This window comes from Anaerobutyricum hallii, from assembly GCF_900209925.1.
GTDB lineage: Bacteria > Bacillota > Clostridia > Lachnospirales > Lachnospiraceae > Anaerobutyricum > Anaerobutyricum soehngenii.
The window spans coordinates 1838259-1950000 of the sequence record NZ_LT907978.1 but is presented as its reverse complement, the minus strand read 5'-3'; the positions used below and the strand labels follow the sequence as shown (position 1 = coordinate 1950000).

96 protein-coding genes, 4 tRNA genes, 1 rRNA gene, 5 pseudogenes and 1 other annotated feature (1 of these 107 running past the window's edge) are annotated in these 111742 nt (G+C 37.1%); of the genes and pseudogenes, 85 read left to right on the top strand and 21 right to left on the bottom strand.

Annotated features, from left to right (window positions below):
• From EHLA_RS08910 to EHLA_RS08855, 12 genes are all read left to right on the top strand, one after another.
• Positions 1–1049: ribosomal RNA gene (locus EHLA_RS08910) — 23S ribosomal RNA — on the top strand; it begins 1844 nt to the left of the window's first position.
• Between the two features lie 210 nt (positions 1050–1259).
• Positions 1260–1331: transfer RNA gene (locus EHLA_RS08905), tRNA-Gly, on the top strand.
• A gap of 27 nt (positions 1332–1358) precedes the next feature.
• A tRNA-Gln gene (locus tag EHLA_RS08900) sits at positions 1359–1430 on the top strand.
• 204 nt (positions 1431–1634) lie between these two features.
• Positions 1635–2150, top strand: a complete 516-nt coding sequence (locus tag EHLA_RS08895; protein ID WP_096240386.1) for a DUF6465 family protein — start codon at positions 1635–1637, stop codon at positions 2148–2150.
• 290 nt (positions 2151–2440) lie between these two features.
• Positions 2441–2947, top strand: a complete 507-nt coding sequence (locus EHLA_RS08890; RefSeq protein WP_096240385.1) for an SEC-C metal-binding domain-containing protein — start codon at positions 2441–2443, stop codon at positions 2945–2947.
• Positions 2948–3075: 128 nt separating this feature from the next.
• Positions 3076–4170, top strand: coding sequence for a hypothetical protein (locus EHLA_RS08885; RefSeq protein ID WP_096240383.1), 1095 nt, complete (start codon positions 3076–3078; stop codon positions 4168–4170).
• Between the two features lie 58 nt (positions 4171–4228).
• The gene (locus EHLA_RS08880) at positions 4229–5884 is read left to right on the top strand and encodes a putative manganese-dependent inorganic diphosphatase (protein ID WP_096240381.1); all 1656 of its coding nucleotides are present in this window, start codon (positions 4229–4231) and stop codon (positions 5882–5884) included.
• A gap of 508 nt (positions 5885–6392) precedes the next feature.
• A complete protein-coding gene (locus tag EHLA_RS08875; RefSeq protein ID WP_096240380.1) occupies positions 6393–8780 on the top strand; it encodes an ATP-dependent DNA helicase in 2388 nt (795 codons plus the stop codon).
• Positions 8781–8837: 57 nt separating this feature from the next.
• A complete protein-coding gene (locus tag EHLA_RS08870) occupies positions 8838–9740 on the top strand; it encodes a DUF445 domain-containing protein (RefSeq protein WP_096240379.1) in 903 nt (300 codons plus the stop codon).
• A 127-nt stretch (positions 9741–9867) separates the two neighbouring features.
• Entirely contained in the window at positions 9868–10587 is a 720-nt protein-coding gene (locus EHLA_RS08865) for an NAD-dependent protein deacylase (protein WP_021907325.1), read from the top strand.
• Between the two features lie 2 nt (positions 10588–10589).
• A complete protein-coding gene (locus tag EHLA_RS08860; RefSeq protein WP_096240378.1) occupies positions 10590–12518 on the top strand; it encodes a tetratricopeptide repeat protein in 1929 nt (642 codons plus the stop codon).
• Entirely contained in the window at positions 12515–14209 is a 1695-nt protein-coding gene (locus EHLA_RS08855; protein ID WP_096241602.1) for an Hsp70 family protein, read from the top strand. Before EHLA_RS08860 ends, EHLA_RS08855 begins: the two co-directional genes overlap by 4 nt.
• 121 nt (positions 14210–14330) lie before the next feature.
• Here the strand turns inward: EHLA_RS08855 and EHLA_RS08850 are convergent, their stop codons facing one another.
• A complete protein-coding gene (locus tag EHLA_RS08850; RefSeq protein WP_096240377.1) occupies positions 14331–15488 on the bottom strand; it encodes a ribonuclease H-like domain-containing protein in 1158 nt (385 codons plus the stop codon).
• 219 nt (positions 15489–15707) lie between these two features.
• On the opposite strand from EHLA_RS08850, the gene ruvA reads away from it, so the two are divergent.
• The 7 genes from ruvA to EHLA_RS08815 all read left to right on the top strand — a co-directional run bounded on the left by ruvA (position 15708) and on the right by EHLA_RS08815 (position 23794).
• A complete protein-coding gene (ruvA, locus tag EHLA_RS08845; RefSeq protein WP_154581372.1) occupies positions 15708–16322 on the top strand; it encodes a Holliday junction branch migration protein RuvA in 615 nt (204 codons plus the stop codon).
• A 9-nt stretch (positions 16323–16331) separates the two neighbouring features.
• Complete coding sequence (gene ruvB, locus EHLA_RS08840; protein ID WP_096240375.1) at positions 16332–17336, top strand: Holliday junction branch migration DNA helicase RuvB; 1005 nt, start codon at positions 16332–16334, stop codon at positions 17334–17336.
• Between the two features lie 34 nt (positions 17337–17370).
• Positions 17371–17778, top strand: a complete 408-nt coding sequence (locus EHLA_RS08835; RefSeq protein WP_096240374.1) for a cell division protein ZapA — start codon at positions 17371–17373, stop codon at positions 17776–17778.
• A complete protein-coding gene (locus tag EHLA_RS08830) occupies positions 17765–20317 on the top strand; it encodes a peptidase U32 family protein (RefSeq protein ID WP_096240373.1) in 2553 nt (850 codons plus the stop codon). The genes EHLA_RS08835 and EHLA_RS08830 overlap by 14 nt, the downstream gene beginning before the upstream one ends.
• An 18-nt stretch (positions 20318–20335) precedes the next feature.
• Positions 20336–21688 carry an FtsW/RodA/SpoVE family cell cycle protein gene (locus EHLA_RS08825; protein ID WP_242970702.1) on the top strand — a complete coding sequence of 451 codons (1353 nt, stop codon included), beginning with the start codon at positions 20336–20338 and terminating at the stop codon, positions 21686–21688.
• Positions 21648–23240: a peptidoglycan D,D-transpeptidase FtsI family protein gene (locus EHLA_RS08820; RefSeq protein ID WP_157908568.1), complete on the top strand. Its 1593-nt coding sequence runs from the start codon at positions 21648–21650 to the stop codon at positions 23238–23240. The genes EHLA_RS08825 and EHLA_RS08820 overlap by 41 nt, the downstream gene beginning before the upstream one ends.
• Before the next feature lie 101 nt (positions 23241–23341).
• Positions 23342–23794, top strand: coding sequence for an NUDIX hydrolase (locus EHLA_RS08815; RefSeq protein ID WP_021907335.1), 453 nt, complete (start codon positions 23342–23344; stop codon positions 23792–23794).
• Positions 23795–23986: 192 nt separating this feature from the next.
• Here EHLA_RS08815 and EHLA_RS08810 read toward each other — a convergent pair.
• The 5 genes from EHLA_RS08810 to EHLA_RS08790 form a co-directional block, all read right to left on the bottom strand.
• Positions 23987–24066 (bottom strand) — tRNA-Leu (locus EHLA_RS08810).
• 81 nt (positions 24067–24147) lie between these two features.
• Positions 24148–24867, bottom strand: a complete 720-nt coding sequence (locus tag EHLA_RS08805; RefSeq protein ID WP_096240371.1) for a LytR/AlgR family response regulator transcription factor — start codon at positions 24865–24867, stop codon at positions 24148–24150.
• Between the two features lie 293 nt (positions 24868–25160).
• Positions 25161–25610 carry a hypothetical protein gene (locus EHLA_RS08800; protein WP_096240369.1) on the bottom strand — a complete coding sequence of 150 codons (450 nt, stop codon included), beginning with the start codon at positions 25608–25610 and terminating at the stop codon, positions 25161–25163.
• A gap of 221 nt (positions 25611–25831) precedes the next feature.
• A complete protein-coding gene (locus EHLA_RS08795) occupies positions 25832–26281 on the bottom strand; it encodes a hypothetical protein (RefSeq protein WP_096240367.1) in 450 nt (149 codons plus the stop codon).
• A gap of 281 nt (positions 26282–26562) precedes the next feature.
• A complete protein-coding gene (locus tag EHLA_RS08790; RefSeq protein WP_096240365.1) occupies positions 26563–27393 on the bottom strand; it encodes an EFR1 family ferrodoxin in 831 nt (276 codons plus the stop codon).
• Between the two features lie 267 nt (positions 27394–27660).
• On the opposite strand from EHLA_RS08790, the gene EHLA_RS08785 reads away from it, so the two are divergent.
• Entirely contained in the window at positions 27661–28083 is a 423-nt protein-coding gene (locus tag EHLA_RS08785) for a Fur family transcriptional regulator (RefSeq protein WP_096240363.1), read from the top strand.
• A 400-nt stretch (positions 28084–28483) separates the two neighbouring features.
• On the opposite strand, the gene EHLA_RS08780 is transcribed toward EHLA_RS08785, so the two are convergent.
• Positions 28484–29512 carry a Gfo/Idh/MocA family protein gene (locus tag EHLA_RS08780; protein WP_021907436.1) on the bottom strand — a complete coding sequence of 343 codons (1029 nt, stop codon included), beginning with the start codon at positions 29510–29512 and terminating at the stop codon, positions 28484–28486.
• A gap of 87 nt (positions 29513–29599) precedes the next feature.
• Positions 29600–30406, bottom strand: coding sequence for a Cof-type HAD-IIB family hydrolase (locus EHLA_RS08775; protein ID WP_096240361.1), 807 nt, complete (start codon positions 30404–30406; stop codon positions 29600–29602).
• Between the two features lie 256 nt (positions 30407–30662).
• Here EHLA_RS08775 and EHLA_RS08770 point away from each other — a divergent pair, with 256 nt between their 5' ends.
• Complete coding sequence (locus EHLA_RS08770; RefSeq protein ID WP_096240359.1) at positions 30663–31439, top strand: DeoR/GlpR family DNA-binding transcription regulator; 777 nt, start codon at positions 30663–30665, stop codon at positions 31437–31439.
• Positions 31440–31499: 60 nt separating this feature from the next.
• Positions 31500–32051, top strand: a complete 552-nt coding sequence (locus EHLA_RS08765) for a flavodoxin family protein (RefSeq protein ID WP_096240357.1) — start codon at positions 31500–31502, stop codon at positions 32049–32051.
• A 709-nt stretch (positions 32052–32760) separates the two neighbouring features.
• On the opposite strand, the gene thrH is transcribed toward EHLA_RS08765, so the two are convergent.
• Positions 32761–33366 (bottom strand): bifunctional phosphoserine phosphatase/homoserine phosphotransferase ThrH, encoded by a 606-nt coding sequence (gene thrH / locus EHLA_RS08760; RefSeq protein WP_021906536.1) that lies wholly within the window; start codon positions 33364–33366, stop codon positions 32761–32763.
• Between the two features lie 337 nt (positions 33367–33703).
• On the opposite strand from thrH, the gene EHLA_RS08755 reads away from it, so the two are divergent.
• Positions 33704–34378, top strand: coding sequence for a TVP38/TMEM64 family protein (locus EHLA_RS08755; protein WP_096240355.1), 675 nt, complete (start codon positions 33704–33706; stop codon positions 34376–34378).
• 19 nt (positions 34379–34397) lie between these two features.
• Positions 34398–34925 (top strand): TetR/AcrR family transcriptional regulator, encoded by a 528-nt coding sequence (locus EHLA_RS08750; RefSeq protein WP_096240353.1) that lies wholly within the window; start codon positions 34398–34400, stop codon positions 34923–34925.
• On the opposite strand, the gene EHLA_RS08745 is transcribed toward EHLA_RS08750, so the two are convergent.
• Together EHLA_RS08745 and EHLA_RS08740 are read right to left on the bottom strand one after the other, a co-directional pair.
• Positions 34909–36273, bottom strand: a complete 1365-nt coding sequence (locus EHLA_RS08745; RefSeq protein WP_096240351.1) for a radical SAM protein — start codon at positions 36271–36273, stop codon at positions 34909–34911. The two genes, EHLA_RS08750 and EHLA_RS08745, sit on opposite strands and share 17 nt — an antisense overlap.
• Positions 36274–36454: 181 nt before the next feature.
• A complete protein-coding gene (locus EHLA_RS08740) occupies positions 36455–36712 on the bottom strand; it encodes a hypothetical protein (RefSeq protein ID WP_096240350.1) in 258 nt (85 codons plus the stop codon).
• Between the two features lie 152 nt (positions 36713–36864).
• On the opposite strand from EHLA_RS08740, the gene EHLA_RS08735 reads away from it, so the two are divergent.
• The 5 genes from EHLA_RS08735 (at position 36865) to EHLA_RS17025 (ending at position 40591) form a co-directional block, all read left to right on the top strand.
• Positions 36865–37278 (top strand): EamA family transporter, encoded by a 414-nt coding sequence (locus EHLA_RS08735; RefSeq protein ID WP_096240348.1) that lies wholly within the window; start codon positions 36865–36867, stop codon positions 37276–37278.
• Positions 37279–37587: 309 nt separating this feature from the next.
• Positions 37588–38955 carry an MATE family efflux transporter gene (locus tag EHLA_RS08730; RefSeq protein ID WP_096240346.1) on the top strand — a complete coding sequence of 456 codons (1368 nt, stop codon included), beginning with the start codon at positions 37588–37590 and terminating at the stop codon, positions 38953–38955.
• A gap of 13 nt (positions 38956–38968) precedes the next feature.
• Positions 38969–39556 carry an AAA family ATPase gene (locus EHLA_RS08725; RefSeq protein ID WP_096240344.1) on the top strand — a complete coding sequence of 196 codons (588 nt, stop codon included), beginning with the start codon at positions 38969–38971 and terminating at the stop codon, positions 39554–39556.
• A 44-nt stretch (positions 39557–39600) separates the two neighbouring features.
• Positions 39601–40440 carry a histidine kinase dimerization/phospho-acceptor domain-containing protein gene (locus EHLA_RS08720; RefSeq protein ID WP_242970701.1) on the top strand — a complete coding sequence of 280 codons (840 nt, stop codon included), beginning with the start codon at positions 39601–39603 and terminating at the stop codon, positions 40438–40440.
• A 34-nt stretch (positions 40441–40474) separates the two neighbouring features.
• Positions 40475–40591, top strand: coding sequence for a hypothetical protein (locus EHLA_RS17025; RefSeq protein WP_334293552.1), 117 nt, complete (start codon positions 40475–40477; stop codon positions 40589–40591).
• Between the two features lie 77 nt (positions 40592–40668).
• Here EHLA_RS17025 and tnpA read toward each other — a convergent pair whose 3' ends face one another.
• On the bottom strand, positions 40669–41073 hold the full coding sequence (gene tnpA, locus EHLA_RS08715) for an IS200/IS605 family transposase (protein ID WP_096240342.1): 405 nt from the start codon (positions 41071–41073) through the stop codon (positions 40669–40671).
• Positions 41074–41153: 80 nt separating this feature from the next.
• On the opposite strand from tnpA, the gene EHLA_RS08710 reads away from it, so the two are divergent.
• The 8 genes and pseudogenes from EHLA_RS08710 to clpB all read left to right on the top strand — a co-directional run bounded on the left by EHLA_RS08710 (position 41154) and on the right by clpB (position 50739).
• The gene (locus tag EHLA_RS08710; protein WP_096240340.1) at positions 41154–42293 is read left to right on the top strand and encodes an RNA-guided endonuclease TnpB family protein; all 1140 of its coding nucleotides are present in this window, start codon (positions 41154–41156) and stop codon (positions 42291–42293) included.
• Between the two features lie 163 nt (positions 42294–42456).
• Complete coding sequence (locus EHLA_RS08705) at positions 42457–43125, top strand: response regulator (RefSeq protein ID WP_278277477.1); 669 nt, start codon at positions 42457–42459, stop codon at positions 43123–43125.
• 235 nt (positions 43126–43360) lie between these two features.
• A complete protein-coding gene (locus EHLA_RS08700; RefSeq protein ID WP_096240338.1) occupies positions 43361–44137 on the top strand; it encodes a ZIP family metal transporter in 777 nt (258 codons plus the stop codon).
• Between the two features lie 288 nt (positions 44138–44425).
• Positions 44426–45546 (top strand): annotated as a pseudogene (gene tnpB, locus EHLA_RS17140) (IS200/IS605 family element RNA-guided endonuclease TnpB).
• A 137-nt stretch (positions 45547–45683) separates the two neighbouring features.
• Positions 45684–46325, top strand: a pseudogene (locus EHLA_RS08690) (ATP-binding protein); the annotation flags it as partial.
• Positions 46326–46621: 296 nt separating this feature from the next.
• Positions 46622–47671 (top strand): PDDEXK nuclease domain-containing protein, encoded by a 1050-nt coding sequence (locus EHLA_RS08685; protein ID WP_096240336.1) that lies wholly within the window; start codon positions 46622–46624, stop codon positions 47669–47671.
• Positions 47672–47758: 87 nt separating this feature from the next.
• A pseudogene (locus EHLA_RS17135) lies at positions 47759–47842 on the top strand (helix-turn-helix domain-containing protein); the annotation flags it as partial.
• Between the two features lie 299 nt (positions 47843–48141).
• Complete coding sequence (clpB, locus tag EHLA_RS08675; protein WP_096240334.1) at positions 48142–50739, top strand: ATP-dependent chaperone ClpB; 2598 nt, start codon at positions 48142–48144, stop codon at positions 50737–50739.
• A gap of 191 nt (positions 50740–50930) precedes the next feature.
• Here clpB and EHLA_RS08670 read toward each other — a convergent pair whose 3' ends face one another.
• Positions 50931–51416: a sporulation initiation factor Spo0A C-terminal domain-containing protein gene (locus tag EHLA_RS08670; RefSeq protein WP_021907457.1), complete on the bottom strand. Its 486-nt coding sequence runs from the start codon at positions 51414–51416 to the stop codon at positions 50931–50933.
• A gap of 133 nt (positions 51417–51549) precedes the next feature.
• Between EHLA_RS08670 and EHLA_RS08665 the strand changes: the two genes are divergently transcribed.
• Positions 51550–52251, top strand: coding sequence for a helix-turn-helix domain-containing protein (locus tag EHLA_RS08665; protein ID WP_096240332.1), 702 nt, complete (start codon positions 51550–51552; stop codon positions 52249–52251).
• Between the two features lie 64 nt (positions 52252–52315).
• Here the strand turns inward: EHLA_RS08665 and EHLA_RS08660 are convergent, their stop codons facing one another.
• Entirely contained in the window at positions 52316–53998 is a 1683-nt protein-coding gene (locus EHLA_RS08660; RefSeq protein WP_096240330.1) for a 2-isopropylmalate synthase, read from the bottom strand.
• A gap of 106 nt (positions 53999–54104) precedes the next feature.
• Positions 54105–54369, bottom strand: a binding site (T-box leader).
• A gap of 113 nt (positions 54370–54482) precedes the next feature.
• On the opposite strand from EHLA_RS08660, the gene EHLA_RS08655 reads away from it, so the two are divergent.
• From EHLA_RS08655 to rsfS, 17 genes are all read left to right on the top strand, one after another.
• Positions 54483–55775 (top strand): chloride channel protein, encoded by a 1293-nt coding sequence (locus EHLA_RS08655; protein WP_096240328.1) that lies wholly within the window; start codon positions 54483–54485, stop codon positions 55773–55775.
• A 41-nt stretch (positions 55776–55816) separates the two neighbouring features.
• Positions 55817–57589 (top strand): ASKHA domain-containing protein, encoded by a 1773-nt coding sequence (locus EHLA_RS08650; protein ID WP_096240326.1) that lies wholly within the window; start codon positions 55817–55819, stop codon positions 57587–57589.
• A 135-nt stretch (positions 57590–57724) separates the two neighbouring features.
• On the top strand, positions 57725–59116 hold the full coding sequence (locus tag EHLA_RS08645; RefSeq protein ID WP_096240324.1) for an MATE family efflux transporter: 1392 nt from the start codon (positions 57725–57727) through the stop codon (positions 59114–59116).
• A 15-nt stretch (positions 59117–59131) separates the two neighbouring features.
• Positions 59132–60124: a GTP 3',8-cyclase MoaA gene (moaA, locus tag EHLA_RS08640; protein WP_154580773.1), complete on the top strand. Its 993-nt coding sequence runs from the start codon at positions 59132–59134 to the stop codon at positions 60122–60124.
• Between the two features lie 14 nt (positions 60125–60138).
• The gene (locus tag EHLA_RS08635; RefSeq protein ID WP_096241599.1) at positions 60139–61074 is read left to right on the top strand and encodes an MOSC domain-containing protein; all 936 of its coding nucleotides are present in this window, start codon (positions 60139–60141) and stop codon (positions 61072–61074) included.
• Positions 61075–61336: 262 nt separating this feature from the next.
• Entirely contained in the window at positions 61337–63208 is a 1872-nt protein-coding gene (locus EHLA_RS08630; RefSeq protein ID WP_096240322.1) for a TIGR03960 family B12-binding radical SAM protein, read from the top strand.
• On the top strand, positions 63183–63932 hold the full coding sequence (locus EHLA_RS08625) for a TIGR03936 family radical SAM-associated protein (protein WP_021907469.1): 750 nt from the start codon (positions 63183–63185) through the stop codon (positions 63930–63932). Before EHLA_RS08630 ends, EHLA_RS08625 begins: the two co-directional genes overlap by 26 nt.
• A 117-nt stretch (positions 63933–64049) precedes the next feature.
• Positions 64050–64706: a 3D domain-containing protein gene (locus EHLA_RS08620; protein ID WP_096240320.1), complete on the top strand. Its 657-nt coding sequence runs from the start codon at positions 64050–64052 to the stop codon at positions 64704–64706.
• Between the two features lie 77 nt (positions 64707–64783).
• Positions 64784–65995, top strand: a complete 1212-nt coding sequence (locus EHLA_RS08615; RefSeq protein ID WP_096240318.1) for a ribonuclease E/G — start codon at positions 64784–64786, stop codon at positions 65993–65995.
• A gap of 152 nt (positions 65996–66147) precedes the next feature.
• Entirely contained in the window at positions 66148–66456 is a 309-nt protein-coding gene (gene rplU, locus EHLA_RS08610; RefSeq protein WP_005343669.1) for a 50S ribosomal protein L21, read from the top strand.
• Positions 66457–66515: 59 nt separating this feature from the next.
• A complete protein-coding gene (locus EHLA_RS08605) occupies positions 66516–66842 on the top strand; it encodes a ribosomal-processing cysteine protease Prp (protein WP_021907472.1) in 327 nt (108 codons plus the stop codon).
• 5 nt (positions 66843–66847) lie between these two features.
• On the top strand, positions 66848–67129 hold the full coding sequence (gene rpmA / locus EHLA_RS08600) for a 50S ribosomal protein L27 (protein ID WP_005343674.1): 282 nt from the start codon (positions 66848–66850) through the stop codon (positions 67127–67129).
• Between the two features lie 296 nt (positions 67130–67425).
• Complete coding sequence (gene obgE, locus EHLA_RS08595) at positions 67426–68715, top strand: GTPase ObgE (RefSeq protein WP_096240316.1); 1290 nt, start codon at positions 67426–67428, stop codon at positions 68713–68715.
• Positions 68716–68791: 76 nt separating this feature from the next.
• The gene (gene yhbY / locus EHLA_RS08590) at positions 68792–69079 is read left to right on the top strand and encodes a ribosome assembly RNA-binding protein YhbY (protein WP_021907474.1); all 288 of its coding nucleotides are present in this window, start codon (positions 68792–68794) and stop codon (positions 69077–69079) included.
• 18 nt (positions 69080–69097) lie between these two features.
• Complete coding sequence (nadD, locus tag EHLA_RS08585; protein WP_021907475.1) at positions 69098–69739, top strand: nicotinate-nucleotide adenylyltransferase; 642 nt, start codon at positions 69098–69100, stop codon at positions 69737–69739.
• A 4-nt stretch (positions 69740–69743) separates the two neighbouring features.
• A complete protein-coding gene (yqeK, locus tag EHLA_RS08580; protein ID WP_096240314.1) occupies positions 69744–70313 on the top strand; it encodes a bis(5'-nucleosyl)-tetraphosphatase (symmetrical) YqeK in 570 nt (189 codons plus the stop codon).
• A 2-nt stretch (positions 70314–70315) separates the two neighbouring features.
• Entirely contained in the window at positions 70316–70669 is a 354-nt protein-coding gene (rsfS, locus tag EHLA_RS08575; RefSeq protein WP_096240312.1) for a ribosome silencing factor, read from the top strand.
• A 119-nt stretch (positions 70670–70788) separates the two neighbouring features.
• On the opposite strand, the gene lexA is transcribed toward rsfS, so the two are convergent.
• From lexA to EHLA_RS08560, 3 genes are all read right to left on the bottom strand, one after another.
• Complete coding sequence (lexA, locus tag EHLA_RS08570; protein ID WP_021907478.1) at positions 70789–71415, bottom strand: transcriptional repressor LexA; 627 nt, start codon at positions 71413–71415, stop codon at positions 70789–70791.
• 98 nt (positions 71416–71513) lie between these two features.
• On the bottom strand, positions 71514–72662 hold the full coding sequence (locus EHLA_RS08565; protein WP_096240310.1) for a sensor histidine kinase: 1149 nt from the start codon (positions 72660–72662) through the stop codon (positions 71514–71516).
• The gene (locus EHLA_RS08560; protein WP_096240308.1) at positions 72659–73342 is read right to left on the bottom strand and encodes a response regulator transcription factor; all 684 of its coding nucleotides are present in this window, start codon (positions 73340–73342) and stop codon (positions 72659–72661) included. Before EHLA_RS08560 ends, EHLA_RS08565 begins: the two co-directional genes overlap by 4 nt.
• A 110-nt stretch (positions 73343–73452) precedes the next feature.
• On the opposite strand from EHLA_RS08560, the gene EHLA_RS17020 reads away from it, so the two are divergent.
• The 16 genes from EHLA_RS17020 (at position 73453) to cysK (ending at position 91966) form a co-directional block, all read left to right on the top strand.
• Entirely contained in the window at positions 73453–73596 is a 144-nt protein-coding gene (locus tag EHLA_RS17020; RefSeq protein WP_096240306.1) for a CD1871A family CXXC motif-containing protein, read from the top strand.
• Positions 73589–74461, top strand: a complete 873-nt coding sequence (locus EHLA_RS08550; protein ID WP_096240304.1) for a 4Fe-4S binding protein — start codon at positions 73589–73591, stop codon at positions 74459–74461. Before EHLA_RS17020 ends, EHLA_RS08550 begins: the two co-directional genes overlap by 8 nt.
• A gap of 17 nt (positions 74462–74478) precedes the next feature.
• Positions 74479–75372 carry a TlpA disulfide reductase family protein gene (locus EHLA_RS08545; RefSeq protein WP_096240302.1) on the top strand — a complete coding sequence of 298 codons (894 nt, stop codon included), beginning with the start codon at positions 74479–74481 and terminating at the stop codon, positions 75370–75372.
• A 145-nt stretch (positions 75373–75517) separates the two neighbouring features.
• Positions 75518–75742: a Lar family restriction alleviation protein gene (locus EHLA_RS08540; RefSeq protein ID WP_021907483.1), complete on the top strand. Its 225-nt coding sequence runs from the start codon at positions 75518–75520 to the stop codon at positions 75740–75742.
• Between the two features lie 293 nt (positions 75743–76035).
• A complete protein-coding gene (locus EHLA_RS08535; RefSeq protein ID WP_096240298.1) occupies positions 76036–78492 on the top strand; it encodes an ATP-binding protein in 2457 nt (818 codons plus the stop codon).
• Positions 78485–79099: a response regulator transcription factor gene (locus EHLA_RS08530; protein WP_096240297.1), complete on the top strand. Its 615-nt coding sequence runs from the start codon at positions 78485–78487 to the stop codon at positions 79097–79099. Before EHLA_RS08535 ends, EHLA_RS08530 begins: the two co-directional genes overlap by 8 nt.
• Positions 79100–79182: 83 nt before the next feature.
• Positions 79183–79974, top strand: a complete 792-nt coding sequence (locus EHLA_RS08525; RefSeq protein WP_096240295.1) for a Cof-type HAD-IIB family hydrolase — start codon at positions 79183–79185, stop codon at positions 79972–79974.
• A gap of 10 nt (positions 79975–79984) precedes the next feature.
• Entirely contained in the window at positions 79985–80767 is a 783-nt protein-coding gene (locus EHLA_RS08520) for an HAD family hydrolase (protein ID WP_096240293.1), read from the top strand.
• A gap of 538 nt (positions 80768–81305) precedes the next feature.
• Positions 81306–82004, top strand: a complete 699-nt coding sequence (locus EHLA_RS08515) for an ABC transporter ATP-binding protein (protein ID WP_096240291.1) — start codon at positions 81306–81308, stop codon at positions 82002–82004.
• Positions 82005–82014: 10 nt separating this feature from the next.
• Positions 82015–84366, top strand: a complete 2352-nt coding sequence (locus tag EHLA_RS08510; protein ID WP_096240289.1) for an ABC transporter permease — start codon at positions 82015–82017, stop codon at positions 84364–84366.
• Between the two features lie 746 nt (positions 84367–85112).
• Complete coding sequence (locus EHLA_RS08505; RefSeq protein ID WP_096240287.1) at positions 85113–86426, top strand: hypothetical protein; 1314 nt, start codon at positions 85113–85115, stop codon at positions 86424–86426.
• A gap of 10 nt (positions 86427–86436) precedes the next feature.
• Positions 86437–86994 (top strand): RNA polymerase sigma factor, encoded by a 558-nt coding sequence (locus tag EHLA_RS08500; protein ID WP_173854280.1) that lies wholly within the window; start codon positions 86437–86439, stop codon positions 86992–86994.
• Entirely contained in the window at positions 86994–88346 is a 1353-nt protein-coding gene (locus EHLA_RS08495; protein WP_096240283.1) for a hypothetical protein, read from the top strand. Before EHLA_RS08500 ends, EHLA_RS08495 begins: the two co-directional genes overlap by 1 nt.
• A gap of 87 nt (positions 88347–88433) precedes the next feature.
• Positions 88434–89408, top strand: a complete 975-nt coding sequence (locus EHLA_RS08490) for a YitT family protein (RefSeq protein WP_242970699.1) — start codon at positions 88434–88436, stop codon at positions 89406–89408.
• A gap of 302 nt (positions 89409–89710) precedes the next feature.
• Complete coding sequence (locus EHLA_RS08485) at positions 89711–91021, top strand: O-acetylhomoserine aminocarboxypropyltransferase/cysteine synthase family protein (protein ID WP_021907012.1); 1311 nt, start codon at positions 89711–89713, stop codon at positions 91019–91021.
• A gap of 15 nt (positions 91022–91036) precedes the next feature.
• Positions 91037–91966: a cysteine synthase A gene (gene cysK, locus EHLA_RS08480; RefSeq protein ID WP_096240281.1), complete on the top strand. Its 930-nt coding sequence runs from the start codon at positions 91037–91039 to the stop codon at positions 91964–91966.
• Positions 91967–92272: 306 nt separating this feature from the next.
• On the opposite strand, the gene EHLA_RS08475 is transcribed toward cysK, so the two are convergent.
• Entirely contained in the window at positions 92273–92710 is a 438-nt protein-coding gene (locus EHLA_RS08475) for a MerR family transcriptional regulator (protein WP_096240279.1), read from the bottom strand.
• 119 nt (positions 92711–92829) lie between these two features.
• Between EHLA_RS08475 and EHLA_RS08470 the strand changes: the two are divergent.
• From EHLA_RS08470 to EHLA_RS08460, 3 genes and pseudogenes are all read left to right on the top strand, one after another.
• Positions 92830–93081: pseudogene (locus tag EHLA_RS08470) on the top strand (alpha/beta hydrolase); the annotation flags it as partial.
• 69 nt (positions 93082–93150) lie between these two features.
• Positions 93151–93740, top strand: a pseudogene (locus tag EHLA_RS08465) (sugar O-acetyltransferase).
• A gap of 2 nt (positions 93741–93742) precedes the next feature.
• On the top strand, positions 93743–94285 hold the full coding sequence (locus tag EHLA_RS08460) for a flavodoxin family protein (protein ID WP_096240277.1): 543 nt from the start codon (positions 93743–93745) through the stop codon (positions 94283–94285).
• A 333-nt stretch (positions 94286–94618) separates the two neighbouring features.
• On the opposite strand, the gene EHLA_RS17130 is transcribed toward EHLA_RS08460, so the two are convergent.
• The 3 genes from EHLA_RS17130 to EHLA_RS08445 form a co-directional block, all read right to left on the bottom strand.
• Complete coding sequence (locus EHLA_RS17130; protein ID WP_420313766.1) at positions 94619–94879, bottom strand: 4Fe-4S binding protein; 261 nt, start codon at positions 94877–94879, stop codon at positions 94619–94621.
• A gap of 796 nt (positions 94880–95675) precedes the next feature.
• Complete coding sequence (locus tag EHLA_RS08450; protein ID WP_021907530.1) at positions 95676–95870, bottom strand: hypothetical protein; 195 nt, start codon at positions 95868–95870, stop codon at positions 95676–95678.
• A gap of 139 nt (positions 95871–96009) precedes the next feature.
• Positions 96010–96489: an S-ribosylhomocysteine lyase gene (locus EHLA_RS08445; protein ID WP_021907531.1), complete on the bottom strand. Its 480-nt coding sequence runs from the start codon at positions 96487–96489 to the stop codon at positions 96010–96012.
• Between the two features lie 142 nt (positions 96490–96631).
• Here EHLA_RS08445 and EHLA_RS08440 point away from each other — a divergent pair, with 142 nt between their 5' ends.
• From EHLA_RS08440 to EHLA_RS08390, 11 genes are all read left to right on the top strand, one after another.
• Positions 96632–97585, top strand: a complete 954-nt coding sequence (locus EHLA_RS08440) for a M14 family metallopeptidase (protein ID WP_096240273.1) — start codon at positions 96632–96634, stop codon at positions 97583–97585.
• Between the two features lie 20 nt (positions 97586–97605).
• Positions 97606–98550, top strand: a complete 945-nt coding sequence (locus tag EHLA_RS08435) for a M14 family metallopeptidase (RefSeq protein WP_021907533.1) — start codon at positions 97606–97608, stop codon at positions 98548–98550.
• 180 nt (positions 98551–98730) lie between these two features.
• Positions 98731–102489 carry a phosphoribosylformylglycinamidine synthase gene (locus EHLA_RS08430; RefSeq protein ID WP_096240271.1) on the top strand — a complete coding sequence of 1253 codons (3759 nt, stop codon included), beginning with the start codon at positions 98731–98733 and terminating at the stop codon, positions 102487–102489.
• Positions 102490–103437: 948 nt separating this feature from the next.
• A tRNA-Leu gene (locus EHLA_RS08425) sits at positions 103438–103522 on the top strand.
• Between the two features lie 78 nt (positions 103523–103600).
• Positions 103601–105457 carry an ABC-F family ATP-binding cassette domain-containing protein gene (locus tag EHLA_RS08420; RefSeq protein ID WP_096240269.1) on the top strand — a complete coding sequence of 619 codons (1857 nt, stop codon included), beginning with the start codon at positions 103601–103603 and terminating at the stop codon, positions 105455–105457.
• 14 nt (positions 105458–105471) lie between these two features.
• Complete coding sequence (locus EHLA_RS08415; protein ID WP_096240267.1) at positions 105472–106737, top strand: DUF1015 domain-containing protein; 1266 nt, start codon at positions 105472–105474, stop codon at positions 106735–106737.
• A 16-nt stretch (positions 106738–106753) separates the two neighbouring features.
• On the top strand, positions 106754–107554 hold the full coding sequence (locus EHLA_RS08410; protein ID WP_096240265.1) for a zinc dependent phospholipase C family protein: 801 nt from the start codon (positions 106754–106756) through the stop codon (positions 107552–107554).
• Between the two features lie 106 nt (positions 107555–107660).
• On the top strand, positions 107661–109199 hold the full coding sequence (locus tag EHLA_RS08405; protein WP_096240263.1) for a D-alanyl-D-alanine carboxypeptidase family protein: 1539 nt from the start codon (positions 107661–107663) through the stop codon (positions 109197–109199).
• 77 nt (positions 109200–109276) lie between these two features.
• On the top strand, positions 109277–109471 hold the full coding sequence (locus EHLA_RS08400; protein ID WP_096240261.1) for a PspC domain-containing protein: 195 nt from the start codon (positions 109277–109279) through the stop codon (positions 109469–109471).
• Between the two features lie 16 nt (positions 109472–109487).
• On the top strand, positions 109488–110525 hold the full coding sequence (hydE, locus tag EHLA_RS08395) for a [FeFe] hydrogenase H-cluster radical SAM maturase HydE (RefSeq protein ID WP_096240260.1): 1038 nt from the start codon (positions 109488–109490) through the stop codon (positions 110523–110525).
• Between the two features lie 186 nt (positions 110526–110711).
• The gene (locus EHLA_RS08390) at positions 110712–111641 is read left to right on the top strand and encodes an ROK family glucokinase (protein WP_096241597.1); all 930 of its coding nucleotides are present in this window, start codon (positions 110712–110714) and stop codon (positions 111639–111641) included.
• Positions 111642–111742 lie beyond the last annotated feature (101 nt).

Genomic DNA, 111742 nt, shown 5'->3' with positions numbered 1-111742 from the left:
TTAAGGGGAGAGCTTAGCGCAAGCGAAGGTTTGAACTTAAGCCCCAGTAAACGGCGGCCGTAACTATAACGGTCCTAAGGTAGCGAAATTCCTTGTCGGGTAAGTTCCGACCCGCACGAAAGGCGTAATGATTTGGGCACTGTCTCAACAACACACCCGGTGAAATTGAAATACCAGTGAAGATGCTGGTTACCCGCGCCAGGACGGAAAGACCCCATGGAGCTTTACTCCAGCCTGATACTGGGGTTCGGTATTGCATGTACAGGATAGGTGGGAGGCTAAGAACTTATGGCGCCAGCCGTAAGGGAGCCGGTGTTGGGATACCACCCCTGCAGTACTGGGTTTCTAACCTGCGCCCGTGACCCGGGCGGGGGACAATGTCAGGCGGGGAGTTTGACTGGGGCGGTCGCCTCCGAAAGGGTATCGGAGGCGCTCAAAGGTCTCCTCAGGATGGTTGGAAACCATCCAGAGAGTGCAAAGGCAGAAGGAGGCTTGACTGCGACACCGACGGGTGGAGCAGGTACGAAAGTAGGACTTAGTGATCCGGTGGCATAACGTGGGATTGCCATCGCTCAACGGATAAAAGCTACCCTGGGGATAACAGGCTTATCACTCCCAAGAGTTCACATCGACGGAGTGGTTTGGCACCTCGATGTCGGCTCATCGCATCCTGGAGCTGGAGCAGGTTCCAAGGGTTGGGCTGTTCGCCCATTAAAGCGGTACGCGAGCTGGGTTCAGAACGTCGTGAGACAGTTCGGTCCCTATCCGGCGCGGGCGCAGGATATCTGAGAGGAGCTGTCCTTAGTACGAGAGGACCGGGATGGACCGTCCGCTGGTGGACCGGTTGTCATGCCAATGGCACGGCCGGGTAGCCAAGACGGGAAGGGATAAACGCTGAAGGCATCTAAGCGTGAAGCCCCCCTCAAGATGAGATATCCAGACTCGAAAGAGTGAGAGACCCCTTAGAGACGATGAGGTAGATAGGGCAGAGATGGAAGCACAGCGATGTGTGGAGTTGACTGTTACTAATCGGTCGAAAGCTTGACCAAGCGTAGAAAGCCGTAATGATGTCAGTAAACTGGCTGAATGAAGCTTGCTTTATGAATACAGTTTATGACAGCATGGAGATTTGCGGAGCAAATCCATCGAGATGAAGCGTAAGCGGAATCGAGATGACCGGCTTTAGTCAAGGCTTTAGTCAATAAGATTTGCAATTAGAAAAGATAGTTTGTGTGTAGTTTTGAAGGTACATATCATGTGCACGAGTGGCTCAGTGGTGGAGTATCGCCTTGCCAAGGCGAGGGTCGCGGGTTCGAATCCCGTCTCGTGCTTTTATAATTGAATAATATTTATAGTATAGCGCTATCGCCAAATGGTAAGGCACTGGATTCTGATTCCAGCATTTCCAGGTTCGAATCCTGGTAGCGCTGTTTTTTTTATATAATTAAAAATTTACTATATAAAAAGAAACATCATTTTAACTAAATAATGGTTTTATTTTACAATATGATACATCAGTATATTAGAAAAACTTAGTAAAAAGTTTATAAAACGGCTTTTCAAAATAATATTTCCGATGTATAATAGCAACGTATGTATTAAGAAAACCTTATTCAAATTAGGAGGAATTAACTATGGCAAGAACAACAGCAAGAGCAGCAAAGAAGAAAGCAGCAACAAAAGCACCTGCAGCTAAAACAGCAGCAAAAACTACAGCAGCAAAAACTACAGCAGCAGAAGCAGTTGTAGAGGAAGTAAAAGAAGCAGTGGTAAAAGAAGTAGAAGAAAAGAAAGAAAAAGTTGTAGATGCTGACATTAAAGAAGTAGCAGTTGCAGCAAAAGAGACAGTAAAAGATACTGGCGCTAAAGTTGTAGATAAAGCAAAAGAAGTTACAAAAAAAGTTGAGAAGACTGTAAAAGAAAAAGTAGCAGAGGTGAAAGCAGCAGTAGCAGAACCAGAAATATATGTACAGTATCAGGGTAACGAATCAGATTTAGCTGCGATTACAGCAAGAATTAAAAAGCAGTATGTTGAAGAAGGCCATAAAGAAAGCGATATCAAGTCTTTAAAAATTTACTTAAAACCAGAAGATGCATCCGCTTACTATGTAATCAACGATAATAATTCAGGAAAAGTATTTTTATTTTAATTCTTTTTGCTGATTTACAGGATTTAAATTACAAAAAAGAATCTATCCGGCTTGCAAGTTTGGGAGTATGTTTAAATACGAATAAGTATTTTACTGCAACAACAATAGAGCAAAAGGAATTAGATTCTTTTTTCTTTTTATTTTTTTGTTTATTGTTTCTTTTAACCCTGCAAATAAAAATATATATTGAATTTCTTTGGGGATTTTGGTATACTGTTGTAATATATGATACCATAAAGGACATACACAGTGATTTTATGGGAATCGTTTAAAAAGAAAGGAAAAGAAAGATGTCTTTATTAACAGATTGGAGAGAATTTGCCTATAGTCATGATGATAGAACCAGAGAAGGACAGGAATTCTGGATTGGATATTTTAATCAGGAAAAGGCTGTATATGAGCAGATTCTTGCTACACCAGAAGAACCAGTAAGTGGAACAGTTGCAGAACTGGCACAGAAATATAATATGGATCTTACATATTTTGTAGGTTTCTTAGATGGAATTAATGATAGTTTAAAGAATCCAAATCCTATCGAGGATATGGATGCGAATACAGTAGTATCTTTAGACTACGATAAAGAGAAACTCTATTACAATATGGTTGCTGCTAAGGCAGACTGGTTATATGGTTTAGAGCAGTGGAGTGACCTTTTAACTTCTGAGAGACGTAAGGAGTTATATAAGGAACAGAGAAGTTCTACAACAGTTGTTAAGCCACCTAAGATTGGACGTAATGATCCATGTCCATGTGGAAGTGGTAAGAAGTATAAGAAGTGTTGTGGACGTAATAATTAATTACGAATTACTATAAGGCATAGTATGCCTTGTGTGCGGCATCCTGTGTTTGCAGGGTGCTGTTTTCATGTCAATGCTATAAAATATAGATCAAAACATAACAGGCAGCAAAGAGGATTGGAGAGAATATGCAGGACAGATATATAGCAGACGAGGCGAAGGTAAATATCAGTAGTCTGGAAGCAGAAACCGTTATGAAAAGTACTCCTGTATCAACAGTGACGTCAATTCTTGGACGGATTGGAATAGAATATGAAGAGGGACTGCCCAAAGAAGCATATATTGCTGCTTTTAAAGAAGAATTTTGTTCTGAACCCAAGTGGGTTCTCCTTATGTTGCCCAAAATGATGCTTGATTTTCTGATGGAAGTCTGGGAGAATCCTGTCGTTGAGATGTCAGAAGAAAGATGGAATTATGTTGAATATTTAAAGATATTTGGATTTTTAGCATATCGGATGGGCAATTCTATTTCAGATGAACCAAATCAGATTCTCGTTGTAGATGAGATGAAAGACCGTTTTTATTTCCTGTTAAAAAGCAGAAAAAGTCAAAAAGCATTGTCTGTTTACGAAGAATGGGAAAAGATTATTACTGGATATATGTATTATTATGGTTTCGTAGAGACAAGAACATTATATTCTTTATTTTTAAAAGTTTCTAAAAAAGTAGTTTCTTATGAAGAGTTTATTTTATTCATTAAATGTCGTAGTTCTATGTGGGCATTTGGGGCGATTCTTAAAGATTTTACAGGAAAGAATGAATACTTTCAGTATTTGAGTGTAGAGAATGCTGATTTATTGCTTACATATATCAGAGAGCATGAGGAATTACCATATAAGCCAGTTAAAATTGAGGATTTAATTTATGTCAGCGATGCAGCCGGGATCGATAATAGATGGTCAGGAGTTAGTGAACTTGGTAATTTATTCATTGATAAGATGGGACTAAATTATTATCGTGCAACGGTTCTGCTAAGAACTTTGTTGATTATGATTAAGAACGGATGTAGTTATGATAAACTACAGGAAAGATTAAGTGGACTGCCTTTTAAGAATAAAGAATTGGAAGAAGAGACAAGACAGGCAGTGGGTCAGTTGTTTGAAAGTGTCCCGGTTTTTGAATACAAGGGATATTCCAGAGAGGAATACAAACGATTATCTCATCAGAAACAATTGAAAAAAAGAAAGAATTTGTTTACAATTATAGATGGTGGAAGAGAGTAAGCTCTTTATTATAAATGGATTACCATAAATAAAAGATAATAGAAAGGATACAGGAATTTTGAGTAAGAAGAATAATATTTATGTAATTGGTCATAAGAATCCAGATACAGATAGTATCTGTTCTGCAATTTCTTATGCATATCTGAAGAATGAATTAAGTCAGAAGCAGGAAGAAGAATGTAAGTATATCCCTACAAGAGCCGGTCATATTAATGAAGAGACACAGTATGTCCTGCGTTATTTTGAACAGGAAGCCCCTTTATTTGTGAATGATATCCGTCCACAGGTTATAGATATTGAGATTCGTAAAACAGAAGGTGTGGATGCTGGTTTATCTCTTAAAAAAGCGTGGGATATCATGAGGGGAGCACGTATTGTTTCCCTTCCTATCCTTGAAGAGGATAAACTTGCAGGAATCATCACTGTCAGTGATATCGCCTATTCTGATATGGATGTATATGACAATATGATTTTATCTAAAGCCGGAACAAGCTATAAGAATATTGTTGAGACTATTGACGGAGAGATGATTGTTGGTGATCTTGATGGTGAATTCGAGGAGGGTCATGTTTTGATTGCCGCAGCTAATCCGGACATGATGGAAGGATATATTGAACCGCAGGATATGGTTATTTTAGGTAACCGTTATGAATCCCAGCTTTGTGCGATTGAGATGGATGCACAGTGTATTGTTGTATGTATGGGAGCAACGGTTTCAAAGACAATTCGTAAGATGGCCAAGGAACATGGCTGTCGAATCATTGTAAGTCCATATGATACTTACACTGTAGCTAGACTGATCAACCACAGTATGCCAGTTCGTTATTTCATGACAACGGAGAATTTGATTACATTCCATACAACAGATTATGTAGATGATATTCAGGAAACTATGGCAAAGAGAAGATTCCGCGATTTCCCTATTACAGATAATCAGGGTAATTATATAGGAATGATTTCTAGACGAAACTTATTAGATTTAGATCGAAAGAAGCTCATCCTTGTTGACCATAATGAAAAAGCGCAGGCAGTAGATGGTTTTGAAGAAGCAGAAATTTTAGAAATTATTGATCATCATCGTCTTGGAAATATTGAGACAAACTCTCCGGTCTATTTCAGAAATCAGCCGGTAGGATGTACTGCAACAATTATTACACAGATGTACATGGAAAATGGTATCGAGATTCCGGAAAAGATTGCGGGTCTTTTATGTTCTGCAATTCTTTCTGATACATTAATGTTCCGTTCTCCAACCTGTACAGCAATTGACCGTATCATTGCAGAAAAGCTTGCAGCTATCGCACATATTGAGATTGAAAAGTATGCAAGAGATATGTTTGATGCAGGAAGTAACTTGAGAGAGAAGTCTGCAAAAGAAATTTTTTATCAGGATTTTAAAAAGTTTAATGATTCTAACATTAACTTTGGTGTAGGACAGATTAGTTCAATGAATAAACAAGAATTATCTGCTTGTAAAGATAAGCTCCTTCCTTATATGGAGGAAGTAAGAACATCTTATGGTTTAGATATGGTCTTCTTTATGATGACAGATATCATTAATGAGTCCACAGAATTATTAATGGTAGGTGATATGTGCAAAGAAGTAATAGAGAATGCATTTGAGACAACTGTAGAAAGCAGTTCTGCAGAACTTCCAGGTGTAGTATCCAGAAAGAAGCAGTTAATTCCTGCAATTCTTGGACAGTTATCATAAACAGATAATCTTTTTTAGGGAAACGAATCAGAAAAATTTGAAAATGGAGTGAATAAAGGACTATTTTTTGTTTCAAATGAAAGAATGTTGTTATATGAATACGAATATCAATAATTTCTTTGAAATTGAACAAAATATTCCACTGCGAAGGCATGAAATTTTTAGAAAAGTGTTGTATTATAATTAAAGTAATCCCCTAAGTTAAAGGTTAGTATTATACAGAGAATGTCCACAATGAGTTTTGCCCCTCATTGTGGGCATTTTCTTTTATATAGATATATTATTAAATCTCTCTAAAGGTCAGATACACAGAATTTCAGAGTGAAATTATAGAGAAGAATAAGGAAAGAACAATTAAAAAATAAAATAATTACGATAATATTTCATTTGAAAGAAAAATAAAGACAAAACGTAAAAATATTAAGGAAAATAATAAAAGAAATTTTTCAAGATAAGAAACAATGCAAAAAAGTATTAGAAGGTATCGAAAAAAAAGGAGGACTGTATTATGTTGTCCTATCAGAAGGGGATTGTAAAAACATCAGTGCGCCATCTGGTAGAATTTTTATTACGAACCGGAAGTATCACAACAGGTTCCGCACTGAGTGCGAATCCAGAAGCAATGCTTGAAGGGGGAAGGCTGCATCGTAAAATCCAACGGACCCAGAATGCAACTTATCAGAGTGAGGTTCCATTAAAAATGGAGTGGCAGGAAGAAGGGTATATTCTTGTATTAGAGGGACGGGCAGATGGAATTGACCGTATGAACTTAGAAGAGGAAAATGTTATTTATGTAGATGAAATTAAGTGTGTTTACAGAAATATAGAAGAAATAGAAGAAGCAGATTTTTTGCATCTTGCACAGGCAAAGTGTTATGCTTATATGTACGGACATAAACACGATTTAGAAAAAATTGGTATACAGATCACATATTGTCATTTGGAAACAGAAGAAATAAAAAGAATTTTTTCCGTATATAGCATGGAAGAGCTTTCCTTATGGTTTGCAGATCTATTAGATTCTTACCGAATGTGGGCATCGTATTATGTGGCGGCAAGAAAACAGCGAAATGAAAGCATAAAACAATTAAAGTTTCCTTTTGATTTTAGACCGGGTCAAAAGAAGATGACAGCGATTGCCTATCAAGCGATGGAAAGCAAAAAGCATATTTTTTTACAGGCACCAACAGGTGTAGGAAAGACAATCTCCACAATTTATCCAGCCTTGAAAGAATTAGGAGAAGAAAAGGCAGAAAATATTTTTTATCTTACAGCAAAGACAATTACAAGAACGGTGGCGGAAGATACGATAAAGCTTTTAAAAAAACAGGGATTATCTGTATCAGCAGTAACGATTACAGCCAAAGAAAAAATTTGTATTCAAAAAGAAGTGCAGTGTAATCCGGAAAGCTGTGAGAGAGCCAAAGGACATTTTGACAGAATTAATGAAGCACTTTATGCTTTACTGGATTCTGCTTGTGACATCAGCAGAGAAAATCTTCTTTTATATGCGGAAAGGTATAACGTGTGTCCGTATGAGCTGTCTTTTGAAGCAGCAGTATGGTCGGACTGTATCATTTGTGATTATAATTATGTATTTGATCCACATGTCAATCGAAAAAGTCTGATAGAAGGAAGTTTGCGGCAAAATATTTATCTTATTGATGAGGCACATAATCTTCTTGACAGAGCCAGAGATATGTACAGCGCAGATATTGCAAAAAGTGATTTTAAGGTGCCGAAAAAGTATTTTAAAGATAGGAATCGTTTTTTATTTAAAAAATTGAATAATTGTATTATTGCACTTCGAAAGCTGGAAAAAGAATTTCATGAAGAGAAACGATTTCACTTGCATAAAAATGCGGATGCGATGTACTTCCCAATTTTTCATCTGATAGGTCCGTTAGAAGAGTATCTGACAGAACACGATAATTTTCAGGAAAGAGAAGAGATTGTAGAGTTTTATTTTAAAATCAGTCATTTTTATATGATTTTAGATAACATGGACAGCGGTTATGAAATTTATAGTGAAAAAAGAGGAAGAGACTTTTTTTTACGGCTTTTTTGTGTGGATCCTTCAGAGCAGATAGAGGAATATATTGAAAACAGTCGTTCTAGTATTTTCTTTTCTGCAACTCTTTTGCCGGTACAATATTACAGACAGCTTCTCGGAGGCAATCGTTTTGAAGCGTATCAAATTGCTTCTCCCTTTCAAAAGGAAAAGCGTCTTTTAGCAATTACAGAAGATGTGACGAGCCGCTATACAAGAAGAGGAGAATGGGAATACAGGAAGATGGTAGGTTATCTGGAGCTTTCTCTAGAAAAGCAGACAGGAAATTATATGATCTTTTTCCCATCCTATGAAATGCTTTCAGCAGTATATGAGATAGCAAGAGATAGTAATCTTGCGTTAGTATCTGAACTTGTTGTGCAGGAACCTTTTATGGAAGAAAAAAGCAGAGAAGATTTTCTGGAAAAGTTTCGCAGGAAAGAAGGAAAACCACAGATTGGTTTTTGTGTTCTTGGAAGTATTTTTTCAGAAGGGATTGATCTTACGGGAGAAAGTTTAATTGGAGTAGTGATTGTGGGAACTGGGCTGCCTCAGATTTGCAATGAACGGGAAGTAATCAGGGAATATTTTGACAGACAGCAAAAAAAGGGATATGATTATGCGTATCGGTATCCGGGAATGAACAAAGTATTGCAGGCCGCTGGAAGGGTGATTCGGACAGCACAAGATACAGGTACGATTCTTTTGATGGATGAACGTTTTTTAGAAAGAGAAAATCAAAAGCTTTTTCCAGAAGAATGGGACAGTTATTATGGAGTGAACAGACAAAATTACGGGAAAGTTTTAAAGGACTTTTGGGAAGAACGAAGAAGAAGGGAATCATGAGTTGATTCTTGCATTTGTGATAAGATATGATATATTGTAAGAAAAGGAGTAAAGAGTATGTGGAAATATATAGCAACCCCTTTGATTGGGGCTGTCATTGGGTATGTAACAAACTGGATTGCGGTAAAGATGTTATTCCGTCCAAGAAAAGAGATTCGTGTATTTGGGAAGAGACTTCCCTTTACACCAGGAGTTATCCCAAGGGGACAGGGACGACTGGCAAGAGCAGTTGGAAATGTTGTGGAGACACAGCTTTTAACCCCGGAATATTTGGGAGAGAAGCTTCTTTCAAAAGAATCAGAAGAAGAATTTAAAAGACATATGCAAAGCTGGATAGACAGTCAGAAAGCATCTGAAGATACGCTTTATTCTTCTATATCAAATATAGTTGAAGAGGACAGACTTAATAATTTTATCGTTTCGACAGAAGAAAGTCTGTCAGACTTTCTTTCAGAAAAGATTATTGCAATGGAACCGGGAAAGCTTATTGTAGATAAAGTGATGCAGGAAGCACAGAATAAGCTTTCGGAATCTATGTTTGGAATGATGCTTGGCGGTTCTTTTCTTGAAAAGATTGCCGGACAGGTACAAGATGGAATTGATACATATATACAGGAGAATGCCAGAGAATATGTTGGAAAAGCAGTTGTGAAAGAATCGAAAGAACTGCAGGAAAAGCCAATGCCGGAGGTGACAGCCTTTCTTGAAGAGAAGGGAATTTATGATCCGGAATTTTTATGGGGACTTTATAAAAAAGTTATTGAAGATAAGCTGCCAGCATTGCTCTCATCTTTGAAACTTTCTTTAGTAGTTGAAGAAAGAATTAATGCAATGCAGGTAGAAGAGGTCGAAGAACTGGTTCTTTCGATTATGAATAAAGAACTTGGTGCTATTGTAAATCTTGGTGCAGTTATTGGTCTTATATTAGGACTTATTAATGTGATTATTTTTATAATCTGATGTTATGATATGAGGGACAAAAGGTATTTTGCCCCAAACTTATTTTCACGCATAGATGCCCGGTGTATGGATATGGTAAGATACTGGTTTATTATCGTATTAATCAGCACAGCATAGGAGGTTTATTATGAACGAGAAGATCAGACAGTTAAAAGAAATTATTGATGGAACAGATAATCTGGTATTTTTCGGAGGAGCGGGAGTTTCTACAGAAAGTGGTATTCCTGATTTTAGAAGTACCGATGGACTTTATAGCATGAAATATGATTATCCACCGGAAACAATCGTAAGCCACACTTTTTTTATGAGACGTAATAAGGAATTTTATGAGTTTTATAAAGATAAAATGATGGCTTTAGATGCTAAGCCGAATGCGGCACATTACAAGCTTGCAGAGTGGGAAAAACAGGGAAAATGTCGTGCGGTTATTACGCAGAATATTGATGGACTTCATCAGATGGCAGGCAGCAAAAATGTATTAGAGCTCCATGGAAGTATCCACAGAAATTACTGCATGAGTTGTGGGAAGTTTTTTGATGCTGCTTATGTAAAAAACAGCGAGGGTCAGCCAAAGTGTGATGAATGTGGAGGACTGATAAAGCCAGATGTTGTTTTATATGAGGAAGGACTTGATCAGAGAGTCATTTCAAAAACGGTACAGTATATCAGTCAGGCAGATGTGCTGATTATTGGAGGAACCTCTCTTGTTGTTTATCCGGCAGCTGGGCTGATTGATTATTTTAAGGGAAGTCATCTCATTTTAATTAATAAGTCAAAGACAGAGAGAGATTCTCAGGCAGATTTAATAATTAATGATAAGATAGGAGAAGTATTTAAGCAGTTATAAAGATGAATGATTTTTTTAACACATTAGGAATAGAAGCGACAAAAGAAGAAAAAGAAATTAAAAAAGCATATAGAGAGAAGCTTCATACTGTAAATCCGGAAGATGATCCAAATGGATTTAAGATTCTTCGGGAAGCTTACGAGGAAGCATTAAAATACGCCAGACAAAAGGAAGACGAGAAGAAGAAAAGGCTGTCACCAGTTGAAGATTTTATTTTTCGCTGTGAACAGCTTTATAATGATTTTTATCGGAGAATTGATGAGCAGGAGTGGGAGAGTCTTTTTTCAGAAGATATCTGTATCAGTTTAGAAAGCGGTGAAGAAGTACGGCAGAGATTTTTAGTATTTTTGATGGAACATTTCCGTTTGCCGGCAGCAGTATGGAAGAAGATTGATCGTACTTTTTCTATTACAGGTAATCGAAAGGAACTTCTAGAACTTTTTCCGGAGCCTTATGTTGATTTTTTGTTACAGGTTGTCCGCTATAACGGTGCGTTAAATTATGAATTATTTGAAGGTGAAGTCAGTCAGGATATTGATGATTACATAGAGCATTATCATAAACTTCGCCAGTATGCGGATCTTGGTATGCAAAAAGAAGCCTGGCAAGAGTATGAGCTCATGGAAGAAAAATATACGATTTATCATCCATATACAAAGTTAGAGAAGGCAAGGCTTCTTTACAGTGAAAAAGAGGAAGTGAGGCAGGAAGAAGGAGGAACTATCTTTCGGCAGCTTGCTGAAAAATATCCACAGGAAGAGCGTATTGTGTGCTGTTATGGAAGGTATTGCCAGGAAAAGAATCAATGGGATGGAATGATAGAGCTGTATGATAAAGTATTAGAAGCACATCCGCAGTCTTTTCTTGCAAGAACCGGCAGGATGGAAGCAGTACTTCAGGAAGGAAGATATCGGGAAGCAAGAGAGGCAATTCTTGATCTGCTCGAAGAAAGTCCGGTAGATGAGCGTTTAGTGGCAGATCTTAACAAAGCGAATGTGTATGTTATAGCAGAGTTAGAGCCAGACTATAAGGAGAATCATTTAAATCAGGATAGTCTGATGGAACTTGCATGGTGCTATTATCAGAATTCGAGATTTGAGGATGGTATTGCGTTATTGGATCGTTTTGTTCCGGATGAGAGCCATACCCTTGACTATCATAATTTAAAGGGAAGAATTTATCTCACAGTAAATGAAGATGAAAAGGCATTAGAACATCTGGTTTTGTGGCTTCATGCCATACAGAAGCTTCGTCCGGATGGAACGAAGAAAACGACAAGGCAGATGGCTCGTCTTGGCTATGCTTATTATACGATTGCTTCTGCTAAGGCAGATATGATTCTTGACGGAAAAGAAGGCAGTCTTTCTGAGGTAATGAATGACATAGAAAGGGCGGTAGCAGCGGAAAAAGATGTTTCACAAAAAGTAAGTTATTACCATACGGCAGCAGATATCTGGCGCAGAAAAAAAGAATATGCTAAAATGTTTGATATTTGTGATAAGATGCTTGCTATAGATCCGCAGTACTACCCGGCATATCTTTTGAGACAGGAAGCTTGTCTGTATCTTGGAAGATATCAGGAAGTAGTCAATGACTATCAAAGAGCAACCACATTATATCCATATCATGCAAAACCATATTGTACTTTAATTCGAATGTATCTGATATTTGGTGAGCTTGACAGCGTAAAAGATATCCTGGATGTGGCAGAGAAAAGAGAAGTAAACAGTGATGAACTGGAACTTCTTCGAGCAAGATATATTGCAATAAGAGCAAAAAACCGGGAAGATTTAGAAAAGGCGTATGCCATTCTTGAAAGACTTGAGAAAAAAGGATGGTCTTTACAGTCCGAGATGGATGAGGAAGAATGGACAGAAATCTCGTATCGAAAAACGCAGATTTTAAAAATGTTACAGGAGGAAATACAGTGATTATTGGAATTGATTTAGGAACGACAAATTCACTTGCAGCGTACTATACAGAACATGGACCTGAAATTATTCCAAATCGATTAGGAGAAAGACTGACACCGTCAGTAGTCAGTATTGATGAAAATGATCAGGTTTATGTAGGTAAAACGGCGCGAGAACGAATGGCAGTGTATCCGAGCCAGACAGCAGATCTCTTTAAGAGAAGTATGGGAAGCCGAAAAGAATTTAAACTTGGTAATAAAACATTTACAGCAACGGAACTTTCCGCAATGGTTCTTCGTTCTTTAAAAGAAGATGCGGAAGTCTATCTTGGAGAAGAAGTAACGGAAGCGGTTATCAGTGTTCCAGCATACTTTAATGAAGTAAAAAGAAAAGCAGTAAAACAGGCAGGTGAATTAGCAGGACTTAAAGTGGAACGAATTATCAGCGAGCCAACTGCGGCAGCAATTGCCTATGGACTTTACCAGAAAAATGATAATACGCGTTTTCTTGTTTTTGACCTTGGTGGAGGAACTTTTGATGTTTCCATTCTTGAGTTGTTTGACGATATTCTTGAGGTAAGGGCGGTTGCCGGGGATAATTATCTTGGTGGCGAAGACTTTACAAATTTGATTGTTGAAGAATTTTATAAAGAACATGGAATAAATGAAGAGAGTCTTTCTGCAAAGGAAAAAGCATATTACCGTAATCAGGCAGAAAAGTGTAAATGTAATACAGCAGATTCTTTTTATCGTATGCAGGCATCGGTAAGTGGTGAAAAGGTAGAAACCCTTATACCAAGAGGGGCATTTGAAAAAATGAGCAGCCAGCTTTTAGACCGTATTAAAACTCCGGTAAGAAGAAGCCTTTCGGATGCCGGTGTGAAACCTGGAGAAATTGACGAAGTTGTATTAGTTGGAGGAACAACGAAGATGCCGCTTGTTCGTAAATTTGTTGGAAAGTTATTTGGCAGAGTACCGGATACAAGCATTAATCCAGATGAGGCAGTTGCACTTGGGGCAGCAATCCAGGCAGCGATGAAAGAACGAAAAGAAGCAGTAAAAGAAGTGATTCTTACAGATGTCTGCCCGTTTACTCTTGGAACCGAAGTTTCTGTTAAAGCAGAGAATGATCATATAGAGGGAAATCATTTCTGTCCGATCATTGAGAGAAATACGGTAATACCAGCAAGCAGAACGCAGCAATTCTTTACGGTTTATGATCATCAGACACAGGTGGAAATACACATATTACAGGGCGAAAGCCGATTTGCCTCAAACAATGTTTCTCTTGGAACATTAAAACTTACTGTTCCGGATAATGAGGCTGGAAAGGAACAGATTGACATTACTTATACTTATGATATTAATGCATTACTTGAAGTTGAAGCTAAAATTGTCTCTACAGGAGAAACGATAACCCGCCTTATAAAGAATCAGGAAAACAGTATGACAGAAGAAGAGATGAAAGCTCGTATGAAAGAACTTTCTTACCTTAAAATTCCACCAAGAGAGCAGGAAAAGAATAAAGTTCTGCTTTTGCGGGGAGAACGACTTTACGAAGAAACGACAGGTGAACTTCGTGAACAGCTTGAGATGGTAACCCAGCAATTTGAGAGGATTCTTGATCGCCAGGATCCGTTAAAGATTGAAGAAGCAAGAAAAGATTATGAAGAGGCACTTGACTGGATTGAAGAAGAAATGTGGGTTTAAAGAACAATTTTTCTGAAATACATTCAGGCTATGTAGCATCAATAAACATAAAACAAGAATTTCCAACCGTTATATAGCTATGTTGCTATGGCTGGAAATTCTTGTTTTTGGCTGTTTTTTTCTAAATTAAATCATTAATTTCTTGTATATGAATGATAAAAAGTTCTTTTATGACATCTCTAAGATAGATAGAGAGGCTTTCATTTTTATCAGAAAAGAGATTATCGAATTCTGCAAAAGAACGAGGACTTTTGAATTCTCTTTTATAAAGAGGAAAAGAATCTTGATAAGGATATCTTTCAATCTGAATTCCATAATGTTTTTGTGTTTTGGGGATAGGAAGGAAAATTCCTTCCTTCTTTATATAGCAAGTGGACGCTTTCGCTGCCCGGCGGTACTTTCTTTCTACATAACATCCGACACTTTTATGAACGGCTCTGTCTTCTTCCGGGAGATAATAATAATTGCGATAGTCTTTAAAAAAGTGTTTTAATGTTTCTTCTATATAAGGAAGAGAAATGATTAAAATAGAAGAATCATTTTTATCGGTAGAGATACTGCCGATCGAAGTAGAAAAATTTAATGGTTTCGGTAAAGCAAGCGGAAGTTTACAAGATATCGCAATGCTGCCTGTTCCTTTCTCAAAGAGGCTTTCTCCTGGAGAAACCTTTATGAGAGAGAGATCCTTTGAAAGTAACATACGATAAGAAAAAAGTGGAAGGAGATACTTCATTCCGAGAAGATCCTCTTCATTATGGAGAAGAAGATTATGGAGTAAAGCCTCATCCTTGTTCATGAGATATTCTTTGTATACAGCAATAAGCTGTCCCCCATCATAAATATCTTCTCTATATAATTCAAGAAAATGTTCCCAATCTTTTTGTTTTCCATGTGTCATTTGAAATAAACTTTGAAATGGTTTTAAAAATTGATAAAAGTCAAGAGAAGGGAAACTTTCTATATCGCAAGGTAACTCATTTAATTCGTAATGGCGCTTTAGATAGGGAATGTCAAAGCTATTGCCATTGAAAGTAACAAGCTGCCAGTCTTTTTGTTTTAAAATGTCATGAAAAGCAAGAAGAATTTCTTCTTCGCTTGTTCCATCGTCATTAAACCACTGAATAAATTGAAATCCATTTTCAATAAAATATCCACAACCGATTAAATATAAGATCGTATTATCTTTTGAAAAACCAGTAGTTTCTATATCGAAGAATAAAAAAGAATCTGTTTTTTCCGGTATTGTTTTTTCCGGGAATACTTTGTTGATTGTTAACATGATGCCTCCAGTGCTGCAAAGTGCTGTCGTATAAATTTCTTACTAACCATAGCAGAGAACGTTTTATATGTCAAACGGATTTCTGAAAGATTTTACAGAAGGTTTCAAGGTAAATGTCGTTAAAGTAAAAGAGTTGTAATATCATGGAAACTATGGTATCATGTCAGAAGTCAGAATATAAGTTCTGGTAACAATTTGAAAAGAAGGCAGGAATTTCATTTGATTTCATATATTAAAGGAACGGTTGCGTTTAAAGGAAATGATTACATTGTCATTGAGAATCATGGAATAGGTTACCAGATTAAAGTGCCATCCAGAGTTCTTGACAGTATGGAGAGCGGAGAGAATGTCATGCTTCACACGTATTTGTATGTAAGAGAAGATGTTTTGGCATTGTTTGGTTTCTCTTCTATGCAGGAATTAGATACTTTTCAGATTTTGCTCGGTATATCAGGTATTGGACCCAAGGCAGCATTATCTGTACTTTCTACGATGACAGTGGAAGACTTATATTATGCCGTATTCAGTGAAGATGCAAAGAGTATCGCAAAAACTCCGGGGATTGGTCCAAAGGGTGCGAAGCGGATGATCATCGAGTTAAAAGATAAGTTGAATTTAGAAGATTTGGAATCAGTTTCCATGAAAGAAGAGACGGGAGCAAGCTTACAGGCAGGAGATGGAGACAGTATTTCAGATACGGTGCAGGCATTAACTGCACTGGGGTATTCTAATGGGGAGGCCTATCGTGCAGTGCGAGGTGTATCTGATGCAGATACAATGGATGCAGAGCAGTTATTAAAAGAAGCATTAAAAATTATATTAACATTTTCGTAAGGTGATGTCATGGACAGAATGATTAGCACAGAGCTTATGGAAGAAGACATTGCGGTAGAAGGCAGTCTTCGACCACAGAATTTAACAGAATATATAGGACAGGAGAAAGTGAAGAAGAATCTTCGCGTATTTATAGAGGCTGCGAAGATGCGTGGAGAAGCACTGGATCATGTATTATTATACGGACCTCCCGGTCTTGGAAAGACAACGTTGGCAGGTATTATCGCGAATGAGATGGACAGTAACTTAAAGATTACATCCGGACCGGCGATTGAAAAACCTGGAGAGATTGCAGCGGTACTGAATGGACTTTCAGATGGAGATGTTTTGTTTATTGATGAGATTCATCGTTTAAACCGTCAGGTTGAGGAAGTGCTTTATCCGGCGATGGAAGACTTCTCGATAGATATTATGATTGGTAAAGGAGCTTCGGCTAAGTCAATTCGTCTGGATCTGCCACATTTTACATTAGTGGGAGCAACCACAAGAGCAGGAATGCTTACGGCACCATTACGTGATCGTTTTGGTGTGGTGAATCGTCTGGAGTTCTATACAGATGAGGAGTTGAAAGTAATCGTAGAACGTTCAGCAGAACTTCTTGGTGTGAAGATTGATGAGGCAGGAGCGATGGAACTTGGTAAGAGAAGCCGGGGAACACCAAGACTTGCAAACAGACTGCTAAAAAGAGTCCGGGATTTTGCTCAGGTAAGATATGATGGGATGATTACTTATGAAGTAGCACAGACAGCGCTTGATTTATTAGAAGTAGACTCTATGGGATTAGATGCCACAGACCGCAATCTGTTAGAGACAATGATTGAAAAGTTTATGGGAAGACCAGTCGGTCTAGATACATTGGCAGCAGCGATTGGAGAGGATTCTGGAACGATAGAAGACGTGTATGAACCATTTCTGATTCAGAGAGGACTGATTAAACGTACACCTAGAGGACGGGCATTAACAGTTTTAGCCTATGAACATCTTGGCTATCCGGTACCGGAGGAAGTATTTTAAAGAGAAGATCTGATTTTGCATCACAGGAGGATGAATGATGAATATGGAAGGAAAAAGAGAATTATCAGTAGTAATTGATGGTAAAGTATATCGACTGTCCGGTGGAAGTGATAGTTATCTTCAGAAACTTGCCTCTTATGTCGATGGCAAGATAAGTGAGTTAAAAACACAGGCAGGATATAATAAGCTTTCTACAGAGTATAGAGATATTTTACTGGCACTTACTATTGCCGAAGAAGTGTTCAAGCTGAAAGAAGAGATTGAAGTATTTAATCAGGATAGCAGAGACAGGGAACAGGAGCTTTATGAATTAAAGCAGGAAGTCGTAGATAAAAAGCTGCAGATTGATACAGCGAATAAGCTGGTAGAAGATTATAAGACAAAGGTCAATGAGTTACAAAAACGTATGATTGGACTGGAGACAAACCATGAGTTTCGTTAAGAGAGGGAACCTGCCGGAATTACTTGCTCCGGCAGGTTCTTTGGAACATTTAAAGGCAGCGGTATCAGCAGGAGCCGATGCGATCTATATGGGCGGAGAGAAATTTGGTGCCAGAGCCTACGCACAGAATTTTTCCAGAGAAGATATGATAGAGGCATTGCAAATTGCGCATTTTCATGAACGAAAGTTATATCTTACTGTGAACACCTTGATGAAGGAAGAGGAACTTTTTGAAGAATTAGGAGAGTTTCTTTTCCCTTACTATGAGAATGGATTAGATGGAGTAATTGTTCAGGATATGGGAGCTGCTCGTTTTATTCGTGAACATTTTCCTGAGATAGAGATACATGGAAGCACACAGATGACAGTAACAGATATTCATGGAGCTGTTGCGGCAAAAAGAATGGGAATGACCAGAGTTGTGCCTGCAAGAGAACTATCTTTAGAGGAGATAAAGGCAATAAAAGAAAAGACAGGACTGGATATAGAAGTTTTTGTTCATGGAGCATTATGCTACTGTTATTCAGGACAGTGTCTTTTAAGTAGTGTGTATGGAGACAGAAGCGGTAATCGAGGCAGATGTGCACAGCCATGCAGACTGCCATATAAAGTAAAAGATCATAATGGCAATAATCTGCATACATCAAAACAGGGGAATTATTTACTTAGCCCCAAAGATTTATGTTCCCTTTCTCTATTGCCTTCATTAATGGAGCTTCCGGTGGATTCTCTAAAGATAGAAGGACGAATGAAGAATGTAGAATATGTAGCTGGGGTTACTTCTATTTATAGAAAGTATCTCGATCAAATTTTTGCTAACTGGGAACAGAGAGAACATTTTAAACCAGAAGAATCAGATATTCATGCGCTGGAAGAATTATATTGCAGAGGAAGCTTTACAACTGGTTACTGGAAACAGCATAATGGACAGAATATGATGTCAGTACGTTCTCCTAAGAATACGGGCAGGCGAATTGGCGAAGTATGTTCTGTTTCTAAAAATAAAGTGAGGATTTCCTATGAAGATAGACTACATCCGAAGGATATTCTAGTTATACCGGTATCTTTGGATAGGCAGGAGGAACTTGTTCTTACGGTACCATCTAAATGTCAGGAAGATGGAAAGAAAAAGGGACAGATTACATTAAATATTCCAAGGACACAGGGACTGAAAGAGGGAACGTTGGTATATCGAAGGAAGAATATTGAGCTTTCGGATCATATCGGAAAAAATATTTTAAATAAAGTGATAAAATATCCGGTAAGCGGAAATATTACTTTAAAAGTTGGAGAACCGCTGATGCTCCAGCTGTTTTGTCGTGAAGAATATGCGTTTGTAGAAGGGCCTGTTGTAGAATTATCCAAGAAAAGACCTGTTACAAAAGAAGATATTTTAAGGCAGATGCATAAAACAGGAACAGTTCCGTTTGAATTAGAGAATTTTGAAGTGAATATGGAGGAAGATTGTTTCCTTCCTATGTCTGTATTAAAAACTGTGCGGCAAAAAGGCTTTTCTTTGTTAGAAGAAAGATTGAAGAATACGAAAAGAAGAAGCGTATTGGAAAATAATGAAAAGGATAAGGAAAATAATAAAATAAATAAGATCGTATGTTTAGAGAAAGAAGGCTTGAAAGAAGATTTTACAGAGAATTTCACAGGAAAAATATCTATCGATGAAAGAATTGCAACAGTTTATAATAGGGAACAGTGTATGATATGTTGCAAAGATTCCTTTTTTGATGGGGTTTGTCTTGCTTCAGAATTTTTCTCAGAGGAAGAATTACTGCAATTTGGTCAGGCAGTATCAGATGCAGGTAAGAACGTTTATTTAGCTTTACCACATGTGTTCAGAACTAATTTGAATTTAGAAAAAGTATGTGTATCCTCTATTTGGAATGGAATATATGCATATACTATAAATGAAGCAGAATTTTTGCATGAACTGAAAGGCTGCACAGCGAAGATTATCGCAGCAGCTTCTCTGTATCACTGGAATTCCAGTGCAGTTTCTGAAACAGCGGCACTGTATCCAGAGATGACAGTGAGGGAGATACCAATAGAATTGTCCGGCAGAGAAGTTAATGCGATGCTGGAACACTGTTATGAGAAGTGTTTAGGACAGGTTGAACATATAAGAAATATAAAAGATATACAGAAGAAAGAAGAATTTGAAGTTCTTATTCATGGAAGAATTCCTGTAATGCAGTCAACACAGTGTATGAAAAAGACAACCGGACATTGTAATAAAACTTCAGAAGAAATATGGCTTGAAGATAAAAAAGGAAGAAAGCTTCCGGTTACAACACATTGCAGGGAATGTTATAATCTGATCTGGCAGGATAAACCATATGATCTTATCGGTGAAGACCTTACGGGAAGTATTCCTTATGTTACAAGGCATAGATTTGATTTATTCCATATGTCAGAAAAGGAAATCAAAGAGATGAAAGACAGGTATCTGATCTGGCAGGAGAATCATTTTATGTGTGATCTTCAAAAGGATGATACAGAACATCACTGGAACTACGGTATAGAATAGAAAGGTGGGAAAGAAAGTATGGTGAATTTAATTTCAACAGGATCCAATTATATTATTATCATCATGGGTGTCATCTATGCAATTTCCTGTTTTACCGTTTTTCTTCCGTCTTCTGAGAAGGTACAGGCAAAAAGGATGGACAGGCAGGAACTTTTTATGTTTTTGTTCCATTTTATTTGTTATGGAGTTTTGTTCGTAAAAACATTAGATACGAAGTTGATTTTTTTGTATGCAGTACAGGTTGCTTTTTTTAAACTGCTTATATTCATTTATTCCAGAGTATATGTAGATTGCTCCAGAATTTTAATGAACCACACATGCTTTTTATTACTGATCGGTTTTGTTATGCTGACTCGCTTATCCTTTGATAAGGCGGTAAAACAGTTTGCCATTGCAGCAGGAACTTCAGTTATCGTATTATTTATTCCATATTTTATGCAAAAAGCGGCAGGGCTTAAACGTCTGAAATGGGTATATGGGATTTTAGGTCTTTTGTTCTTAGCGAGTGTATTTGTAATCGGTACATCACAAAATGGTGCGACAAACTGGATTTCACTAGGGCATGGTATTGCGTTGCAGCCATCAGAATTTGTAAAGATATCGTTCGTGTTTTTTATTGCGGCAATGTTGACAAAAGCACCGGATTTTAAAACAATGCTTATCACAACAATATTTTCAGCCTGTCATGTCATGATATTGATTGCTGAGAAGGATTTAGGTGGAGCACTTATTTATTTTGTTGTATATGTTTTCCTTTGCTATGTTGCTACGGGAAGAGGAATTTATTTATTTGGAGGACTTGGTGCCGGAGCGGTAGCGGCTAATCTTGCATATATGCTTTTTGCACATGTGCGAGTCCGTTTTATTGCATGGAAAGATCCATGGTCAGTAATAGAAGGAAGCGGTTATCAGGTTACACAGTCTTTATTTGCGATTGCTGCTGGTGGCTGGCTTGGAAAGGGTCTTACACAGGGAAGACCAAATGATATACCAGTTGTGGAAAGTGATTTTATTTTTTCAGCAATCACAGAGGAGTTTGGAATTCTTTTTGCAATCTGTCTTATTTTGATTTATTTAGGGGTGTTTGTACATTTTTTGAAAATAGCAATGGATGTAAGAGGGCGTTTCTACAAGCTTCTAGCTTACGGTTTTTCTATTTGTTTTATTTTCCAGGTGTTTTTAACAATCGGTGGTGTGACAAAGTTTATTCCGTCTACAGGAGTAACACTGCCGCTGATCAGCTATGGAGGAAGTTCGGTAGCGAGTACTTTAATAATTTTTGCAGTAATGCAGGGCATATTTATCATTGCCTATAAAGAGGATGATGAAGATGAAGAAGAGCAATCAAACAAGAAAAACGAGAGTAACTAGCCAAAATAGAGTAGCAGCCGGAAAGTCTCGTAAACATAATCAAAAGAGAGAAGGTTTTTCTGGTATAAAAGAAATTTTTACTCCAAGAAGAGGAAAAAAGTTAAAAACAAACCGGTATATGCTTCAGACCAGTGTGATTGTAGTTGCTTTATTTTTAGGTCTGGCTGGATATGTAGTAAGATTTACTTTAAAAGATAGTGTAAAAGTTTCGGAGAGTTCTTATAATAAAAGGAATTCTTCTTTGTCAGAGCAGACAAAGAGAGGTAAGATCATCAGTGCCAATGACAAGATTCTTGCATTTTCAGAGAACAATGAAGCGGGAGATGAGATTCGGCATTATCCTTATGAAAATATGTTTGCGCATATTATTGGATATACCAGTTATGGAAAAGCGGGTCTTGAAGCGGTCTGTAATAAAGAGTTGCTGACTTCTCATGAAAAGTTAATGAAACAGCTTAGTAACGGTGTAGCAAGCCAGAAAAATATTGGGGATAATGTCATAACAACATTAGATACTCGCCTTCAAAAGGCAGCATATGAGGCATTAGATGATTATAGAGGAGCAGTGGTGGCAATCGAGCCGAAAACAGGGAAAGTAAGGGCGCTGGTTTCTAAGCCGGACTTTGACCCTAATAAATTAGATGATATGTGGAATAAGATTACGTCTGATTCTTCACAAAGCTGTCTTTTAAATAGGGCAACACAGGGATTATATCCTCCAGGATCCACTTATAAAATATTGACGGCTTTAGAGTATATGGAAGAGCGTCCAACCACCTATAAAAAGTTCAGTTATGATTGTGAGGGGGAAACGATTATAAATAGTGTACGGATTAGCTGCTATGAAAACGAAGAACATGGAGAAGTTGACTTGGATAGAGCATTTGCAAAATCTTGTAATACTGCCTTTGTTACACTTGGAAGTAAATTAGATATAAAGCAGTTTGCAGCTTTGAATAAAAAGTGCCTTTTTAATCAGAACATACCGTTTGATCTGTCTGTAAAGAAAAGTCGTTTTGAGTTAAATGAACATTCCGATAAAGGAGAAATTCCACAAACAGTAATCGGACAGGGAAATACGCTAATGACACCGTTTCATAATGCACTGTTAATGTGTGCAGTTGCCAACGATGGAGTACTTATGAAACCATATGTTATAGATCATATAGAAGGTGCAGATAATACAACTGTCAAAGAAAATATCCCTGAAATCTATGCAGACCTTATGTCTAAAAAGGATGCTAAAAAGCTTCAGAAAATGCTTCGTGAAGTAGTTACAGATGGAACAGGATACAGCCTTGACACCGACCTGTATACCGCTGCCGGAAAGACAGGAACCGCAGAAAATGAAGGGAAATATGCTCACGCATGGTTTGTAGGGTACTCTAATGTAGAAGATCCGGATCTTGTAGTTTGTGTGCTTGTGGAAAATACAGGTGCAGGAAGTAAATATGCAGTTCCCATTGCGAAAAAGATATTTAACTCCTATTATAATAATAATATGAAAGAGTACTACGGAGAAAAAAAGAATACTGCACAGTCAGATGAATAAGATCTGTATAAAAAGGCTGTTCTTGCAAACCTTCTGTTGATTTGGTATACTTAATATAAGTGTAGAACACACCAGAATTGTCAGCACAGGAGGATAGAGCAATGATTAAGGCGACAAGCTGCGGTGGTGTTGTAATATTTCGGGGAAAGATACTTCTGTTATATAAGAATTATAAGAACAGATATGACGGATGGGTTCTTCCAAAAGGAACAGTGGAGGCAGGAGAAGAATATAAAGAAACTGCCTTAAGAGAGGTTCATGAAGAGACAGGAGTAAAGGCTTCTGCAATAAAGTATGTAGGAAAGAGCCAGTATACTTTTAATACGGCACATGATGTTGTTGTAAAACAGGTGCATTGGTATTTGATGATGGCTGACAGCTATTACTCCAAGCCTCAAAAAGAAGAATATTTTGAAGATTCCGGCTACTATAAGTACCATGAAGCGTATCATTTGCTTCGATTTCCTAACGAACGGCAGATATTAGAAGATGCTTACCAGCAGTATATTGAATTAAAGAAAGCAGGACTGTGGGGGAACAAAAAGTATTTTTAAAAGAAGCTGTCGCTATTGCGACAGCTTTTATCTTTAAACTATGTTTAGAAGTGCACATTCTTGCGGAGCGGTTTGTTTTAAAAGAATATAATTTCATAAAATAAAAAAAGCCTTTTAGATAAAACATACGGTTATCTAAAAAACTCTGCAAATACTTTTGTACTATATGATACTATATACTAAAAAAAATGATGCCGCTGATGGGACTCGAACCCATATGGTTTCCCGTACGATTTTGAGTCGTATGCGTCTGCCAATTCCGCCACAGCGGCAGGTGTTAACAGTTATTAAAACTGCATAACCAACTTCTATATATTATCACTTAAATAATATATTGTCAAGAAAAATCTTATTTATGTAGTGTAAAATTCTTCTGACCAGACACATCCGGCAAAGGTTTTCTTTACATTTTCATAGCAGGTTCTGCTCACAGGGATGGAAATTTCATTTGATAAGATTGCGTGATGCCGGTCTAAATTTATAATATGCCGTCCATTTATAAGATAACTGCGGTGGGAGAGACAAAACCATGGACAAAGGCGCTCACTGATAGAATCTAATCTTTCCGGCGTTTGATAGACTCCATCTGCTGTATAAATATTTGTTGTGCGCATGATTCGTTCCAAATATAATATCTTGCTTTGTGGAAGACGAATATCATTCTGTTTTGTATGGATGATTAAATAAAGTTGATTTATCTTTTTTAGATGACGGATTGCCTTTTTCAATGCAGCTTGAAGATATTTATCTATATCTTTTTTTAAAATATAAAAGATGTGAGAGGTTTCATAAACAGAAGAAAAATAAGTAACATGATTCGTAATATATATAATTTGGGAATCCGGATGCCAGGCATTAATCTGTTTTACAGCCTCAATACCCGAAGCGGACTCAAATTCGGTGTCCATTAAAATAATATCATAAGCTTTCTCTTTGGCATGTATAGAATCTAGGAGATCCTTAGGATGATGAAAAATAGAAAATTCAGTTTCGATAGGACAGCATTGTTCCACCTTTTTGGCAATTTCCTGAGTAGTAATTTCATTATCGTCACAAATTGCAATTGAAATCATAAAATAATTTCCCCCCCTAAAATCTATTTTATATTATATAGTATTCTTTTCTTTATAAATATAGTTTATATTATATAATATTTTTGGCAATTTGCAAGTATATAATGAATAATAAATGGTTGTTCATGACATGAAATCGACATTTCATGTTATTAGTATTGAAAATAGATAAGAAAAAATATATAATACAATAGTACTTTGCATTTTGCATATGCCCGTCGGAAGTGAGTTTATTCTTTTGTGTTTCATTTCCGGCGGGTCTTTCATTTTCATTTTTTCTGTGGTGAATGAATTTAAAGATAGATTCTTAAGTCTTTGCGAAGATCTTCTTCAAGGCGGATGAGCTTTTCTGTAACCTTTTTGGATATTTCATCGGCCATCTTATATTGATTCAAATATTTATTTAAAGATTTAATTCCCATATTACAGCCATCAGTAATAAGCCCAGCAACAGTAGTATCACTTTCATTCATACCCATTTTAAAATTTGTTTTAATAAAAGACATACCCTTTGCAATTGGATCTGGTTCTTTTTGTTCTTCTTCATGATAATTAAGAAGAGAATGAATCTCTGATTCTAATTGTTCATGTGCATTCCTGCTGAGGGTGAGGATTTCATTTAGTTTTGGATTCTCTACTTTCTCTAAAATTTCATTAATAGATGAAATCGCCATTTTAGTTCCGGCATCGCATTCTTTTAAAAGTTTTGCGGTATCTGTAAGTTTTGTAGAATCTGTATGCATTTGGTTTCTCCTTTTAAATTTTTGATAACCATAGTATATAGAATCTGTTGAAATTTATTCAAAAGACAAAGTTACAAATTGTTCTGAAAAAATATTAAAAAAATCCCCTTATAGCAAATAATTCTGGTGTGGATTTATAATACAAATAGTATCCATAAGTATAACCATCCAAAATAAATGCTGTAAGAGGATTATTTTATTTCGTTTTTGTAAACGATAGATTAGATTTTTAATACTTTTTTTATTTGTGCTGCAAGCTGTGCTGCATCATTATGTCCAAAATAATCAATTCGATAGGTATGTTCTGCGGTTCCTTTGTCAACAAAGACTCGTCCCTTATCAACATCAACAATAATTCCGCTGTCCCCTGTATAAATAATCAGATTCTCTCCATGTCCGGTAAAAGATTCATGGGGAATAAAACTGTACCAGGTGCAGTGATATGTGTAATCTTCAAGAATCTCTATAATTTTTCGATATTCTACAGAGTTCGCAGACAGAGAAAAGGAAGATATATTTGTGTCATGTTCAGACAGGCTGACTGTCATAGCTGTTGTATCTGCTTCTTTTCTAAGAACCTTACGAAGAGGAAGTGGCCAGACCATAATTATGACAAAGATGATAATCATGATTGTGGAAACAACCAGAGTACGTTTTAAATATTTATTCATAAGTAACCTCCGCCCTTTTTATCTTATTATATCCTGTTGTTGTTTTTCGGTCAACATACTGGTAAAGGGATAGTGTAAGAAATAACTTTAACATCATCTGCTGTCATATTATAAGTATAGCCGATTTGTGTTTCTCAGATTGTACCGGATACCGCCGGAATGCCAATCTTTTTTTCGGATTCAAAAAAGCTGTCTAACGAAGCACATATTATATCTAAAACTGATTTTTCCATGTGAATTGCTCCTATTAGTATTTGTTTTATCTAGTATTTTTTGAGAAATTAGTTTGTAATTATAAACGTTGGTTCTTTTCGTTCAGCGTATGTATTTTCTAACATTTCTACATGAGAAAGAAACGCTTCGTCTACGAAATACTTTGCATGAGCCGGGCAGATTTTAATGCAGGCCTGACATTTTATGCATACGCTGGTTACCTTTGAAACATCTTCTTTCGAAATGCTGTTCATAGGACATTTTTTGACACAGAGACCACAGTGAGAGCATTTTTGAAGGTCTGTAAGTGGTGTGGCTTTTAAAAAACGTGCTGGTGTCAAATCTGCTTTAAGCGGTGTATAGTAAGGGGCAAGAGGAGTTGCGCGGTCATAATCTATTGCCATAGCAGTGGAATCGTCTTTCAAAAGTTGTGCGATATTTTTAGAAAAGGAATTTAGTTTTTTAAAATCTTGAATATCAGGTCTTCCTTTTGCAAGAGTGTCAGAAAAAGCATGCTGGCTTATCATTGCAGCCGCAGCCACAGGAATACATCCATTCTCTTCTGATAGGAGCAACAATTCACGCAATGCTTCATCATAGTTACGATTCCCATAAACACAGACAGAAATCACCGGAGTGTGTCCTGCACCTACGATACATTTCTTGAAATCAGGAAGAATCTTATTCGGAATTCTTCCAGCATAGACAGGAGTACCAATAATGACAAGAGAGTCATTTGGAAAATGATATTCTTTTTGTCTATTTTCTAAATATGTAAAGTCAACCAAATGTACCGGAAGTTCCAATGATCTGGATAAAGTATCAGCGATTGAAGATACTATTTTTTCTGTGCCCCCTGTGGGACTAAAATATAATGCATAAATTTGACGTAACACCATATTAAAATCTCTCTTTCTTTCTTGAATAGACAAACTGTTTGTTTTTCAAATAGTTCGTTTGATTTCATCTTTTTGTTGATTCAACAGTCGGTCAGAAAACTTAACCTTATTTTATGCATAATATAGAAGATTGTCAATTTAATTCATCTTGAATTCTTCTGGTGAACATTGACTAAAAAGAAAAACATGAGTAAAATAAAGATGAAATCATGACTATAAACGATATAGATATCATTGTAAGAACAAAAAAGGAAGTATACATACATTATGAAAGAAAGAAAACCTTACACAACGAAAAACCGATCAGAAATTCTTGATTATCTCAAAAAAAACTGTTCCTCTACAATAAGTGCAGCAGATATAAAAAGGCACCTTGAGGAAAAAGAAATCAGTGTAAATACAACGACCATATATCGTTTTCTTGATAAGCTCTGTGCGGAAAATATCATTATAAAGTATTCGGATGTAAATTCTGATAAAGCAGTTTATCAATATGCAGGAGAACAGGGGAATTGCCGGGAACATCTGCATTTGAAGTGTATAAAATGCGGAAAAGTAATGCATTTAGACTGCGGATTTATGGATGAATTAAGAAAACATATTATGGCAGAGCATCATTTTCAGTTACAATGTAGTGGGGATTTACTTCATGGACTTTGCGAAGAATGTACGAAGAATTCTGATTTGTGAGGCTGCGGAGCAGACGAACTCCTGAAGCTAAATAAAGCATATTGTGATTTTAGTCGCGGCGGTTTGAATGTTCGCTTACAGCGCTCACATCCAAACCTTGCTCCGAGGCCATAAACATGAAATGAAATATTAAGGATTGATACACAAAATATTATTATAATATCACAGCAATTTTACAATAATAAGCTAGAGTTCCTATATCTTCTGTTCTCATCCCCCAATCTTTTTCCACCGATTTGTAGGATTGGAATACACAGAACCCTCCTCCCCTGTAATCTATAAAAATGCGCCTTTGAGCAAGTTCAAGTTGCGGATGAGCAGCTTGGACGCAGTGAAACGAAGCATTTTTATAGATTACAGGGGAGGAGGGTTCGTCTGTTTATTTCTCCAACGCTACAAATCAGAATTTGATTCCAGCTTTGCTTCGGGCTTTTTCAAGAATGCTTACTACAGTCACTGATTCTGTTAATAGCTCATATGCAGCCTCATAATCTTTTTCATCAATGATTTTTGCAAAATCTAAAAATTCCTGAGTCATACGGTGGTGCTGTTCTGTTGCAATAAAGTGGTCTGTGATTGTAGCACGAACCATAGCACCAGCAGCATCACGAACCCGTTCTTTTACATTTTCATCAACGTAAGTGGTAGTAAGTTCGGAGGCAATATTTGGTTTGCTGTCTATTTTCATAAAGCCTTGTTCACCTTGAATAGAAACATATCCTGGGCTGTCAGAATCTTTGCTTCCGGTACATACAGCACTGAAACCATCATATACAAGAACCAAAGTTCCAGAAGTATCGATACCATTTGGACCGATGTTTGGATAGTAAGTGACATCTTTCGGTTCACCGAACAATCCAACACAATAATGAATATTGTAAACATTAATATCATAAAGTGCACCGCCATAATATGCAGGGTCAAAAGAGTGTGTGATATCTCCTTCCAAATATGCATCATACCGACTGGAATATTGGGAATAATTGCAAAGAGCCATACGAACAGTACCAAGTTTTTCAACATTTTTCTTCATCTCATAAAATACTTCATTGTGAAGTACCGTTACAGCCTCAAAAATAAACAATTTATTCTCTTCTGCAATTTGTTGTAATTCCTGTGCTTCTTTATAAAATCCAGTAAAAGGCTTTTCAAGGATAACATTTTTTCTGTGAAGAAGAGCTTCCTTTGCATAAGAATAATGTGCACTGTTGATTAGTCCGATATAAACCGTATCTGCTGCAGTTTCAGTAAGTAACTTTTCATAATCGGTATAAACTTCAGCGATATTATACTGCTTTGCAAAAGCCTCTGCTTTTTCTTTACTGTGAGGTCTGGCAAAGATAGCCGTTTTTTCAATTTCTTTTATTGGTTCGATTGCAAATAATGCATCTGCAATGATTTTTCCTGTTCCGATAAATGCAAGTTTCATAGTGTAGATCTCCTTGTGTTTTATTAAAAAAATGTTTTTAAATACATTTTAGTGTATCATAGAATTTCGTCAGTTTATCTCAACGAATTAAATCATTCCTAAATCTTTGAGAGCAACCGGAATTCCATCATGATTATTATCAAGAGTAACTTTTCCAGGAAATGTCTCCCGTATAGCTGCTGGAGCATTTCCCATTAAAACACCGCAGCCGGCTGCGTGAAGCATTTCCAAATCATTGTAATTATCGCCAAATGCTACGGAATCTTCGGTAGCAATGCCAATAGTCTCGCAGAACTTGCGGATACCTTTGGCTTTATTCATTCCGGCTGGCATAATTTCTAACAGGTAACTTGAGGATTTTACAATGGATAGAGTTGGAAATGCCTCTTTTAAATCTTCTTCAATCTGAAGAATGCACGCAGGGTTGCACATACAGAGAATTTTATTAACGACCGCATCATCCGGCAATAAAGTGACAGTTCCTTCTACGCTTTCTACTTCCACAACACTTTCTTCATGGAGAATACGAGCATCGGTTCTGTCATTTGTAATCCAGTTCTTTCCGGAATAGATGCCCCATGCAAGATCGAAATCTTTTTCTGTCATAAATTCGATAACAGTAGCTGCTGTCTGTCTGCTCATACCTTCATTTGAAAGAATCCGGCCGTTCATATCCTCAATCCATGCACCTCCGCATGCCACGATCGGACATTGGAAATGATGTTTTTTTAAAATGGGATAAATGCAGGAAGCACTTCGGGAAGAAATAATAACAAAAGGAATATTTTTCTTCTGAAGAGAAACAATCGCTTCAATGGTAGCAGTAGATACGATATGTTCCGATGTTAACAGTGTTCCGTCAATGTCGCTAAAAACAGCTTTATATGTTCTCATATGGGGTGTCTCCTTTAATAAAATTAGCCATGTCTTTCTGACGAGACTAGAATATCATTAAAAGAAACATAAGTAAACGTTTGAATATGTTTTATTTGCTTGAAAATACAACAAATAATGTTTGATAAAACATTTCAGTGGAGATATAATAAAAAAGACATTTAAACAGCAATATTAAATCAATACAAAGAAATATACTTTAACAAAATACATAATTTCGGAAATGATATTTATATTAGAAAGGAATAAATAACAGATGGAATATAAAAAAGAATTATCTGGAGTAAAGAGAAGAGAACGGATTATCAATGAACTTCGGGAACATGGAGAAGTTATCGTAAAAATCTTATCTGAACAATTTGGTGTATCCGAAATGACAATCCGAAGAGATTTGCATTTGTTAGAAGAACAGGGATATGCGACCATCCATTATGGTGGGGCATCACTTTTAGATAGACAAAATATAGGCTGTCAGAGCTTTTCTTTGAGAAAGGGTAAAGAATTAGAAAATAAAAGAAAAATCGCAAAAAAAGCGGCATCCTTTATAAAAGAAGGGGATGTACTCTTTATGGATACCAGTACAACTGTACTTGAGATTCTTACTTATATGCCGGCATTTCGAGTAAAAATCATTACTAATTCGGTACCTGTAATGGAGACTGTTTACCGGGATGAAAACATTGATCTCTACATGGCACCAGGTTTGTATCGTTCTTTGGGAGGACCACTTGATTATACAACTGCAGAATATTTGTCCCGTTTTCATTATAATAAAGCTTTTTTTGGTTCAAACAGCTATGATCCGGTATTTGGTGCATCTGCAGCAGAAGAGATTGAAGCAGCCGTAAAAAAATGTGTACTTGGGAATTCAGACGAGAATTATCTTTTAGTTGATCATTCGAAAATGGGAAAAAGGAGTTTTGTAAAGTATGCTGATACAGTAGATTATACAGACATTTTATCCGATGAAGAATTAGATATTGATTGGAGAACAAAAATCATTCAAAATGGAGGAAGTTTAATATTGTGTTAAGTTGTAATTTGCTTCCATCATTTTATAGTGTTATAATACTATTATAAAGGAGGAATTTAAATGGGTAAAAAAGTATTGATTATTACGGGAAGTCCAAGACAAAAGGGTAACACAAACGCTTTGGCAACTGCATTTGCAAGCGGAGCTGTAGCAGCAGGGAATGAAGTAGAAGTTTTTGATGCTGCTACTGCAAATTTACATGGTTGTTCCGGGGACAAGAGCTGTGAACAGCGTGGTTATTGCGGTCAGAAAGACGATGGGGTACAAATGAATGAACTCATGCGTCAGGCAGATGTTCTTGTATTGGTATCTCCAATTTACTGGAGTGGATTTACATCACAGATAAAGAGAGCTATTGACCGTTTTTATCAGTTCAGTTTTCCAAAAGGTAGAGAAACGTTACATATCAAAGAATTATATTTGATTGCGGCATCAGCCAATCCAGATCCAGCAATGTTTAATGATGTTGTTCATGCTTATGAACAGCTTTGTGAGTTACTGCATTTTGATAAAGGAGGAACACTTCTTTGTCCTGGTCTTGCCGGAGAAGATGATCTCGAAGACCATAAAGAATTTTTAGAAAATGCAATAAAAATGGGCTTTACTATTTAATTCATTAGGGAACAGAGGAAAATAAAAATACTAGACCATCGCAACTGTAAAGATATCACTGCGTAGAAAATGCCTGTTCGGCATTTTTACTTGTTCCCACATTACATTTGCGATGGTCTAGTATTTTTATTTTCTGTTTGTTGGCTTCACGTGAATGAATTCAATAGTCTTTGAGAAGGATAAGAGGGGAGAAGTCAGAAGACTACTGCTACCCAGAAAGTATGCCTGCCCGCATTTTTACTTGCTCTCACATTATACAGTTGCGATGCTCTTTCCACTATGCTGACTTTTTTAAGTTTCACTGATGATAAGATGATACTGCAAGCTATCGCTGTACATGATACATTTATCATTATATTGTCGCAATATATTGTTTTTATCAATGCATGTCATACGTTGCATGATGCACATCTCGTAGCAAGATAACTCTAAAGGTGATTACTTTATTTTTTGTAAAATGATAAGCCCTTTTTCTTTTCTACTCGTTATAGAAAGAAAATAATCGTCTGGACGATATATCTTCCGAGCAAGTAGAAGACTTCTGACTTCTCCCCCTTATCCTGCCAAAAAACAGAAAAAAGAAATAATCCCATATCCCAGATGCGGCTTCGGAGCGTGTTTAAGATGCGGATGAGCATCTTAAACACAGCGACTACAGAGCAGATGGGATATGGGATTATTTCTTTTTTCGTCTGTTTCCCCTAATGAATCAAATAGTAATTACCTTTTTGATTGCATCATAAAGTTCATCATATGTTTCATAAGCAGGAATTTCAGGATATTCTGCTTTAATGGCATCAGTACTCTTAAATAAGAATCCTGCCTTGCTTGCCTGAATCATACCAAGGTCATTGTGACTGTCTCCGCTGGCGATCGTATCATAACCGATAGACTGAAGAGCTTTAACAGTAGTATACTTGGATTTTTCACAACGCATTTTGAAATCAACGATTTCTCCGTTATCTGCTACAACAAGAGAGTTGCAAAAGATAGTAGGGTAACCGAGTTTCTTCATGAGTGGTCCTGCAAATTGGGAGAAAGTATCGCTGAGGATAATAACCTGTGTCAGCTCTTTTAATTTATCTAAGAATTCTTTCGCTCCCGGGATTGGGTCAATCTTTGCTATTGTTTCCTGAATTTCTTTTAAACCAAGTCCATGTTCTTTTAAAATGTTAAGACGATACTTCATTAATTTATCATAATCCGGTTCGTCTCGTGTTGTTCTTTTTAATTCAGGGATTCCGGTTTCTTCTGCAAATGCGATCCAGATTTCTGGTACTAATACACCTTCTAAGTCTAAACAAACGATTTCCATGCTGCCTCCATTTCCGATACGATATTAATGTAGTATAAATAATACCGTTTCTTAGCTTTTTAGTAATATTCAGATTCCATTATAGTAGGAAATTCAAAAAATCGCTATAAAAATTTTTATTTTTTTATCTTTTATAAAATTAGACAAAATGAGAAGTGTGCATAAAAACTGGATATTTATAGAATAATTGACTCTTTTCTGTGATACAAATATTTGTTAGCATTAAAAAATATGGAAACAAAATGAGTTCTAGTTTGTATTTTAAAAGAAAGATAGCCGTTGTTTGTTCATACTACAGGAGAAAGAAGTTCTGCTATGGAAAAGGAAAGGAGTTATTATGGAAAAGAAAGAATATATAAAGATGTTGATACCGGCTTTTGCCATTGGTATAATTATAGTTATACTTGTTGTGGCTATGAGAAATACAGAGGGAGCACTATCTGTAAAAACGGTTTTAAAATATACACCGGAAAATACATGTCTTGCGATGGCAGTACTTTTTTTGTTTTTTGCTTTAAAAAGTCTTACAGTAATCTTACCACTGTCAGCACTTTATCTGGCAAGTGGTATTTTGTTTTCGCCGTTCAGGGCACTGTTTGTTAGTACCGTTGGTCTTGCTATTACACTTACGATTCCATATCTGATTGGATATTTTAGTGGGAAAAAAGTTGTGCGGAGCATTCAGGAAAGGTATCCAAAGACACAAAAAATTATGGAATATCAAAAGGAAAATACTTTTTTTTCCTGTTTTATTACAAGAATAGTAGGTGTTTTGCCAGGAGATATTGTCAGTTTGTATTTTGGAGCCTGTAATACAAGATATGATATTTATTTGATTGCAGGTATTGCAGGTTCTTTGTTGAGTATTGTAACAACAACGATTTTAGGAGAAAAAATAAGTCATCCGTTTTCTATTGGATTTTTTGTGGTATTATTGTGTAGAGTGCTGGTATCAGCCGGTTCGATTTTTATAAATTACACTTTAAATAAAAGAAAAGAGGAAGATTTTTAAAATATAATAAGGAGACAAGATGAAGCGCACAAAAGAATTACTTACAGATACATTTTGGGAACTTTTAGAGGAGAAGGCCTATAGCAAGATTACGGTAAATGATATCGTAAATCGATGTGATGTGAATAGAAATACCTTCTATTATCATTTTCAGGATATCCCATCCTTGATGATTAATTCTATTGAAAAATGGGCGGATGGGATTATAAAAGAATATGCAATATCAGAGAAATCAGTGAATTGTCTTTCCTATATGGCACAGGAGTGTACAAAAAGAAAAAAGGCAATGCTTCATTTATTTCGTTCTGTTGAAAAAGAAAAACTTTTATCCAATATGAACGAGATAGCATATCACATCATCTGTACTTATGCGAATGAGATGAAGGAAAAAAGAAACATTTCAGAGCAGGACAAAGAAACACTTATACAATGTTATAAGTGTTTCTTTGTTGGCAGCCTCCTCGAATGGTTAGAAAGGGATGCGACCTTCGATTTAGGGAAATTTTATGAGGATGCCTATAGGATGCTCTCTAATTTAAGGAAATAGATGACGTTTTTCTTTTTTTGTTTTCCTGCCAGAGTTTATCTGCGGAAACTTTCCAATGTTTTGCATAGTTATCGCATTTAGCACAAAGATGCTCTGCACTTTCCGGTGATTGTAGATCAGTGGAATGTGCGCCAGACTCATTTACCATTGCCCGAAGTTTTTGAGGGTTTTCAAGCATTGGACAAGGACGGAGCATATTTTCATTAAATGGCTGATTTGCATGATATGCCATTAACATAGGAGAGCGGAGTGCCTGTAGTAGTGTTTTTTCACGAATATTAGAATCTGAATAATGGATAAATACACAAGGATCAATGTCTCCGTTGGCATTAATATGTAAATAGCGGCGGCCACCCGCAATACATCCCCCGACATACTCCGCATCATTTTGAAAATCCATTGCAAATAATGGTTTTGTGGCACGATATTTACGGATTTTTTCATAAACACCAATACGCTGCTCTGGCGTAGGAAGAAGCTGCGGTGCGGCATCGTTTCCAACAGGCATATAGTGAAAGTACCATACGAAATATGCACCGAGGTCGATCAGAGAATCATAGAATTCCTCCGAAGTGATCGAGTTATAGTTTGCACTCGTATAACAGCAGGATATTCCATAAATAAGCTTTTTCTTTCGGAGAAGTTCCATTGCGTGGATTACTTTTTGATATACGCCATTTCCGCGCCGGTCATCTGTTGCTTCTTCAAATCCTTCCAGCGAAATAGCAGGGACTAAATTGCCTACACGAAGCATTTCATTTGCAAAATATTCATCGATTAAAGTAGCATTCGTGAAGCACAGGAAAACACAGTCTGAATGTTTTTCACATAATTTAATTAAATCTTTCTTTCGGACAAGAGGTTCACCACCGGTATAAATGTACATATATACCCCTAGTTCTTTGCCCTGGCATATAATATCATCAATCTCATCATAAGTCAGATTTAATTTATGCCCATATTCAGCGGCCCAGCATCCTGTACAGTGCAGATTACAGGCAGAAGTTGGATCAAGAAGAATTGCCCAAGGAATATTACAATTATACTTTTGGCGTAATTTTTCTTCTTTTGGCCAGCCTGTTAAAGCTGCGTTGATGAAAAAATTAACTGCCAGTGTTTTTGTCACGTGAGGATCAACATCTTTAAAGAGTTTTCGGATATATGAGTAATAGGGATGTTCCGGATTCTCTATCGCTTCGCGAATCATTTCCCTCTGAAAAGGGAATTGACCTTGAGAAAATTTATCAGCCCAGTCCATTATCTTATTCATATTTTTGTCCGGATCTTTGTAAATATAGTTAAAGGTCTGCTCAATTCCAAGTTTTTTTAAAGTATTTGCTGCATTCATCTTAACTTCCTCCTTATGTTCCGTATTTTTTAGCCGGAAGCGATTTAACACTATTTTATTTCATATCATTTTTATGAACAATGGACAAAATAAATGACAATATCCAAAAAATGGACAAGGCAGTGATAAATGTCTAACATTAGAGAAAAAATGAACAAAAAGAGAAGGCATTCCTGTACTTTTAAGCATCAAAATCTGTCTGATAGATTCCCTCAGGAGTGCGTATTGTTAAGAGTCCAAGATTAAATCCGTCGTCTTGAATGGTAATATGGTATTCCAAAATGACATCTTCTTCAAATTTTGATAGAAGTAAATAGGTTCCGTTTTCTTTGTCTTCAATCTGGTCACAAATATCATTATAGACATCTCTCCCGGAGATTTCTTTTGGGTAACCAGATTCCTTTATTTTTTCTTCGATTGCTTTGTAGAGTTTATTCATGTTTGTCTCACTTTCCTGTATATATTTTTTGAGTATTATAGCATAAGGGAAAACAAAAAAGATACTGTTCTTCACTATATAGTTTGAAAATGAATAAAAAATGATGTATTATTAAAAAAGTATAAAAAGCAGATATGGCAGGAGGGGAACATATGTGGTTTATATTTGCATTATTATCGGCAGTCTTTGCTGCCCTAACTTCCATTTTGGCGAAAGTAGGAATCAATGGAGTTAATTCAAATCTGGCAACGGCAATCAGAACAGTTGTTGTTGTTATTATGGCATGGGGAATGGTTTTTCTGACGAATGCGCAAAATGGTCTTTTCGGAATCAGCAGAAAAAGCTGGTTGTTTTTGATTTTATCGGGGTTAGCAACAGGTGCTTCCTGGTTATGTTATTATAAGGCATTACAGATTGGTGAAGCATCTAAGGTTGTTCCAATTGATAAATTGAGTGTGGTTATTACGTTGATATTGGCGTTTATATTTTTACATGAAACATTTACGACAAAATCATTGATCGGATGCATTTTAATTGGAGTCGGAACACTGATAATGGTTTTGTGATTTCAAAAAGAATGGTAAGGAAGCCGTATGCTAGAGAACCATCAACTCGAATAAAATATTGCGATGCCGATAAGGCATTTACGATAAAGGTACTTGAAGAATAAAAAATTTTTGTTTGACTTTTTAAAAAACAGGAAATATAATTATAACAAACGAGTAGCAAGTAAGCGTAAATCCAGTTTACCAGCTGCTCGTTTTTTTGTTAAAAACTAATATTGCGTAAAAAAGTGTGTAGCCTGTCAGCGTAAGTCCAGCTTATATGACAAGGCACACACTTTTTTTGTGCAAAAAGAGAGGAGCTAAAACAAAATGGCAGAAAGTAACAAGATGAAAGATATGTCAGTGAATAAGCTGATGATCCAGATGGGAATTCCAATGATCCTATCTATGGCATTGCAGGCGGTCTATAACATTGTAGACAGTGCATTTGTAGGAAATATGAGAGTAGGAAGTGAAGCGGCATTAAATGCACTGACGCTCGTATTCCCGGTGCAGATGCTTATGGTTGCGGTGGGAATCGGAACAGGTGTAGGAACCAATGCACTTCTTGCAAGGACACTCGGACAGGGAAACAGCAAAAAAGCTGCAAAGGTAGCAGGAAACAGCTTGTTTCTTGGTGTGATTATTTATGTGGTTTGTTTCTTGTTTGGTATCTTTGGGGTAAAAGCATATATTTCATCGCAGACAGTAGATACAGAAGTGCTTGAGATGGGAGTCAGCTATTTGAGGATATGCTGCGTGATTTCTTTTGGTATTATCTTCTTTTCATTATTTGAAAAGTTATTGCAGGCAACAGGTCGTTCTCTTTATTCTACAATCGGACAGGTGGTTGGTGCAGTTGTAAATATTATTCTTGATCCAATTATGATCTATGGTATCGGTCCGGTTCCGGAAATGGGTGTAAAAGGTGCAGCTTATGCAACGGTAATTGGTCAGGTAGCATCCGCAGTGTTACTGTTCATTTTTCATATGAAATTGAATAAAGAATTTGAACATGATGCGAAATATATGAAGCCGGATACTGGTATTATAAAAGAAATTTATGCAATTGGACTTCCAGCAATTATTGCTCAGGCTCTGATGTCTATTATGGTTTATGTAATGAATCTGATTTTGAAGTTCAATCCGTCAGCGCAGACAGCCTATGGGTTATTTTATAAAGTTCAGCAGTTTGTTCTCTTCCTTGCGTTTGGTCTGCGAGATGCGATTACTCCAATCATTGCATTTGCTTATGGAATGAGAAGTAAAAAAAGAATTCAGGATGGAATCAAATATGGACTTCTCTATACGATTGTATTAATGATTTTGGAAATTGCAATTACAGAGATTTTCCCTGGAGCTTTTGCAACGCTGTTTAATGCAGGACAGTCAAGAGAATATTTTATCAGTGCGATGAGAGTGATTTCTATTAGTTTTCTGTTTGCGGGAATTAATGTTGCTTATCAGGGAATTTATCAGGCGCTGGATGGTGGTATAGAATCATTGGTTATTTCACTTCTAAGACAGCTTATTATCATTCTGCCACTGGCAGGAGTCTTTTCTTTATTTGTCAGAAATGGTCAGATGGGAATCTCCCTGATCTGGTGGGCGTTTCCGATTACCGAAGTCATTGCATGTCTGGCAGGATATGTATTTTTAAAGAAAATCAGAAAAAATAAGGTCGATGTTTTAAATTAAGGAGGAACTGGAAATGGCAAAAAGAATTATTACAATCAGCAGAGAATTTGGAAGCGGTGGACGTTTTATCGGGGAAGAAGTTGCAAAAAAACTTGGAATTACTTACTATGATAAAAATATCATTAGTGAGATTGCAGAAAAGTCTGGTTTATCACCAGAATATATTCAGGAAAGCGCAGAGCTATCTCCCAAAAAAGGATTATTTGCCTATGCACTTGCCGGACGTGATATTACAGGAAAATCCGTTGAGGATATGGTATATGAGGCACAGAGAAAGGTTATATTGGAATTGGCAGAAAAAGAGTCTTGTGTAATTATTGGACGAAATGCAGATTTTATCCTAAGAGATTGGAACGATGTATTGAATGTATTTATTCATGGGGATATGCCGGAAAAAATACAACGTATCATGGACTTACATAATGTAGAAGAGAAGGAAGCTGTCAAAATGATGGCAGACACAGATAAAAGACGTATGACAAATTATAACTTTTATACGGATCAAAAATGGGGAAAAGCCAGCAATTACACGTTGTGCCTGAACAGTTCACAGCTTGGATATGACAGATGTGAAGCGATAATTATGGAGTGTGTGAAGTAAAGCACTGTTTTTTTCTTATCATTATAATATAGAACAGAGAGAAGATGGTTGTCGTTAGCCATCTTTTTTCTTTTTGGGGACCATACCAGTTAAAGCAGGGAGGAACAGGAGCACTGCTTTTTAATCCAGTTTATCAGGATAATAATTCAGACAAAAGGGAGTTCTGGGGATTTGTGATTCTGGTGATTGACTGGAATCGTTTCATTGATGAAATAAATCTTGATTATTTAAGTGATGCAGATTTCAGCTACAGAATCTGGACATATGATAGAAACGGCAACGACAGGATTATTCTGGCAAAAAGTCAGGATGATATGCCGGACAACATCCTGACAGTAGAATGTACAGTTCCCAATAATACATGGTATTTTGACATTATCCCTTCAAAGGGATGGAGTTCACGTTCTTACTGGATTATGTGTATTGTCGTTTCTTACGTATTCTCATTATTGGTTGCTACAGTATTTTATTTGATATTCAGCAAAAAACACAGGGAAAGACAATATGAATCAGAACTGAAAAAATCTGCTGAACAGGCGAAAAATGCCAGCGAAGCAAAAACAAGATTTCTATTCAATATGAGCCACGATATCCGAACTCCGATGAATGCAATTGTGGGTTTTTCCGGTTTATTAGAGAAGAATCTGCAGAGTGAAAAAAAGGCAAAAGAATATCTGGAAAAGATACAGTCTTCCAGTAATCTTCTGCTGATGATCATCAATCAGATTTTGGAAATGTCCAGGATTGAAAGCGGTACAGCGGTATTGCAATTAAAAGCCGAGGATATGGATGCATTATTTCACAGGGTAAATACAGTGTTTGAAGAGGATATCAGAAAGAAGAATCTGCAGTATCATGCCGATTTAGATATAAGACATCATTAATGTTGTCTGTGATCAGACAAAGTTACAGGAGATCATGCTGAATCTTATCAGCAATGCTATAAAGTATACCCCAGAGGGACATTCAATCCATGTAGAAATACATGAGGCCGCATCAGAGAATCCTTCAAAGATACATTATATTTTTTCATAAATAAAATCCTTTCGTTTGCCATAGGCGGAAACCCACTACCTTTAGGTGGTGGGAGGAGCCTTGTAAATCTTTAATCGTTAACCCTGATTCTCAATATATTTTTGTATAGTGGCTGAAGATACTTCTCCAATGCTACAAGCAAAATATCCGTCTGACCAAAATATCTTCTTCTTCCAATACTGTTTAGATAGAAGCGAACCATATTTGTGCCGTAAATAATACGTTGTTTCTTGCTTTACAATTTTGACAATATCGCAAACTTTATCTGTTGTATCGTAACTTAATAAGAAATGTATATGATCTTTGTCGGTTTCTATAGCAATAATTTCGTAGCCATAAGCATTAGCAATATCGAAAATCTTTTGTTTAACATCATCAGCGATAGAATCTTTGAGTAATTGTTTACGATATTTGGTTACTAGAACTATATCTACTTTAAGGTTGTATTTCCGTCTGTTATGACGATTGTATCTATTATCCATAATTCACCTCAAAACATTGATTTTCACTAATTATTATTATATAATATATATAGTGAAATATCTACGAAAGGAGTACATCTATGGAACAGATAACTATTACAGCTAAAATTCAAATAGTCGCAACGGAAACGGATAAAGTTTTGCTTGATGAAACTATGTCTGTTTATCGCAATGCCTGCAATTATGCTTCAGACTATGTATTCCATACTCACGACTTAAAGCAGTTTTCACTTAATAAGGTTTTGTATTCTACTTTACGGGAAAAGTTTGGTCTTAAATCGCAAATGGCTCAGTCTGTTTTGAAGACCGTTATCGCCAGATATAAGACCATTCTGGAGAATCAAAACGAATGGATTAAACCCTCGTTCAAAAAGCCTCAGTATGATCTGGTCTGGAACAGAGATTATTCCTTAACACAAAACCGCTTTTCAATCAATACGCTGAACGGTCGTGTGAAGTTATCTTATTTTGCAGATGGAATGTCTAAGTATTTCGACCATACGATCTATAAGTTTGGTACAGCTAAGCTTGTAAATAAGCATGGTAAGTATTATCTTCACATACCAGTAACCTATGATGTCGAAGAAAGTAATATTTCTGACATCTGTAATGTTGTGGGCATAGATAGAGGTATTAACTTTGTTGTTGCCACTTATGACAGTAAACACAAGTCTGGATTTGTTAGCGGTAAGGCTATAAAGCAAAAACGTGCTAATTATTCCAAACTTCGTAAAGAACTCCAAATGCGACGGACAGCATCTTCAAGACGAAGGATAAAAGCTATTGGTGGGCGAGAAAACCGTTGGATGCGGGATATTAACCATCAGGTGTCAAAGGCACTCGTTAAAAATAACCCAAAGCACACTCTCTTTGTATTAGAAGATCTGTCAGGTATTCGTAATGCTACAGAACGTGTTAAAACAAAAGACCGTTATGTTTCTGTATCATGGTCTTTCTATGACCTTGAGCAAAAATTAATCTACAAAGCAAAACAGAATCAGTCTTCTGTTATTAAGGTAGACCCTCGCTATACAAGTCAGTGCTGCCCTTGTTGTGGGCACGTTGAAAAGTCTAACCGCAGTAAAAAGATACACCTGTTTACTTGTAAAAACTGTGGTTACAAATCTAATGATGACCGCATTGGAGCTATGAATCTGTATCGTATGGGAATAGACTATCTTGCAGATAGCCAAGTACCTGATACAGTTGTAACAGAGTAAACTCTGCTACAAAGGGTGCTGTCAACCACCCTATGATGTAACGCCACTTTAGATAGCAATATCTATCGGGGATTAAAGGTCGGAGGTGTAAGCCGTTAGTACGACTGGGCAGTTACAAGCCCATGACCTTTAGGTCGTGGGTAGTTGACGTGAAGATACGGGCATTGGTATGAGTGAGGAATATCTTCCGCATGTCTATGAAGAATTTTCCAGAGAACATACCACTACAGAAAATAAGGTGCAGGGAACCGAGCTAGGACTTTCTATTATCAAATCCATGATAGAACTAATGGGTGGAAGTATTCAGGTAGAAAGCAGACAGGGCATTGGAACAAAATTTACGGTAGATTTTTCTTTTGACATAGCATCGAAAGAAGAGGTGTATGGAAATCAGAATACCATGAAGCCACCCGAAATTCACACGATAAAAGGAACAAGAATTCTCCTTGTAGAGGATAACGAGCTGAATGCGGAAATAGCGAAGACAGTTCTCGAAGATGACGGAGCGTTGGTTACCAGAGTGGAGGATGGGCAGCAGGCAGTGGAATTATTTAAAGAGAAACCAACAGGAACATTTGATGCAATTCTGATGGATCTGATGATGCCTGTTATGGATGGATATACAGCTACGAAGAAAATCAGGTCGTTAGAATGTTCAGATGCAAAAACAATACCGATTATAGCTATGACAGCGAATGCATTTCAGGAAGATGCTGAAAAGTGCATTGCCGTAGGGATGAATGCTCATCTGGCGAAGCCTTTAGATATTGAAAAAGTGATGATAACAATCTGTCATTTAGTAAAAAAGAAAAATTCAATCACCATCTATTAGAGCATGACTGTGATTGACCAGAAAAAATTAGAAACATTGTTAAAAGAATTTTGTTGTTATATCATTCCGTAAGTGATATACTAAAAAGACAGAAAAAAAACCGTGTGAAATTACAGTTTTACTTTCTCACGGTTTCTTTTATATAGATAAGTTAGTTACAACTAATATTAAAATAGTATGAAAGACTACAAAATAGTAGTTTTTCCGGTTTTAAAGAAAGGAAAATGCAAAGCTAATGAATACTTTTTTTGGCATATTAATTCCATTTATTGGAACAACGCTGGGTGCAGCGTGTGTATTTTTTATGAAAAAAACGCTGGGCAAATCAGTGCAACGTGCACTTACAGGATTTGCAGCAGGTGTAATGGTTGCTGCTTCAATCTGGAGTCTTCTGATTCCGGCCATTAAACAATCTGAGAATATGGGAGACTTATCATTTGTTCCGGCAGTTGCTGGGTTCTGGATTGGTATATTATTTTTACTCACACTCGATCATTTGATTCCACATCTTCATGTTGGAAGTAATCAGGCAGAGGGACCGAAAAGCAGGCTTGGTCGTACTACGATGATGGTGTTGGCGGTCACATTGCATAACATTCCGGAAGGTATGGCAGTCGGTGTAATGTATGCAGGATTTCTTGCTGGAAATACACAGATTACATCAACAGGTGCACTTGCGTTATCACTTGGAATTGCTATTCAGAATTTTCCGGAAGGAGCAATTATATCCATGCCGCTTAGAGCAGAGGGAGAAAGTAAGAGAAAGGCATTTTTAGGTGGTGTACTTTCAGGGGTGGTCGAACCGATTGGCGCAGTATTGACAATTCTTGCTGCACAGCTGATAATCCCGGCATTACCATATTTGCTGAGCTTTGCAGCAGGGGCTATGCTTTATGTCGTGGTTGAAGAACTAATCCCTGAAATGTCGCAGGGACAGCACTCAAATATTGGTACGGTTTTCTTTGCAATTGGGTTTAGCTTAATGATGATTCTGGATGTGGCACTTGGGTGATAGCAGACAGGAGCAGGTATTAGAATTTGGAAAAGGCAGTAGTAATGGCTGCCGATACATTTATCCTCTTACAGCAAGAAGACTCCGACCTCTAAGGTGGAAGATGAATTGCGTCTGCTATCTACTTGATAGAGGATACTAATTATAGTATAGTATCTTTAGTCGAATAATAAAAAATTGAGATACAATCAATTGAGATAATAACGCACATTTAGTATTCTTACTATACTATCATCTTGTGCTTGTGTTCAAGTATCGCAGGTGGGGTTTCGCGGAAAGGGAAGTGGCATGGTGGCAAACAGAGCATATAAATTCAGAATATATCCCAATGATGAACAGAAGATTTTGTTTGCCAGAACTTTTGGATGTGTCAGAATGGTATACAATCATTGGCTTGATAGAAAGATCAGGCAGTACGAGGAGAACAAGACAAACGTAACATATACCATTTGCGCAAAAGAAATGGCTGCAATGAAGAAAACGGAAGAATACAGATTTTTAAAGGAAATAGACAGTATCGCATTACAACAATCACTCAGACACCTTGATACGGCATTTCAGAACTTTTTCAAACAGCCGAAAACAGGTTTTCCAAGGTTTAAATCAAAAAAGCGGAATAAAAACAGCTATTCCACAGTCTGCATCAATGGGAACATAACGCTGTCTAATGGATATTTGAAATTACCTAAGATTGGCCAAGTCCGCTTAAAACAGCACAGATCTGTTCCAAGTGAATACAGACTGAAATCTGTAACAGTAAGTCAGACACCAAGCGGAAAATACTATGCAAGTATTCTTTTTGAGTATGAAGATCAAGTACAGGAAAAGGAGATGCAAAAGTTTTTAGGTTTAGATTTTTCCATGCATGAATTATATCGTGACAGCAACGGTAAGGAGCCTGCCTATCCAAGGTATTACAGGAATGCGGAGAAAAATTAGCGAGAGAACAACGTAAGCTTTCCAAAATGCAGAAAGGTTCAAACAATCGCAATAAGCAGAGGCTTAAGGTGGCAAAACTTCACGAAAAGGTTTCCAATCAACGAAAAGACTTTCTGCATAAGCGGTCAAGGCAGATAACCAATGCTTATGATGGCGTATGTATAGAAGATTTAGATATGAAAGCGATGTCGCGGTCGCTAAATTTGGGGAAATCTGTTTCGGATAACGGCTGGGGAATGTTCACAATATTTTTGAAATACAAACTGGAGGAGCAGGGTAAGAAGCTTATGAAGGTGGGTAGATTTTTTGTAAGCAGCCAGACCTGTTCTGTTTGTGGTTACAAGAATGTTAAAACGAAAAATCTTGCGTTAAGAGAGTGGGATTGTCCGCAGTGCGGGAACCATCACGACAGAGATGTAAATGCGGCGATAAATATCAGAAATGGAGGAATGCGGCTGGTAAATGCATGACCGCAACATAATAACCTAATACAAACCGTGGGACACACGGGGATAGCTCGCTTATGCTTAGCACGGTAGTGCTATCGAACGAGAACCAAACTTGCCGAGGATGGGAAGCTCCCGCCTCTACAGGTTGGGGAGGATGTCACGAGATTCCACCGGATGCCATTCGTGAGTTGATCATCAATGCCATGGTGCATCGTAGTTATCTGGATCATGGTACAATACAGGTTGCGGTATATGACAACCGTTTGGAAATCACTTCTCCCGGAAAGCTGCCAATGGGACAAACGATGGAGCGTATGAAAGAAGGTTATTCCAAAATTAGAAATGAAGCCCTTGCCCATGCGTTTGCCTATATGAACCTGATTGAGCATTGGGGAAGCGGCATTCCGAGAATTATTGATAAAGTAAAAGCTGTCGGATTGCGAGAGCCGGAGTTTATTGGTGGCGAAGTGGATTTACGTATCAATATTTATCGAGGTCAGGTTGATACCAATAACGCCATAATTAACGCCAATGGCACTAAAAATGACGCTAATGGCGTTAAATGTGGCGCCGATGATGGCACTAATGGCACTGAAGTGCCGCTTAATAAGGAACAGACGCAGATAGAAAAATTGTTGCAGATTATAGAGAAGAATCCGTCTGCAACACAGGCCTATTATGCAGAAAAAATGGGTATATCGAAAAGAACGATTTCTCGAATGTTCGCTTCTTTACAGGAAAAAGGTAGATTGGTACAGGGCGGAACAAAACGAAAAGCAAATTGGAAAATTATAAGGTAGGAGGACAGCATGGATACAGATAAAATAATACAAGATTTAAATCGCAGGTTTGCTGCACCTCTGCCTGAGTTTTATCAGCGTCGTATCATTTTTCTGGTACAATGAAGATAAGGAATTTGAGGATAAACTGGATGAAGTGGTTTTGGAAAATGCAAAGGTGATTGCGGTCTCATTATTATATGTGAACATGAAATAGCAGTAGGCATAATGAGAAAAATAGGGTAATATAACAGTAAGCAGTTGGGACAGTTTTGAAATGCCAATTTGGCATTTCAAGTTATAGAAGGGAATCGATAATGAAAAAAGAGATATTAATAGCAGATAATATTGATAATATTTATGATGAAATAAATGCGTTAATCAGGGAAAAGAAAACTAATGTAAAAAAAGTTGTGAATGATGCTATTATTTCTCTTAATTGGGGAATTGGAAAAAGACTTAGTGTGGAGTTAACTGGAAATAATAAGCCTGAGTATGGAAAAAAGGTTGTTGCAGAAGTCAGTAAACGGCTGGAACAGGAGTATGGTTCGGGATTTGATAAAACATCAATTTCAAGAATGATTAAGTTTTATCAGGAATTTCCTGACTTCGAAAAAGTTGCGACATTGTCGCAACAATTGACCTGGTCGCATTTTGTAGAGATTCTGCCAATACAAGATGAGTTAAAAAGAGATTTTTATGCTGCAATGTGTATGCAGGAAAGCTGGTCAATGCGAACACTGCGTGAAAGAAAAAAATCCATGCTTTATGAACGAACTGCAATATCGAAGAAACCAGAAGAAACGATTAAAAATGAAATTGCGGAATTACGAGATGATGGAAAAATGAGTCTGGATCTTTTTTACAGAGATCCATATATGCTTGATTTTCTCGGTTTACGTGATACTTATAGTGAAAAAGATTTAGAAAATGCTATTCTTGCAGAATTAGAAAAATTTATTCTGGAAATGGAATCGGATTTTGCATTTTTAGCAAGACAGAAACATTTTGTACTGGATGGCAAGGACTACTATATGGATTTATTATTCTATCATAGAGGCTTGAGAAGGTTGGTTCTTGTCGAACTAAAGCTTGGGGAATTTGAACCGCAGGATAAAGGACAAGTCGAGCTGTATTTGCGATGGCTGGAAAAGAATGAAAGAGTGGAAGGTGAAGAAAGTCCGGTTGCACTTATATTATGTGCAGAAAAATCACAGGAAACTATAGAATTAATGCAATTGGATCATGGAAATATTCATGTGGGACAGTATATGACCAAAATGCCTCCAAAAGAACTTTTAGAACAGAAGCTATCCCTTGCTATTGCAAATGCGAGAGAATTGTTAGAACAAAGGAAAGAAGAATAGAAATTTTCAATTTAATAATGAAGTGCAGAGAAAGGCGTGAGTCATAGAAATGTGGCTTGCGTCTTTTTCTGTCTGGAAAGGAAGTGAGATAGAATGGCACAGGTCTTTCGTGTAGAACGAAACAAGAATTTTACGGTAATGAGCAACCATCATTTCAAGAACAAAGATTTGTTGTAAAAATGTGGTAAAATCAAGAAAACTGAGTGCGAAAGAGAATATTACGCCATGCACAGCTCGGGAAAGAATTCCCTCGCTGTAGGGCTGTCGCCCTATATATTTCCATGAAAGAAACCTCCTTTTCATGCAAGCTTGAAGGAGTTTTTTTCATGGAAATATGCATGGCTTGTAGTGTTCACAAAATTTTCACAAATAATTAGCACTCGACCCTTGACGTGGCTAATAGAAGGTGCTATATATATGTTATACGAAGTGTAGAACAAATAAGCATCTTCGGGTTAGGAGGAACTTATATGAATATAAATAAATTTACGCAAAAGTCATTAGAGGCTGTGAACAGTTGTGAGAAACTAGCTTATCAGTATGGCAGTCCGGAGATTGATCAGGAGCATTTTTTATACAGCTTACTTACCATTGAGGATAGTCTGATTTTAAAGCTGATTGAGAAGATGGAAGTGAATAAAGAAGCATTTCTGTCACAGGTACAGCAGGCAGTTGAGAAGAAGCCAAAAGTTTCCGGTGGACAGACTTATATTAGTAAGTCTTTGAATCAGGTACTTGTGAGTGCGGAGGATGAAGCGAAGGCAATGGGAGATGAGTATGTTTCTGTAGAACATCTTTTCCTTTCTTTAATGAAGTATCCGAATACAGAGATTAAGAAACTGTTTCAGGCATATGGAATTACAAGAGAGCGCTTTCTTCAGGCATTATCTACGGTAAGAGGTAACCAGAAGGTTGTCAGTGATAACCCAGAAGCCACTTATGAGACACTTGAAAAATATGGTTATGATCTTGTAGAACGAGCAAAACAACAGAAGCTTGATCCGGTGATTGGTCGTGACAGCGAGATTCGTAACGTGGTTCGTATCCTTTCAAGAAAGACAAAGAATAATCCGGTATTGATTGGTGAACCTGGTGTTGGTAAAACAGCCGTTGTTGAAGGCCTTGCACAGCGAATCGTGAAAGGTGATGTGCCAGATTCTTTAAAGGATAAGAAGTTATTTGCCCTTGATATGGGTTCATTAGTTGCCGGAGCAAAGTATCGTGGTGAATTTGAGGAACGTTTAAAAGCGGTTCTTGAAGAAATCAAAGCGAGTGATGGACAGATTCTGTTGTTTATTGATGAGCTGCATACAATTGTTGGTGCCGGTAAGACAGACGGTGCGATGGATGCAGGTAACTTATTAAAGCCTATGCTTGCCAGAGGTGAACTTCACTGTATCGGTGCTACAACACTGAATGAGTACCGTCAGTATATTGAAAAAGATGCCGCATTAGAGCGTCGTTTCCAGCCGGTTATGGTTGATGAACCAACTGTGGAAGATACGATTTCTATCTTAAGAGGTTTAAAAGACCGTTATGAAGTATATCATGGTGTAAAGATTGCAGACAGTGCGTTAGTTAGTGCTGCTGTGTTATCCAACCGTTATATTACAGATCGTTTCCTTCCAGATAAGGCAATTGACCTTGTGGATGAAGCTTGTGCGATGATTAAGACCGAACTGGATTCGCTTCCAGCAGATCTTGATGAAGTACAGAGAAAGATTATGCAGTTAGAGATTGAGGAAGCAGCTTTGAAGAAAGAAACGGATCGGCTTAGTGTAGAACGTCTGGAGAATCTTCAGAAAGAATTAGCAGAGCTGCGTGAGGACTTTAAGTCAAGAAAGGCATCCTGGGATCAGGAGAAATCCGCAGTGGAGCGTGTTTCAAAGTTAAAAGAAGAAATTGAGAGTTTAAATAATGAGATTCAGATCGCACAGCGTAACTATGATTTAAATAAAGCAGCAGAACTTCAATATGGTAAACTTCCGGAACTTCAAAAACAATTAGAAGAAGCAGAAGAAAGTGCAAAGAAGAGAGAGTCTTCTATGGTACATGAATCTGTTACGGATGATGAAATAGCAACGATCATCAGCCGCTGGACAGGTATTCCAGTAGCAAAACTTACGGAAAGTGAAAGAAATAAAACATTAAATCTTGATAAAGAACTTCATAAGAGAGTAGTCGGTCAGGATGAGGGTGTGGAAAAGGTTACCGAAGCGATCATTCGTTCTAAAGCAGGAATTAAAGATCCAAATAAGCCAATCGGTTCCTTTATGTTCCTTGGACCTACTGGTGTAGGTAAGACGGAACTTGCAAAGGCACTTGCTGCAAGCCTGTTTGACAATGAACAGAACATGGTTCGTATTGATATGAGTGAGTATATGGAGAAATATTCCGTATCTCGTCTGATTGGAGCGCCTCCAGGATACGTAGGATATGAAGAGGGCGGTCAGCTTACCGAAGCCGTCAGAAGAAAACCATACTCGGTTGTTCTTTTTGATGAGATAGAAAAGGCACATCCTGATGTATTTAATGTGCTGTTACAGGTACTTGATGACGGACACATCACCGATTCCCAGGGCAGAACGGTAGACTTTAAGAACACGATATTAATTATGACCTCCAATATCGGTTCCCAGTATCTGCTCGAGGGAATTGATGAGGAAGGCAATATTAAGACCGATGCAGAAAACATGGTTATGAATGACCTTCGTGCACATTTCCGTCCGGAATTCCTGAACCGTCTGGATGAGATTATTATGTTTAAACCTCTTACGAAGAGTAATATTGGCGGAATTATTGAATTACTTCTTGCTGATGTTAATAAACGTCTTGAGGATAAAGAACTGGTAATCCGCTTGACAGATGCTGCAAAGAATTATGTAATTGATCATGGATATGAACCGGCATATGGTGCCCGTCCATTAAAGAGATACCTTACAAAACATGTTGATACGCTTGCGGCAAGGATGATTCTTTCAGGAGAAGTGTATCCACAAGATACGATTATCATTGACGAACAGGGAGGAACGCTTACTGCTTCTGTCAAACATAATTCCGTTCAGTAGTAATTCAAGCCGAGCTGTCACTCACCACCTGAAAGAGGTGGGAGTCTTCTCGACTGAGATAAAATAATAAATAAAAACCCGGAAGTATATTATGGGAATATCACTGGAAACAACAGAGATTAATTGTAAATGTTGTAAGTGATAAAAAGTTTCACATAATATACTTCCGGGTTTTGTTTTTTTGACTACATCTATAATTCATTATTCACCATATAATAATAGATCGCGGCTAAAAAGTTAGAATTAGTCGGTGCTCCTTTATCTGAGTAGTTAGAAGAGGTAAAGATCTTTTTAATCATCTCTAAATTCCCTTTTAAAAATCCAATTTCAATTGCATGCCGGATATTACGTTCTACACGAACGGGTGTACTTGAACACTTTTCGGAAACATCAGCATATAATCCTTTTGTAATATTGTTTAAATATTCGGGGTTAAGAGCAATCAATTCTAATGCGGTCACTATGTAAGAAAAGCCTAGCAGGTTGGCAGGAATTCCAATCTGCATTAGAAGTTTTTGAATTCCGGAAGTTTCAATACGAAAAATACTTTTAATGTTGTTTTCACCATTAATTGTAAAAACAAGTACCTTTTGATGATCTTCCATTGTGTTAATAAATCGCCAAAGGTCATCTTTAACATGAAAAATTCCTGCATAAGTAATAGAAACGTCAGACATATAATAAATCTCCTCTCTGAATTATTTATGTTACATTTTAATATGGATATTGACATAATAAAATATTAGGAATAACATAATATTCATAACTGTTTAAAAAAATTCATGTCAGTAATGACCCGTAGGAGATAGTATGTTTAGTAAGAAGATTCGTGACTTAATGATAGAACAAGATATATCTTTGCAGAAATTAGCAGATACCTCCGGTGTTCCTTTTGAAAAATTACGTAACATCTATTATCAAAAAGTAAAGGACCCAAAGGTGTCTACTGCCTTTCAGCTTGCACAGGCACTGGGTGTTACAGTTGAATATTTATTAGGTGAAAATAAATATTTAGAATGTGAACAGGAAGAGGAGGAACTAATTAAAAATTATAGAGAATGTGGAAATCATGGCCGGGCAGTTATTCGTATTGTGGCGCGTTTTGAAAGTAAAGCAGCACAGAATGAACGAATGAATATACATAAAATGAAACATAGAATACCATGTCTTGTTCCTGTTGGTAAGGTGTCAGATGGTATTTATTATAATAGCTGTAATGTGGAGAATGAATATACGATGATTAAAAAAGTATATCTGGCAATAGAAATCACAAGTAATAATTTTGCACCGGCATATTGTAAGGGGGATAGGATATTACTTGAAAATCGCTTTCCAGAACTAGGGGAGAGAGCTGTCTTTACAGATGGATTGAAAGCGTATTTTCGATACTTTAAGATGAAAGGAAACGATTATTGCTTAGAATGTCTGAATGGAAGGGGAAAAGATATTATTTTACATCGTATGGATGAAATGGATTGTATGGGAACATGTATCAGCGTAATAAGAAGATAAACATTATATGAGTAAAAGAGACGAAGCAAAAGTGATTGCTTCGTCTCTTTTGGCAAGTCAGGATTTAGTTTTCTTTTCCATCTTCACATTTTTCATAGCGGTTTACAGCGCTGATTAACGCCTTTACGGATGCATTGATAATATCGTCATCAATTCCTACGCCCCAGTATGTATTTCCATCGTTTCCGTAGATAGCAACATACGCACATGCCTGGGAGTTTGATCCCATTTTCAGGGCGTGTTCCTCGTAAGTGGAGATTGTGTAGTCTAAGTTAGAGTGACGTTTTAATGCATTACTTACAGCATCAAGACGACCATTTCCTTTTCCATGGTATACTTTATGTACACCATATTTGTTCAGGATAATTTCTGTTGAAATTCCACCATGCTCCTGTTTGAAGTGTACTTCGAGTAATTCGATTGGATCACAAATATTAACATATTTTTCGTTGAATACTTTTAATACTTCTTTTGGCTGTAATTCTTTATGTGTGTGGTCGGAAACATCTTTTACAGAATAGCCAACTTCTTCACGCATTTTAGTTGGAATACGAATACCATATGTTTTTTCCAGAAGGAATCCGATACCGCCTTTTCCAGACTGGCTATTGATACGGATAACATCTGCTTCGTATTCTCTTCCAAGATCTTTTGGATCAATTGGCAGATATGGTACAGTCCATTTATCGCAGTCATGTGTTTCACGCCACAGCATACCTTTTGCGATAGCATCCTGATGAGAACCGGAGAAGGCAGCAAATACAAGCTTTCCTGCATATGGCTGTCTTTCATATACATGCATTCTTGTTACTTTTTCATATACTTTTACGATATGTGGCAAGTCTGTAAAGTCTAAGTTTGGCTCTACACCATGCGCATACATATTTAAAGCTAATGTAATGATATCTACATTACCTGTACGTTCTCCATTACCAAATAATGTTCCTTCCACACGATCAGCTCCTGCAAGAACAGCTAATTCTGTATCGGCAACACCTGTTCCACGATCGTTATGAGGATGAACAGATAATACAACATTATCTCTGTATTTTAAGTTCTCGCTCATAAATTCAATCTGGCTTGCGTAAACATGAGGCAGAGAGTGGGAAACAGTAGCAGGAAGATTGATGATAGCAGGTAACTCTTTCTTTGGTTTCCATACATCTAATACAGCATTACAGATTTCTAATGCAAAATCCATCTCTGTTCCTGTAAAACTTTCAGGAGAGTATTCGAAACGATATTTCCCTCCATTTTCTTCCATCAGTTTCTGTAATAATTCAGCACCTTCTACAGCAATCTGAATAATATGTTCTTTATCTTTTTTAAATACCTGCTCACGCTGTGCAACAGAAGTGGAGTTGTACAGATGAACGATTACGTTTTTAGCACCCTCAATAGCTTCAAATGTCTTTTTAATGATATGTTCTCTTGCCTGAGTCAGAACCTGAATCGTTACATCATCCGGAATCAGATTCCGTTCGATCAATGTACGGCAGAATTCATATTCTGTCTCAGAAGCAGCTGGGAAACCAACCTCGATTTCTTTAAAACCAATATCAACTAACAATTTAAAGAATTCGATTTTTTCTTCTAAACTCATAGGGATGATCAGAGCCTGGTTGCCATCACGTAAGTCAACAGAACACCAGACAGGTGGCTGTTCGATATGGTCTTTCTCCATCCATTTATTATATCCGGCTGGAGCTGGGAAATACATTGGTTTATACTTATCTGCATACTTCATAATAGAAAATCCTCCTTAAGTTAAAAACGACATATTACAGGAAAATATATCCTGTAAAATAAAAAACTCCGTCTCTTTAATGGCAAATACCAAAAGGCAGATGCCGAAAAGAGACGGAGAAAATAATTCCGCGGTACCACTCTTATTCACACGATACTTAAAAAGTAAGGTATGCACTCATTATAGATACGGACTCAAAAGTCTTATATCCTCCTGTTATAACGGTCAGATTTCCGGCGCTGCCTACTGCAATCATGCGGTTCAACAGGCTGCTCGGAGGCGAGTTCAAATCATGTCTACTACTGCTTCGCACCAACCAGCAGCTCTCTGGATGCTTTCATCATTCTACTATTCCTCTTCATCGCATTTACAGGATTTAATTTATCACGAAATAAAAAGGATGTCAATTCTTTTTTCGCCAGAACTTGACAATATAAATTCAAATAGAGTACACTTTCTTAAAAGAAAGAGGAAGGAATAAAATATGCGAGAAATAGGTGAGAGGTATTTAAGAAAGATTTATTATAATTTAAAGACCTGTGCATTATGGTTGTTTATGGCAGGTCTGACGGGAGTTGGTGTTGGGGCATTTAGCAGTGCATTTTCTTTTTGTCTGAAAAAAGTAACCATGCTTCGGGGAGAGTATCCATTTTTATTATATTTTTTACCCGCTGGCGGAATTGTAATCATATTGTTGTATCACCTTTGTGGAGTGAGACAGGATAAGGGAACGAATATTATTATGACAGCGGTACATGGGAAAGACCAGGATGTACCAGCATACATGGCTCCCCTTATTTTTGCAGCTACGATTATCACACATTTATTTGGTGGGTCTGCCGGGCGTGAAGGGGCAGCACTTCAGATGGGAGCAAGTATCGGTAACACGATTGGCAGACTTTTTAAATTTGAAGAGGGAGACAGAAAGCTTCTGGTGATGAGTGGAATGAGTGCAGCCTTTTCTGCTGTATTTGGAACACCTCTTGCGGCAGCGATTTTTCCTATGGAAATGATCAGTGTTGGGATTATGCATTATGCAGCATTAGTTCCATGTGTTTTTTCCTCAATCGTGGCCAATCGTTTTGCAGTAAATATGGGAATCAACCCGGAAGCATTCATGATTCATGGCATACCAGAACTTACTTTTTTAAACAGCGCTAAAATTGTATTACTGGGCATTTTTTGTGCAGGATTAAGTGTTGTATTTTGCCTGTTTTTAAAAGGAGCAGGTTTATTTTACAGTAAGTTTTTTAAAAATGCATATATAAGAGCTATGGCAGGAGGATTCCTTGTCATTGGAATGACATTACTGATAGGTACATATGATTATAATGGAGCAGGAACAGAAATGATTGCCAAAGCGATTGAAGGAAGTGTTCCTGCCTATGCTTTTCTTTTAAAAATGTTATTAACTGCCCTGACCCTTGCAGCAGGATATAAAGGCGGCGAGATTGTACCAGCCTTTTTTACAGGAGCGACATTTGGATGCCTGTTTGGACATGTTTTTGGGATTTCTCCGTCTCTTTGTGCGGCAACAGGAATGCTTGCCCTGTTCTGTGGCGTAACAAACTGTCCAATCGCTTCTATGCTCATAGGATTTGAGCTATTTGGTTTTGAAGGAGTTCCTTATATTTTAATTGCAATATCCATAAGCTATATGCTTTCCGGATATCATGGACTTTATAAAGAGCAGATTATCGTCTATTCCAAGTATCATCCAAAGTTCATTAACCGCCAGTCAGGAGATGAAAGCTTCGATGGACAGGATTATGAGTAAAGAGTTTCTTATATAAAAATATAACGAAAGGCATTGTATAAATGAGTTATCAAATTTATTTTATAAATCAGAACAAAAAGATTGCTGTGGATGGAGGGAAATTATTTGCTGCTTGTGAATTAGCAGGTTTTCCACTAAATCTTGTCTGTGGGGGGAACGGCACATGTGGAAAATGCAGGGTGCGTATCAAAGGGAAAGCGGATGAGAACTTTAAAGAAGTTCTTGCCTGCCAGACAGAGATTACAGAGGATATGGAGATTTGCTTAAAGGAGTCAGATTATAGGCAGGAGACAGTCGTATTAACAAAGGCAGCTCCTTTAAATATAGAATTTCATCCTTCTGTTTCTAAAAAATATGTGACCAAAGATGAAATTATCGAAAAGATGCGAGAAAAGAATACGTTTTTCTCGCAGACTGAAAAAGTACCTCTTTCTGTTATGCAAAAGTTTTCGATGATGAATGTTTCGCTTGATTTTACTGGCTGTACCTTTGTGTATTTTAATGATGAGATTACTGCAGTGGAAGAAGGAGATACTACTCCGTATTGTTATGGTGTGGCGGCAGATATCGGAACGACAACGGCTGCAGTATATATTTATAATCTGAATACAGGAGAATTAATTGCGACAAAGTCTGCTTTAAATAAACAGACAGCTTATGGAGCGGATGTGATTACGCGGAATTCCTGTGTAAGAGATAATCCCGAAATGCTGCAAAGATTAAGGGATTGTGTCATAGATACATTGAATGAACTGCTTGAAGAGGCAAGAAGTGAGTATCAAGATTTGAAAGAGAATATTTATCATGTCGTTCTTTGTGGAAACAGTACGATGCAGCACTTGTTTTATGGGATGAATCCATATTTCCTTGGAGTGAATCCTTTTGCCAATATTATAAAAGAAGAAGTAGTTGTAACAGGAAGAGAGACGGGATTATGCTGTAATCCAAATGCAGTAGTAGAGTTTTTACCGTTATTGGGTGGATTTGTTGGTGCAGATACAACATCCGTACTTCTTACGTTAACGAAGAAGGATAAAATATATTTAATGGTTGATCTTGGCACGAATGGGGAACTTGCGGTAGGGACATTTCCAAAGTTTCTGGCAGCATCTACGGCTTGTGGTCCGGCGTTAGAAGGTGGAAATATTGCCTGTGGCATGCGTGGAACAAATGGGGCAATCGAGAAAGTTTCCTTCAAAAATAATCAGCTTACTTACAAAGTGATCGGAGAAGGAACGCCACAGGGATTATGTGGTTCAGCAATTATTGATGCCGTAGCAGAACTTAGAAAAGCTGGTTTAATTGATGAAACGGGAACCTTGCTTGACCCGGATGAATGCAGAAGAATGAATCCATATAGTCCATGGATAAGATATTTGCATGAAGCAGAAGAATATAATATGGCATTTTATTTTACAGAAGGAGAGCATCCAGTTTATATTTCTCAAAAAGATATCCGTCAGATTCAGATGGCAAAAAGCTCGATTTGTTCCGGTTGTCTGGCTTTATTAGAAGAGGCAGGTCTCACACTGGAAAGTATAGATTATCTTGTATTAGCAGGAGCATTTGGCAATTATATTGATATAGATAATGCGTTATCGATTGGACTTTTGCCACCGGTATCCAGGGAGAAGATCATTTCAATAGGAAATGGAGCAGGTCAGGGGGTACAGTCCTTTTTGTTGGATCAATCTTATCGTGTCCGGGCTAAAAATATTGCAAATAATTGTATACATGTATCTTTGGCAGAAAATAAAAAGTTTATGGAAAGTTATATCAAAAATATGAATTTTTCAGTGGAGGAATCGCTGTGAGAGATTAAAAGAAATAATTTCTGAGAATCTAAATATTTGTTTGTTTATTTTGTAAAATTGATGCTATAATAAAAGTGGCTGTCTGTTTAGATAAGACAGCCGCATTTTATGCAGTACGAAAAGAGGAGAGGAAATATGAGTGAAGAACAAAAAGAGAATATACAGGCGGGAAACCCATTGGGGGAGGCTTCTGTCGCTTCTTTAATGGTTAAGTTTGCTGTTCCAAGTATTATTGCGATGATTGTCAGTGCTTTATATAATATTGTTGATCAGTTATTTATCGGACAGGCAGTCGGTACGCTTGGCAATGCGGCGACGAACGTTGCGTTTCCGTTAACAACATCTTGCATTGCGCTTGCCTTAATGTTTGGTATCGGTGGTGCGTCCTGTTTTAATTTAAATATGGGAAGGGGAAGCAGTGAAAGAGCAGTATATTTTGTTGGAAATGCTATTGTATGTCTGATCGGCAGCGGTGTAATCTTGTTTGGAATTGCAGAGATATTTTTAACGCCGCTTTTAAAAGGATTTGGTGCTCCGGGTGACGTACTTCCCTATGCACAGACGTATGTACGTATTACGGCAATCGGTTTTCCATTTATGATTTTAACAGCCGGAGGATGTCATCTGATTCGTGCGGATGGAAGTCCACAGATGGCGATGATTTGTAATCTGGTCGGTGCGATTGTTAATACAATATTAGATGCGGTATTTGTTATGGTCTTTCGATGGGGAATGGCTGGAGCAGCCTGGGCGACGATTATCGGACAGATTATTTCTGCGATTATTGTTATTCATTATCTGCTTCATTTTAAAACGATTCCGTTAAAAAAAGAGCATTTTTATCCACAGATAAAATATATTGGAAGAACTGCACAGATAGGTATGGCTTCTTTTTTTAATCAGATTGCTATGATGCTCGTGCAGATCGTAATGAATAATTCATTGACTTTTTATGGGGCATCTTCCATTTATGGAGAAGCGATTCCTCTGGCATGTGCGGGAATCGTAATTAAAGTAAATCAGATATTTTTCTCTATTGTAATCGGACTTTCTCAGGGAAGTCAGCCGGTGGAGAGTTTTAATTACGGCGCTAAAAAGTATGATCGTGTACGTAAAGCATATAGACTTGCAGCATTAACAGGAGTAATAATTTCTATTTTTTCTTTTGTACTGTTTCAGATTTTCCCGAGACAGATTCTTGGACTTTTTGGAACAGGAGAGCCAGAATATTTTACATTTGGAGTACGCTTCTTCCGTATCTTCTTATTCTTTATCTGGTTAGATGCCTTGCAGCCAATTACATCCACGTTCTTTACATCCATCGGAAAGCCGGCAAAGGGTATTTTCCTGTCTCTTACAAGACAGATTATTTTCTTCATACCATTGCTTTTGATTCTGCCACGATTTATGGGAATTGAAGGCTGTATTTATTGTGGACCGATTGCCGACTTTTTATCAGCAGTTGTCACTATTATCATGGCATTTCTTGAGTTTAAAAATATGCCAAAGCAAGATAAAAATAGATAAAAAGGTATTTTTATAATGATAAAAACAGGGATAAGAGATAGTTACGGCAGAGAGATAAATTATATGCGGATTTCTATTACTGACCGTTGTAATCTTCGCTGCTGCTACTGCATGCCGGACGGGGCTGACTGGATTCCAATGAAGGATATTCTTACGTATGAAGAGATTACGGCAGTCTGTCAGGAGGCAGTAAAGCTAGGGATTACCCGTTTTAAAATTACGGGAGGGGAACCGCTTGTAAGAAGAGAATGTTCTAAATTAATTCGTATGATAAAAGAGATTCCGGGGACAGAAGTTGTCACATTAACAACAAATGGTCTGTTGCTGGGAGAACAATTAGAAAGTTTGATGCAGGCAGGTCTTGATGCAGTAAATATCAGCTTAGATACATTAGACAAAGAAAAATATAAACAGGTTACAGGATTTGATAAATTATCAGTTGTTCTTGCATCCATTACAAAGGCGGTAGAGTCTGGTATTCCGGTAAAAATCAACGCTGTTTTACAAAAAGGAATGAATGAGGAAGAGTGGCTGCCACTTACCCAGCTTGCGAAAAATCTGCCATTAAGTGTACGTTTTATTGAAATGATGCCGATTGGTTATGGAAATATACCACAAAGTATTTCTAACGAAGAGCTAAAAGAGAAAATCATGAGGTATTACGGCAATTTAACAGAAGATTTTCGGATATATGGAAATGGACCGGCTGTTTATTATTCCATCGAAAGATTCAAGGGAAATATCGGTTTTATCAGTGCGATACATGGAAAGTTCTGTAATTTATGCAACCGTATCCGAATGACTTCGACAGGAGATATAAAGCCATGCCTCTGCTACGAGCAGCGGTGGGCATTAAAGCCTGCATTGCGGATGGAACATAAAGAAAAACGGCAGGAAAGTATTCAAAAAATATTAATAGAAAGCATAAAAAACAAACCACAGATGCACTGTTTTGAAGATGTAAAAAGCGTGTCGGAAAAACATTTTATGGGGCAGATTGGTGGATGAGAGGAGAAGATATTATGGGAAAAATCACTGGGATTTGTATCAGTGAGAAAAGAGGGGTACAAAAACATTTCATCGAAGAAGCAAATATTATAGCAGACTGGGGAATAGAAGGTGATGCCCATGGCGGCAAATGGCATCGTCAGATCAGTCTTCTTTCCCAAGAAAAAGTTGATGCATTTAAGGCAAAAGGAGCAGATATCCATCCAGGATCTTTTGGCGAAAACTTAATTGTTGAGGGCTTTGATTTTAGTGCGATGCCGGTCGGCACCCGTTTTGTTATCGGCGATGTTGTTTTAGAAATGACACAGATTGGAAAAGAATGTCATAATCATTGCGTAATCTATAAAAAAATGGGTGACTGCATTATGCCAAGAGAAGGCGTGTTTGCAGAAGTAGTAGAGGGAGGACACATTAAAGTCGGTCAGGAAGTTACCTGTATTTTACCTAAAGCAGACAGACCGTATACAGCAGCAGTGATTACTTTAAGTGATAAAGGAGCAGCAGGAGAAAGGGAGGATAAAAGCGGGCCAGCTATTGTAGAAATGCTAAAATCTGCAGGATATGATATAAAAGAAACGCTTCTTCTTGCTGATGAACAACTCCTTTTAGAAAAAGAACTCATGCGTTTAAGTGACCAGCGTCAGGTGAACGTTATTTTTACAACGGGTGGAACAGGTTTTTCTGAACGCGACAGAACACCGGAAGCAACGATTGCCGTTTGCAATCGTATGGCAAATGGAATTGCTGAAGCAATTCGTAATTATTCTATGACGATTACCCCTCGTGCCATGTTTAGTCGTGCTGTATCAGGAATCCGCAAAAGAACATTGATTATTAACCTTCCGGGCAGTCCGAAAGCAGTGAAGGAATCTTTAGAGTTTCTGCTTCCAAATCTAGAACATGGACTGGGAATCCTGCGGGGAAGTGAAGGAGAATGTGCTCGGAAGTAAGGCAGGGTAGTTTGATCAGATATCTTTGGAGCAAAAGAAAAAAGAGAAAATAAAAAATAACTATTCTTGTTCGTTTATCCAGTTGATCTTTTTAGTCCACATACTTTTAAAGAGTCTGGAATTTGCAAAAAGTGAATTTTTTTGATATTATAGAAAAACTGATGCATAAATTTGTTTGAATTCACATTAAAAATCACTTAAATATTAAAATTTAAGCAAATATATGTTTTGTGAAAAATAAACAACAATGAAAGGGAATTTTATGAATAATTTAGCATTAACCGATGAAATATTGCTAAAAATAGAGAAACCAGTACGCTATATTGGGAATGAAGTAAACATGGTAAGGAAAGACCCGGAAGGGAAAATAAGGTTTGCGATGTGCTTCCCGGATGTGTACGAGATCGGGATGTCTCATTTAGGGATGAAGATCATATATGATCAGATGAACCGCAGGGATGATATCTACTGTGAACGTGTATTTTCTCCTTGGGTAGATCTTGATAAAGTGATGCGTGAGGAAAATATTCCGCTCTTTGCATTAGAAAGTCAGGACCCTGTATTTATGTTCGATTTTCTGGCAATCACGATTCAGTATGAAATGTGCTATACAAATATTTTGCAGGTTCTTGATCTGAGTCAGATTGGTATTTATGCGAAGGATAGAAGGGAAGATGCTCCATTTGTTATTGGTGGAGGACCTTGTACTTATAATCCGGAGCCACTTGCAGACTTTTTTGATATGTTTTATATCGGGGAAAGTGAAACAGTATATTATGATCTGATGGATTTATATAAAGAACATAAGCAAAATGGAGGAAGCCGTAAAGAATTTCTTCGGAAAGCTTCTCATATTCCGGGTATTTATGTTCCTTCTCTTTATGAGACAACTTATAATGAAGACGGAACGATTGCTTCTTTTGAACCTCTTTACGAGGATGTCCCAAGAACAATCTTAAAACAGGTACAGATGGATTTATCCAATACTTTTTATCCGGAAAAGCAGATTGTTCCCTATATTAAAGTAACGCAGGATCGTTGTGTGCTTGAGATTCAACGTGGATGTACAAGGGGCTGCCGTTTTTGTCAGGCGGGTATGATTTATCGTCCGTTAAGAGAACGTTCTCTTCCAATGCTTGAAAAACTTGCTTCAACCGGGATTAAAGGAACTGGAAATGACGAGATTTCTCTGAGTTCCCTAAGTTCAAGCGATTACAGTCATTTACCAGAACTTTGCAATTATCTGATTGATAATTATCGTTCTAAGAATATTAATATCGCATTGCCATCTCTTAGAATCGATGCATTTTCTTTGGATGTTATGAGCAAAGTGCAGGATGTACGAAAGAGCAGCCTTACTTTTGCTCCGGAAGCCGGAACACAGAGAATGCGTGACGTCATTAATAAAGGGCTTACAGAAGAAGTGATTCTTCATGGGGCAATGGAAGCATTTAAAGGAGGATGGAGTAAAGTAAAACTTTATTTCATGATGGGACTCCCAACAGAAACAGAGGAAGATATTAAAGGAATCGCTCATCTTGCTGAAAAGATCGCCATGAATTACTATAGTATGGATGCGGAATATCGTCATGGCCGTATTTCTGTTGGTGCAAGTGCTTCGTTCTTTGTTCCAAAACCATTTACCCCATTCCAGTGGGCATCGATGTGTGAGGAGGATGAATATAAGCAGAAAGCACATATCGTCAATGATGAATTTAAGATTCAGCATAATCATCGTAGCCTGTCTTTTAAGTGGCATGATGCTAAGACTACAGTTTTAGAAGGAATTCTTGCTCGTGGTGACCGCCGTATTTGTAAAGTGATTTATGATGTTTATAAAAAAGGCTGTATCTATGATGCATGGACAGAGTTTTTTGATTATGATACCTGGATGGAAACGATGGAGGAAAATGCTCTTGATTATCATTTCTATACAACAAGAAAGAGAGAGCTTGATGAAGTCTTCCCATGGGATTTCATTGATATCGGTGTAACAAAAGAATTTTTAAAACGTGAATGGAATAACGCGATGGCAGAAAAGGTGACCCCAAACTGTCGTGAGAAATGTTCCGGCTGTGGAGCGGCAAGATTTGGAGGAGGTGTCTGCTATGAAAGTAAGAGTAAAATGGACTAAAACAGGAGTTCTGAAATTTATAGGACATCTGGATGTACAAAGATATTTTCAAAAGGCATTGATGCGTGCAGAGCTTCCTGTTTCTTTTTCAAAAGGAATGAGTCCTCATCAGATTATGAGTTTTGCTGCACCGCTTGGTCTTGGGATGACCAGTGAAGGAGAATATGCGGATATTTCTTTTGACTGGTCTTATAGCAGTGAGGAAATGCTGAAACGCATCAATGCGGTAATGAATGAGGGGATTTCTGTCCTTGAATTTAAAGAAATTGATGAAAAAGAGAAAAACTGTATGGCAGTAACAGAGGCAGCAGATTATCTTGTAACATTTCGCGAAGGCTATTATTATAAAGATGCATTTTTAAAACGTACCCAGCCTTTTTATCTTCAGGAGAAGATTCCGGTTATAAAGAAAACGAAGCGTTCGGAAAAAGAAGTAGATATTGCACCGTTGATTCTTGATATTCGTGAATATGAATCTGAACCGCTTATTCCGGGGCTTCCATTAAAACAGGAAGGAATCTTTATGAAGCTGGTTACCGGTAGTGCAGAGAATTTAAAACCACAGCTTGTTATGGAAGCTTTTTGTAAATATCTTGGATATGATTATGATCCAATGGGATTTCAGTATCACCGTCTGGAAACCTATTTAAAAAAAGATGGAGAGCTTCAGCCATTAGGTTCTGTCGGCTGGGATATTGCTGAAGAAAAGCATCCGGAAGAGTAAATATTACAAAAATATTAATTAGATTACTCTTTTTGTTAAAAAAGGGTTAACAAAATGTGATGAATATGTTATAATACATTTCGTAATAGAAATTGAAAGACGAAAAGGAGGTCTATTATGAAGTGTAAACAGTATAACATCATCGCAGCATTCATTTTTATGTTAAGCTTTCTCTGCCTTTTCCCGCAGAAGGTTTCTGCACAACAGATTAATTCGAACAATACACAGTTAAGTGTTCAGCCACAGGCGTCGATACGATTGAATAAAGTGGGTTCCGTTGTAGAGCGGGGCGATAAGATTAAGTTAAGAGTGAACATATCTAACAGCCGCTCAAAGAAGATAATCTGGACTTCCAGTAAGAAAAGAGTTGCAACGGTAAAGCGTAACGGACAGGTTACCGCAAAAGATAAAGGTACTGCAGTTATTACAGCAAGGATTGCCGGAACAAACATTTGTGCACAAAGTGTTGTTACTGTTAAGAATTACATAACAATGCGTGTCCGCACAACCGGTTACTGTAACTGTAGAAGTTGTGCAGGAAAGTGGGCAGGCTGTATGACTGCCAGTGGGAAAAGACCAAGAGCAAAGCATACGATTGCAGTAGATAAGCGATTAATTCCTTTAGGAACGAAGGTTAAGATTGGTAAGATTATCTATACAGCAGAAGATACTGGAGGAGCAATCAAAGGAAAAAGGATTGATGTCTATTATTCCAGTCATCGTCAGGCATCTGCACATGGTGTGAAGTATCGAAAGATTAAAGTATATATTTAATATAATTATATAAAAAGGCCGGTGAAGAAGTTCATCGGTCTTTTTTCAGCCAGAAGATTAAATTGAGGTTATCATATATGGAAATGAAAAAAAATAAGTTAGTCATATCAGAAAAAGAAGGAGTCATCTGTTATGGATATTTTCAGGATGGTATTCCGGAAGAACTTTATTGTGAGCCAAAGGAACAGGAAAGTCTTCTTGGAAATATTTATGCAGCCAGAGTAGAACGTATTGCGGAAGGAATTCAGGGAGCTTTTTTAGAAATAGGCGAGGGACAGAAATGTTATTATTCCTTATCTGGAGAACAGCCGATAAAGTTATCTCCTGGACATGAAAATAAGCTTTACGGCGGAGATATTATTTTAGTGCAGATTACGAAAGATGCTGTTAAGACAAAACTGCCGGTATGCACAGGAAACGTTAGTCTGGATGGCAAATATTTTGTTTTTACTCTTACAGAAAAACGTATCGGTATTTCAAAAAAAATTCGAAAGAAAGAGGAAAGAGAGAGATTAGATTCCCTTGCAAAAAAATATACAGATGAAGACTACGGCATCATTGTACGTACGAATGCAGCAGGGATTGCAGAAGAAATACTGACAGAAGAGTTAAAAGTATTACAGCAACGCTATCAGGAGCTGATGAGAAAAGCGAAGATTGCTGTGGGAAAGACTCTTTTATACAAAGAACCGCCGTATTATATTACTCTTGGGAAAGAACTGCCGGCAAAAGCCTTAGATGAGATTTTGACAGACAGTAAGGAAATATATGAAGAATTGCAGGAGTATTATAAAAAGGATACTTCTTTTGATGAAATATCTGTTACTTTTTATGAAGATACCTATTCCCTTTATAACCTGTATCGTTTTGCTCATTATTATGAAGAAGCTTATGGCAAATATATATGGCTAAAATCCGGAGCAAGTCTTGTAATTGAACATACAGAGGCAATGACTGTAATTGATGTAAATACCGGAAGTGTGTTAAAGAAAAAACGTCAGGAAGATACTTTATTTTATCAAATAAATCGTGAAGCCGCGAAAGAAATCGCAAGACAGATCCGCCTGAGGAATATTTCCGGTATCATTATGATTGATTTTATCAATATGAAAGACGAAAAACAGAAAGAAAAATTACTACTTTTATTAGAGAATGAATGTAGAAAAGACAGGATACACTGTAATGTTGTAGATATGACTGCATTAAATCTTGTAGAGATGACCCGGAGTAAAGTCAGAAGGCCTCTTTTGGAACAAATAACTGTTTGCAGGAAAATGCAAAAAAACTAAAAAATTTTCAAAGAGTTTTTTAAAGAGTTTTTATAAAAAACACTTGACATTATATCGAATGGCTGTTATTATAATAGCCGTATGCCGCACAGTTCGGTATAAGTTTCATAACAGAACACCAAAACTGGCGAGTAATTATTAGGAGGTGCCATATGTACGCTATTATTGCAACAGGTGGTAAACAGTATAAAGTAAGCGAAGGCGACGTAATCAAAGTTGAAAAGCTTGGTGTTGAAGCTGGATCTGCTTATACATTTGACCAGGTTTTAGTTGTAGGCGGAGAAGAGACTAAGGTGGGAGATCCTGTTGTTGCAGGTGCAACAGTAGAAGCTTCTGTAGTTGAAGACGGTAAAGATAAAAAAGTTATCGTTTACAAGTACAAGAGAAAAACAGGCTACCACAAAAAACAGGGTCACAGACAGCCTTATACTAAAGTTAAGATTGAAAAAATTAATGCTTAATTAAGGTTAAGTGAGCAGAAACAGACGAGACAGTTTGTTAAACAAAAACTGGTAGAGATATGATTCAGATTACTATCTACAAAAAGCCTGAGAATCAGTATAAAGGATTTCAGGTAATTGGTCATGCTGACAGTGTAGAAGAGGGAGCAGATTTAGTCTGCTGTTCTGTATCTGTACTGACAATTAATCTGGTAAACAGTCTTGATATGTTTACTGATGATGAGTTTGAGGTGACAGAACAGGAAGAACTTGGACTTGTTCAGGTTACTTTTAAGAATCCTCTCAGCGACAAAGCATTGTTGTTGATGAATTCCTTTGATCTTGGAGTTCATTCTATTGAAGAACAGTATGATATCTGGTTAAAAGTTATAACAAGGGAGGTGTAACGACTATGATGAAAATGAACCTTCAATTCTTCGCACATAAGAAAGGTGTTGGTTCCACAAAGAACGGACGTGATTCTGAGTCCAAGAGACTTGGTGCGAAAAGAGCAGACGGACAATTTGTAAAAGCTGGTAATATTCTTTACAGACAGCGTGGTACAAAGATTCATCCAGGCGTTAATGTAGGACGCGGTGGAGATGATACATTATTTGCATTAGTAGATGGTGTAGTACGTTTCGAAAGAAAAGGCAGAGATAAAAAACAGTGCTCTGTACATCCAGTGGCATAGTTAAATCTTGTTTATCAGCGGCTTCAAAGCGTTTTGATTTGAAGCCGCTTTTCTTCTATACTCTTAAATTATATCCGTAGCTATTTGTGATTTTTCGACGGCTTAAATTTATTTGGGCATGCATGTAGAATGTTGGAAGTATTGCATATTTAGCTGCATTATTTCACTATAAATTAAATTTCAATTAGCAGAACTATGTATTTATAATCTGGTTCTGACCAATATTTCAAAATACAACAACAGAAAATATATAGACAACAATATAGATAAAAATATATAGAAAGGATGTGTATGTAATGTTTGCAGATCGTGCGCGCATCTTTATCCGCTCCGGAAAAGGCGGAGATGGACATGTCAGCTTCCGAAGAGAACTTTATGTACCAGACGGCGGTCCGGACGGCGGAGACGGCGGAAAAGGCGGAGATTTAATATTTGTAGTTGACCCTGGATTAAATACACTGGTTGACTACAGACATAAAAGAAAATATTGTGCCGGTGATGGAAAAGAAGGCTCGAAAAAGAAATGTACCGGAGCAAGCGGAGAAGATATGATTTTAAAAGTGCCGGCAGGAACGGTTGTAAAAGATGCAGAAACCGGCAAAGTCATTCTTGATATGGCAAATCGTACGGAACCGGTAGTGCTTTTAAAAGGTGGTCGTGGTGGAAAGGGTAATCAGCATTATGCTACAGCAACAATGCAGGCACCAAAGTACGCACAGCCAGGACAAAGAGCAAAAGAACTGTGGGTTGATTTAGAACTTAAAGTAATTGCAGACGTTGGATTGATTGGATTTCCGAATGTTGGAAAGTCTACGTTTCTTTCTCGTGTAACAAACGCCAAGCCAAAGATTGCCAATTATCATTTTACTACACTTAATCCAAACCTTGGTGTAGTAGACTTAGCAGAAGGAAACGGTTTTGTTATCGCGGATATTCCGGGTATCATTGAAGGTGCTTCAGAAGGTGTTGGTCTTGGATATCAGTTCTTACGTCATATTGAACGTACGAAAGTAATGATTCATCTTGTAGATGCGGCCTCTGTTGAAGGCAGAGATCCGATTGAAGATATCATAGCGATCAATAAAGAATTAGAGGCGTATAATCCGGAACTTGCCAAGCGCCCACAGGTAATCGCAGCCAATAAAATGGATGCGATGCCAGAAGAGGACAGTGAAGTGATCATTGAAATGCTTGAAGAAGCTTTCGCAGACAAAGATATGAAGATTTTCCCGATTTCCGCAGTAAGTGGACAGGGTGTAAAAGAACTTCTTTGGTATGTTAATGATCTTTTAAAAGAATTACCGGAAGAACCGATTGAGTTCGATCAGGAATACTTCTTTGAACTTCAGGAAGATGATGATCAGGAATCTATCGTTGTTAAGATGGAAGAACCGGGCGTATACAGTGTAGAAGGTCCTAAAGTAGAGCGTATGCTTGGATATACGAACTTAGAATCCGAAAAAGGATTTGAATTCTTCCAGAAGTTTATGAAAGAAAACGGTATTTTAGATCGTTTAGAGGAACTGGGAATCGAAGAAGGGGATACCGTACAGTTATATAACCTTGCCTTTGATTATTATAAATAAATACCAATTAAAAAAAGAAAAAATGAAGTAGAAATATAGAAATAGAAAAATAGAAATAGAATAGAAAGGAAATATTATGACAAGCAAACAAAGAGCTTATTTAAAAAGCCTGGCGATGACAATGGACCCTATTTTCCAGATTGGAAAAGCATCTCTTACTCCAGAAGTAATTGAGGGAATCCGCGAAGCAATTGATAAAAGAGAATTAGTAAAAGTATCTGTTTTAAAGAACTGTTTTGATGACCCAAGAGAAATTGCAGAAGTTCTTGCAGAAAGAACTCGTTCTGAGGTAGTACAGGTTATCGGTAAAAAGATTGTATTATATAAACCAGCGAAGGAAAACAGTAAAATCGTATTACCATAAAGATACAGGTATGAAGTCATGGCAGATCATAAAAAAATAGGTATTATGGGAGGAACATTTAATCCCATTCATTTTGGACATTTATTGTTGGCAGAAACAGCATTTCATCAATTTCAGCTGGATGAGATTTTGATTATGCCAACGAAAAATCCTTACTATAAAAAGATTTCCAATTCTGTTACGGAAGAGGACAGAGTAGCAATGGCAGAACTTGCGATAGAAGATAACGGGCATTTCCGGCTTTCTAAAGAAGAACTTAACAGAGAGGGTAACACGTATACGGTTGAGACCCTCTCTCACCTTACCGAACGCCATCCGGATTATGAATACTTTTTTATTATGGGGGCAGATTCTCTTTATCATATTGAATCGTGGAAAGAACCGGAACAAATCTTAAAAATGGCTACAATCGTAGTAGCAGGGAGAGCCGGAACAGGGAGTTCTTTAAATAGTCAGATTGAATACATTGAGAATAAATATGATTCAGAAATACACCGTTTAAACTCTCCTGTATTAGAAATCTCATCGAATGATATCCGTAGACGGGTGAGAGATGGTGAGAGTATTCGATATCTTCTTCCTGATAAAGTAGAGCATTATATTTATGAACATGGTCTTTATCAGCCAGACGGTCAGGACGCAGAAAAAAAGGAGCAATAAAGCTATGATGCAAATACAGAAAATAAAAGAAAATTTAAAAAAGAAACTATCTTCAAAGAGATATGAACATACCATTGGTGTGGAATATACCAGTACCTGTCTTGCCATGCGGTATGGTGTAGATATTGAGAAGGCAAGAATTGCAGGTTTACTTCATGATTGTGCCAAATATCTTTCTTCTGAAGATAAGATTTCCAAGTGTGAAAGCTATGGAATTCCTGTTTCAGACTACGAACGAAAGAATCCGGAACTACTTCATGCAAAGCTTGGAGCATGTTTTGCAAATGAAATATATGGTGTGACTGATTCAGAAATACTTTCTGCAATCATTTGGCATACAACAGGCTGTCCGGATATGTCTTTGCTCGATAAGATTGTTTTTATTGCGGATTATATAGAGGCTAATAGAGATAAAGCAGAAGATCTGCCTAAAGTAAGAGAACTGGCATTTAAAGATATTGATGCCTGCCTGCTTCTTATTTTAGAAGATACGATTGCCTACCTTGCCAGAAAGAAAAGCGTGACTGATCCTATGACACAGAAAACATATGATTACTATAAAGAAAGGAATTAATCATGAACGAATCTAAAAAAATGGCTCTTCTTGCTGTAGAAGCATTAGAAGATAAAAAAGCAGAAGATATTACAATTATAGATATCAGCGAAGTATCTGTTCTTGCTGATTATTTTATCATTGCAGATGGTTTAAACCGTAATCAAGTACAGGCTATGGCTGACAGTGCAGAAGAAGCACTTGGCAGAGCAGGATATGATGCAAAGCAGATTGAAGGATACCAGAGTGCAAACTGGATTCTTATGGATTACAAGGATATCATTGTTCATGTATTCAGTAAAGAAGATCGTGCTTTCTATGATTTGGAAAGAATCTGGAGAGATGGAAAACAGATTAGTAAAGAAGATTTACAGTAGAATTAAAAAGAGTTCCCAGGACAGATACTTCTGCAGAGTGGATGTCCTGGGAACTCTTTTTACTTCTTCCTCTATATAATATAAGTGATTATGAGGAAGAAGTAATGAAATTCATAGTATTACTTAAATACACGATATAATCCGATAACCTTACCTACAATAGAGATTGGGGCACCTTGTGGAATAATGATGGGATCCATCGTATCGTTCTCAGGCTGGAGGCGGATGTGATCTTCTTCTTTATAAAATCTCTTTACAGTAACAGAGTCTTCTAATAATGCCACAATAATATCATTATCTGAGGCAGTTGGTGTTTCTTCTACTAAAATAAAATCTCCGTCAAAAATACCTGCATTAATCATGCTTTCGCCCTTTACCTTAAGCATAAATGTCTGCTTGTTGTTTACAAACTCCGGCATGATTGGGAAGTATCCCTGGATATTCTCGATTGCAAGGATTGGTTCGCCTGCTGTGACCGTTCCGACAATAGGTACATTCACAAGTTCTCTTCTTGTCAGGTTAAAATTATCATCTATGATCTCAATTGCTCTTGGTTTCGATGGATCACGTCTGATATATCCATTCTTCTCTAAAGTCTCTAAGTGAGAATGTACAGAAGAAGTAGACTTTAAATGAACTGCTTCACAGATTTCACGAACTGCCGGTGGGTAACCATGGCTTAAAATGGATTGCTTTATATATTCCAGTATCTCTTTCTGCTTTGCACTTATCTTTCCATAGCTCATCAAAATACACTCTCCTTTATAAACATATGTTTTTATAATAATTGTATCATGAGATACTATATAAAACAAGTGTTTTCGAAACTTTATTCGAAAAGGATTTATGAAAAAATCACCTCAAAAGTTGTGCCGGAGTTCGCATTGTCTTTAACGAAAATGCTACCGTCATGTACCCTTACAATTTCATGGACGAGTGCAAGACCAAGACCTACACCGCCAAGTGCCCGGCTTCTGGATTTATCCAGACGGAAAAAGGGTTCAAAGATTCGTTCTTTAAGTTCTTCGGGAATTCCGTTTCCAGTGTCCTCAACAGCGAGATAAATATGTTTGTCTCGCTGTGTTGCTGTTACTGTGACCGTACCACCGGAAATATTATATTTTATAGCATTTTCTACAAGATTATAGACCAGCCGGTAGATAAGTATATCGCTTCCTATTAAAATCACTTTGTCACATTTTCCAGTGAGTCTTATGTCTTTTTCCTGAGCAAGAGGTTCTAAATCGGCAAGGACTTCTTCAATCAGTGCATCTATTTCGATTTCTTCATCTCGTGCTATTGTTTGTAGTTCACTCATATCAAGAAGTGTCCTGACCATTTTGCTGAGCCGCTCTGTCTGTTCGGTAATCATTTTTATAGTCTGTTGTGCAGACGAATCATTGTCCGGATGCTGTGTGGAATTATAAAGATCAATCTGAAGTTGCATAACAGCAAGTGGTGTACGAAGCTCATGCGCAGCATTGGCGGTAAATTGCCGTTGCATTTCAAATGCCTCCGACAAACGTTCAAGCATCTTATTATATGAAGTACTGAGCTGATTCAGTTCTGGAATTTTACTTTCTTCTATTCGAGAATCCGACAGGTTTTGTGCCTGTACTTCTTCAATTTTTTTGGAAAAATCACATAGTGGTTTCAATGCATGACCGCTAATGAAAAAGGTAAGAACACCCCCAAGAAGGGAGAGCAATGTTGAAAATATAAGGCTATTTCTTTTGTAGTCTGCTTTGTTGTTATACACCTGGATTGAAAAATTCTTTGCGAAATTATTCCAGTCTTCATCCGGAATACGGATATAGATTTTATCTGAATTATTTCTACTGTTATTTTCACTTTTGGCATCTACAGTATTTTGCAGGGAGTCGATATAGTAGACTCCATTTTTGTAGATAAATATAGTAAGGCATCCACATATTATTGCAATCAGTAACGTTGTTATAATAGTGAGTCTCCACTGAAGTGATATTTTTTTCATGATACAGCCTCCACGAGCTTATAACCTTCCCCTATTTTGTTTACGATGGGGTCATAACCAAGCACAACTTTAAACTTTTTTCTAAGAGAAGACATATGTACCCGGATAGATCCACTAAAACTGTCTACAGATGCATCCCAGACATGTTCAATAAGTTCTTCCTGGCTGACAGGTCTGCCTTGATTAAGAAGTAAATATTCTAAAATCCCATTTTCTTTTCTGGTTAAAGATACAAGCGTCTCTTTCGCATATGCTTCCCGTTTTTTCGTATCAAACTTGATCTCTCCACAATGCAGACAAATGTCTTTTTGTATAAATTTACGTCTTGTCAGACTTCGGATACGGGCTTCTAATTCCTGCAAATGAAAAGGTTTTTCCATATAATCATTAGCCCCGGCATCTAAGCCTTCAACCTTATCCACAATCTGGCTTCTTGCAGATAAAATGAGAACCTTTGTTTCTTCGTTTTCCTTTCGGAGTTCTTTTAGAATATCCATACCATCTGTGCCGGGCAGATTAAGATCAAGCACGATTAGATCATAGTTCTCTGCCAAAATATAATCAAGTGCCTCATCACCATCATAGCAGGTATCTACTTCATAACCTGCCTGGTACAGAGTTTTTGCGATGGTATCACATAATTTCTTTTCATCCTCAACAATTAATAATCTCAAAATAATCTCTCCATTCGCTTAACAGAAATTTTACATCATCTATTGTATAATACAAAAGTCAGCAGGTCAACAAAGACAAATAGAATACTACATAGCATAAGAAAGGAGTAATACTAATCTTGAAATACAGGAAAATATCACAGTTTATTTTACTTATCGCTGGTGTGAGCATGATGGGCTACGGCGCTGTTAGAGGCGAAGCTACGGTTGTGCTTAGTAAAGCAATAAAATTATGTCTGGAGTGTGTAGGAATTGGATAAAAAAACAAATGTAATATCAAAAAAAATAGCCAGGTTACGTGGCTGGATACAGGCAGCTGCCACATTACTTACCAATATACATATCCCTAATCTATTTAAGGGAAGAATATATCAGGGAAATGCAAAAACAGTATGTGTGCCAGGATTGAATTGTTATTCCTGTCCTGCGGCAGCAGGTGCCTGTCCAATCGGAGCTTTTCAGGCAGTCGTAGGTTCATCAAAGTTTAAATTTACGTACTATATAACAGGATTTTTCATTTTACTTGGTGTAGTCTTCGGGAGATTTATATGTGGGTTCTTGTGTCCATTTGGGTGGTTTCAGGATTTACTTCATAAAATTCCGGGGAAAAAGTTTTCTACAGAAAAGCTCAAGCCTCTAAGGTATCTTAAATATATAATTCTTTTAGTTTTTGTTATACTTCTTCCGGTAGTTGTAACAAATTCTATTGGAATGGGAGATCCGTTCTTCTGTAAATATATTTGTCCTCAGGGAGTTTTAGAAGGAGCGATACCTCTGTCGCTTGGAAATGCTGCCATTCGCTCAGCGCTTGGAAAACTGTTTTCTTTTAAATTGATTATTTTAATCACAGTAATCATGCTTAGCATTCTGTTTTACAGACCATTTTGTAAATGGATCTGTCCGCTTGGCGCAATTTATTCTTTATTCAATAAGATATCTTTTCTTAGCATTAAGATTGAGGATGAGAAATGTGTCGGATGCCATCAATGTACAAAAGCATGCAAAATGGATGTTAACGTCATAAAGACTCCAAATCATCCGGAATGTATACGATGCGGAGCCTGCATGAAAGCTTGTCCTAAAGATGCGATTCACTATCAGTTTATAAAATTTAATGACAAATAAAAAGGAGGTTTTTTACCATGAAAACAAGAAAAACTATCATTATGATCCTTACACTTTGTGTAGCATTATCATTTACTGCATGTACAGGAAAGGGGGATTCGGGAAAAGCAGATTCTGCATCTGTGTCAGAAGGGACAGATAAGACAGAAGACCTGCAGGCAAAACTGGATGATTTATATCAACAGGAAAACCAGATTTTTGAAAAACACAAAGATGTCTGGGAAAAAGTATTTAGCAAGATGTCCAAAACAGATGCCGGTTCAGGTGACTATGCCGATTATCTTGCTTCTACGGTGGAAGCAAACAAAAAGTCTTTTACGGATGATGAATTGAAAACATTAAAAGAAGATATAGAGACAATCCGGGGAATAGAAGAACAGATAACGGAAGTCGAAAACAAACTGGATGCATCAGGTGCTTCCGAATCCGAAGATGATGATATAATCGCATTCAATAATATTTCAGGAAAAGATTTTGATGGAAATGATGTTGATGAAAGTCTTTTTTCTAAAAATGCAGTAACGGTTATGAATTTCTGGTTTACAGGATGTAAGCCTTGTGTAGCAGAATTGTCAAAGCTTAATGAATTAAATGATGCGATCAAGTCAATGGGAGGGGAAGTTGTAGGAGTGAATACCGATACTTTTGACGGAAAGGAATCTACAATAAAAGAAGCGAAGAAAATTCTTGAAAGCCAAGGTGCAAAATATCGTAATTTCGCACTGGATGCTAATTCAGATGCAGGCAAATATGCCTCTGAGATTATGGCATTTCCGACAACAATTCTTGTAGACAGAAAAGGGAATGTTGTAGGTGAGCCAATGGTTGGAGGAATTGATAATCAGGATAACTATGATGCACTTATGAAACAGATTCAGTCTGTAGTAGATGCAGATAGTGCAAATAAATAAGACAAACGCATAACGTAAAGTTAATACCTCATCTACATACTGTTTGTTTTAAAAAAAATTCATTATGCGAATCACATGACAACTGAAAAAAACAGTGTTATAATGTGTTTGAAAAAATAAAAAGAACAACAGAAAGAGGCTAATTATGGATATTGAAGAAATGTTAGAGATTCATGACTGTCCATTATGTGATGGTGGATCATTGTTAGAAGAAGAAAGTGGCTGTGGATATTATGTAATGTGTCTGGATTGTGGATGCCATTCTGTGACCATTGACTTCCACTCGGAAGAAGAACGACTAGAAGCCGCTAAAAAGACAGTAATGTTATGGAATGCCGGAAAGGTAATTTCAAGTCATCCAGGAGAATAGAATATAAAGAAAGGAAATTCTTATAAGTTTGATTTTGCTGCTTATAAGAATTTCTTTTTTTGTAGAAATACCAAGACTGTCCATAATCTTATCAGTGCAAACACATTTTTTATGGTAAAATATGATTGATATCAGGGTTAAAAGATCAAAGCTCCGTTCGTGCGTGAACGATAAGGTGTTTGACGTTGGAATCCGCGAAATATGAGAAAGCAGAGATTTACGTAGTAATTCGTGACATCATATAATTATAAGGATAGATATAGAACTATAAAAATATAAAAAAGGAATAGACTATGGATAGAAAAAGATTATTTGAAATTGGAAAAGTACTTTATCAGTCGAATCTGCCCTTTCGAGTGAGGTTATTTAATGTCTTGGCATCGCTTGGGTGTATCATCAGCCTTTGTAATGGAGTTTTTTCGTATTTAAACAATGGAGATAAGCGGATACTTATTATAAATGCAGGAATTGCAGTTCTTTCGCTCATGCTTCTTTTTTACGCATATTACAGGAAGAAATATCAAAGATGTTATTTTATAACGATAGTTGTAATTTTTATGATTTTATTTCCGTTTATGTTTTTTAAGAGTGGGGGATATAAAGGAGGAATGCCGTCCTTTTATATTTTCGGAGTTTTATTTACTGTTTTTATGTTAGAAGGCTGGCTGATGTTTTTCAGTGTTTTACTGGAGCTGGTTATTTATATTGCTACGATGGGAATCGCCTATTATTACCCTGTCTGTGTTAGCTGGTTTCATTCAGAAAAAGAAATTGTAGCTGATGTATTGACCGGTGTTGTTGTAGCGAGTGTATCTTTAGGCGCTGCAATGTATTTTCATTTTCGTATTTATAGAAAACAGCAGATTTTTCTTACGCAGGCAAGGGAAGAAGCGATGGAAGCAAACCAGGCGAAAAGTATCTTTCTTGCAAATATGAGTCATGAGATCCGAACACCAATCAATGTAATGCTTGGGATGAATGAAATGATTTTAAGGGAATCTGCCTCAAAAGAAATTGTTCAGTATGCAGAAAGTGTGGAGAAGGCAGGCCGATATTTATTATCACTTATCAATAACATATTGGATATTACCAGAATTGAATCAGGAAAGCTGGATATTACAGAAGAAAAGTTTGAGTTAAGACAGCTTATACAGGAAATATGGATGATTGGAACGAAGCAGGCAGAGGCAAAAAAAATAGATTTTGTTATTGAAGCGGAAGAAGAACTGCCGAAGTATTTGACAGGAGATGTGTTACATACGAAGCAGGTTATCTTAAATTTAATAAGCAATGCTGTAAAATATACGGAAGAAGGACGGGTTACATTAGAAATTAATGCAAGCGGAGACCAAATCATTTTTTCAGTAAAAGATACAGGAATCGGGATTCGAAAAGAGGATATGGACACACTATTTGATATGTTTACACGTGTGGATATGAAGCGGCACAGAAATATTGAGGGAAGCGGTTTAGGACTTACGATAGCAAAAGAACTTTGTGAACAGATGGGAGGACAGATTTATGCAGAGAGTATCTACGGGAAAGGAAGCCGATTTACAGTATGTCTGCCGCTAAAAAGTACAGGAGAAGAGAAAATCGGGAAGTGGAATTTCGAAGAAAGTAAAAAGGTATCGGAAGACCGAAAACGATTTTTTGCACCGAAAGCGAAGGTTTTGATCGTGGATGACAGCCAGCAGAATCTTCAGGTGCTTGCATCTCTTTTGCAAAGAACGAGTATGCAGTTAGATAAAGCAGGTAGTGGATTAGAATGTATCGAAAAAGTTAGAAGCAAAAAATATCACTTGATTTTTCTTGATTATATGATGCCAGAGATGGATGGAATGGAAACATTTCACAAGTTGAGAGAGGAGGAAAATGGACAGGAAGTGCCGATAATCGCTATTACTGCTGATGTTTCTACAGGTATTCGACAGAAATTTCTTTCAGAAGGTTTTGCGGATTATCTTTCAAAACCGGTTATGTGGGATAGACTAGAGGAGATATTGCTGCAATTCATTCCTGCAAATTTGATTTCAAGAGAAAAGGATGCAAGGGAAGAATGGAAAATAGAGGAAAAACAGATTTTAGAATTGAAACAGAAGATGAAACAATGGGATATTGAACTTTCAGAGGGATTACGTTTGCTAAGTGGGAGTATTTCGCAATATAGAAGGTTAGCAGAACTGTTTGTGGAATACTATGTGCCCAATAAAGAACAGTTAATTCAGAGTTTCGAGAGATTGCAGCAGACGCAAAATGAAATAAAAAATATGACAGGATTGCTTCATACTTTAAAAAGTAATGCCAGGGCTATAGGTGCAATAGAACTTTATGAATTATCTTTTACAATGGAGAAAAAAGGAAAGCTCCAAGATGTGAACTACATAAATAAAGCAATCCCCCTTTTATTTTTTGAGTGGGAGCGGGTGGTACAGGGCATATGCTTTTTTATCAAATATACAGAACCGTTTCTTTTAAAAAATAGCGCAAAGGATAGTCCAAAGCAGGCTGAAGGAGATGGTTGCAATGAAGGTTTTGAGAAAAAATATAAAGAAGCAAAGAAAAAGCTTCTTTGTGCGATTGGAAGATATCAGGGAAAATACGCAGAAGAACAGATAGAAATATTATTATCTTTAGAAAAGGATGCAGACCAAAGAAAACAATTGGAAAAGATACAGAAATCCGTTCGGAATTTAGAGTTTGATGAAGCGGAACAGCTTATGGAAGAATGGGAGAAAGGCTATGATTAAAAAAAGCATATTGATTATAGACGATGATATTATTTTATTAAAAACTGCCGAAGAAATACTTTCTGATTTATACAGTGTCAGTGTGGCAAAAGGAGGAAAGCAGGGAATTACGTTATTAAAAAAGGGGATTATTCCCAATTTGATATTGCTTGATATTGCTATGCCGGAAATGGATGGATATATGACGTTAGAAAAGATAAAAGGAATTCCAGGATGTGAAGAAGTACCGGTTATTTTTCTTACAGGATTTTCAGAATCGGATTATGAAGTAAAAGGGTTAAAAGCAGGGGCAACAGACTATATTGTGAAGCCTTTTGCCAAAGAGGTTCTTCTTGCGAGAGTAGAGATGCATCTTGCAAGAAGTGCGCAAAATTCACGAAAGACTGTTATAGATACGCAAATTCAGGAAAACAGAAAGAGAATACAGGAAAAACTAACACCAGTTGAATGGAAAGTTGCCCTGGCTGTTGCACAGGGAATGGAAAATAAGGAGATTGCCGAGCAGATGAATTATTCCTATGGATATATCAAAAATGTGATTACACGCATTTTTTTAAAACTGGACATAGAGAAGAGGAGAGAGTTGCGGAAATTACTCATAGGATAATTTCTACTTGACAGGAAAACAAAAAGCTGTAAAATAATAGGAGTGTTGTGTAAAAAATCAGAAGAATATACCAGGAGAAATATATGAAAAAAGATGCTGCAAAAGATATAAAAATAGCCTTTTTTGATGTGGATGGAACTTTAGTTGACATGGAGAAGAAGATAATTTCTCCTAAGATGATAGAGACATTAAAGCGATTGAAAAAGAATGGAATTATTTTATGTATTGCGACAGGACGAGGTCCATATATGGTTCCGACTTTTCCGGGAATTGATTTTGATGTCTTTTTAGCTTTTAACGCATCTTATTGTTATACAAAAGATGAAGTTATTTTTGAAAATCCAATATTAATTGAAGATGTGAGGAAAATTGTTGCAAATGCTGCCGCAATTAATCGTCCGATTTCTGTTGCAAACGTAGAAGGATGTGCTGCGAACGGCTGTGATAAAGACTTGGCGGATTACTTTGCTATCGGAAAGCAAAAGGTAAAGGTAGCGGATGATTTTGAAAAAATCATGAATGGGAAGGTATATCAGCTCATGGTTGGCTGTGGTAAGGAAGAGTATGAAGCACTGTTAAAAGATGTAGATGGTGCAAGAATTACTGCCTGGTGGCCACGAGCAGCAGATATTACACCGGCAAAAGGAAATAAAGGCGTTGGCGTAGAAAAAGTTTTAGAATATTATCACTTGAAAAAAGAGAATGCGATTGCATTTGGTGATGGTTCAAACGATATCGAAATGCTGCAGGCAGCAGGGATTGGTGTTGCGATGGGCAATGCGACAGAAGATGTGAAGGCAGCGGCAGATGTCATTTGCGGGGATGTTACGGAAGAGGGAATTTATTATTATTGTATAGAACATGGTTTGATTTAAGGAGAACAGAATGAACATAAAATTAGTTGCACTGGACATGGATGGAACATTACTTAACAGTAAAAAGGAAAAACCGGCAGAATTTATTCCATGGGTAGAAAAGCATCCGGAAATAAAAGTAGTGATTGCTAGTGGAAGACAGTATTATACTTTAGAAAAAGACTTTATGGAAATCAGAGACAAGCTTACTTTCATTGCAGAAAATGGTGGTCTTGTATTTGAAAAAGGTGAGGTCATTTTTAAAGATGAAATGGATAAGCAGGATGTATTAAACTGTATTGACCTGATTGAAAAAGTTCCTTATGCAACAGCAGTTGTCTGTGGGGCGAAGTCAGCATATGTCACAGAACCAGACGAGGAGATCCGTTATAACGTAGAAATGTATTATGAGCGTAAAACAATCGTGAAGGACTTAAGGGAAGCTGTGAAAAATGATGCAATCGTAAAAGTAGCTGTTTATTTTAAGAAAGAAAAAGCAGAAGAATCCATGAAATATTTTGAAAATGTCGGTAAAAATCTGAGTACGGTTTTATCCGGTGCAAGCTGGATAGACATTGCAAACAAGACAGAAGGAAAAGGAAATGCAGTAAAAGCAATCTGTGAAAAATATAGTATCGCACGTGAAGAGGCAATGGCATTTGGTGATTATTTAAACGATATGTCTTTGTTAGAAAGCTGTGGTGAAAGTTACTGTATGAAGAATGGACATCCGACTTTGAAATCATTGGCAAAGTATGTAACAGAAAAGACAAACGATGAAAATGGAGTAATGGAAGTATTGAAGAATCTTTGATTTTTGTTTGCTTAACAAATAAAGAAAGGGATTTTCTCTCGTAGATTGAAAAACAGATAAATAATAGAAAACCTGAAAATTATAATATATAAAACTGTATGACAGAGCTTTATGAAGAATGTTTTATTACATTCATCGGCTCCGCACTATAGTTTTGTATATTATAATTTTCAGGTTTTTTGTTTTTTTAAGAGATAAAAAGTTGTTTGAATAAAGGGAGAAGTTTTGAAAAAGCTATTGACATTTTGGTAAGTTAAAACTAACATAAAATAGTATAAAGATAGTAATATTAGTCTAAGCGTATAAAAGATAATTTATACTAACTTATATTCAAGTCGAGCAGCCGCGAGACTTGGCGCGTGATTTTGGTCAGCGTAAGCTGACATATTCTTTACAGAATCACTGCGCATCCTCGCGGAGCGTTTATCTCAGTCGGAGATTGGACTCCCACTGAGACAAATTTGCTGTCACTCACCACCTGAAAGAGGTGGGAGTCTTCTCGACTGAGATAAAAATAGAAAGAAAGGTGTTAGTGCTTATGTTTTTAGAAATAAAACAGATTAAAAAGTCTTTTGGTATAGGTGACAGCCAGGTTAATGTATTAAAAGGTATTGATCTGGGAATTGAAAAAGGAGAATTTTGTGTTTTGCTTGGACCTTCTGGTTCAGGAAAGTCTACATTGTTAAATATCATTGGTGGTATTGATGGAGCAGATTCCGGAAGTATAACGATTGAAGGAGAGCAGATTGAGGATATGACAGAGAAGAAACTGTCCTTGTATCGGAGAATACACCTTGGTTATATTTTTCAGATGTATAATTTAATTCCGAATCTTACGGTAAGGGAAAATATTGAAGTTGGAGCGTATTTAAGTGATAAACCACTTGATGTTGATGAGCTTTTACATACATTAGGACTTGATGAACATCAGCGTAAGCTTCCAAATCAGCTTTCTGGCGGACAGCAGCAAAGAACAGCAATTGGAAGAGCAATCGTAAAGAATCCAGATATTCTGCTTTGTGATGAGCCGACAGGGGCACTTGATTATAATACGTCAAAGGATATTTTAAGATTGATAGAAACGGTAAATCAAAAATATGGAAATACAGTTGTGATGGTAACGCATAATGATGCAATCAAAGATATGGCAGATCGTGTTATAAAATTAAGAGATGGAATGATTCGGAAAAATTATACGAATGAACAGAAGATTCCGGCAATGGAACTGGAATGGTAGGTGATTGGGCATGAAGAATCCTTTAAGAAAAAGATTTTTTCGGGAACTTCGAGAAGAAATCGGGAAGTATTTGGTTGTATTCATCCTTATGGCTGCAACAATCGGTTTTGTGTCCGGATTTTTAGTGGCCGATGGAAGTATGTTAACAGCATATAACAACAGCTTTCAAAAATATAATATTGAAGATGGAAAGTTTGAAACAGAAGAAAAAATATATAAAAATCAACAGGAAGATATCGAAAAAAAAGGGGTAACACTTTATGAGAATTTTTATGTAGAAAAAGCATTGCTTAACGGGACAACACTTCGTATTTTTAAAAACAGGACGAAGGTGGATAAAGTCTGTCTGATGAAAGGGAAGCTGCCAGAAAAAACTGGAGAAATTGCAATTGACAGAATGTATGCGGATAATAATAAATTATCTGTGGGAGACAGTTTGCAAAGTGGAAAAAGAAAATGGAAAATAACAGGACTGGTTGCTCTCTCAGATTACAGTGCCTTGTTTCAAAATAATAATGATACAATGTTTGATGCAGTAAAATTTGGAGCTGCAGTTGTGACGGAAGAAGAATTTTCTTCTTTTAATCAAAGTCAGCTTGTATATAATTATGCATGGACATATACCCATAAGCCAAAAACAGAGGCACAGGAAAAGAAAAAGTCCGAAGATTTTATGGAAGAACTTAGTAAAGATGTTACGCTAGAAGAGTTTGTACCACAGTATCTGAATCAGGCTATTCATTTTACAGGAGATGATATGGGAGGCGATCGGGCAATGATCATTGTACTTCTTTATATTGTTATCGCAATTATGGCCTTTGTATTTGGGATTACGACAAGTAATACGATTCGAAAAGAAGCGGGAGTAATCGGAACATTACGTGCATCGGGCTATACAAAAAATGAATTAATACGGCATTATATGTTCATGCCACTTCTCGTAACATTTATTGGAGCCATTGTTGGTAATCTTTTAGGATATACTGTTTTTAAAAATGTTTGTGCAGATATGTACTATGGAAGTTACAGTCTTCCAACGTATGTAACTCTCTGGAATGCAGAGGCTTTTCTGCTTACAACGGTAATTCCGGTTTTCATTATGTTTGTTGTAAACTATGCGATATTGCACAGAAAACTAAAATTATCACCATTGAAATTTTTACGAAGAGACTTAAGTAAGAGGAAGCAGAAAAAAGCATTTCCTCTTAGTTCGAAAATCAATATTTTTGTGAGATTCCGTCTGAGAGTTATTTTTCAGAATTTCAGTAATTATATTGTATTATTTGTTGGAATTGTTTTTGCAAATCTTTTGCTGTTCTTTGGACTGCTTTTACCATCTGTGCTTGATCATTACCAGACAGATATCCAGAATAATATGCTCGCAAACTATCAGTATATGCTTTCGGTCCCGACCAGTGCCATGAGCAGCAACAAACTATCCAGTTTATTTTCTCTACTGGAGTATTCTCTTGGTACAAAAACAGAAAATGAAGATGCAGAAGAATTTTCTGCGTATTCCTTAAATACAACACCAAAAACATTTAAAAGTGAGGAAGTCACACTGTATGGTGTGAGATCAGACAGCAAATATATTAAAATTAATTTAAAAGATGAAAAGGCAGATTTGCAGGAAAACAGTAAGATAACAGCCGATGTTTATATTTCGTCTGCTTATGCAGATAAATTTTCATTGAAGCCGGGAGATGCGATTACTTTAAAAGAAAAATACGAAAAAGAATCTTACACATTCCGGGTAAAAGGTATTTATGCTTATAATGGAGGACTTTGTATTTTTATGAATCAGAATCAGCTAAATCGAATCTTTGACCTTGGTTCGGATTATTACAGTGGCTACTTTTCTGACACCGAAATAACCGATATCAGCAACAAATACATCGGCTCCGTCATCGATTTAAATGCCCTCACTAAAGTATCCCGTCAGTTAGATGTATCTATGGGAAATATGATGGGACTGGTAAATGGATTCGCCATCGCTATCTTTTTAGTACTTATCTACCTGCTCTCAAAAATCATTATCGAAAAAAATGCCCAGTCTATCTCTATGGTAAAAATACTTGGTTACAATAATGGAGAAATCAGCAGGCTTTACATCTTATCGACTTCCATTGTCGTTGTGCTGTGTCTGCTGTTAAGCTTTCCATTAGAAACGATTTTTATGAAAGTAATCTTTCGAGAAATGATGCTCCAAAGTTTTTCCGGCTGGATTGCCCTGTACATTGCACCGGAAATTTATGTGAAAATGTTTCTTATTGGAATTGTAAGCTATGCAGCAGTTGCATTATTAGAATATCGAAAAATCAGGAAAGTACCGATGGATGAAGCTTTGAAAAATGTAGAATGATAACTTTTGATTTGTAAATTTCGTGTAGACGAAAAAAGAAAAAATACCATATCCCATCTGCTCTGTAGTCGCGGTGTTTAAAATGCTCATCCGCATCTTAAACACGCTCCGAAGCCGCATCTGGGATATGGTATTTTTTCTTTTTTCTGTCTAATCTAAATCCATAGTTTGGCAACATGGAATGTAGCAGAAGGATATGACTTTCCGGGAAATTAAATTTTAAAGGATTGACATTCAAATTGTTGTAAGTTGTATCAAATGTGTATCGACTTTTATGTCAAATTATGTATATGATAATCATATGGTAGCCATTAACCAGCCTGCCGGAAACGTATATCATTTTTATTAGCAAAGTGATGTTCTTAAATGTGATCGACAATCAATCACATAAGAAGGAGAAATATTTCAAGATAGACAACATATTTTATATCTATTTAATTCCATAGAAAGCTACAACTTTCTGGAGAATTCCTATTCTTACCAATTGTGGATTTGGAATGGTCAGAAAAAAGAAAAAACAATATATCCCAGATGAGGCTTGGGAGCGTGTTTAAGATGCGGACGAGCATTTTAAACACCGCGACTACAGAGCAGATGGGATATATTGTTTTTTCTTTTTTCGTCTACACCGAATCTACAAATCAAAACTTTTTTGTGGTATTTTGTTTTTACATCGTATTTGTTAGTATAGAAAGTACCAAGTTGATATGAAGTTTGGAAAATTACCTTTGCGAAAGGAGGTTTTTATGGACAGCAGGAAAATATTTGATGCCATCGATGCCTGCGATGATGTATTTATTAAGGAAGTCATTCAGGATATAGAAAGTAGACGAAAAAAGCAGAAGAGGTTGCGACGATTGTTCTTTAATAAGAATCAGCATTTGTCAGGCATTCGTATTGCGGCGGCAATTGTTCTTTTTATTGTAGTTCTGGGAGTTGGAGTAAAGACAACGGCACATATTTCTACGCTTTTTCGTGATTGGATGGAAAATGTTTTTCAGAAAAGTGATGTTACGGAGATTGTTCCAGATAGTAAAACAGTAGATATGGGTGACTCTAAGATTTCCTTAAAAAATGATGTGCAGATGACAGGGCAGAATGAAACATTTCTTTATGAGACGAGTTATGATGGAATAGAAGAAAAAGTAGAGAAGGTATTTTCGATTGAGGGGGAAAAACAAAAGGAGCTTTTGAAGAAGAAATTTGAGGGACATTATAATCATTTAGAAATTTCTTTTGAATATTCAATGATTGATAACGAGATTTTTGCCTACAACATGCATGGAGCGGTAGAAAAAGTTTTCCCAGTGATACAACAAAATACAGTTTATGCAGTTCTTGAGACTTCTGCGAAAGAATATACGCAAAATTCTAGCCAGAAAGGGAGTCGTCTGGTTGCGATTAATTTAAAGACCGGTGAAATACAAAGTGAGCTGGCTTTAAAGACAGTAATTGACTTTGTGATGGCACCGAATGGCAGATATGCGTTGGTGCAATATAATCTCATCCAGTCGGATGGAAGTGTAAAGAGAAAGTGGACTTCTTTTGATTTACAGACGAAGGAAGAAAAGAACCTGGAAAAGCTAGAGAATAAAAATTTGGAAATTGATACATCGAACTTTATAGATACTACGCACATTGCAGTAGGTGGCAAGGTAAATAATGAAGGAGATTATGAAACTTTATATTACACAGATATTTCTACAGGAAAAACGAAAGAATATACCGAATATGGAAATGTGACTCCAGAATGGAATTGCGATTATAGTGTAAAAAAGAAAACAGCATTATTTCAGAATATAGTTACAGGTGAAGAATTTCTGATAAAAAATATAGAGACAAATCCATCTTATTCCATATCCATTTATAAAGATTATTTTCTTATATGGAATGAGGAAGATTTGCCTGCCTATCTTTGCAATATAAAAAGAAAAACAGCAGTGAAATTAAATCCACCGGAAGAACTAAGGTATACGCTACAGGTGTATTTTTCACAAAAGGAAAATGCGTTGTTATTTACAAATGAAAAAGAAGTATATCTGGTAAATCTTGAGAAGTAAAGGAGTGAAAATGATGACAGATAAAGAAATTATTGCTTTATATTTTAAGCGTTCTGAAAATGCGATTGAGCAGACTGATGTAAAGTATGGAAAGCTGTGTCATTCGATTTCCATCAATATTTTAAATGATACAAGGGACAGTGAGGAGTGTGTGAACGATACATATCTTACACTCTGGAATAAGATTCCTCCGAAAGAACCGAATCCGTTTAAGGCATACATATGCCGAATTATAAAAAATCTTTCCCTAAAAAAATATGAATTTAATCATGCCAAAAAGCGAAACAGTGCGTATGAAACGTCTCTTGATGAGCTGGCAGAATGTGTGAGTGATGGGACAGAAGCATCTGACAGTGTAGAATTTGAAGAATTAAGAACAGCAATTAATACATTTCTTTCTGAACTTCCGGAGAAAAAAAGAATCTTATTTTTACGCAGATACTGGTTTTTACAGCCGGTAAAAGGAATTGCAAAAGATTATGGAATCACAGAAAAAACAGCATCCATGCGACTTGCCAGACTTCGTGAAAAATTGCAGCAATATTTGCAGGAAAAGGAGTTGATCTGATGGATAAAAAAGAACTGTTTCGTGCGCTTGATGCCTGTGAGGATTGCTTTATTAGGGAAGCGGCAGAAGATATTCAAAAAAGAAAACCATCAATAATTCGGAGATTTTTCTTTGTAAATTCTTCGGAAAGCCCAGAAAAAGATATGAGAGAGCTGTCTGGTATAAGAGTTGCAGCAGCAATTGTCATCTGTGTTATAGTGCTGAGCATTGGAGTACAGACAGCGGCTAGAGTTTCTACTGTTTTTCGTGATTGGATTGAGCAGACATTTCAGATAAAAAGTTCTTCTGATAATCAGAAAGGAAAAAATGGCAGAAGTAATGAGGAAGAAACAGGAAGAGTTCGCCGAAGAAATAACAAAGCAGATGAAGGGCAAGACTCCATTTCACAAATTGAAAAAGTGCCAATGAAAGATAATCTACAGATTGTGGGAACGAATGAAAGTTTTATTTATGAAAGTAAAACGGATGCAAACTCCGATGAAATCGTAGAGAAAGTCTATAGCATTAAAGATGGTAAACTTAGCAAATTGCCAATGCAATCCTTTTCGGGCAGTTATAAGAGAAATACATTCTTTTTCCAATATTCCATCATCGGTCAGGAGATTTTCGGCTATAATTACAGCGAAAATCTAGTGCAGGTATTTGATCAGATAAATAAGCAGGGAGAAGTTTACCTTTCCGTAGAAAATGCCAAAGGAAATGAACAAATTCTTTGCGTAAATCTAAAAAGTGGAGAATGTAGACAGGTCGCAAAACCTGGGGACGGAATGAATATGAGCATGTCTCCAGATGGAAAATATATCTTAATCAATCACAGTAAATCATATTGGACTGTCTTTAACACAGAAAACGAAACGGAAAGAAAAGTAGAAGGACTTTCAGGCTATGCACTTTCTAATGAATATGATTTCATTAATAGTGACCATATTGCCGCTGTTGGAGATGCATTTACCAAAAATAATACCGAATTCTATCGCCTGAATTATATTGACCTTCAAACAGGAAAAGTGAAAGTATATCCTGAACATGGTGATATTAAAGGCTGCTGGACTTATCAGTGTGATACGAAGAAAAAACAGTTAGAAATAGAGAATCTTATAACAAAACAAAAGAAGGAGATTCTTTTAAAAAAGGCAGAAGATATTCATATAATGCAGATTAATGGAGATTATGTTTTATTAGGAACAGATTCCGATGATGTGTATTATCTTTATAATTTGCAGGAGGATGCTTATAGAGAATTGGACATACCGGAAGAAATTCGGGGGACATTAGAGATGTATGTTGCAAAAAAGGAAAGAAAATTATTGCTTACGAATGAGAAAGAAGCGTATTTGGTGAACTTAAAATAAAAATTATATATAGAGGTATCAAAGATATAGATTCTGTATTATAATGAGATTCGATAAATGGAATATACATTTGATTGGAGGATTTATATGAAGAAAGTACCAATAAAAGAATTGAGAGAAGATTTAAAAAAAGAACTCAAAGAGGAACTGGTTCCTGATTCAGAGATTCTTGATAAACAGAAGATGGGAGAGGAATTATATCATAAGCTGGAAATTCGAAGGGACATAAAAGATTCGCTGATTGTTATTGTGGCTTCGATTTTATATGCGGTGAATGTAAATGTTTTTGTAAATGCGGGAAATCTGCTGCCGGGAGGTGCGACAGGAATCTCCTTGCTTCTGCAGCATATTTGCAGAACATTTTTGCATATCAGTGTGCCATATTCATTATTCAGTATACTTCTTAATGCAGTTCCGGCAACGATATGTTACCGGGTAGTTGGTAAAAAGTATACACTTCGTTCGGTTCTCTGCATTTTTGTGACCAGTATCGCAGTCGATGCGATTCCTTCTCATTTTGTTACGGATGATTTATTGTTGATTTCTATTTTTGGTGGGATTATTAATGGAACATTAATTGCTCTTATTTTAAATAGTCATGCGACAAGTGGTGGAACGGATTTTATCAGTATGATAATCTCCAAGAAAAAAGGAATTAGTGTCTGGAACTATATTTTTATGGGAAATGTTGCAGTTCTTCTTATTGCGGGATGTATTTATGGTATGAATGTGGCATTGTACTCTATTATTTTCCAGTATGCATCTACACAGATGATTAATATGATGTATAAACGATATGATAAAGATACTTTGTTTATTATTACGAAGAAGCCGGATGAAGTTTATAATATTATCTTGAAAAAGACGAATCATGATGCAACTTTATTTAAGGGTGTTGGATGTTATAAAAATGAAGAAAAAGCAATGCTTTACAGTGTAGTGAATTCGGATGCGACGAGGGTGTTAGTTATGGATATTAAAAAGGAAGATCCGGAAGCATTCATTAATTACTTTGGTTCAAAAGGTATCCGCGGGAATTTTTATTACCAGGAAGAAGATTAGAAGAATATTACAAGCTGTTCGTGATGACTTTTGTATTTTACAGGAAAATCATGGGATAAAAAAGAAAAAAATAAAAATCATATATTTCCTATTGACATAGTAGGATACTTCTGGTATGATAAGCCCATGAAACAAAGAAACACAAAACAAAGAGAGGTGGCAGACATGAATTTAGTAAATTCAAAGAGAAAATTCATACATAAGGATGATCGAATGTGTATGTGCTGCTGTTGTAGAGAGAATATTTAATTAGAAATTTAAAGATTAAAATATAAAGAGTACATAATATGGAGGATAAGAAAATGGCAAAGAAAACATATAAGGATAGAGATTTTAAATTTGAAACATTACAGTTACACGTTGGACAGGAAAGTGCAGATCCTGTAACAGATGCAAGAGCAGTACCTATTTACCAGACATCTTCTTTCGTATTCCATAATTCACAGCATGCAGCAGATCGTTTTGGTTTAAAAGATGCAGGTAATATTTACGGAAGATTAACAAATCCTACAGTAGATATTTTCGAGCAGAGGGTTGCAGCCCTTGAAGGTGGTGTTGCAGCATTAGCAACAGCTTCCGGAGCAGCAGCAGTAACATATGCTATTCAGAATGTAGCTTTAGCAGGTGACCACATTGTAGCAGCTAAAAATATTTATGGCGGTACATATAATTTACTTGCTCACACATTAGTAGACTACGGCGTAGAGACAACTTTCGTTGATCCTTTAAAACCAGAAGAATTTGAAGCAGCAATTAAAGAAAATACAAAGGCGTTATATATAGAAGCACTTGGAAATCCAAACTCTGAGGTAACAGATATTGAAGCAGTAGCAGAGATTGCTCACAAACATAACATTCCGTTATTAATTGATAATACATTCGGAACACCTTATCTTTTAAGACCATTAGAACATGGAGCAGACATCGTTATTCATTCCGCAACTAAGTTTATTGGCGGACATGGAACAAGTATTGGTGGTGTTATCGTAGATGGTGGTAAGTTTGATTGGAAAGCATCTGGTAAGTTTCCACAGCTTACTGAACCAAACCCAAGCTATCATGGAATCAGCTTCGTAGATGCAGCAGGACCTGCCGCATTTGTTACAAGAATTCGTGCGATTCTTTTAAGAGATACCGGAGCAACACTTTCTCCAATTCATGCATTTGTTTTCTTACAGGGCTTAGAAACACTTTCTTTACGTGTAGAACGTCATGTAGAGAATGCTCTTAAAGTTGTAGAGTACTTAAAGAATCAGCCATTAGTGGAGAAGATTAATCATCCTTCTGTATCTGAAGATCCTGAACAGCAGAGATTATATAAGAAATACTTCCCGAATGGCGCTGGATCTATTTTCACATTTGAAATTAAAGGTGATGATGTGACAGCAAGAAAGTTCATTGATAATCTGGAATTATTCTCTTTACTTGCTAACGTAGCTGATGTAAAATCTTTGGTAATCCATCCGGCATCTACAACACATGCAGAACTTAATGAGCAGGAGCAGGCAGATCAGGGAATTAAACCAAATACAATCCGTTTATCTATCGGAACAGAACATATTGATGATATCATTGAAGACTTAGATGAAGCTTTCAAAGCTGTAGCAGAATAATAGGGGGCGCTTATCATGGCAAAGGTTTATAAAGGAATTCAGGAATTAATTGGAAATACACCTTTAGTTGAGGCAGTAAATTTAGAGAAAAAGTTAGGATTAAAAGCAACATTATTATTAAAACTTGAATATTTTAATCCAGCAGGAAGTGTAAAAGACCGTATTGCAAACGGAATGATTGAAGATGCAGAAAAGAAGGGGCTCTTAAAAGAAGGTGCCACAATTATTGAACCTACTTCTGGTAACACAGGAATTGGTTTAGCAGCAATCGCAGCGGCAAAAGGTTACAAAGCTATCTTTACTATGCCGGAAACTATGAGTGTAGAAAGAAGAAATATTTTAAAAGCCTACGGTGCAGAGATTGTTCTGACTCCAGGCGAAAAGGGAATGTCAGGAGCAATCGCAAAAGCAGAGGAGCTTTCCAAAGAGATTCCTGGAAGCTTTATTCCTGGACAGTTTGTAAATCCGGCGAATCCTGCGACACATAAGGCAACCACTGGACCAGAAATCTGGAATGACACAGAGGGTAAGGTAGACATCTTCTTAGCTGGTGTTGGTACTGGCGGAACAGTAACTGGTATCGGAGAATACTTAAAAGAACAGAATCCAGATGTGAAAGTCATCGCAATCGAGCCAGCAACATCTCCTGTATTATCACAGGGACATGGCGGCGCACATAAGATTCAGGGAATCGGTGCAGGATTCGTTCCAGATGTATTAAATACAAAGATTTATGATGAAGTTTTCCCTGTAGAGAATGAAAAAGCATTTGAATACGGGAAAGAACTTGCCAAAGCAGAAGGTATTATTACAGGTATTTCCTCAGGAGCGGCGTTATATGCAGCCGTAGAAGTTGCAAAACGTCCGGAGAATGAAGGAAAGACTATCGTAGTACTCCTTCCAGATAACGGCGATAGATATTACTCAACACCATTATTCCAATAGATACTGATTTGTAGATTTGGTAATAGACGAAAAAAGAAAAAATAATACATCCCATCTGCTCTGTAGTCGCTGTGTTTAAGATGCTCATCCGCATCTTAAACACGCTCCGAAGCCGCATCTGGGATGTATTATTTTTTCTTTTTTCTGGCTATTCTAAATCTACAGTTGGCAACGTGGTATGTACCAGAAGGATATGACTTTCCGGGAAATTAAATTCTGAAGAATTGACATTCAAGTTGTTGTATGTTGTTTCAAATGCTTATTTACTTTCATGTTAAATTATGTATTTGATGAAGAAAACAAAAATCATTCATGTCCTTTGTTATATAGTTTTTGTATATTTTCTGGAAGCTTGTCAGGTAACATGGCATTTATAGCATCTTCGTTACCATCTTTCATTGCTGTTTCATAATACCAGCACTTGAATTTTAAGAGGGAGAGAGTTTTTTGAAGTTCCTGGATTTCAGTTTCAACAGCTGATTTTCTGGATTCAAATAATTCTTTCCTTTTTTCATAGCTGGAGCTGCCTTCAGATACCCAGATAAAAAATTGCTTTATATTTTTGATCTCAAGACCCGATTTCTTCAGACATTCAATGATACGAAGCGCTTCCAATTCATTATCGCTGAAATAACGGATATTTCCCTTGCGTTTCAGATTAGGGAAAAAGCCCTCCTTGTCATAATACCTTAAGGTAGAAACAGGAAGACCAAATATTGCAGAGACCTGACCGATTGTATACATAAAAAACCTTCTTTCAAAATTATGCTTGACCTAAAGCTAACTTTAGGTTGTATGATATTTATATCATATACTATTGTTAGTGTAATTACAAGAAATTTTGCATATGGAGGATGTTAAATATGTTAAAAACAGAAGAATTACAGCTGGTATCTGAATGGGATAAAACTTTTCTACAGAGTGAAAAAGTAGACCATAAGAAAGTGACATTTGTAAATCGTTATGGAATCACGCTTGCCGCAGATCTGTATAAGCCGAAAAATGTATCTGGGAAATATCCTGCAATTGCCGTAAGCGGACCATTTGGTGCAGTCAAAGAACAGTGTTCCGGATTATATGCGCAGACGATGGGGAACTGTTCATATAGATCTTTACGATAATCTGGATGTGATCCCATTTGACAAAATTCAGAAATTTTTTAAAGAAAACGGAGTTGGTTAATTATGACGTGTGAAGAATATTTGAGTAATATGAAACCCGGATATATCGTAGATGGTGGAAGTGAAGAACATCTGGTTATGCATGAGCTGTCTCAAAGGGCATTAAAGATAACGATGGAGCTGAATAACAAATATCATACAAAAGAAGAAATTATACAGCTTATGTCGGAACTTACCGGACAAAAAATAGATGAAAGTTTTGGAATGTTTCCTCCGTTTTATACAGACTGCGGACGAAATATCCATATAGGTAAAAATGTTTTTATTAATGCAGGATGTAAGTTTCAGGATCAGGGTGGTATTTATATAGAGGATGGAGTCCTGATTGGACATAATGCAGTATTGGCAACGATCAATCATATGGAAGATCCCGAGAAAAGAGCAGGTATGATATTTCAGCCGATTCACATCGAAAAAAAGTGTGGCTTGGAGCAAATGTGACGGTTCTTCCAGGGGTTACAATTGGTGAAGGTTCGATCATTGCAGCCGGAGCAGTTGTAACAAAAGATGTTCCGGCCAATATGGTTGCGGCAGGAGTGCCTGCGAAAGTTATACGGAAGGTTAAAAAAGACACTGAAAAAGGAGAAATTTAATTATGACAAAAAAAGTATTGATCATATCTACAAGTCTTCGAGGAGGCAGCAATTCTGATATGCTCGCAAAGGAGTGTGCAAAGGGAGCTAAAGAAGCTGGGCATGATGTGGAACTTCTTTCTTTGAAAGGAAAAGATATCAAATATTGTATCGGTTGTCTATCCTGTCAGAAGACTGGAATGTGTGTACTGAAGGATGATGTTGCAGATATTATGGCAAAGGTAAAGGAGGCGGAGGTCATTGTCTATGCAACGCCAATTTATTACTATGAGATGTGCGGTCAGATGAAAACACTTCTTGATAGATTGAATCCATTATATTCGACAGATTATTCATTCAGAGATATTTATATGATTGCAACTGCCGCTGAGAATGATGAAACTGCATTCGAAAAAGCCTACAATGGTCTGCAAGGCTGGGTAGACTGTTTTGAAAAGGCTTCCTTAAAAGGCATGGTCGGTGGCGGTGGAATTGATGACGCAAATACAGCGGCTGATCATGTGGATACGATGAAAAAAGCATATGAACTTGGAAAGAAATTATAAGTTTGAAAAGAGTACTGGAACCTTGAAAATTGCAGATATTTTAGTCAGAGGTAGACTGCCCACCCTTGACAGCACACAAAAGAACTATTGTAGGTGATTCACCGACGGCGAAGAATTCAAGAATAGTTAGTGATTTTTCCGTCGTTTACAGCAGTGTAGCAGTTCTTTTATGTGCCATCAAGGGTATAGCCGCTAATGCGGTGGCTGGTTTATTACCTCTGGTTTGGAATCTAAGAACAGTTAGAGCCTTCGGCTGGCAGATTTAAATTATATGACCGCAGGAAGTTATAATAAGCAGCCCATAAAGCCAGATCGTAGTTGGCACCATCATAGTTAACAAATCGTATACCAGTTTTCTTTTCTTATTCCACAAAGTGGTGCTAATTTCTGCTGTAATGCTTTAAATGGCTCTTCTGTAAAGGACTTTGCCTGTGTTGGGCAGATTCTAAGGCAGGAGCCACAGCGGAGACATTTGCTGTTATCAATGTCTTTTGGATTGCTGTCACTGATTGCTTTTACCGGGCATACATCTGCGCAGAGCATACAGTAGATACAGTAGTCGTTTGTTTCAACTTTGAATGGAAATTCACCCATAGGTGGCTTTGTGTATGGGAAAGAACCAGGAACTTCTAAGTTAGAGGTATCATATGTAACGAGAAGACGAAGGCGTTCTTTTAATTTATCACCAAATTCTTTGGCCATTTTTAAATCTTCTTCATCTGGTCTGCCTTCGGCACATTCCTTTAAGAAGGTATGCTGGCATACAAAAGAAGCTGCACCAACTGGGATAAATCCTTTATCTGTTACATTTTTCTTTAATTCCATCAACGTATCATCAATGTCACGATTTCCATATGTTGCAACAAGGACGACAGGTGTATTTAAACCGGAAAAGCGGCTTAATGCATCGACAACTGGAACGGGAACTCTGCCACCGTAGGCAGGTACACCGATGATAAGAAGTTCATTTTCTTTAAAATGATATTCTTGCTGACGTTCATCATAACTTGTAAGATTGATAGATTCCACTGGATAATTTTCAAAAGATGACGCAATTCGGGAAAGAACTTTTTCTGTAGTATTTCCCGGACTAAAATACGCATAATAAACTTTAAGTAACTGCATAATAAAAACCCCCTGTATATTGAAAAAAATTACCACTAAGGGTATTATACAACATTGGATTCTGATTTGGCAAGCCAGATCAATCTTGAGTTGCGTAGCAAAACAAACGCTCCTAAAGAGAGCAGCACCGCTATATTTGTGGCCTTAGAGCGAGGATTGAATGCGAGCGGATAAGCGAACATTCAACCCGCAGTGATAGAGTCACCAATATAGCGGTGCTGCTCTCTTTGGGCGCGTCTCTCCCTTTGCCTGCGGCAACCCAGAATTATTTAATTTTTTCTACAATCTGATCATATAAATCTAAATCGCAGTGTTCCTGCTTCGTGAAATGTGTGCAGTTTAAGCAGCTTGGAGTACTACATTCGCAGGAAGAATTTTTAAATGCGGATTCCTCAGATACCGGTTCATATTTGCTGCATGCTTCTGCGACTTCCTGATAGGTTTTCTTTGAACTTTTCATGATAAATCCTCCTTTTTTCAAGAATGTACTCTCGGAGTCTTTCTTGCACTTACTTTTGTAATTAAATTCTGTCAGTACCAAAATAATTTCGAGAGTACATTTATCAGGTACGGAGGTAGTATGTGAAAAAGTTAAAATATTATTCAGGATAAATCAGATTTTTTTCAGAAGGATTGTTTAACGCTTCTTTTAAATATTTTTTTGCAAGATAATTGGCCATTGGAAGATTCTGATCAAGATAATTTCCGCAGTCTTTTGCAGCGGCTCCAGGAATTTCACCTTCGTAATCAGCGATAAAAGCAAAAGTATCGCGTACAAGACCAACAACGTCTTTAGATTCATAGTCACCTGCAAGGATAAGATAACATCCGGTACGACAGCCCATTGGTCCAAAGTAAATGACTTTTTCTTTCCATTCGTCATTATTTCTTAAATACGTTGCGGCAAGATGTTCAATTGTGTGAAGTTCTGCTGTGTTCATAACGGGTTCTCTGTTTGGAGCGGTCATACGAAGGTCAAAGGTGGTGAGAACTTCTTTTCCTACATAATCCTTTCTTGAAACGTATACTCCCGGGATTAAATCTAAATGATTTACGGTAAAGCTTGCTATTTTATCCATGATATGGTTCCTCCTTATATAAAATTTGCAAAACATAATTTTATAGTATATTCTATACGAAGCTAATGATAGCTTACAAAATTAAAAAGGTCAATATAAGAAACAACAGAAATTTTTTTGATTGACAGAGGGGAGACTATATATGATAGAGACAGTAATGACGGCACAGATGCCGGTAGGACTTCCGATAAAAATAAAGAAGAACAGGTTAGAGCCGGATACGATACAGGAAAATATGCCGAGATTAAGTATTGTTGCAGGTGTTCATGGTGATGAACTGCAAGGACAGTATATTTGTTATGAACTGATTCGGCGGATTAAAGAGGAAAGAGAGAATCTGAAAGGAATTGTAGATGTATATCCATGTGTGGCTCCTATGGCACTGGAAATAAGAAAGCGTAATGCTCCAGGAGCTCTTGATATGAATGCGATGTTTCCGGGAAGTCATCATGGACATACGATAGAATATATGGCAGCAGAAGTAATTGAGGATTTAAAAGGTTCAGATTTTTGTATTGATATCCATTCAAGTGATATTTTTATTCGGGAACTTCCCCAGATACGAGTGCCGGAGAATGCAGGGAAAAAAGTGACAGAGCTTGCGCAAAAGTCAGGAATTCCAGTTTTATGGATGAACAGTAATTCTTCTTCTGTTTGGGAAGGAAGTCTTGCGTACAGCCTTCGGAGAAAAGGTATCCCGAACCTGGTGATTGAGTCGGGGATTGCACTTAAAATTGATTATGAGTACTGTAAAAAGGTAATAGATGGTATTTTTCGGATGATGAAGGAACTGGAAGTTTTTGAAGGAGAAGTTTCTCCTACGAAAAAAACAGTGACAGTAAAGAAAAATGATGTGGAAGTTATTCACTGTAATACGAGTGGAATTTTTATTCCTAAAATACAGATTGGAAGTTTTGTAAGAGAAAATCAGGTACTTGGCTGTATCGTGCGGCCGATTCTTGGGGCAGAGCTTGAGGAGGTAAAGTCTTCCTGTGACGGAATGATTTTTAGTTTGAGAGAATATCCGGCGGTTTGTGAGGGAGAACTTCTGGCAAGAATCTGCAAGGCAGAAAGACCTGCCGGAAAATATGAATAGCAAAAGGAGGACTGGGCATAATGGAAGAAAAAATATTGTATTCGATGGAATCTCCTTTTCAGCAGGAAATTAATGTAAAAGGATATTATTTCGGAAAAAATGAAGGGAAAGAACGCTCTGCTTGCATTGTGGGAGCTTTGAGGGGAAATGAATATCAGCAATTATATATTTGTTCAAAACTGATCGATGTATTAAAAAAGATAGAAAAGCATGGAGATATGGTAGGAGAGAATGGTATTTTAGTGATTCCTTCCGTAAACAATATGTCGATGGATTTTGGTAAACGTTTCTGGATTTCTGATGATACGGACTTAAACAGGTTGTTTCCGGGGAATCCGTCAGGTGAATCAGGAAGTCGTGTGGCATATGCAATTATGGAAACAACAAGAGGGTACCGGTATGGAATTCATTTACCTTCTTTTTATCTTGGAGGAACTTTTATGCCACATATCCGTCTTCTTGACCCGGAACATGGAAGCACCAGTCTTGCCAATCTGTTCGGACTTCCCTATGTTATTGAAGCAAAAAGCAGACCGTTTGACAGAACGACATTACATAACAACTGGCAAAGAAATGGAACAGAAGCATTTTCTTTATACACAGGAATGACAGGGAAAATTGATGATGAGCTTGCAACACAGGCAGTTTCTTCTATTCTGCGTTTTCTTACAAGAATGGGTATTATCCGTTATTATTCTCATAGTGGATATATCGCAAGTGTTTTAAAGGAAAGTGATCTGGAGCCAATTATGACAGAGGCGGCAGGTATCTTTATAAGAAAAGCAGAGTGTGGTCAGGAAGTAAGCCGGGGGGATGTTTTGGCGCAGATCATGAAGGCAGATAGCGGAGAAATTATTTCGGAAGTTACAGCACCAACAGACGGTATCATTTTTTACGCAGAGACAAGGCCTGTTGTCTATTCAAATCTTTTGGTATTTCAGATAATCAAGAGAATTCATCTGTAAAAAATCTAAAAATTTTTTGAAATTTTGTCGTCGATTTTTGTCAGAATTCATGGTTTTATAGAAACTGATATAAAACCATAGGAAATAGAATAAAAAAGTGATATGATAATTTAAACAGAAAATATGGGGCTGATTAATAAATTGTCCCCACAATTTAATTAAACATACTTGGAGGATGTAATGAGTCAGGTAAAGAGATTATATGTAGAAAAGAAATCGTCATATGCGGTAAAAGCAAAAGAACTTGCAGAAGAATTAAAGGCATATCTTTCCATAGAGGATGTCAGTGATGTTAGAGAGTTAATTCGCTATGATGTGCAGAATGTCTCAGCAGAAACTATGAAAAAAGCGGCAGTTACCGTATTCTCAGAACCGCCTGTAGATGATTTATATGAGGAAGATTTCCCTAAGAAAGATGGAGATAAAGTATTTAGCGTAGAATTTCTTCCTGGACAGTTTGATCAGAGAGCAGATTCAGCAGTACAGTGTCTTCAGCTTCTTGATGAGAAGGAAGAACCAATCATTCGTTCTGCAACAACCTACGTTTTCTCTGGCAATATCAGTGATGAAGAATTGGAGAAGATTAAAGAATACTGTATCAATCCAGTAGATTCCAGAGAAGCAGACGAGAAGAAACCGGAAACATTAGTTATGGATTATGAAGATCCGGCTGATGTTGCGATTTTTGATGGATTTAAAGATATGCCGGAAGAAGAATTGAAGAAGCTTTATGATTCTTTAGGTCTTGCAATGACATTTGAAGATTTCCGTTATATCCAGAATTATTATCAGGGAGAAGAAAGCAGAAATCCTTCTATGACAGAGATTCGTGTATTAGACACCTACTGGTCTGATCACTGTCGTCATACAACATTTTCAACAGAATTAAAAGATGTTGCTTTTGGTGAGGGATATTATAAGCCTCTCTTTGAAAAAACATATAATGAATATCTTGCTGACCGTACGGAAGTATATGGAGACAGAAAAGATAAGTTTATCTGTCTGATGGATCTCGCACTTATGGGAATGAAGAAGTTAAAACAGGACGGACTTCTTGATAACATGGAAGAAAGTGAAGAAATCAATGCCTGCAGCATTGTTGTTCCTGTAGAATTTGAAGATAAGACAGAAGAATGGCTTATCAGTTTTAAGAATGAGACTCATAACCATCCAACAGAAATTGAACCATTTGGTGGTGCTGCTACCTGTCTTGGAGGAGCAATCCGCGATCCATTATCAGGACGTTCCTATGTATATCAGGCAATGCGTGTCACAGGTTGTGCAGACCCTACTGTTCCAATGGCAGACACCATGAAGGGCAAGCTGCCACAGAGAAAGCTGACTACAGGTGCAGCGAAAGGATATAGTTCCTATGGTAACCAGATCGGTCTTGCTACAGGATTAGTAGACGAAGTATATCATCCAGGTTATGTTGCAAAGCGTATGGAGATTGGTGCAGTTATCGGTGCAGCTCCAAGAAAGAATGTTATCAGAGAAACTTCTGATCCGGGAGATATCATTGTACTTTTAGGTGGACGTACCGGTCGTGATGGCTGTGGTGGAGCAACAGGTTCCTCTAAGGCACATACAACAAAGTCTATTGATACCTGCGGTGCAGAAGTACAGAAAGGTAATGCCCCTACAGAACGTAAGATTCAGAGATTATTCCGTCGTGGAGAGGTAAGTTCTCTTATTAAGAAGTGTAATGACTTTGGTGCCGGTGGTGTATCTGTAGCAATCGGTGAGCTTGCAGACGGACTTCGCATTGATCTTGATAAAGTGCCGAAAAAGTATGCAGGTCTTGATGGAACAGAACTTGCAATTTCAGAATCTCAGGAACGTATGGCAGTTGTACTTGATAAAAAAGATGTAGAGCAGTTCCTTTCCTATGCGGCAGAAGAGAACCTTGAAGCGACAGTTGTTGCAGAAGTAACAGAAGAGAAACGTCTTGTAATGTCCTGGAGAGGAAAAGAAATTGTAAATCTTTCACGTGCCTTCTTAGATACGAATGGTGCACATCAGGAAACTACAGTTGAAGTAGAAATGCCTGACGAGAAAGAATGCTACTATAAAAAGCAGGCTGAACTCAAAGATGCAAAAGAGATGTGGGCAGAGAAACTTTCTGACCTTAATGTATGTTCTAAGAAAGGTCTTGTAGAAATGTTCGACAGCTCTATCGGAGCCGGAACAGTTACGATGCCATTTGGTGGAAAGACACAGCTTACTCCAATTCAGACAATGACAGCAAAACTGCCTGTTTTAGAAGGTAAGACAGAACTTACAACAATGATGTCTTATGGATTTGACCCATATCTGTCAAGCTGGAGTCCATATCATGGATCAGTATATGCTGTTCTTGAATCTGTTGCGAAGATTGTAGCAGCCGGCGGAGACTTCCGTAAGATTCGTCTTACATTCCAGGAATATTTTGAAAGACTTGGCACAGATCCTAAGAGATGGGGTAAACCATTTGCTGCATTACTCGGTGCTTACAATGCGCAGAAAGGTTTCGGGATTCCATCCATCGGAGGAAAAGACAGTATGTCTGGCTCCTTTGAAGATATCGACGTTCCACCAACATTAGTATCCTTTGCTGTAGATTATACAAAGGCTTCCCATGTTGTAACACCAGAATTTAAGAAAGCAGGCAATAACCTGTTACGTATCGACATTCCATTTGATGAATATGGTATTCCAGATTATGAAGAGACCGGAAAGATTTATGATACGATTCATAAATTAATGCGTAAAGATGTTATTGCATCTGCATATGCTCTGGGAGCAGGCGGACTGATTGAGGCAATCAGCAAGATGAGCTTTGGAAATATGTATGGTGTGAAGTTAGTAAGAGACTTTAATAAGGAAGATCTTACAAAGAAATATTATGGTTCTATTCTTGTAGAGATTCCTACAGAGTGGATGGCTGAGATGGCTGTTCTGCCGAATACTTTCGTAGGAAGAATTACAGACGATCCATTCTTCCAAGTTGGTGAAGAAGAGATTTCCTTAAAAGAGATGTGTGACGTATGGCAGGCTCCATTAGAATCTGTATTCCCTACAAAGACAAATGCAACAAAACATAACGTATCACAGCCATTATACCGTACAAATGACATTTATGTATGCAAGAATAAAGTTGCAGTTCCAAAGGTATTTATTCCAGTATTCCCAGGAACAAACTGTGAATATGACTCTGCAAAAGCCTTCCGCCGCGCAGGAGCAGAAGTAGAGACACTTGTATTTAAGAACCAGTCAGAATCTGACATCCTTGAATCCGTAGATGCATTTGAAAAGGCAATCAGCCAGGCACAGATTATTATGTTCCCAGGCGGATTCAGTGCAGGTGATGAACCAGAAGGTTCAGCGAAGTTCTTTGCTACTGTATTCAGAAATGAAAAGATTAAAGAATCCGTTATGAAGCTTCTTAACGAGAGAGACGGTCTTGCACTTGGTATCTGTAATGGATTCCAGGCACTCATCAAGCTTGGTCTTGTACCATATGGAGAAATTGTTAACCAGACAGCAGATTCACCAACGCTTACAATGAACGAGATTGGCCGCCATGTGTCTACTATGGTATATACAAAAGTAGTAACAAATAAGTCCCCATGGCTTCGCAAAGCCGTACTTGACCAGATTTATGCAATCCCTGCATCTCATGGTGAGGGACGTTTTGTTGCAAGTAAAGAATGGATTGAAAAATTATTCAAGAATGGACAGGTTGCAACACAGTATGTTAACTTAAATGGCGAACCTACAATGGATGACCGTTTCAATCCAAATGGTTCTTATTATGCTATTGAGGGTATCACCAGTCCAGATGGTCGTGTCCTTGGTAAGATGGCACATTCCGAACGTATCGGAGACAATATCGCGAAGAATATCTACGCAAAACAGGATCAGAAGATATTCGAAAGCGGAGTAGAATATTTTAAATAAATACTGAGTTGTAGATTTCGTATAGACGAAAAAAGAAAAAATACCCTATCCCATCTGCTCTGTAGTCGCTGTGTTTAAAATGCTCGTTCGCATCTTAAACACGCTCCGAAGCCGCATCTGGGATAGGGTATTTTTTCTTTTTTCTGACTACTCTAAATCTACAATTTAACAGCATGGAATGTACCAGAAGGATGTTTCCTTCCGGAAAGTTGAATTCTAAAGGATTGACATTTAAACTTATAATCATTCTTTTTTTAGAAGACTGACTACAATTTGGTGAGAAGACATTTCTTTTTGGAGATTTTCATTTCAACAAAAACCATAGAATTCTGAGCAAACCCCTTATTTCCTTCTCAGGTTAAAATACTAATTCTTTTTGGCTCCAGAAGGAAATTAGTATTTAGATTTGAGGAAGAATGAGGGGATTGTCGAGAAGGCTATGGTTTTCATCCAAATAGAAGCTCTAGACGAGGAATATTTTCTTACGGTAAAATAGTTCTTTGATTAAAAATCATAATCTCCTGGAGAATCCCCTTCTCTTTCCAACAGAAATCACTAATTTGCTATTTGTTATTAAAAACAGACAGCCGCTGAAACAAAATTCTATGCTGAATTGTAAGAAGACTATGATAAAGAAAAAAGAATTGTGATAAGTATTGCATTTTGTGACTTTGCGCTGTGGAATTCTGACCATAGGAACTTGGGACTCGTTTTTCCCAAGTTCCTGTTTTTCTGGGCAGAATGGAATGCTTAGCGCAACGGAACAAAATCAAACTTATCACAATTCTTTTTTCTTTAGAAGACTAACTACAATTCAGCTCAATATCTTCTACCAAAGCGGCGTCTGTGTCCCCAGCAAATTAGTATTTTAATAAAAAAATACTTGCATTCTAAAATACATTATGTTATAATAATTCTCGTTGGTGAGTGAAAGACATTCGCTGATAAGCAGTTGTGGCGGAATTGGCATACGCGCTAGACTAAGGATCTAGTCCGGGCTAACTGGGTATGGGTTCAAGTCCCATCAACTGCATTGTTGGAAGAAGCTGAGGACCTTTGCGGTTTTCAGCTTTTTTTGTTATTATAAAGTTTTAGAAAATGGGAGTTTGTCATGAGTGTAATAAATGTAGAACATATTTCAAAGCTATATGGAGATAAGTTGGTTCTCGAAGATCTTTCCTGTAGTGTAGATGAGGGAGATAAAATTGGGATTATTGGAATTAATGGTACTGGAAAGTCTACACTTCTTCGGATTATCGCAGGAGAGGAAGAAGCTGATGAAGGGAAAATCATATTTTCTAATGGTCTGACTGTTGGATGGCTGGGGCAGAATCCGGAATTCGATGAAGACAGCAGTATTTTAAAATATGTTTGTGAAGGAAAAAAGATTGAAGAAGATTATGGATATGAGAGTGATGCTAAGGCAATGCTTACAGTATTAGAGCTTGAGCAGTTTGATGAAAAGATAAAGAATCTTTCAGGCGGACAAAAGAAAAGAGCTGCGCTTTGTAAAGTATTGCTGCAGAAACCGGATATTTTGATTTTAGATGAGCCAACGAACCATTTAGATAATAAGATGTCTGACTGGCTTGAAAATTATTTGAGAAGTTTTCGAGGTGTTCTTTTAATGGTAACACATGACCGGTATTTTCTTGATAAAGTGACGAATCATATATGGGAAGTTGATGGTGGAAAAGTTTATTATTATGATGAGAATTATTCCGGGTATCTGGAAAGAAAAGCAGAGCGGGAAGAGAGGCAGTTAGCTTCTGAAAGAAAGAGGCAAAGTATTCTTCGTAATGAAGTAAAGTGGGTAATGCGAGGCGCCAGAGCGAGATCCACAAAACAGAAAGCACGTCTTGAACGTTTTGAGCAGTTAAAAGCAATGGATTCTCCTAAAACGGCAAAACAGGTGGAAATGGGTTCGGTAGGAACCAGACTTGGAAAGAAGACAATAGAGGTTTACGATATTTCAAAGGCATATGGAGATAAAGTGCTTTTTGAACATTTTTCTTATATATTTAAACGCTTTGAAAGAATTGGATTTGTTGGTCATAACGGATGTGGTAAATCTACTTTAATGAAGATTTTATCAAATTTAGAATCTGCGGATTCCGGAAGTATCGAATGGGGTGAAACGATAAGAATCGGTTATTTTGCGCAGGAATGTGAAATAATGGATGAAAGACAACGGGTGATCGATTATATTAAAGATGCTGCAGAGTATGTACGTACATCAGAAGGTTTAGTCAGTGCATCAAAAATGCTGGAAAGGTTTTTATTTAGTTCAGATATGCAATATACACCAATTGCGAAGATTTCCGGTGGGGAAAGACGAAGATTATATTTACTGAAAGTCTTGATGCAGTCTCCTAATGTTTTAATTCTTGATGAGCCTACCAATGATCTCGATATTGCTACTTTACGAGTTCTTGAAGAGTTCCTTGACGAATTTGCAGGAATTGTGATAACAGTATCACATGACCGTTATTTCCTTGATCGTACGGTAGATCGAATTGCTGCTTTCGAAGAGGAAAGAATAGTGATTTATGAAGGGGATTATACAGAATATCAGGAGAAATCAGGGAAGATAGAAACGGATGCAATTGAAAGTGTTGATTCTGGTGCGGGTCTTCATATTAAAAAGAATAATGAGAAGAAAAAAGAAGGAAGAGAAAAATGGCTTGCATCTAAAAACAAAGAAAAGCTATTAAAATTTACCTATAAAGAACAAAAAGAATTTGAAACGATAGATGAAGATATTGAAAAGTTAGAGGAAAAAATTGCTGAACTTGATGGGCAGATTAGTAAATGTGCAACAGATTTCATAAAATTGAATGAATTTATGCAGGAAAAAGAGAAGACGGAAGCTCAACTTTCTGATAAAATGGAACGGTGGGTATATTTAAATGATCTTGCTGAAAGAATTGAAGAGCAAAAGAAAGAAAAGAAAGAAAAGAGAGAATAAGGAGAACAAGGGTAATGGATACGGTATTTCAAGCGGCAGATATTTTACTGCCAGAAAAAACAATAGATATGGAAAAGTGGTCCGTAATTGCCTGTGACCAGTTTACAAGTGAACCGGAATATTGGGAGAAAGTGAAGGCAAATGTAGCAGAACATCCTTCTACTTTAGATATGATTTTGCCGGAAGTATATTTAGGGCATGATGATCACGAAAAACAGCTTAAAACGATTGAATCTTCCATGAATAAGTATTTGCATGAACAGGTTTTTGCAGAATACAAAGATGCTATGATTTATGTGGAACGAACAGACAGCAGCGGAAAGGTGCGTTCTGGAATTGTAGGAAAGATTGATTTAGAGCAATATGATTATCGCAAAAAAAGTACTTCTTTTATAAGAGCAACGGAAGCAACGGTAGCAGAAAGAATTCCGGCAAGAGTGGAAATTCGTAAAAATGCAGTAGTAGAACTTCCGCATGTTATGCTTTTAGTAGACGATGCCGGAAAACACGTAATAGAACCTTGTGCATTTGAAAAGGAAAGCCTCCCTCTTCTGTATGATTTTGATCTTATGTTAGGAGGCGGTCATCTTAGAGGATATCTTCTTGGAGAAAAAGAACAGGAAAGAATCCAGAAAGCTCTTTCTTTTCTTGCGGATGCGAAATGTTTTGGAGATAAATATCATGTAAAAAACCGCCCGGTATTATTATTTGCGGTAGGAGACGGAAATCATTCTCTTGCAGCTGCAAAAGAGTATTATGAGCAGCTGAAAGCAGCATATCCAGATGAGGATCTTTCTGATCATCCGGCAAGATATGCGCTTGTAGAGATTGTGAATCTTCACAGCCCGGCACTGCAGTTTGAGGCAATTCACCGTATCGTTACAGATGTTGATGTGGAAGATTTATTAAGTAAAATGAGCGTTGCTTTGCATATTAAAAAAGAAGGAAAAGGACAGACTTTTTATACGATCTATAAAGGAAAGAAAAAGAAATGTGTGATAGATCGCCCGACATCAAAATTGACAGTAGGAAGCCTTCAGAGATTTCTTGATAGTTATCTGGCACAAAATGGTGGAAAGATTGATTATATTCATGGAGAGGATGTGGTAGAAAGCCTTGCTAAAGAAAAAAACAGTATCGGATTTATTTTGCCGGATATGGGAAAAGAAGAACTTTTTCCTACAGTGATTCATGACGGAGCGCTTCCAAGAAAGACATTTTCTATGGGACATGCACAGGATAAACGTTATTATACGGAGTGCCGTAAAATAAGGAAATAAGAAAGGAAGAGATAGTATGCCGACAACATATACACATTATGCATATGGGCAGGATGTTTTTAATAAACTTCCGGAACAGATACAAAAAAGTATAGAACCTTATATGGATTATTATAATATAGGAGTACATGGTCCGGATATATTATTTTATTATCATTCTTATCATAAAAACAGTGTAAATCAATATGGAATAAAAGTGCATCATGAACCCGCAAGAGAGTTCTTTAAAAGAGCTTTTAAAGTATTTCAGGTTCAGAAAAATAAAAGGGCTGCCTGCGCGTATCTTGCTGGCTTTATGACACATTTTATTCTGGACAGCACCTGTCATCCTTATGTAAGAAAGCGGATAAAAGAAACCGGAATCAGTCATACAGAAATCGAAACAGATTGGGATTTTCAGGTTTTACAGAAAGCTGGAGAGGATTTAAATCATTATAAAAGAGCCTGTCATGTAAAAAACAGGAAGGAGATCGCAATGGTGATCGCACCGTATTTTAAAAAATCTGCGAAACAAATACGGGTAAGCCTTTTTCATATGAAGCTGGTAATTAATCACATATTTCGTTCTGGATTTGGAGTCAAAAGAGCAATCGCAATGATGATTGGTGGATATATATGTCCGGAATTAGAGATACATCATCATTTTATTCCAAGGGAGATACATCCGGGTGATAAGGAAACCTGTCAGCATTTATGGGAACTTTATTATGGAAGCCAGGATCTATGTGTGGAGATGATAACAAAGCTTTATAATGCTTTACATAGTATGGATACTTCTTTTTGCAAGGAAAAGAGATTGTCTAGAGACTTTTCATAGAAAAATATGTTATGCACTGCATGACGGACATCTTACAGCAAGAATGTCGGGACATTCATGAAAATGAAATGAGATAGGAAATAAACATAAGATAAAGGGGAATGATATGAAAAAGAAATTAACAGGAATCGTAGTATTGCTTTTATTGTTTTTTGCAATGCCGTTACAGGGACAGGCAAAAGTAAAAGCACCGAAAAAACAGTGCCATGCATATGCAGTGATGGATGCAGGTTCAGGAGAAGTTCTTTTTGGACAAAAAGCTAACAAAAAGATTTATCCGGCAAGTACCGCTAAGCTTATGACAGCAATTGTTTGTGTAGAGAAGGGAAATGTAAATTCTGTTATTAAAACAAAGTCCGATGTAGTATATCGCACAACACCGGGTACATACAGTCTGGGAATCGGAGCCGGCGTAAAATACACTTTCAAAGATTTATTACATATGAGTCTTATGTCTTCTGCTGCAGATGCGACAGATTCTTTGGCGGTTGGTGTATTTGGTTCAAAAAAAGCCTGCGTAGAGGCAATGAATGAGAAATGTAAAGAACTTGGGTTAAAGAAAACACATTTCGATAATCCGGTTGGTTCTGATATTGGGGCAGGATTTAACGAAACGTATGCCAGCGCAAAAGAAATGGCGGAAATTTGCCGTTATGCAATGGCAATGCCATTAATTCGAAGCACTGTAGCTAAGGCGCATTACCATACGCAAAAAGGCGGTATGGATATTAACACGACGAACTGGTTTTTAAAAGGAATGGCATATTATGACCATGATGCTTATAAAGTTATCGGTTCAAAATCCGGTACAACTAATGCTGCCGGTCATGTATTTATCGCAACAGCAACAGATGATGAAGGACATGAACTAATCTGTGCATATTTTGGAAATGTGAGCAAGGAAAGCACATTTGCCTCGATCAGAAGTTTATTTGATTATGCATTTAAGAGCTATAAAAAGGGGAAAATTACTTTAACACCAAGTAATTATGATGTGAGAAGTTCTAAAAAATATGGAGATGTTTACAGTGAATATTCTGCACTGCATTGCTACCCGGTACAAAATAACGGACTTTTTGACCCAAATAAAGCGATTACAAGAAGTCAGCTTGGTACGATGTTAGGTGCGATAGACTCCCTTAAGGATAATCCAGCATTAACCGCTTTTATTACAGAAAATGCAAATGGAACGGTTAGCACAGTACGATTTGCACAGTTAATTCAGGAATTGTATCCGGTGGCGATCGCAGATAATAAGATAGAAGAAGCATTGTCAGCTTGTACCGGAATAGAGAATATAAGCGAAGAAGCAAGAGAAGCGTATGCTTCTTTCGTATCAGGAACATTAGCGGTAGATGATTCCTGTAAAGCCGGTAATCAGCTTATCACAAGAGGACAGGCACTTTTGATTGCCGATAAACTTGCCGATTATCAGATGAATTATCTTGCAGAGCATACACAGACACAGAAGGCAGAAGTTCGCCAGATCTCCGGAGAGGATGGAACAATTACCCTGCCAGCAATGTCTTACACTACATTTAATAAAAAATGGGCGGACTCTCTTGCAGAACAAAAAGAAATACAGGAAGAACTGTCACAGACAACTACTCAGAATCAGAAAAAGAACGATTCAGACAAAAAGTGATAAAAGTAGTATAAAAAATGAAAATTAGTACGAAACAGAGTAGACAAGAATAGGTAAGAAAAAGAAAGGAATATTTTATGGAGAACAAACTTTATAAATCATCATTAGACAAAAAAATTTGTGGTGTATGCGGAGGTTTTGCAGAATTTTTCGGAATTGATGCAACATTAATTCGTCTGCTTGTTGTTCTTTTTACATTAGCCGGAGGATCTGGTGTATTATTTTATATCGTAGCCGCGTTAATTATGCCAGATGAACCGAACTATTATTAATTGCTAGAGGAAAAAAATGGATATTTCAAAAAAACTTGTAGAAACACACTCTCTGAGTAAAGAAGAATGTTTAGAACTGTTTTCTTTGTTTGATGTTCCAGAAAGCATGGAGTATATAAAAGAAGAAGCAGTAAAGATTCGTAAAAAATACTATGGAACGAAGGTATTTACAAGGGGACTAATCGAATTTACAAATTATTGCAAAAATAATTGTTATTATTGTGGAATCAGAAGAGATAATCGGAATATAGAGCGATATCGTCTCACTGAAAAAGAAATTCTTGACTGCTGTGCCAATGGAGAGAAACTTGGATTTCGTACATTTGTGCTGCAAGGTGGAGAAGACCCATGGTATACAGAAGAACGAATTGCAGATATTGTTAGAAAGATAAAAAAAGCACATCCAGATTGTGCAATTACATTGTCTGTAGGGGAAAAGTCTAAAGAAACATATCAGACATGGAAGAAAGCTGGAGCAGATCGTTACCTGCTTCGCCATGAAACGGCGAATGAAGAACATTATCATATGCTGCATCCGGATAGTATGTATCTTTCTAATCGAAAAAAATGTTTATATGAATTAAAAGAGCTTGGCTATCAGGTAGGAGCCGGTTTTATGGTCGGTTCACCAGGACAGACATGGGAGCATCTGGCAGAAGATTTGGTTTTTTTACAGGAATTACAGCCACAGATGGTCGGAATCGGTCCGTTTATTCCGCATCATGATACCAGGTTTGCAAATGAAAAAGCAGGAAGTGTAGATTTAACATTAAAATTATTATCGGTACTTCGATTGTTATTACCGAAAGTATTACTTCCGGCAACAACAGCACTTGGAACGTTAGATCCATTAGGAAGAGAAAAAGGTCTTAGTGCAGGAGCGAACGTAGTAATGCCAAATCTTTCTCCAGTAGAAAATCGAAAGCAGTATGAGCTTTATGATAACAAGATATGTACAGGAGATGAGGCAGCTAAATGTAAAAACTGTCTGTCTGCCCGAGTGCGTTCTGCCGGGTACGAACTGGTTGTGGACAGAGGCGATTATATTGGTTAGATCATCCAGCCGCTTCATGATTAATATTGGTTACTAGAGCGTGTTTGAAAAATGATAGAAATGTATCAGTAATTAATATTATAATGAAAGCAAGGAGGGCAAATTCGTGATATTATATAAAGAACGAATTTTATTTGCAATTATAAATTTATAATTGCAACAAGTGGAAGAAGAAAGGGGAGCATGATGAAATATTGTTTTGGTGTAGATGTAGGAGGAACAACTGTAAAACTTGGTCTTTTCACAGTGGAAGGAGAACTTCTTGATAAATGGGAGATTAAGACTTACACAGAAAACGAAGGAGAACGTATTCTGCCAGATGTTACAAAAGCAATTAAGGAAAAGATTGCAGAAAAAAAACTCGCAGCAGACGAAATTTGTGGAATCGGTGTGGGTGTTCCGGCACCTGTTGATAAAAATGGAGCAATTGAACGTGCAGCAAATGTAGGCTGGAAGGCAAAAGAAATAAAGAAAGAATTAGAAGAACTTACCGGTTATCCATGCGTTATCGGAAACGATGCGAATGTAGCTGCACTTGGTGAAATGTGGAAGGGCGCCGGAGAAGGAGAAAAAGATCTGATTATGGTTACGCTTGGAACAGGAGTTGGCGGCGGAATTATTATTGATGGTCATCCAGTAGTCGGTGCTCATGGAGCCGGAGGAGAAATCGGACATATCACAGTAAGAAATGATGAGACAGAAACATGCGGATGTGGAAGAAAAGGATGCCTTGAACAGTACGCTTCTGCGACAGGCCTCGTTCGACTTACAAAAAGATATTTCGAGAAAAATGCAAAAAACAGTATCTTAAATAAAAAAGAAATTACAGCAAAAGAAGTATTTGATGCGGCGAAAGCAGGGGATGAAGCAGCATTAGAAATTACGGAAGAATTTGGTGCTTATCTTGGGCAGGCATTAGTAAATTTAGCTGCAACAGTTGACCCGGCAGTATTTGTTATCGGTGGCGGTGTATCAAAAGCAGGGGATATTCTTTTAGATATCGTAAGAAAGTATTTCTACGACCATGCATTTTATGGAAATCAGAAAACTAAAATTTTACTTGCAACACTTGGAAACGATGCTGGAATTTACGGAGCAGCAAAACAGGTGCTTTAAATTCTGATTACTGTAGGCAAAAGAGACGCCATCTAAAAATAAAAGAATCTATATTTGTGACTTTAGTCGTTGCGTGTTGAATGCTCGCTTTACTGCTCGTA

Coding starts and splice junctions, on each gene's coding strand:
- EHLA_RS08895 (WP_096240386.1), top strand. CDS start 1,635: ATGGCAAGAACAACAGCAAGAGCAGCAAAGAAGAAAGCAGCAACAAAA.
- EHLA_RS08890 (WP_096240385.1), top strand. CDS start 2,441: ATGTCTTTATTAACAGATTGGAGAGAATTTGCCTATAGTCATGATGAT.
- EHLA_RS08885 (WP_096240383.1), top strand. CDS start 3,076: ATGCAGGACAGATATATAGCAGACGAGGCGAAGGTAAATATCAGTAGT.
- EHLA_RS08875 (WP_096240380.1), top strand. CDS start 6,393: ATGTTGTCCTATCAGAAGGGGATTGTAAAAACATCAGTGCGCCATCTG.
- EHLA_RS08870 (WP_096240379.1), top strand. CDS start 8,838: ATGTGGAAATATATAGCAACCCCTTTGATTGGGGCTGTCATTGGGTAT.
- EHLA_RS08865 (WP_021907325.1), top strand. CDS start 9,868: ATGAACGAGAAGATCAGACAGTTAAAAGAAATTATTGATGGAACAGAT.
- EHLA_RS08860 (WP_096240378.1), top strand. CDS start 10,590: ATGAATGATTTTTTTAACACATTAGGAATAGAAGCGACAAAAGAAGAA.
- EHLA_RS08850 (WP_096240377.1), bottom strand. CDS start 15,488: ATGTTAACAATCAACAAAGTATTCCCGGAAAAAACAATACCGGAAAAA.
- ruvB (WP_096240375.1), top strand. CDS start 16,332: ATGGACAGAATGATTAGCACAGAGCTTATGGAAGAAGACATTGCGGTA.
- EHLA_RS08835 (WP_096240374.1), top strand. CDS start 17,371: ATGATGAATATGGAAGGAAAAAGAGAATTATCAGTAGTAATTGATGGT.
- EHLA_RS08830 (WP_096240373.1), top strand. CDS start 17,765: ATGAGTTTCGTTAAGAGAGGGAACCTGCCGGAATTACTTGCTCCGGCA.
- EHLA_RS08825 (WP_242970702.1), top strand. CDS start 20,336: ATGGTGAATTTAATTTCAACAGGATCCAATTATATTATTATCATCATG.
- EHLA_RS08820 (WP_157908568.1), top strand. CDS start 21,648: ATGAAGAAGAGCAATCAAACAAGAAAAACGAGAGTAACTAGCCAAAAT.
- EHLA_RS08815 (WP_021907335.1), top strand. CDS start 23,342: ATGATTAAGGCGACAAGCTGCGGTGGTGTTGTAATATTTCGGGGAAAG.
- EHLA_RS08805 (WP_096240371.1), bottom strand. CDS start 24,867: ATGATTTCAATTGCAATTTGTGACGATAATGAAATTACTACTCAGGAA.
- EHLA_RS08800 (WP_096240369.1), bottom strand. CDS start 25,610: ATGCATACAGATTCTACAAAACTTACAGATACCGCAAAACTTTTAAAA.
- EHLA_RS08795 (WP_096240367.1), bottom strand. CDS start 26,281: ATGAATAAATATTTAAAACGTACTCTGGTTGTTTCCACAATCATGATT.
- EHLA_RS08790 (WP_096240365.1), bottom strand. CDS start 27,393: ATGGTGTTACGTCAAATTTATGCATTATATTTTAGTCCCACAGGGGGC.
- EHLA_RS08785 (WP_096240363.1), top strand. CDS start 27,661: ATGAAAGAAAGAAAACCTTACACAACGAAAAACCGATCAGAAATTCTT.
- EHLA_RS08780 (WP_021907436.1), bottom strand. CDS start 29,512: ATGAAACTTGCATTTATCGGAACAGGAAAAATCATTGCAGATGCATTA.
- EHLA_RS08775 (WP_096240361.1), bottom strand. CDS start 30,406: ATGAGAACATATAAAGCTGTTTTTAGCGACATTGACGGAACACTGTTA.
- EHLA_RS08770 (WP_096240359.1), top strand. CDS start 30,663: ATGGAATATAAAAAAGAATTATCTGGAGTAAAGAGAAGAGAACGGATT.
- EHLA_RS08765 (WP_096240357.1), top strand. CDS start 31,500: ATGGGTAAAAAAGTATTGATTATTACGGGAAGTCCAAGACAAAAGGGT.
- thrH (WP_021906536.1), bottom strand. CDS start 33,366: ATGGAAATCGTTTGTTTAGACTTAGAAGGTGTATTAGTACCAGAAATC.
- EHLA_RS08755 (WP_096240355.1), top strand. CDS start 33,704: ATGGAAAAGAAAGAATATATAAAGATGTTGATACCGGCTTTTGCCATT.
- EHLA_RS08750 (WP_096240353.1), top strand. CDS start 34,398: ATGAAGCGCACAAAAGAATTACTTACAGATACATTTTGGGAACTTTTA.
- EHLA_RS08745 (WP_096240351.1), bottom strand. CDS start 36,273: ATGAATGCAGCAAATACTTTAAAAAAACTTGGAATTGAGCAGACCTTT.
- EHLA_RS08740 (WP_096240350.1), bottom strand. CDS start 36,712: ATGAATAAACTCTACAAAGCAATCGAAGAAAAAATAAAGGAATCTGGT.
- EHLA_RS08735 (WP_096240348.1), top strand. CDS start 36,865: ATGTGGTTTATATTTGCATTATTATCGGCAGTCTTTGCTGCCCTAACT.
- EHLA_RS08730 (WP_096240346.1), top strand. CDS start 37,588: ATGGCAGAAAGTAACAAGATGAAAGATATGTCAGTGAATAAGCTGATG.
- EHLA_RS08725 (WP_096240344.1), top strand. CDS start 38,969: ATGGCAAAAAGAATTATTACAATCAGCAGAGAATTTGGAAGCGGTGGA.
- EHLA_RS08720 (WP_242970701.1), top strand. CDS start 39,601: ATGGTTGTCGTTAGCCATCTTTTTTCTTTTTGGGGACCATACCAGTTA.
- EHLA_RS17025 (WP_334293552.1), top strand. CDS start 40,475: ATGCTGAATCTTATCAGCAATGCTATAAAGTATACCCCAGAGGGACAT.
- tnpA (WP_096240342.1), bottom strand. CDS start 41,073: ATGGATAATAGATACAATCGTCATAACAGACGGAAATACAACCTTAAA.
- EHLA_RS08710 (WP_096240340.1), top strand. CDS start 41,154: ATGGAACAGATAACTATTACAGCTAAAATTCAAATAGTCGCAACGGAA.
- EHLA_RS08700 (WP_096240338.1), top strand. CDS start 43,361: ATGAATACTTTTTTTGGCATATTAATTCCATTTATTGGAACAACGCTG.
- EHLA_RS08685 (WP_096240336.1), top strand. CDS start 46,622: ATGAAAAAAGAGATATTAATAGCAGATAATATTGATAATATTTATGAT.
- clpB (WP_096240334.1), top strand. CDS start 48,142: ATGAATATAAATAAATTTACGCAAAAGTCATTAGAGGCTGTGAACAGT.
- EHLA_RS08670 (WP_021907457.1), bottom strand. CDS start 51,416: ATGTCTGACGTTTCTATTACTTATGCAGGAATTTTTCATGTTAAAGAT.
- EHLA_RS08665 (WP_096240332.1), top strand. CDS start 51,550: ATGTTTAGTAAGAAGATTCGTGACTTAATGATAGAACAAGATATATCT.
- EHLA_RS08660 (WP_096240330.1), bottom strand. CDS start 53,998: ATGAAGTATGCAGATAAGTATAAACCAATGTATTTCCCAGCTCCAGCC.
- EHLA_RS08655 (WP_096240328.1), top strand. CDS start 54,483: ATGCGAGAAATAGGTGAGAGGTATTTAAGAAAGATTTATTATAATTTA.
- EHLA_RS08650 (WP_096240326.1), top strand. CDS start 55,817: ATGAGTTATCAAATTTATTTTATAAATCAGAACAAAAAGATTGCTGTG.
- EHLA_RS08645 (WP_096240324.1), top strand. CDS start 57,725: ATGAGTGAAGAACAAAAAGAGAATATACAGGCGGGAAACCCATTGGGG.
- moaA (WP_154580773.1), top strand. CDS start 59,132: ATGATAAAAACAGGGATAAGAGATAGTTACGGCAGAGAGATAAATTAT.
- EHLA_RS08635 (WP_096241599.1), top strand. CDS start 60,139: ATGGGAAAAATCACTGGGATTTGTATCAGTGAGAAAAGAGGGGTACAA.
- EHLA_RS08630 (WP_096240322.1), top strand. CDS start 61,337: ATGAATAATTTAGCATTAACCGATGAAATATTGCTAAAAATAGAGAAA.
- EHLA_RS08625 (WP_021907469.1), top strand. CDS start 63,183: ATGAAAGTAAGAGTAAAATGGACTAAAACAGGAGTTCTGAAATTTATA.
- EHLA_RS08620 (WP_096240320.1), top strand. CDS start 64,050: ATGAAGTGTAAACAGTATAACATCATCGCAGCATTCATTTTTATGTTA.
- EHLA_RS08615 (WP_096240318.1), top strand. CDS start 64,784: ATGGAAATGAAAAAAAATAAGTTAGTCATATCAGAAAAAGAAGGAGTC.
- rplU (WP_005343669.1), top strand. CDS start 66,148: ATGTACGCTATTATTGCAACAGGTGGTAAACAGTATAAAGTAAGCGAA.
- EHLA_RS08605 (WP_021907472.1), top strand. CDS start 66,516: ATGATTCAGATTACTATCTACAAAAAGCCTGAGAATCAGTATAAAGGA.
- rpmA (WP_005343674.1), top strand. CDS start 66,848: ATGATGAAAATGAACCTTCAATTCTTCGCACATAAGAAAGGTGTTGGT.
- obgE (WP_096240316.1), top strand. CDS start 67,426: ATGTTTGCAGATCGTGCGCGCATCTTTATCCGCTCCGGAAAAGGCGGA.
- yhbY (WP_021907474.1), top strand. CDS start 68,792: ATGACAAGCAAACAAAGAGCTTATTTAAAAAGCCTGGCGATGACAATG.
- nadD (WP_021907475.1), top strand. CDS start 69,098: ATGGCAGATCATAAAAAAATAGGTATTATGGGAGGAACATTTAATCCC.
- yqeK (WP_096240314.1), top strand. CDS start 69,744: ATGATGCAAATACAGAAAATAAAAGAAAATTTAAAAAAGAAACTATCT.
- rsfS (WP_096240312.1), top strand. CDS start 70,316: ATGAACGAATCTAAAAAAATGGCTCTTCTTGCTGTAGAAGCATTAGAA.
- lexA (WP_021907478.1), bottom strand. CDS start 71,415: ATGAGCTATGGAAAGATAAGTGCAAAGCAGAAAGAGATACTGGAATAT.
- EHLA_RS08565 (WP_096240310.1), bottom strand. CDS start 72,662: ATGAAAAAAATATCACTTCAGTGGAGACTCACTATTATAACAACGTTA.
- EHLA_RS08545 (WP_096240302.1), top strand. CDS start 74,479: ATGAAAACAAGAAAAACTATCATTATGATCCTTACACTTTGTGTAGCA.
- EHLA_RS08540 (WP_021907483.1), top strand. CDS start 75,518: ATGGATATTGAAGAAATGTTAGAGATTCATGACTGTCCATTATGTGAT.
- EHLA_RS08535 (WP_096240298.1), top strand. CDS start 76,036: ATGGATAGAAAAAGATTATTTGAAATTGGAAAAGTACTTTATCAGTCG.
- EHLA_RS08530 (WP_096240297.1), top strand. CDS start 78,485: ATGATTAAAAAAAGCATATTGATTATAGACGATGATATTATTTTATTA.
- EHLA_RS08525 (WP_096240295.1), top strand. CDS start 79,183: ATGAAAAAAGATGCTGCAAAAGATATAAAAATAGCCTTTTTTGATGTG.
- EHLA_RS08520 (WP_096240293.1), top strand. CDS start 79,985: ATGAACATAAAATTAGTTGCACTGGACATGGATGGAACATTACTTAAC.
- EHLA_RS08515 (WP_096240291.1), top strand. CDS start 81,306: ATGTTTTTAGAAATAAAACAGATTAAAAAGTCTTTTGGTATAGGTGAC.
- EHLA_RS08510 (WP_096240289.1), top strand. CDS start 82,015: ATGAAGAATCCTTTAAGAAAAAGATTTTTTCGGGAACTTCGAGAAGAA.
- EHLA_RS08505 (WP_096240287.1), top strand. CDS start 85,113: ATGGACAGCAGGAAAATATTTGATGCCATCGATGCCTGCGATGATGTA.
- EHLA_RS08500 (WP_173854280.1), top strand. CDS start 86,437: ATGATGACAGATAAAGAAATTATTGCTTTATATTTTAAGCGTTCTGAA.
- EHLA_RS08495 (WP_096240283.1), top strand. CDS start 86,994: ATGGATAAAAAAGAACTGTTTCGTGCGCTTGATGCCTGTGAGGATTGC.
- EHLA_RS08490 (WP_242970699.1), top strand. CDS start 88,434: ATGAAGAAAGTACCAATAAAAGAATTGAGAGAAGATTTAAAAAAAGAA.
- EHLA_RS08485 (WP_021907012.1), top strand. CDS start 89,711: ATGGCAAAGAAAACATATAAGGATAGAGATTTTAAATTTGAAACATTA.
- cysK (WP_096240281.1), top strand. CDS start 91,037: ATGGCAAAGGTTTATAAAGGAATTCAGGAATTAATTGGAAATACACCT.
- EHLA_RS08475 (WP_096240279.1), bottom strand. CDS start 92,710: ATGTATACAATCGGTCAGGTCTCTGCAATATTTGGTCTTCCTGTTTCT.
- EHLA_RS08460 (WP_096240277.1), top strand. CDS start 93,743: ATGACAAAAAAAGTATTGATCATATCTACAAGTCTTCGAGGAGGCAGC.
- EHLA_RS17130 (WP_420313766.1), bottom strand. CDS start 94,879: ATGGGTGAATTTCCATTCAAAGTTGAAACAAACGACTACTGTATCTAC.
- EHLA_RS08450 (WP_021907530.1), bottom strand. CDS start 95,870: ATGAAAAGTTCAAAGAAAACCTATCAGGAAGTCGCAGAAGCATGCAGC.
- EHLA_RS08445 (WP_021907531.1), bottom strand. CDS start 96,489: ATGGATAAAATAGCAAGCTTTACCGTAAATCATTTAGATTTAATCCCG.
- EHLA_RS08440 (WP_096240273.1), top strand. CDS start 96,632: ATGATAGAGACAGTAATGACGGCACAGATGCCGGTAGGACTTCCGATA.
- EHLA_RS08435 (WP_021907533.1), top strand. CDS start 97,606: ATGGAAGAAAAAATATTGTATTCGATGGAATCTCCTTTTCAGCAGGAA.
- EHLA_RS08430 (WP_096240271.1), top strand. CDS start 98,731: ATGAGTCAGGTAAAGAGATTATATGTAGAAAAGAAATCGTCATATGCG.
- EHLA_RS08420 (WP_096240269.1), top strand. CDS start 103,601: ATGAGTGTAATAAATGTAGAACATATTTCAAAGCTATATGGAGATAAG.
- EHLA_RS08415 (WP_096240267.1), top strand. CDS start 105,472: ATGGATACGGTATTTCAAGCGGCAGATATTTTACTGCCAGAAAAAACA.
- EHLA_RS08410 (WP_096240265.1), top strand. CDS start 106,754: ATGCCGACAACATATACACATTATGCATATGGGCAGGATGTTTTTAAT.
- EHLA_RS08405 (WP_096240263.1), top strand. CDS start 107,661: ATGAAAAAGAAATTAACAGGAATCGTAGTATTGCTTTTATTGTTTTTT.
- EHLA_RS08400 (WP_096240261.1), top strand. CDS start 109,277: ATGGAGAACAAACTTTATAAATCATCATTAGACAAAAAAATTTGTGGT.
- hydE (WP_096240260.1), top strand. CDS start 109,488: ATGGATATTTCAAAAAAACTTGTAGAAACACACTCTCTGAGTAAAGAA.
- EHLA_RS08390 (WP_096241597.1), top strand. CDS start 110,712: ATGAAATATTGTTTTGGTGTAGATGTAGGAGGAACAACTGTAAAACTT.